Here is an 84,327-nt window from a genome sequence, read left to right on the forward strand (position 1 = left end):
ATCGGTCTGAGGTGTAAGCACAGCAATGTGTTTAGCTGACAGATACGAATCGGTCGAGGGCTTCTCCTACGCAACAACATCATTTCCTATCCGATTTTGGAAGTGCGAAAGCATTCCTTACAAAAAGTAAATACGTCTGGTAATCATAGCAGAGGGGTTCCACTCGTTCCCATCCCGAACACGACCGTTAAGCCCTCTCACGCTGATGGTACTTGGACCGCAGGGTCCTGGGAGAGTAAGTAATTGCCAGGCAGCAAACGAAAGCCTACCATTTGGTAGGCTTTTTCGTTATATCTTTTTATTTATAATAGATGTATGTAGTTTGTATGCTTTTGGTTTATTAACTCATTATCATATTTTGTTCTTATCCTAATATGGGAGGAGACTGAACGAATGTTATTTGGCTTGGATTTGTCTGATGAATATGAACTTATCTCTTTATTTTGTGCTGTCCCTAAGTACGAACCAGAATCTCTAGATATAGATAATAGCTCAAAAGAGCATTTTTATGAATTTGAAACCACAATGGAGAAAGTGAATATTTCTTTTTCCCCGATTGTAAATAATTTTTCTATCCAAACTCATGATCTTAATACAAAGGAAGAGTTGTTTTCTTTACATTTACAAGATCGCGTTCGTTCACTAAAAATACTTTGTGACACCAAAGAGAAAGCAATTTTCCAACTCAATTGCAGTTATCCTTTAGAAGATGGAATTCAAAAACATGCTGTTTCTAATGTGATCGATAAATGAATAGGAAAATTTGAAAGTTATCATAAGAAAGAAGTGAGCAACTGTATTAACTCTTGTATTTACATTAAAAACTCTCAAATGAAATAACATCACCGCAGTTCGCGAGGATGTACATTTATTTTATTCGGAATATAAAGACATCATTGTTTTTAATGGATAAACTAAAAGTAGGGAGTAGCAGAGAATGAAGAAGTTATAAATGTTACATTCATCTCTAGTTTTAGGAGGGTTGTAAGACAAAGATGGAAAACCACAACAATAAACTTACCACTTTTGCACGTCGCTTTTTGGGAGTTCAGTTTTCGTATCGATTTGCTAGTTCGTTATCAAAAGTCTTTATTTCTGTTTTCTTATGGAAGTTAGAGTCTTCTTTGCATTTTATAGCTTTATTTTTTTTATTTCAGTCATTGAGCATTTTATTTTTTTATCCTTTATGCGCTTGGCTTGTACGTTTTACAAGTCCTCTTTTCGTTTATCGCATTGGGATAGGTTTTTATGCAATTAGTTATGGTCTTATTTTGTTGATTCAAAATCAAGCGATCGAAGTATATGCTGTGATTGCGATTATGATGGGTTTAGCTGAGAGTTTATGGTCGGTAGGTACGCATATTGTAACGATGGATGCTGTAGGAAATCAGTTGCGTGATCGTTTTTCTCATATTGAAAATCTGTTAGCTTCTTTTTCTGCTGTTATGGGGCCTTTGATTGCAGGCTTTGTTATTGGTATGGTAGGAGGATTGATTGGATATCTAACAGTATTTACGCTGTCTTTTTTCTTTTTTGTCTTAGCTATTATTTCTTCGTTTTGGGTTCCTTATATTTCTTATCACGGAAGATCTAATTTATTATCTGCTTTCACTTACCCTTTAAAGTCTTGGCACCTATTTTTAAGTGCAACCTTTATTTGGGGTATGGTTAACGGTTTAATGAAAACTTTTCTTATTACACTTGTGATTTATTTTCTTGTACCTAGTGAGGGCTGGGTTGGTTTTTTCTATATGATCATGAGTCTCATGACTGTAGTAGCTTCATTTTACTATGCAAAGCAAATCAATCCAAAAAATCGAAATTTCTATTATTTATTTGCGTGTATTGGTTTATTGATAACCTCAAGTATGCTTTATTGGGAAACGACTATTTTTATATTGGTAGTGTACATTGTTGTTTTAGGTCTTCTTTCACCTGCACTCGATATTCCGATGGAAACGGTAATGTATGAAGTAATCGATCAAGCTACCTCCAAAGCAGATAGACGTTTGGATTTTATTGTGGTACGTGAGATTCCATTTGGTATAGGAAGAATGGCTGGATTGTTATTATTTTTATGGGGGGAAAACTCATTTCAAAGTAAGGAATTTCTTTTCGGATCGCTTGTGGCAGTTAGTATTTTGTATTTGATATGTGTTTTTCTAATGAATAAGGGTAGTGCATCTGAGAGCAATTAATTCCAAATATAGTTGAATACTCAAAGTTCATTTGTCGTTGTAAGTAGAACTAATAATAACCCTCCTTAGATTAAAAAGTATTTCTGAAATAAGTATCGATACCCATTATATAATGAGATATAACCTGCTTCTTCTTGTAAGATTTGTATCCAATCTTCATCAAGTACATTGGAAACGATGTAGTGGTAAGATTCTTCACTTTCATAATAAACTTGAGTTTGAAGGGAGACATAGAAAAGGAAATTATTTCCCTTGTTAATAGAAGTTCCAAAGAAATTATATATTTGAGATCAGGGTAATGTATTCGCTGTTTACTGAACATAAAGGAGATGGAATCATGACACATATCTTATTACCTTACAAGGATCACCGTGTGAGATTATCCGTTAATATCAGAGTGAAGTCGAATAAATGGATTGTTTTTCTCCATGGTTTGGGGTGTACAAAAGATTCTTTCCAATCTGCCTTTCATACACCAGACCTTCAAGATTACTCCTTATGTGCATTTGATTTCTTAGGTTTTGGTGAATCGGATAGTCCCGATTATTTTTCCTATCATTTGGAAGATCAATCGAATTTCGTTGCATCGCTTATACAATATTATTCCATGAATGATATTCATATTGTCGCTCATAGTATGGGTGGTGCCATTGGTTTATTAGCTTTAGATCAAATACCTCATGTAAGTTCATTTATAAACGTAGAAGGCAATTTGGTTTCAGAAGATTGCGGCATTGTTAGCAGAAGGGTAGCAGCACAAAATGAGCATGATTTTATACAAGCTGGTTTTATGGAGTTCATACATTCACTTGAAAAATCAGAAGAAATATCGGAGAGGCAATGGTCTAATTGGTGTCAACAAGGAAGTCCTTTGGCTTTCTATCGAAGTGCATGTTCTTTGCTAAAGTGGTCCGAGAGTGGAATACTATTATCTAAATTTCAGTCCTTTCCACGTAAAGCTTATATTCGTGGAGAGAAAAACCCACAGACGTTTCTGAACCGGTATCTTAAAAAGATAAAAACTTATGTCATTCCTGATAGTGGACATTTTATGATGATGGATAATCCAAATATGTTTTATCAAGATATTAAAAATTGGATAGAAAAAATAGATCAGGGATAAAACCAAAAAATAATTGGGAAAATGATGAATCAAAAGATGATGAAATGCAAAATTATGCAGTTGGTTCTTGCGTTTAGCGCTATATTTACGAACATTAAAGGATTTAACTCCTTCTGTTGTTCGTTTTTTTGTTTGACTTGGTTTCCAAAGGTTGATACACTAAACATGTTATAAATAAAGCTAACACTACCTAAATAGTATAGGATTCGCGAAGCGGAATGGAGTTGCTTCTGGAATACACTGTTTGGGTTTTTTTATGGAGGCAGATGATGGTACGTGTTGGAGTAATTATGGGCAGTACTTCTGATTGGCCAACAATGAAATTAGCCTGTGATGTATTAGAAGAATTACAAATTCCTTTTGAAAAAAAAGTAGTATCTGCCCATCGGACCCCAGATGAAATGTTTGATTATGCAGAAACAGCAATTGAACGCGGTCTAAAAGTCATCATCGCTGGTGCTGGTGGAGCTGCTCACTTGCCTGGCATGGTCGCAGCAAAGACAGTATTACCAGTGATTGGAGTGCCCGTTAAGTCATCCAATTTAAATGGACTGGATTCTTTATTGTCCATTGTGCAGATGCCAGGAGGTGTTCCTGTTGCTACTGTTGCAATAGGTAATGCTGGAGCGACAAATGCCGGTTTACTAGCAGCGCAGATCATAGGCACAGCTGATGCAGATGTGCAACAAAGATTGCAGGAAAAACGTCAAGCGACGAGACAAAAGGTGCTTTCAGAGGGGGAACTTTCATGAGAAGTCTTCTGCCTGGTCAAACCATAGGTGTACTTGGTGGTGGACAACTTGGGAGGATGATTATCTTAGAGGGACGAAAAATGGGTTATCGCTTTGTGACCTTAGATCCATCTGAGGATGCTCCAGGTGTACAAGTTTCTGACCACCATGTAAAAGCGAATTTTAATGATTTGGATGCAGTAGACCAATTGGCCTCTTTATCTGATCTTATCGTATACGAATTTGAAAACATCGATCCAACGTTAGTTGGACGTTTGGAACAACAAACAGCATTACCTCAAGGAAGTAAATTATTAGAAGTTACTCGCCACCGTTTGATGGAAAAAGCAGCAATCGAAGAAGCTGGAGTGCCGGTTGCTCCTTATGCGAAAGTTTCTTCAACAGATGAGCTGCATCAAGCGATCCGTACAATTGGTTTACCTGCTGTACTCAAAACAGTAACAGGTGGCTATGACGGAAAAGGCCAATGGATCTTTCGGACAGAAGAAGACGTGACAGAATGGGAAAAGCAAAATGATGCTTGGTCACAAATTTACGTTCTAGAAAAGTTTATTCCATTTTTAAAAGAGATCTCCGTAGTTGTTGCACGAAGTGTAACCGGTGAGATCCAATCCTTTCCACCGGCTGTAAATATCCATCGAAATCATATTCTACACTTATCCATCGCTCCTGCTACAGTGGAAGATGTAATTCGTAAACAGGCTGTTAAGCTTGCAGAACAAGTAGCAGATCATCTAGAAGTGGTGGGCTTGCTCGCTGTGGAAATGTTTTTGCATGCAGATGGACATCTTTATATTAATGAATTAGCACCTCGTCCTCATAATTCTGGTCATTATACGTATGATGCTTGCAATCCTTCCCAGTTTGAACAGATGTTACGTGCTGTCATTGGGTTACCACTCGTAAAACCTACGCTTTACCGTTCCGCTATCATGATGAATCTTTTAGGAGAACATAAAGAAGCATTCTATCATTCCTTTCATCAGTTACCTAGCAATATAAAAGCACATTGGTATGGAAAAAATGAAGCAAAAACAGGTCGGAAAATGGGACATATCACTGTATTAACCGATGATTTATCCCAAGGATTGGCTCAATTAGATCAACTAAACATTTGTCCGCCACTTACACCAGCAGAAGAAAAAGCTGTTTGGACTTAAGAAAAGGGGTATTGATTTGATTAATCGTTATTCTCGTGAAGAAATGTCTTCCATCTGGACAGACCAAAATCGTTTTCAAGCATGGTTAGAGGTTGAGATTTTAGCATGCGAAGCTTGGGCTGAACTAGGAGTAATCCCAAAAGAAGATGTAGCCTTGATCAGAAAGAATGCTACCTTTAACGTAGATCGAATTTTAGAGATCGAACAAGAAACTCGTCACGATGTAGTAGCCTTTACTCGTGCTGTTTCGGAAACATTAGGGTCCGAATCCAAATGGGTGCACTATGGACTCACTTCAACCGATGTTGTGGATACAGCACTTTCTTATCTTTTAAGACAAGCAAATGAAATTTTGATAAAAGATGTGGATCGTTTGATTGAAGCACTTGGAAATCAGGCGAAACAGTACAAATACACGGTAATGATGGGTCGTACTCATGGAGTACATGCGGAGCCTACAACGTTTGGTTTGAAAATGGCACTTTGGTATGAAGAGATGAAACGCAATCGAGAAAGATTAGTGCAGGCTATTGAAACCGTAAGAGTAGGTAAGATGTCTGGTGCAGTTGGAACCTATGCAAATATCGATCCGTTTGTGGAGAAATTTGTTTGCGAACGACTTGGATTAGAGAATGCATCTATTTCCACTCAAACGTTGCAACGTGATCGTCATGCTCACTATATGGCTACACTTGCATTGATTGCGACATCTCTCGATAAATTTGCGACAGAGATTCGAGGATTACAAAAGAGCGAAACACGAGAAGTAGAAGAATCGTTTGGCAAAGGACAAAAAGGATCATCTGCAATGCCGCATAAACGGAATCCAATTGGTTGTGAAAATATTTCCGGTCTTGCACGTGTGGTACGTGGTCATATGGTGTCTAGCTACGAGAATGTCCCACTCTGGCATGAAAGAGATATTTCCCACTCTTCTGTAGAGCGTGTGATTCTTCCAGATGCAACGATACTACTTAACTACATGTTAAATCGATTTACAAACATCATTAGTGGTGTTCGTGTTTTCCCAGAAAATATGAAGCGTAATATGGATCGTACCTTTGGTCTTATTTATTCCCAACGAGTTCTACTTACTCTTATTGACAAAGGATTAAAGAGAGAAAAGGCTTATGATCGAGTACAAGGACTAGCAATGCAAGCTTGGGAGGAACAAACTTCTTTTCGCGACCTCGTAGAAAAAGACGAATTTGTAACCAGCCATTTGTCTATGGAAGAGATTGCAGATTGCTTTGATTATCGACATCATCTGGCTCAAGTAGACTTCATTTTTGATCGACTTGGATTATAGGGGGAATACGTGATGGGAGATCTTGTTTACGAAGGTAAAGCAAAAAAACTTTTTACTACCAAAGATCCTAATGTTTTGCTCGTCCAATATAAAGATGATGCAACTGCCTTCAATGGGGAAAAGAAGGAAATCATCGAAGGGAAAGGTGCCCTTAACAATAAGATCACCAGTTATTTTTTTGAATTGCTAGCAGAAAAAAGTGTTCCAAGCCATTTTTTAGAGCGGTTATCTACATTGGAACAACTAGTTAAACGAGTAACGATCGTGCCTCTAGAAGTCGTTGTTCGAAACGTAACCGCTGGAAGTTTTGCCAAACGTCTTGGATTACAAGAAGGCCGGCCTCTGCCCTTCCCGATTGTGGAGTTTTATTATAAAGATGATAGCCTTGGTGACCCTCTTATTTTAGAAGATCACATTTATGCTCTTGAGATTACGAGCAAAGAAGTTGTTGTTGAGATGAAAGAGCAAGCGCTAAAAATTAATGATATTTTGTATGAACATATGGAGCAACATGGCATTCGTTTGGTGGACTTTAAGCTGGAATTTGGTTTGGATCATGCTGGGCAAGTACTATTAGCAGACGAAATTTCTCCAGATACCTGCCGTTTTTGGGACTTGCAATCAGGTGACAAATTAGATAAAGACCGATTTCGTCGTAACCTTGGCAACGTGCTAGAAGCATATCAAGAGATAGAAAAACGATTGGGAGGCCAATAAACATGTATAAAGCAACAATTTTTGTTACGTTAAAAGAAAGTGTACTCGATCCTCAAGGAGTAGCAGTTAAGGGCTCTCTTCACACCATGGGGTATAGTGAAGTATCCGATGTACGTATCGGAAAACGTTTGGAAGTATCTCTTGATGCTAGTAGTCAAGCAGCAGCAGAAGAAGCAGTAACACTAATGTGTCAGAAATTATTCTCTAACCCTGTCATTGAAGATTTCCGATTTGAACTAGAGGAGGTATAAAAATGCGATTTGCTGTCGTCGTTTTCCCCGGTTCGAACTGTGATATGGATTTGGTACATGCCATTGAAGATGTTTTGGGAGAAGAAGTAAATCCGGTGTGGCATCATGAATCTGATCTATCTTCTTACGATGCTATTTTATTGCCTGGTGGCTTTTCTTATGGGGATTACCTCCGTTGCGGTTCACTAGCTCGATTTTCTCCTGTCATGGAAGCTGTAAAAAAAGAGGCAGAAGCTGGGAAACTAGTTGTTGGTATCTGCAATGGGTTTCAAATTTTGACGGAAGCAGGGTTGTTACCAGGAGCATTAATGCGTAACGATCACCTTCAATTCCGTTGCGAAATCGAACCAATTTCAGTAGAAAAAGCTGATTCTGCATTTACGATGCATTATGAACAAGGGGAAACTGTTCAAATCCCGATTGCACATGCAGAAGGTAATTATTTCTGCGATGATGAGACGTTGCAACGATTGGAGGCAAGCGGCCAAATTTTATTCCGCTATGCAGGCAAAAATCCAAATGGAGCACTAGCAAATATTGCTGGAATAACCAATGAAAAAGGGAATGTTCTCGGTATGATGCCACACCCAGAAAGAGCAATCGTCGATTGGATGGGTTCTCCTGATGGTGCTCGCCTCTTTACTTCAATGCTAGCTTACTGGAAGGAGAATCATGCATCATGATCGAACCAACAGCGGAACAAATTAGAGATCAAGAACTTTATAAAGAAATGGGTTTAACCTCAGAGGAATATGAGCAGGTAAAAGGACACCTAGGACGTCTGCCAAACTGGACCGAAGTAGGGATCTATAGTGTGATGTGGTCTGAACATTGTAGTTATAAAAATTCAAAACCACTGCTTCGTAAATTTCCAACAACTGGCCCTCGTATTTTACTTGGTCCTGGTGAGGGTGCAGGTGTTATTGATATCGGGGATGAACAAGCAGTTGTCTTTAAAATTGAAAGTCATAACCATCCATCAGCTGTGGAGCCATTTCAAGGGGCAGCAACAGGCGTTGGCGGGATCATTCGTGATGTCTTTTCCATGGGTGCTCGTCCGGTTGCTTTACTCAACTCTCTTCGTTTTGGAGAGCTCGATTCTTCTCGTGTACGTTATTTATTTGATAATGTTGTTTCAGGAATCGCCCATTATGGCAACTGTATAGGTATTCCTACTGTTGGTGGAGAGGTTTTCTTTGATAATGCATACGATGGCAATCCACTTGTTAATGCGATGTGTGTAGGGATTATTAACCACAAAGATCTACAAAAGGGAGTAGCCGTTGGAGTTGGAAATCCAGTTATTTATGTAGGTGCAAGTACTGGTCGAGATGGTATCCATGGTGCAACCTTTGCATCCGAAGAACTGAATGAATCATCAGAGGAAAAACGTCCGGCTGTCCAAGTAGGCGATCCATTTATGGAGAAGTTGTTATTAGAAGCTTGTTTGGAAATGGTTGAACAAAATATGCTGCTCGGTATTCAAGATATGGGTGCGGCTGGCCTTACTTGTTCTAGTGCAGAAATGGCCGCAAAAGGCGGACAAGGACTGGATCTCAATCTTGATTTGGTACCACAACGCGAAACAGGGATGACATCTTATGAAATTATGTTATCCGAGTCCCAAGAACGTATGCTTTTGGTGGTAGAAAAAGGCCGAGAAGCAGAGATTATGGCTATATGTGACAAGTGGGGTTTACAATCAGCGGTTATTGGACAAGTAACCGATGGTAATCAATATCGGTTGTTCCAACACGGCGAGCTAGTTGCGGATATACCAGTGAATACATTGGTAGATGATGCTCCTGTTTATGTAAGAGAAGAAAAAGTCCCAACTTATTATGTCGAAAATGAATCAGTTGATCCAACTGATGCACTAGCAAACATCGATGCGAACGAAGCCATCGAAAAAATATTACAATCTCCAAATATGGCAAGTAAAAAATATGTCTTTCAACAATATGACTATATGGTTCGCACGAGTACCGCTGTTCGCCCAGGATCGGATGCTGCTGTTGTGGTAATACGAGGAACAGAGAAAGCTCTTGCTATGAGCACAGATGGTAATAGCAGATATGTATATTTAGATCCGGTAAATGGTGGACGTATTGCAGTAGCAGAGTCTGCACGGAATGTCGTTTGTTCAGGTGCAGAGCCTCTGGGGATCACAGATTGCCTCAATTTTGGTAGTCCAGAGAAACCAGAAGTGTATTGGCAATTATCCAAAGCGATCGATGGAATGAGTGAAATGTGTGAAGTGCTTCAAACTCCTGTTGTAGGTGGAAATGTCAGTTTGTATAACGAAACCAAAGGTCAACCCATTTACCCAACTCCTGTCGTAGGAATGGTTGGATTGATCGAAAAAAGAGAGCATATCACCACACAAGCATTTAAGCAAAACGGGGATGTTTTGATCTTGCTAGGAGACACAGCTATTGAGCTAGGCGGAAGTGAACTTCAACAAGCTTATACGGCGACAATTGCAGGGCGTGCTCCTATTTTAGATAGTGGGAAAGAAAAAGCATTGCAACAAGCTGTACTCACTGCAATTCGTCAAGGGCTTGTACAGTCTGCGCATGATGTTTCAGAAGGTGGACTAGCGTTGGCTGTCGCTGAGTCTTGTATAAGTGGGAACTTAGGAGCAAAAATACAAGTAGAGACAGATTATGATCCTACTTTATACCTCTTTAGTGAAACACAATCTAGAATACTGCTTTCTGTATCAAAAGATAAGGTAGAAGAATTAGTCCAAACGATGGAACAGTTCCACGTTCCTGCTCAAGTTATTGGACAAGTAACAGAAGGAAATTTAGAAGTTCACGTGAATGATCAACTCGTAATCGATCGCTCTGTGGCACAATTAACCAATCATTGGGAAGAGGCGATACCATGCAAGATGACAGCATCTTCGACTTCGACGAACTAAACGAAGAATGTGGTGTGTTTGGTATAGTAGGTCATCCTGATGCAGCGAGACTAACCTACTATGGACTACATGCATTGCAGCATCGCGGGCAAGAGAGTGCTGGTATTGTAACAACAAACGGTGAAAAGTTTCATGTTCATCGCGACATGGGTTTAGTGAATGAAGTATTTAGTTCAGAGCGTGTTTCTCAGTTAATCGGTTCTACTGCTATTGGACATGTCCGGTATTCTACTACGGGATCAAGTGTATTAGCTAATGTTCAGCCTTTGGTGTTCAACTATGCCAAAGGAGAAATAGCGATTGCGACAAATGGGAATTTAGTTAACGGAGATAAACTTCGAAAAGAATTAGAGGCCAATGGCTCTATCTTCCAAACTACAACAGATACAGAAGTTATCGCACACTTAATTGCACGCTCATCCGCAGATACACTGGAAGTAGCAGTAAAAGAAACGTTAAATGAATTGGTAGGTGCTTATGCATTGCTGATTCTAACCAATGATCAATTATTTGTGGCACAAGACCCACATGCCTTACGCCCCTTAGCAATTGGGAAATTGGGAGATTCCTATGTCTTTGCGTCTGAAACTTGTGCTTTTGATACAATTGGTGCAGCTTTTATCCGAGAAATTGAACCAGGTGAATTACTTGTGCTCACCCAAAATGACGGAATGCGGGTTACTCGTTTTTCCGAGCCAAAAGAGACATCCATCTGTTCTTTTGAATACATTTATTTTGCACGTCCTGATAGTGATATAAGTGGCATCAATGTGCATACCGCTCGCAAAAGACTTGGACGGCAGTTATCGAAAGAAGCATTTGTTGAAGCTGATGTAATCACAGGTGTTCCTGATTCTAGTACATCCGCTGCTATTGGGTTTGCAGAAGCAACTGGCATCCCTTACGAACTCGGGTTGATCAAAAATCGATATGTTGGTAGAACTTTTATTCAACCAAGTCAAGAGTTGCGCGAGCAAGGCGTGAAAATGAAATTAAGTGCTGTGCGTAAAGTAGTAGAAGGCAAACGTGTGGTTATGATAGATGACTCGATTGTCCGAGGAACAACTAGTCGGAGAATCGTCAATCTATTACGGGAAGCAGGGGCAAAAGAAGTACATGTTCGAATCAGTTCTCCTCCAGTTAAAAATCCATGTTTCTATGGAATTGATACTGCTGATCGTGACCAATTAATTGCTTCCAATCATTCTGTAGAGGAGATTCGACAGTTAATCAATGCGGATTCCTTAGCCTTTCTCAGCGCGGAAGGTATGGTTGAGGCAATTGGCCGTCCTTCCGAAGAAAAAAATCGTGGACATTGCTTAGCTTGTTTTACTAGTGAATACCCTACAAAGCTATATGAGGCATTAGAGGTGGAGGAATCGGTATGAGTGAAGCATACAAACAAGCCGGTGTAGATATCGATGCAGGAAACGAAACAGTGGAGAGAATTCGTGCGCATGTAAAAAGGACATACCGACCAGAAGTATTAGGCGATATCGGGGGATTTGGCGGTGCTTTTGCACTTGGGAAATATGAAAATCCTGTTTTGGTCTCTGCTACGGATGGGGTAGGGACAAAGTTAAAACTTGCATTTGTTACTGACTTGCATGATTCAATCGGGATTGATTGTGTAGCGATGTGTGTCAATGATCTAGTAGTCCAAGGCGCTGAACCACTTTTCTTTTTGGATTATTTAGCAACAGGAAAATTGCAACCAGCTCAAGCAGAGTCCGTAGTGAAAGGAATTGCAGACGGATGTGTGGATGCAGGGTGTGCCTTGATTGGTGGAGAGACTGCGGAGATGCCCGGTATGTATGCCAAAGGCGAATATGATATTGCAGGTTTTTGTGTTGGTGCCGTGGAACGTGATCGCTTGATCGATGGTTCCACTATTGAATCTGGTGATGTTCTTATTGGTCTTGCTTCCAATGGTTTGCACAGCAATGGTTTTTCTCTTGCAAGACACGTTTTATTTGCAAATGGCATGGATCTAGATTTAGCAAAAGAATTACTTACTCCAACCCGTATATATGTGAAAACACTACTCACGTTGATGAAAGAATTTAACGTAAAGGGAGCTGCACATATTACAGGTGGAGGACTTATCGAAAATGTTCCTCGCATGTTACCAGAGGGTCTGACTGCAGAAGTAGACCCAGCTACATGGGATGTACCAGAAATTTTCAATCGAATTCAACATGTTGGGGATGTTTCAGATGAAGATATGTTCCGCACCTTTAACATGGGAATTGGAATGGTCCTTTGTGTTCCTAAAGAACAAGCTGTAGAAGTAATAGCAAGAGCTTCTGAACTCGGAGAGAAAGTCGAGCGAATTGGTGAAATCGTGACTGGAGATAAGGATTTCCAGTGGGCAGGTGAAAATAGCTAATGAGCATTGCTATTTTTGCTTCTGGCAGTGGCACCAATTTTGAAAGTATCGTAAATCAATCACGCAAGGATAACTGGCCTAAGTCAGTATCCTTGCTCTTAACTGATCGTGAAGGCGCCAAAGTATTAGACAGAGCAGAACGTTTAGATGTAGCCCATTATCTCGTTTCACCAAAATCATTTTCAAACAAAGAAGCATATGAATCCGCGATTTTAGAAGTATTAGAAGAAAAAAAGATCGAATGGATCATTCTAGCTGGTTATATGCGTTTGATTGGTCCTACACTACTCACGAGATATAAAGATCGGATCGTCAATATTCATCCGTCCTTATTACCAGCATTTGTAGGCAAGGATGCCATTGAACGAGCTTTTGAATATCCAGTGAAAGTCTCTGGGGTCACCATCCATTTTGTCGATGAGGGAATGGATACAGGACCCATTATTGCACAAGTTCCAGTTACCATTGAAACAGAAGATACACTTACGACATTTACACAAAAAATACAAGCTGTAGAACATAAGCTTTATCCAGAAGTAGTAAGACAGCTTGTAACAGGAGGTTAAAGCAAATTATGTCTAGAGTGCGTCGTGCGCTTATTAGTGTTTCCGATAAAACAGGTATCGTTGAGTTGGCAAAAGAATTGGTTCAACAAGAAGTTCAAATTATTTCTACAGGTGGTACGTTTCAACTTTTGCAACAAGAAGGATTACCTGTTACACAAATCTCAGAAGTAACTGGATTTCCAGAGATATTAGATGGCCGTGTAAAAACGCTTCATCCGAAAGTACATGGAGGCCTACTTGCAGTTCGCGATAAAGCATCGCATCAACAAGCTTGTGCTGAAAATGGGATTGAATATATTGACCTTGTTGTTGTTAATCTTTATCCATTTAAAGCCACTATTACAAAAGAAGGATTTACATACGAAGAAGCAATCGAAAATATCGATATCGGTGGTCCTTCTATGTTGCGTTCAGCTGCAAAAAACCATCAAGATGTTACGGTATTGGTAGATCCAGCTGATTATCACGTTGTACTAGAAGAACTATCGGAAAATGGAAATACGACTCTTGCTACTAGGAAACGTTTAGCAGCCAAAACATTCCGTCATACTGCTGCCTACGATTCACTGATTGCTCATTATTTGACTGGAGAAATGGGCGAAACCTCTCCCGAACAACTAACTTTTACTTATGAAAAAGTGAGCTCGCTGCGTTATGGAGAAAATCCACATCAACAAGCATCCTACTATAAAGATGCTTTAGCAAAATCGGATCAACTAGTATCAGCAAAACAATTACAAGGAAAAGAACTTTCCTATAACAATATTCAAGATGCAAATGCTGCCCTTGAGATTGTCAAAGAATTTGCTGAACCTGCTGTAGTAGCAGTGAAACATATGAATCCATGTGGTGTAGCTGTTGGTGAGACGTTATTAGAAGCTTATCAAAGAACATATGAAGCAGACCCTGTTTCTATTTTTGGTGGAATTATTGCTACAAATCAAACTGTTGATGCTGTTACCGCCTCCAAGATGAGAGAAATATTTTTAGAGATTATTATTGCACCAAGTTTTAGTGAAGAAGCGCAACAAATTTTGAGTGAGAAGAAAAATTTGCGATTGTTGGAACTTCCATTCTCATCTAACGAATCCATCTCCACTTGGAAAACGACCTCGATTGATGGTGGTATACTTGTTCAAGAGCAAGATAGTGAAAAAATTACCCGGGAAATGTGTACGGTAGCTACGGATCGAAATCCAACAGATGCCGAGTGGGACGAGCTATTGTTTGCATGGAAAGTAGTCAAACATGTGAAATCTAACGCTATCGTACTCACCAAAGATAATCGAACGATTGGCGTTGGTGCTGGTCAAATGAACCGAGTAGGGGCAGCAGAAATCGCGATTCGCCAAGCGGCAGATAATGCAAATGGCGCAGTACTGGCATCAGACGCATTCTTCCCTATGTCAGATACTTTAGAAAAAGCTGCGGCTGCTGGTATTCGAGCGATTATTCAACCAGGCGGTTCCATACGCGACTCCGAGTCCATTGAAGCAGCAAATAAACATGGCATAGCAATGGTATTTACAGGCGTTCGTCACTTTAAACACTAAGGGAGGGAAAGCGATGCGGATATTGGTGATCGGCAATGGGGGACGTGAGCATGCCATCATTGCGAAACTGGCTCAAAGCAGTCGTGTAACAAAAATATACTGTGCTCCAGGTAATGCAGGAACAGCTCAATTAGCTGAAAATGTAGCAATCGGAGTATCCGATCAAGAGAAGTTAGCACAGTTTGCGATCGAGCAATCCATTGATCTTACCGTAGTGGGACCAGAAGTACCATTATTAGAGGGAATGGTAGACCGTTTTGAAGAGTTAAATCTTGCTATCTTTGGTCCAAGTAAAGCTGCTGCTACGATAGAAGGAAGCAAAACATTTGCTAAAGAAATGATGCAAAAATACAACATCCCTACTTCGAAATATCAAGTTTTTACCGATAGCAAAGAGGCACTTGCCTATGTAAGAAACGAAGGAGCACCAATCGTTATCAAAGCAGATGGGCTAGCGGCAGGCAAAGGTGTTGTAGTAGCGCAAACTTTAGCAGAAGCAGAGCTGGCTATCATTGAATCCATGGATAAAAAAGTATTTGGTGACGCTGGGAATCAAGTAGTCATTGAAGAGTGTTTATTTGGCCAAGAGGTTTCATTAATGGCCTTTGTTGAAGGGAAAAACGTTGCTCCAATGGTCATTTCCCAAGATCACAAAGCAGTATTCGATGGAGATAAAGGTCCCAATACAGGTGGAATGGGAACCTATTCACCAGTTCCTCAAATAGCAGATGAGATCATTCAACAAGCAATTGATACCATCATTTATCCAATGGTAGATGCATTTGGGCAAGAAGGAATCTACTACAAAGGTGTATTATACGCAGGTTTGATGATTACAGAAGATGGACCAAAAGTAATCGAGTTCAATGCAAGATTCGGAGATCCAGAAACACAAGTGGTCCTCCCTCGATTGAAGACCGATTTAGTAGATGTATTGTTAGCTGTGGCAGAAGGTCGGTTGAGTGAATTAGAGATTCAATGGAGCGACCAAGCAGCAGTATGCGTCGTCATGACTTCACCCGGATATCCTGGGAGTTATCCGAATGGATTGGAGATTCATTTCCCCGAACAGGTGGGACAGCATACTATTGTGATCCACGCAGGAACGAAAGAACAAGATGGAAAAATTGTTACCGCAGGTGGAAGAGTACTTGGTGTCACTTCACTAGGAACTAGTATAGAAGAGAGTCAACAAAGAGCATATGAAACCGTCAAGCAAATCAAATTTGATGGAGCTCATTATCGGAAAGACATTGCTTCCAAAGCAATACAGTAAATATTAATAAAAAGGTTGCCACTTTAGGCAACCTTTTTATATGAGCAATCCATTTTTCAATTAGAGGATTATGTCTGCTTTTTGGATTTGAAAGAAGCAGATCACTGCAAAATTGTTTTAGAGGTGATTACGAAAAATAAAAGAGAATATTTCTTATGTGAAGTGTTCTCTTTTGTTATATGATTTATAGGATTGGAAATATTCAACTTGTATTAAAATAGAACATAGCGGGTATGCAAAGACATCTAGAAGGGAGCATAAGGAGTGAACAAAAAATGGATCCTGCCCATCTGCATTGCGATTGGATGTATTCTATTTTCGTTTCTTATCTTCAAAGATAATATATTCCCTCCTAAACCGAAGAAGTATAATCTCCAAAAACTGCATCCAGAAGTCCAATCTGCTATGGAGCAATGGATGCGAAATGTCGAAAAAAAGGGAATAACGATTAAAATCGTAGAAGGATTTCGTTCTATAGAGGAGCAAAATGAACTTTATGCACAAGGTCGAACCAAACCCGGGCAAAAGGTGACAAATGCTAAAGGTGGACAATCTTATCACAATTATGGCCTAGCGATTGATTTCGCTATCCTCGATAAAGAGCAGTTATCTTGGGATATCAAAAAGGATGGAAATGAAAATGGAGTAGCAGATTGGGATGAAGTAGTTCGAGAAGCAAAGAAACTAGGATTTTCATGGGGTGGAGATTGGAAAGGGTTTAAAGATTATCCCCATTTACAAATGACGTTTGACCAATCCATTGGAGAATTACAAGAAGTATGGGAATGATGATTTCATAGTAGGGGACGTATTGAAATGATACTAGTGAAACAGGTGTCGCCACCAAACAAGACAAGTAAAATGAATGAAAAAGGACGAATAAAATTCATTCGTCCTCATTTTCCCCTATGTTAAATTAAAAATATTATTTTTTAATTACTATGATCGAACGCAAGACCCATTAAAAAACTAAGTAGGATTGCACAAATACTTAGGATAAAACTAATCCTCGCCCATCTATTTTTTCTATCTCGTAGGAAAGCGACTAAACCCACACCAATTAATACAGGACTACAGATTATTGCCGGTATTAGTATATATCCATAATCCTCTGGATCTGAATCGATGAGCATCTGGACTATGAAAGCCACATATACGAGAGTGAGAACAAACGAAATGATTGCTAATATGGTCGAAGCTTTTGACTTGTCTTTTACCCGTTTCCAAATGAGAAAAATGGCTAATATAAGTATTAATAGTATGGATGTGTAGTTCAATCGGTTTCCTTCTCTCCTTTTGGATTTGAAAATTTATTTAATTCTAGTATTAATTCAAGTGGTTTGCATTTTGTTTATGTACAAATATGCAACATGCTTACCAGATCAGCTAAACTTTCTTTTGAAGAAGTGGGGTATTTGTAACAGTAGCACGGATCTGATTGATCATTTTGTATTTTCATATAATAAGATTTAATTTCCAATAAATAACGAAATTGATGTGATAACTAGCACATGGACAAATTACATTCAAACAGAATGGTTAGAAAAAGAGTAATAAAAAGAACAGATATTTACTATCAGATAGATGGAAAAATGGAAGAATAAGTATTCGTCTGTTTTAAGTATTGAACATGATATTAACTAAAATCGAATGCAAGGCCGATTAAAATAGTAAGGAGAATAGAGCAAATACTCAGGGTAAAGCTAATCCTTCCCCATGTGTTTTTCCTATCTCGTAGAAACGCTACTAAACCGACTCCAATGATCACAGGACTACAGAGCATTGCCGCTAATGCAATTAGTCCATAATACTTTGGTTCTGTATGAATGAGAATACCGGTTACATAGGATACAAAAAGAAGAATGAGAACAAATGAAATAATGGCTAATATGGTCGAAGCTTTTGACTTGTCCTTGACCCGTTTCCAAATGAGAACAATGGTTAGTATGAGTATCAATATGATGGATAAGTAATCCAATTGATTCCCTTCTTTCCTTTTGAGGATATTCAAGAATTTAATTCATTCTAGCATTAATTATTTGTTTTATGTAGTAATTTTACAAGATCCGTTCATTTCTTTATTGGAGTTTAGTTGTGTATTTGAGGATAGAGTAAGGTAGGTATAGCAGGATTTCACAACAAGTTTTGATGAGGGAAACGAAAAGTAACAAGTAGTTAAAAGAGGGGATTTACTATCGAATGAGGTGATTTCTGGACGAAAAAAAGGTGGTTAAGCACAGCATAACCTCCTTCATAATGGGTTCTTATATTAAATTGTAAAACCAAAGCGGGACAGGAGGTTAATAACTTGATAAGAAGGATAAACCTGCTTAAATTGTAACCTCCTTGGGAAAAAAGAACGTTTTCATTTAACAAATGGTAGTCGTTTGCTTTTCTCCAGCAATACTCATTGCATGTACAGGAATTTGAAACCACCATGCGCCATCTTTTCTACGGATTGGTTGAAAGCCAGCTTTTTTTAAGGTGCGTGCAACTGTCCAACTGGCCGTATATACGGTGGCAAGGTTTGTGGATTCATCAAACTGGATTACCGTTTCTTTTTCTTGCTCGCTTAGTGACATTATCTTCACTCCTCCATCCGATCTTTCCGATCGTATGTTCTTGTTTTTCACATTCACCATGATAAGCCCATTGACTCCGAATTGCCACCTTCAGAACTAATAAATTCTTAACTGTCTTTTTCGACGAAATGTGACAATATGCCTTCTTTTTTTCGAAAAAAAATTGTCCATTTTACCAGAAAATTTTTGGAGAACCAATTAGCCTAGAAGATCCGCCAATTTTGAAACAAATCGAAAAAAATGAAAATTTTTGATTTAACCGATCGTTCGATTAATTTCCAACTAATTAGACAGATCTCCTACTATCTTGAAAACTATTATACAAAAAACTCAGAAAACAAGCAATAGATAAAGTTTTAGAATTGAATAGTTTTTATTGAGAAAAGACAATCAGGGAATGTTTGTTCCTATTTAGGTTATAGCATATCCCCAAAAAATTGGCAAGCCTAAAATATTATTAAATATTTATGAATTTCGTTTTTCGTTTCTTCCACGCAAAAAAGAAGAAACGAAAAACAACAAGATTTGCACTAAATATTTATATGCAATCGCTTACAAAAAGTTTGAGTAAGTTAGTTAGATTAAGGTTTTTCATGACTCCGTATAAATGAGACAGTAGCAAAAAGAAGAGTATCTTTTTATCGTCATAAAAAGATGTATTTATGTTAGCTTATTTTGACTCATTATACAACGCTTTTAGAGGGCAAAATTTTGTTATTCCTTCAGCAACTTTCATTGCAGACATCATTGCGATCATAAGTGAAAAGGGTGACCAGCATCTTTTGCTCAATCTCCCCGTACTCCAAGCTAAACCAGTTAAGCCACAAGTGATACGTAAAATTGCTTCGATGTTGTTTAAGTTTCGTTTCATGGATTTCATCCTCCCTGATTGGATTGCCTCCTTAGTTTGGACAAAAAGTACAATCGGATATGTAAGTTAACTCTTGGTAAAGCAAAAAAATCTTTAAAGATCCCATTTTGTTTTTCCAACTTTCCTGTGCAATCTTCGACAAACTGTCATATCTTTGATAAAATGATTCGAGCGTAAAACCAGAAACTAAGCATTATAGGGAGAGTTCCCCTTGAAACATTTACATAAACGACTTATTGAGTTGTTATATTTGTCGATCTTACTCTCGCCTTTTTTCCCACCAGTGGTTTTATTGGTAATAGCAATTGTAACCATAACCTTTTATCGAACGCACTGGAGATTGAAGGCTTGGCCAGAAAGTTTTTTTCTTTTTCTAATCGTAATTTCTTGTATTAGTTGGTTAGTGGAACCATCATGGTTTAACGGGATACCCATTGTGGTAGTCGTATCGCTATGCTTTGGGTTGTATTACCTTTTGGCTGTGTGGTTTCGAAATGCCCTTGATTTCCACTGGTTGGACGTACAAAGGCTTTATCTTTCATTTTGGATAGGTGGCATCTATTTAGCGCTTATTTGTCTTATACAGCAAGTAGATTGGCCATGGTTAATCAATTCCCCTATCGGCGCACTTATGCAATTTTATAAAGAATATCGTTTCCAAACGGAGTCTGTTCGTAGTTTTGGTACGGCAGGAAATTCAAATCTTACGGCTGCATTGTTAATTTGTTTGGCACTCATTAGTATATATGCTTCTTCTGTTCTGAAGTTCAAATGGCAAAAAATTGCGAGCTTCGCGATGTTCTTTTTGTTTTGCTATTCGATCTGGCTCACAGGTTCAAGAGGAGCTTGGGTAGGATTAGTTGTTGGTCTTGTAGTGCAAATTTGGATGACTGGTGCAAGAAGATGGACAGTAGGAATCTTTTTGAGTTTGGTTGCGATGGTGACATTTTTTCCGGAATTAATACCAAGACAAGAAACCATCATTAGTACAGTTCGGGAAAGATTGGGAGTTTGGTTAACATCCATTGAAATATTTAAAGAGCACTGGGGATTCGGTGTTTTGCCCCTTCATTTTGGACAAATTTTTGAGCTGAAGACGGGCAAGCCCATTGTTCATGCACACAATATTTTTTTAGGGATTGCTTCGGAATTTGGTGTTTTTGCATTACTTGCATTCCTAGCCCTGATCTTTGTGACGATTCAACGAGCTAGAAGATGGAGAAAAACGGCAAATTTAAAAGAGGAAAAACGATTAGCTGGTATGCTTCTTTCCCAAACAGTTGCTTTGTTAGGACATGGGATGTATGATTACCCGATCCTTTCTCCTCAAGTTGGTGTGTTGTTTTTCCTGAGCATGATTGTCATCCACACGCAATACGAGCGTCGGTGCTTGACGAGACCAGAGTGGAGTGAAGCGAAAGTAATTCCCAAAGTGGTAGATCAAGAGGATAAGCTGGCAGTAACGACAAAATAATTTCACAGGTATAAATCCCCTATTCCCAGAGAATGATGGAAAGAGATTTTTTGGGAAGGGGATTTTTATGCCTAAAAACATGTTCATAATTCTTGTCTTAGTGGTAGCATTGATGAGTACTTTTGGAAACATGAGTTCAGCAGAAAAAGAAACGACTAACTATGTAAAAATACAACCTGGCGATACACTATATCATTTGGCTAAAAAATATAACACGACAGTGGAACAATTAGCTGCAACAAATCATATCGCCAATCCATCGTTGATTCGAGTCGGACAACAAATTCAAATACCCGGTGAAAAATCTGTAGTAAAGGTGAATACAGATGTAGATAAAGAAATATTAGAAGATACTACTGTATTTTCGAGAGGGAAAGAGTTAGGGGATTTTACACTGACAGCCTATACCGCTGGATATGAATCCACAGGTAAGAAACCCAATCATCCTTATTATGGTATTACATCAAGCGGTGCACCAGTTCAGGATGGGGTGACCGTGGCTGTAGATCCAAAAGTCATTCCTATCGGTTCGCGGATTTATATTGAAGGCATTGGCTATCGGATCGCTCAAGATGTAGGAGGAGCGATTAAAGGCAAAAGAATCGATGTTTATATTTCAGACCTACAAACAGCACAAATATTTGGAGTCAAACGTGGGATAAAGGTAGAACTTGTCAACTAGCGGTAAAAAGAGCCACTTTTTAAGTGGTTTTTTTTATGAGAAAGAGATGGTAAGCTAATACTACTAGTATGAAATGTGAGGTATGCGAGAATGGCGAAAAAGAAAAAAGCAAGTGAGCCAAGAGTTGCAACAGTAGATGAAATGGGTGTACTAAAGCGTGATCTTGGTAAAATGGTAGGTTGGATTGTTGTTTCCGTAGCGATTGCGGCTGTAGTTGCTGTTGGAGTAGAGGGTTATTTGGTATAGAAAATATACGAGTATTGATAAAGAACTCCTAATTAAGGGGTTCTTTTTTTGGATAAGGTTAATTTTTGTCTATGAAATCTGATTGTAATCTTAATATATTATTTATTCTAAATGATAATGTTATAATTGCAGTATATGTTTATATTTGGAAAGATTGGGTGTAGATGAAAAAAAGTGATCACGTTTACAATGTGAATAAGGGACAAGTAAATATTAACCATGGCTCTGGAACAATAAATGCAAATTACACTATTAACAAACAAAATAAAGACAATGATAAACTGCTCGATTCTTTACAGCATTTACTTCATACTCTGGATCAAGAGAAAGAAGTAGGGTCTATTGTTAAACATAGTATCGAATCGCAAATAGAACCAGTTATGGAAGAAATTCAAAATCAGAACATATCGAAATCTAAACTGCAAAAGTCCAGAGATTTTCTGAGTAATTGTTTACCAGAATTACAAGCTTTTTCTGCTGTGTGTGCAGCAATTAGCGCTACAAAAGATGCTATTGATTTGAAATTGTTAGGGCTTTAAGGAGGATAGGATAAGTGATTTAAGGTTTCCAGAATCGTAGGGGATTCGTTTGGGTAGCAAGTATATAATCATCTTAGAAGTACGGTTTAACCAATGAAATTTAAAACTCTTCAAAAGGTTTTGGAGGTTGTCCCTGCTTCTAGTTTCACAATTACTTTTTGTAGCTGGACAGCTCTGTTTTTCGCTGTCGTTGCTTTTAGAAGAGGCAGCATTACAGCATATTGGCTGCTTTTATCAAGCTGATCGAAAGCTTGCTTGGCCTGTTCATGTTGCCCAAGCATTGCTGCGAGATCCGGTGGGACACTAGCATTTTTTTGCGATTCATAGGCTAATTTCCATCGTCCATCGTTCTGTGCAGTATGAATTTCAGCAAAGCCAGGAGCCTGCATACGTCCAGCTGCAATTAATACCTCTGCTTTCCACACGTTGATAATGGACCAAGGGCTCTTAGGCCGCCTAGGTGAATACCGCTGTAAGTAATGTGTATGGTCATAGGACTTACGAGTACTATCAATCCAGCCGTAACATAGTGCGACATCGAGCGCTTCCGTGATGGTGATAGACACTTTATCTGAATTTTTTTTAGCTATTCTCAACCACACACCATTTTTCTGGTCTAAATGATTCGTCAACCATGATTCCCACTCAACAGCATTAGGAAAATCAAGGAACGCTAGATTATTGGAATTTCCCATTAAGAATCACCATAACTTTCTAGGAAGAATTATAAGATGAGAAGTATTGTAACCGATAAGCAGGTGGATAGCTCCGATCTGAGGGATAGGAGCTTTCAACAATACTTGCAAAAACTTGTGAGAGTCTTGTTCTTTTGGTTTACGCTTTTCTAGATCCGAGAACATCCAAGTAGTGAGCGTTGTACATAATACCTAGAATGTTCCCAAAGGGATCAACGACCGAAGAGGTAATAAACCCTTCGCCACGCTTTGTGGGTACTTCGTATTCTTTTGCGCCCATCGTCAACAGCTTCTCGAAAGTTGCTGTTACGTCGTCAACATGCCAATAAATGATAGCGCCATTTGGGCCAGTAACCGAATCACTAGGTGCATAGCGACTATCAATCAGGCCCAGCTCATGTTGGTAGTCACCGAGGCGAAACTCCGCATATCCTAGGCGTTCAAAATATGGAGCAATCCCCAAAAACTCGGTATACCATTTCTTTGCTGCCTCTAGATCATCTGCCCAAAAACTGACGGTGGTAATTCCTTTCAATACTTGTGTGTTAGTGTTATCCACAATATGTTTCCTCCTTAAGTATCACTTTCATTTTATTATTCTTTGGATAATTACCATTGATCTTTTCATAACGAACCTTCTTTTAAATCATAACAAAACTCCCCTGACACCTACTGGCAGGAGAGCTTTAAACAATTTAAAAGATATACAGTTTTTGATTTGATCTGCATTTTTCTGTTTTTCTATATAAGTTTATATCTTTGCGAGTGGGAAAACCCCTAGATTCAGCTATGGGGAGGAGAGAGTGTGTCAGGCGAGGAAGGGGTGATCTTTCCCTCTCATATAAAATTATCCCATTCCGTACAGTCCTGAATGGGATTTATTTGGATTTATGCTGATTATTTTCCTAACGTTTGATTCAATATGCTTTTTACTGGAACAATCGTCTGATTTGTTTCAATATATTGGATCTTTACCTTTTGGCCAACTTCTAGAAAAACAGCATATGGATTATTATTTACCTCTACAGCAAAAATATGATCTTCGCCTTCTAATAAAAATTGGACTTGTGTACTAGTTTTGTAGACTGCTTTTATTTTACTCCTCTTCTCCGTCATCGTTGCTTTAGATCCTGGTTTGGTGGGATCACTGCCAAGATCAGAAGAGATAGCATACTTATACTGGTTAAAAGCATCTTGTTTGTTATCTCCAAAACCTACTACTTTCTCATCACGAGCATTCACGAGTGCAATCTTACGTAATACATAGTTTTTGTCCAAAAGTGGAATCACCCATGTATACTGACCAAATATATAGTACAGGGCAGGACTAGATCCGTGCCACTCTTTTTCTTTAAACGATTTTTCTGCTACATTCAGCGCTGCGGTTCCGTTTAGTAAACTATTGGCACCTTCATAATATAACAATTTACCTGTTCTTGTGTTTAACATGGAATACCCAACCATCGATCCTGCACCTGATTCTGATCTTGTATGATCGGTTGCCCAATACATGTTGGTATGTTGGTCAAAAACAGCGATCATCTCCTGGTTGGAACCCCATGAGGTAGGAGTATGGACATCCTGTTTTCCAAGGATGGAATTCCAAAATCCGTGTTTTAGGGAACCAAACCATTCATTCCGCTCCAAAGCGATATCAGAAGGAATCACTTGATCCACAAAAGCAGGGACTTGATTCAACGTATACTTTTTCATTTTCCCTGTAACAGGATCAAGCAAGATAGCTCCTTGTACCTCTGTGACATGCCGATATTTTTGGTATCGGCCATAAGTAATCACATACACTGGTTTACCTGCTTCATCTGGTTCAAAGGAAGCTTCTAAGAGCACTAAGGAAGGGTATTTATTGCGAGCTAGGCGAAATGCATTTTCTCCGAAGTAACCACTGGGAACATACTTCATAGGGGATGGAATAAATTTTGCTTCTGCTCGTTGATCTTCCGCATCCATCGTTATATATCCAGGTACTTGTTTCGCGTTACGCCATTTAAAAAATCCTTTGTATTCAATTGGTGCTACCCAAACCAACTTTCCTTTTATTTTCTGTATCGTAATCGTTCCAATGTCATAATACGAATAATCTTTTACTTTTCCTAATATTTTCTCCATTTTGTAATAGGCATACTCCCATGGAACTACTGGAATATGCTGTTCATTGGTAGGTTGGATATTTGTTTTAATCGATATTCCGGCAGCTACTCCATATTTTTCTTTCGAAAGAGTATAAGGATAAAACATTGCTAAATATAGATAAGCAACAAAACCTACACTGCTTACGATCAGAAATGTTATTTGAACTCGGCTAAGTTCACTTTCCTCCCAATAATAATAAACAGCATCAAAGATCCACAGCAAACATACAATCCAGGTAAAATAGGAAAATGACGCACTCCATGTAATATCTGCAAGGTATACATAATAAACCATCCATGCGTAAAACAGACCAAGGACATATCGGATAATTTGAAATATTATCGTCCTAATTGTACGAAAATAAGAAAAGAGCGAAAACCAATTTACAAAAAACAGTGGTAAAAAGATAATCAGCAACCAAGTCATGCTCCATCACCTTCAATGTGATAAATAATTACATACTATATATTAGCATTTTTCTATTCATTTAGAAGTGTTTTTGGATCTCTTTTCAAATACCTTCCTAGACGATACAAACAAAAAATTATCCCATTCAGTAGGTTCTAAATGGGATTTGTACCAATCTTGGAGTGATTTATAATCATTTTCTTTTATGTTCATTCCTATAGAGGTAGTTGATTTTTCTATTTTGAGATGGCTTTTTTTATGCGGAGTACTGCCTCTTCTATTTCATCATATGTGATGACTAGTGGCGGTAAGAGACGCAAAACTTTTTCCCCTGCCGGGAGGGTAACGAGACCTTGATCTAACAATTGCTTGATATGGGGTTGTACAGGCTTGGAAAGCTGGATTCCTACCATGAGACCAATTCCTCTTATTTCTTCTACCTCAGAACACTGTGCCAACTCTTCTTTTAAGCGGTTCATAAGATAATTTCCTTTTGCCTTTACATCTAGAAGCAATTGTGGATTGTTCAGTTCATATAATACTGCCTTTGCAACAGACATGGACAATAAGTTTCCGCCAAAAGTGGTACCATGTGTACCAGGACCTAATATAGATTTTAAATCTTCTTTTGCTACTATTGCTCCTACAGGAAAACCATTGCCCAATCCTTTGGCCAAAGTGATCACATCAGGTTGAATCGAATAATGTTGATGAGCAAATTTTTCCCCAGTTCTTCCGATACCTGTTTGGATTTCGTCGATCATCAGTAAAATATTTTTTTCTTGGCACCATTGAGCCAACTCTTGCACAAATGGCTTAGAAGCGGGGTAGATACCTCCTTCTCCTTGTACAAGCTCTAAAAGAACCGCAGCCGTTTGCGAATTGGTGACTTGTTTTATCGCATGAAGGTCTTGAAAAGGAACATGTACAAATCCTTTGGGAAGTGGATCAAATCCGATTTTTACTTTGTGCTGACCTGTGGCAGTGAGTGTGGCCAATGTTCTTCCGTGAAAAGACCCTTCGGAGCAGATAATCTCTGGATTGGAAACTTCTTTTACTTCTTTTGCCCATTTGCGAGCCAGTTTGATCGCAGCTTCATTTGCCTCTGCTCCACTATTGCAAAAAAATACTGCTTCCAAGCCACTTTGTTCACAGAGTAGATCAGCTACCTCTTGTTGAAGTGGATTTGTAAACAAGTTCGATGTATGCCACAATTCCTCTGCTTGTTTCGTAAGTGCATTTGTAATTTTGGGATGGTTGTGACCGAAATTGGTAACACCGATACCTGAAGAAAAATCAAGATATGTTTTACCTGCGGTATCCCATAAAGTTGCTTTCTCTCCTTTTTGAAAGGCAACTTCTTGTCTTATATAATTAGGAAAGAGTGACATGTCTGGATACCTCCCGAATCAAGCGTGTGCCGGCAAATGTTTGTACGGTATTTGAACATAGGTCGAGCGGGTTGGAGCCGTTTACAATCCATACTTCATCCACTGCATGTAATGCTTCTATGCCCGAGCGAGCTTTGGGAATCATCCCGCCTGTAATCTCTTCAGATTTGATATAATCTTCAATTAATTGGGGAGTTGCTTGTTTTAGCAGTTTTCTTTCTGAACCATCTCCAATACATATTCCATCTACATCACTTACTAAAATCAGCTGAGTTGCATGTATTGCTTGTGCAATAGCAGAGGCAATTTCATCAGCATTGATATTATAATGAGATCCATCTATTCCAACACCTAATGAGGCAATAACGGGTATCCATTCTAGCTGTAAGAAGGTATGGAGTACAGTTGTGTTTATACTTGTTACTTCTCCTGCATATCCTAACTGGGGATCACGTTGTTTTGCCTGTATGAGTTGCAGATCAATACCACTTAATCCAATCGATTGTAAATTAGCAGTGGCAAGCTTGCTTACGATTTGTTTATTTACAGTACCTGCTAGTACCATTTCTGCAATCGTGAGCGTAGTCTCATCCGTTATACGATAACCATTCACGAATGCGGTGTCTTTTCCTGTTTTTTGTGTCCACTCAGAAACCAGATGACCGCCTCCATGTACCAAAATAATAGACTTTCCTTGTTTTTTGAGTTGTGCGCATTGGGTAAAGAAACTTGAATCCAAGTGATGTAAAACACTACCTCCCAATTTGATCACGATCGTATCCATCTTTATCCTCCTCCCTTATGTTCGATAACTGGCATTGATCTTCACATAGTCATAAGTTAGATCACAGCCCCAAGCAGTTGCAAGATGTTCTCCTTGATGAAGATCAACGAAAATATCTACTTTATTCTGTTTTAATACTTCTTTTGCTTTTGTCTCATCAAAATCAACTGGAAGTCCTTTGTTTACTACTAAAATAGGACCTAATTTTATTTCTATTTGGTCTGTGTCAATAAGGGGTTCACCATAACCTGCTGCGCATAAGATACGGCCCCAATTTGCATCTGCACCAAAAACTGCTGATTTGACAAGGTTTGAGCCAACAATTGCTTTTGCTACTTTTCTTGCCATGTCGATATTAGATGCACCAGTAACTTGTACTTCGATTAAACGAGTAGCACCTTCGCCATCATTTGCAATTTTTTTGGCTAATTCCTGACATACAAAAGTAAATCCAGCTTGAAATGCTGCCCAATCGGGATGATTTGGATGGAGAGGAGAATTTTCAGCTAGGCCACTGGCCATTACTGTGACAGTGTCATTTGTACTACAATCGCCATCAACTGTGATCATATTGAATGTTTTATCTGTTGCTTGCCATAGCAAACTCTGTAGATGATAAGGGTGAATTTCTGCATCGGTAGTGATAAAACCCAGCATAGTAGCCATATTGGGATGAATCATGCCTGATCCTTTTGCAACTCCTGCTATCGTGATTTTCTTTCCATCAATGTTCATCGTTACTTGTACTTTTTTGGTTGAAGTATCTGTAGTTAAAATAGATTTGGCAAATGATTCACCGCCTGCTTTGTTTGCTGTGGACAGGACTTGTTCAAGACCAGAGAGTAGTTTCTCCATAGGTAGAAATTGTCCAATAACCCCTGTGGAAGCTAATCCAACTTGATGAACAGGTATCTGAAGCATTTCAGCAGTTTGTTTTACGGTATTTTTCGCATCCTTAATCCCTCGTTCGCCAGTACATGCATTCGCATTACCGCTATTCACAACAATTGCTCTTAGTTTTCCTTCTACACCGATATTTTCTTGAGTTATTTGAAGTGGAGCAGCTTGAAACGCATTGGTTGTGTATACTGCTGCTACTGTAGCTGGAACAGAGCAAATGATAGCCCCTAAATCCAATTTTCGTTTTTTCATACCAGCGTGAATACCTGTTGAAATAAAGCCTTTTGGAGATGTGATACTTGCTTGTTCATTCACTTGAAATAGCGAGACAGGGGTAGTTAGACTCATTTCTAGATCTCTCCTCTTTTTTTAATAAAAATTGCCTGACATTCGTAAGTAAGACATGTACATTTCCTTAAAGTAAAGATTTAGGGGAAAAGTGGTGAGAGTAAAAGTCCAGTAGTTTCTGGTAAACCAAAACGAATGTTAGCATTTTGTATTGCTTGTCCAGCAGCTCCTTTCATCAAATTGTCAATCACAGCTAGTAAAATAATTCGTCCTGTTCGCTCATCAACATGAAAACCAATATCACAATGATTACTACCTTGAACAAATTTGGTCTCAGGCCATGTCTGTCCCTTGATTCGAACAAAGGGAGATTTTCCATAAATGGATTGGTAAAGGTTATATAAATCTACCTTCGTATAATTATTCATATTTTCCGCATAGATGGTTACGAGAATTCCTCTGTTCATTGGGATTAGCTGTGGAATAAAACTCACTTTTATTTCTGTTTGTGCAAAATGACTACTCCATTGCTCGATTTCAGGAATATGTTGGTGTCCATCTACTTTGTAAGGACGAATATTTTCATTTACCTCACTAAATAACAGGCTTGGTTTTGTTCCACGTCCTGCTCCTGTTGTTCCAGACTTTGCGTCGATAATAACGGAAGTAGGGTCTATTATTTTTTCTTGAAGAAGCGGAGCAAGTGAGAGCAAAGCAGCTGTAGGATAACATCCTGGATTAGATATAAGGGATGCTTGTGCAATTTCTTTTTGAAACCATTCACTTAATCCGTAAACTGCTTGCTGGAGATAATTCGTTGGCGGAGCTTGTTTTTGATACCATTTTTCATATGTTTCAGGAACAGTTAAACGAAAATCTCCTGAAAGATCTATCACACATTTCCCTCTTTCAAGAAGAGTGGGAACCCACTTACTACTAACACCAGGAGGAGTAGCAAAAAAGATTATCTCTATTCCATTGGTCATTCGATCCACACTCATCTCTTCTAAAACAAGTGATGAATGGAGGTGTGGATAGATAGAACGGATCGATTCACCAGATTTAGTAGAAGAGAAGACAGCATCTAGCTGAAAGTGTGGGTGCTGCTCAATTAGTCGGATGAGCTCTACTCCCCCATACCCGGAAGCACCTACAACTGCTACTTTCAAAATATTCACTCCTTGTTCATTCGTTTGCATAATTATACATTTATATTAATATTTATTCAATATTTTTTGCATCACATCCTCCTGATTTATTTCAGTGGGTTTTATAAAAGTAAGGTTTATTTGAGGCCGAGAGAGCCTAGCATGTTAAATCGTAAGGATCAAATGTTTTTTATTTCGTCATAAATTTATTTGAATTATCCAAACTATTTCTTGTTGAACCATATCTAATCTAGGAAAGATCAAAAACAAAAGAAAAGAGGAAATAAAAATGAATAAAACCACAAAAACAATGATTGCTACAACCCTAGTCGTAGGTTCATTATTTACTGGTTCTATCAGTATTCCAGCTATTTATGCTGAAAAGGAACCTGAAAGGGTACATGTGGTAAACGATGTAAAGCATGAACAACTGATTAAAAAGATAATGTATTTATCTTCAAAAGGAAAAACGATCAATAGTGAAGAATTCGGCATTGGTTCTCATGAAGTTGATATTCGAAAAAAGTGGGGGGAACCAACCAGTTCGAATGAGTATTTCTTATCGTATGCCGAAAAAAAGCAAACAGAATTTGCTATCGAGAATGGATATGTGAAAAATTGGGTCAATTCATCAGATAAGAGATTAGAGGAAATAACGTATGAGGAAGTCTTAAAAACTGCCGGAAAACCATTAACAAATAAGACAAATGAAGGAAGGCGCTTTGTGACATATCAAACAGGGAAATATAATCTATTGCTGATTTTTGATGGTTATAAAAAAACAGATACCATTACTTGGTTGTTTGTTCGATCTGAAAAATAAATAATTTTATGATATGTTTTTGAAGAAAAAAATACATTTCTTTATTTTTAAGTAATAAAACGAAATGAAACTAGTAAAAAGTGAAATGGTGACAGTGGGATTAGATCCTGCTGTCTCTTTTATTTTAGATAAGTCTTAAGATATTTGATTTTTGTTCTGAATTGAACTAAAAATATAGTATGAATAAAATGAAAACTACTAACAATTTGATATAATATGCTTACTGAGATTTTTTTATTCAAAAAGTAGCATCTATCATTTTGAGAACCAAACGCAACAGAAAGGAAAGTAAAATGTTTAAAATAGTTGTTATTTATAAAAATTTAGAGGATCTAAATGATTTTCGCAAATTTTATTTAGAAGTTATTTTTCCACAAGCGAAGAAAGTGAATGGGATTATTGGCACAAATATAACTCGTGTACAGCAAATAAGCGAATGGGTACATACTGACCTTCATGATCTTCAATATATATTGGAACTCCATTTCGAATCTAGGGATTCGTTAAGTAAAGTAGGGAATACATCAGATGGTCAAGAGCTCCTAGAGTTACTAAAAGGTTTCTCAAACGGTGAATTTTTATATTTCATGGGTAATGAGCAAAGATTTGATAAAAATCATTCAGGACGATTTCTTGATAGACCTATTTGGGAACAGAAAAGCAAGGAAACATCTACTTGAATTATTTGTTGTTTTGTTGGCTAACAAAAAATATGGTTGTAATAGCTTTTCCAAACGTATTTGAAAAGTAACTGGTAATTGGAATACATAAAAATTACATAGATTATGCCAGCCTATTTTATCAAAAAGCAGATAATCAGTTAGATTTACAATGTTCAAATAGAAATGAATCCGCTCTTGAGAAATTCCTTTATAAAGAGATTTAAGAGCATAGAATTGATGGTATGGATGTTTGGTGTAAAGGTTTTGGTATTTTCAATGTAGTGGAGAGAAGGAACAATAATGAATAAAGCCATCGTATTTTTCTATAATATTAAGAATTTTGCGGACTTCGAGAAATTTTATATAGATATATTGTTTCCGAAAGTTCATAGTAGACCTGAAGTTATTTGTACTAATGTAACTACTGTAAATCAAGATGAGACAAATACAACAGATGTCCAAATCATAATTGAAACCGTATTTGAGTCGGAATCTGCTCTCTATAAGGATTTGGCGACACCAGAAAGTAAACAGCTTATGCAAATGATAGTGGAGAGTTCACTTGCCGATTTTTATTTTTATTTAGGGACAGAACAAAGGTTTGATTTTAAGGAAACTGCAATATAAAAAAAGGACAGTGGGATTATTTCCCTGCTGTCACTTTTTGTTGTGTTTGTAATTCGTTTATTTGATCGGGACTGTATAGGACGCTTCGAGGATATGCAATTTCTATATTGTGCTGACGAAGAACCAGAACACTTTCTTTTCGCATTTCTCTTTCCAGACTCCAATATTCGTCAGGATCGCTGAGAGCGGTAATCGTAAATTGGACGCCGGTTTGATCTATATTGGTTACACCGACTAGTTCCGGTTGCTCTACTAAGTGATCTTTAAATCGTACTCCAATATTTGCGATTACTTCTTCTAATGCCTTGGAAACGACATCGAGATTGGATTCATATGGAACGGTAATCGGGACAATAGAACGCATTTTTTCCCGATTGTAGTTGGTGACTTGTGTAATGGTACCATTCGCTAGATAGTGGAGTCGTTGATTATACTCTCGGACTTTGGTTATTCTTAGACCGACTTCTTCTACTGTTCCTCGAATTAAGCCATTAATTTCTACGATGTCACCTACTTCCAATTGCCGTTCGAAAATCAAAAAGAATCCAGTGATAACATCTTTCACTAAACTCTGTGCCCCAAAACCGATTGCTAATCCTAAGATTCCTGCCCCAGCCAGTACAGGACCGAGGTTGATGCCAAATTTGGAAAGCACAGTGAGCAGAGCAATAAAATAAAGTGTGTAATGGACGACTGATTTAATTAGTGTTCGGAGTGTATTTGCTTTATTTGTTTCTACTTTGCTCAACTTAAAAGTGTGGTCGACTATACGGTCGAGAATTCGAACAGCTACATAGGTGAGAACAATAACCAAGACGATTTCTAAGATAGGAAGAAATAGATTTGAAACAGGGTCTTGCACAATGGCTGTAAAAAAGTTTTTTGCATTTTGTACCATGACGTCCATTAAAGACGCTGGAGCTGCTAAAGATATTGTCATGAAATATTCACCTCGGTTAACAGTATAGCTTATTTCATCATATTTTCAGCTCTTTTTTGTGCTTGTTCATCACTTAACCAACCGATGAAAGATCCAACAATATTATAATTTTGATCGAGGTGTGCCACAGCTACAAAGGGAAACTGTTTCTTGTGATAATATCGAACGTCTAACCATTTCACTTCGAAACCATCTTTTTTTGTTAGTACTTGTGGATACCCATAAGAAGTGAAAGAAAGGAAAGAGGCAACAGCATTGCACTCTTTTGACTTCAAAGTCGCTAGATGTGTTTGGTCATTACGAGAAATACTCCCAGTCCAATCTAATTGATGATTTTGTATTTCTCCCATCTGTACCTTGTCTTCCATCTCGACAATCAAGTTCCAATTCTTAAGTCGATATGTGGGAATCACAGTATATTTTCCTGTTTTTCCAGCTTCTTGTTTTGCCCAAATTGTAATACGGTGGTGTTCTATGCTTCTCCAAATCACATATAGCACAATCAGACTATATACGACAGCAAAGATCAAACCGCCATTAGCTCGATAAAAATACCAACTTAAGAAACCAAGAAGATGAAGACCGAAAATAACAGGGTCAAAAATATTGATGATATTCAAAGATATCCAATTTCGTTTAAAAGGGCGAAGTGCTTGTGTACCATAGGTGTTAAAACAATCAATAAAAATATGAATGAAAATAGCAAGACCAGTCCATAGCCAGAGCGTATAAAAAGATTGCACAGGTACAAATAAAGAAATGAATAAGGAAATGATAGTAGGCCATATCAAGATCATGGGAGAAGAATGGGTCCAACCCCTATGATTTCGAACATATGTCGCGTTCCCTTTTATTCGATATAGTGTATCTAGATCAGGAACTTGGGAACCTATAACAGTCCCTAGCAAGGTAGCATAGAGCATATCAGGATGGCTCGTAACAGTCGGGTCTAGATGTGCTAGCCCATACAAGCCAATACCCATTACAAAGTGAGTACCAGTATCCATATTTTCCCCCTTTTCATTATCAAGAAGGGCTCCAGTGATAAAGTATGGTAAGTTTATTTTGCTTTCATGTGGAGATTATGATTGGAGCACAAATGATGTTTGCATAAAAATATAATTTTTCCAACAACTCAGGATTCTATCATAGCATTTCTTGTTATCTTTATCCTATTCGATATCGTTGTGCAAGCTTTTATGTTAAAAAAATAAAGTAAATAATTTCATTTTAAATAGTATGTGCCCAATAAACATGAATATTTCAAGAGATGCTAAGTTTATCTCTTTATTAGTTGTAAAATTTACTGAACAGGTATATACAATTTTATTGGAACAAGCGCAAATAAATCATCAGTATTAACAAGATACTCCCCTCTTGAAGGAACTTCGATATATAATAAGGTGGAGTTTTACAGAAAAGGATGTTCAAAAATATGGAAATCATACAACAAGATATACCATATATACAAGATGCGCTTCTTGAGTGGTATCAAGCCAATAAGCGAGATTTACCATGGAGAAGACAATCTAATGCTTACTATACGTTGGTGTCTGAAATAATGTTACAGCAGACAAAAGTAGCTACAGTTATTCCTTATTATGAGCGATTTATTTCCCGATTTCCTACTGCCCATGATTTAGCAACAGCAAGTGATGATGATGTTGTCAAGCTATGGGAAGGATTGGGATATTATTCAAGAGCTCGCAATTTGCATTCAGCAATTAAAGAAGTTGTCGCTACTTACAACGGTACAATCCCTATGGATAAGGGGGAAATTTCAAAACTAAAAGGCATTGGTCCGTATACGACAGGTGCAGTTTTAAGTATTGCTTATAACCAAAAAGTGCCAGCAGTAGATGGAAACGTAATGCGTGTTTTCTCTCGTATTTTTGCATTGGAGGATGATATCGCTAAAGTCTCAACCAGAAAAAAAATGGAGAGTATAGCTGAAGAAGTTATTCCAGATCATTCACCAGGTGATTTTAATCAAGCGTTGATGGAACTAGGAGCTACCATTTGTACACCCAAATCTCCTCAGTGTTTATTTTGTCCTGTGAAAGATGTTTGTTTGGCTTATGAGAAAGGTCTAGAGAAAGTTTTGCCAATAAAAAAGAAAGCAAAAGCACCTGAAAAAACTGTTATTGTAATGTATGCACTATCTTTTAATGCTCAACTACTGGTACAAAAACGTCCTTCAACAGGTCTTTTGGCCAATATGTGGTCCCTTCCAACAGAAGACAGATTGGAAGAAATGCCTTTTGATAATCAAATAGAAGAATATTGTGAAGTTAATGGATATTCTGCTAAAATTTTTTCAGATATATACCAGTATGAACATATCTTTAGTCATCGTCATTGGAAAATAATGTTAGTCTTCGTAGAACTTGCAAATAAACCTGATTTTACTCCAAAGCGTTCTATTTGGGTGGACAAACATACCATTTCCGATTTCGCCTTTCCTAAGGTATATCTAAAAGCATTAGAGCAGTTAGGATATAGAAATTAAGGGGAGAGAATGGTGGAAAAAAATAATTCAAATGAAGAGGGAGTTACAAATCAAAAAGGAAAAGACAATCAAGAACAGCAATTAGTTTTATTTCGTCCGCAAGTTGAGGAAATGGAAGACGAGAAACATCATCTTTTTTTACTGTGGTTAGGAGACAAAAAAGTTTTACTAACTACACTTATGAGTATGTTTTTTTTGGTAGGAAGTATTTTTGTTCTTTTCTCTTATAAATGGATTGTTGCAAGTAAAGGAGACAAAAGGACAATCTCTCATTTGAAAGTTGATACCTCTCCTGCCCACATCATACTCTACCTAAAGGATAAAAGTTTCTCGCTGGATCTCAAAAAGATTGGGTTTGATGGAAGGGATATATCTACTCTAGATAAATGGGAACTCCGTACATGGTTGGAACAAGTAAAAAAGCGAATAAATATACCAGCTGTAAATGCAGATCAAACTCGAATGGGTGCAAGGATAAAACCTGAAAGAATTGGATCTATCATGGATGAAAAGCAGTTATATAGATGGCTTCGTAATCCGGAAGATATTATCAATAAACCACAACAAATTTTAATGATTACGCAGTTTCCTACTGTTACAAAAGCGATATTACAACAAGTAGGAAAAAAAGAAATCAGTAGTTATACAACATTCTACGATTCGAAAAATATAACACGTACGAACAACATGCGGATTGCTTCTAAATCCATTAATAACCTTATACTGCTCCCAGGTGAATTTTTTTCATTTAACAAAATGGTTGGCGAACGCACGATGAAAAAGGGTTATCGTGTGACTCGTACGATTGTAAAGGGTGAATATAGTGAAGGGATAGGTGGAGGTATATGCCAAGTTTCATCGACTCTTTTTAACAGTGTTGATGAAGCGGGATTGTCTATTATTCGCCGATACTCTATCAATTCCCAAGTAACCTTTGTGCCGAGTGGAAGAGATGCTACAGTATCATGGGGAGGACCTGATTTTCGTTTTAAGAATAATCTGGAATCACCTATATTACTGCGCGTTAAATTACAAAAAGGGAAATTGATTATATCAACGTTTTCTGTTCCTGATGTAAAAATAATTTCTAAAAAGGTAAAAGAAGCACCTTTGAAAATTTCCCATATGGTGGTCAAAGGAAATAAACCTACAAGTAATCTTAATGGCAAAGGGTAACAAAAAAAGCCTACCAGTTATGGTGGCTTTTCTTGTTGTTTAAGGATGACTTCGGTCCTCTCTTTTCATAATCTCATCTACCACTTGATGATGTAAGCTTACACCTTGTTCATTCATTAATGGCGACATCTGAGAAAGCATATAGTGGTGGTAAGATAGTTCATCAATTTCCCAATTTTCAATGGGAATAGCGCTCAATTCTTCCAAATCTCTACCAAAATACATTTAATTCATCACCTCTTTTTACAGTATGTGAGATAATAGGGGTAGACCATACAGGGGAAAATGATAAGTCATAGGTTTAATAATCTGAAAAAACGCAAAAATGGTAATACAAGGGAAGGGAGAGATTTCAATGAGAAGAAAGTTAGAAGCAATAATTGAAAATGAAACATTCTTTTTGTGGAGTCTCCGTACCTCTGCTGCTTTTGTATTCCTGTCCATTTTTCCTATTTTGTTTGTTTTAGTAGATGTACGTCGTGGGACTTTGACAGAAAGATTTACTTATATTTCCCAAAATTATGTACTTGTTTTAATTGCATGGAGTTTGACATTTGCTGCACTCGTTGCGATTTGTTTTGTCTTCACTGTTTTGTTTTTTCATCTGAATCGAACGTACCGGCCAATTTTGCAGTGGGCTTGGTTTATAAGTGTTATGGCTCTTTGTGCCAGTACATTGTACCATTTGATCGAAATATTGATGATGCCTACTTTGATGCAGTGGTTAATGACCATTCCAACTGAATCAGCACATGTTACCTTGACTGCATGGGATAAGTCACTTTCGCATCTAAGTGGTATTTTCATTCCTACTAGCTTGTCGATAGGGGGATTACTATACACTGTAGTTATGTTTCAGACAAAAGAAATTCCTTCTGTGCTGAGTTACTGGTCATTTTTGATTTGGAGTCTAGTGCTTATTGGCAGTTTTTTTGCATCTTTATTAGACGTATTTGTTTTTTTTCTTCTTTCTGCAGCAATCTTACTTTATGTGCCGTGGATTTGGCAGTTGGGGAAAATACGGAAAAATTCTTGACGTGAAACTAAGATAAGTATCATAATATTATTAATATAAATATGCGCATACAAAGATAGAGGCTAGTATGATTTGGATGCTTTGAAAAGAGAGCGAACTCTTGGCTGAAAAGTTTGCCAAAGGACCAATCAGAACCCACCTTTGGAGTATCAGATGAAAGTCTGCGGTATAGTCTGCCGATATCAGACCATGAGATGTCTTATTTTCGGCATAAATTAAGGTGGTAACACGTGAGTAACTCTTTCGTCCTTTGGATGAAAGAGTTTTTTATTTGGAGAGGAGAGTTGAGATTGAAAATAAGTTTTATAGGTGCAGGAGCAATTGCAGAGGCTCTATTGGTAGGTTTGTTATCTAAGCAGCAAGTAAAATCATCGGATGTCTCTTTTATCAATCGAAGTAATATCAACCGATTGCAATATTTAACAGATCATTATCAGTTACCTTCCATTGCTGAGCAAAAGAAAAAAATATTAGATGCAGACATACTAGTATTGGCAGTAAAACCTCAAGTGGCAAATGAAATGTTAGAAGAATGGGGACCAAAATTCACGCCTAAAAACCAAATTATTTCGGTTATTGCGGGGGTTACGACAAGCCATATAGAATCATACCTTCATGAAGAAATTCCAGTGATTCGATCGATGCCAAATACATCGAGTACGATTGGAATGTCAGCGACAGCTATCACCGCTGGGCAATATGCTACGACAGTGAATCTTGAAATCGCAGAGAATATATTTCGCAGTGTTGGTAGTGTTGTGACATTAGAAGAACATTTAATGGATGCTGTGACTGGTTTGTCTGGAAGCGGTCCTGCTTATTTTTATTTGATGGTGGAAGGATTGGAGTTAGCTGCACAAAAAGTTGGTTTGCCTCGTGAAGTTTCACGGCAGTTAATCCTTCAAACTTTGATTGGAGCATCTCATATGCTACTGGAGACAGACAAGAAACCAGAAACACTGAGACAAGAGATCACTTCTGAAGGAGGGACAACTGCAGCAGGGATAAAGGTAATGAACGATTATAAGTTTATCGAGGGTTTAGAAAAAACCATTAAGGCTGCTACAAACCGATCGGTAGAGATGGGTGAAATTGTCTGTTCGAAGAACAAGTATAATATTCAATGAACCTCTCCCTCTTATAGAGGTGGAAGTTTCTTACCACCAGGATAGAAAATACTCCTATGTATATAAGGATTTACCTTATATACTCAACCCTAAGGACTGGAAGTTATCTTCTCCCTTTAGTAAGCAACATACACAAAAGTGTATGGGTCGGAACAGACTATCTACTACTTTTCGCAAAAGCGATCCGTAGATACGTTACATTCATCGTCGTAAATAGGACATATTTACGATCGTGCAGGATTCATTTTACATGGTGACTGCTGATCCTCACCACAATCCCATATGATTCAGTTCTCAAAGTACAGCACATATGTGTGCATGGTTTATTTCTACAAAACTGCTTTCTTTTCTTCTCACAAAAGAAAGTTTGTTCTAAGCATCCCCATTAGGAGATACCGAACAAAACGCCATTTATCTTGCCACCTTAGAGGTGGGAGACTTCTGTGCAATTACGTTAAGTTTTTTGATAAACCTTTAACTCAAAAAAAATTGAGTTGAGGTTTTTTTTGTTTGAAAAAAATAATTCTGATTTTTAGGTTTTAGAAACTTGTGTTATTGGAAATAAAGAGACTAAAGACATAACTAGGGAGAGACAAAAAAGATGATTCCATTTCAAGTGGGTGAGGTAATTGACATAAATAGCTATAAACACGGCGGTGGGTTTCATCGACAGTGGGAAGGTTCTAAGGTGTTATCATCTGATGAAATTTTAATTGTTTCCAACTATCATCCGAAAGTGACCGAGTCTGATGGTAGAATTCATACTTATCCAGGTTTATCCATTGCTCTTTTTTTTCCAGAAGAGTGGTGGAATATCGTAATGATATATCGATATAACAAGCAGCTAGTTTCTTACTATTGCAACATTGCATCGCCGTTTCGTATCGATGAAGAAAATAGTTGTATCAACTATGTTGATTACGATATTGATTTGATCGTTAGACCAAATCGAAGTTATAAAGTTGTGGATGAGCATGAATTTGTGGAAAATAGCCAAAAATATTCTTATCCGAACACCATTTTGAAAAGAGTGGAACTAGCAGTGAAGCAGTTAACAGCATGGGTGAAAAGGGGAAATATTCCTTTCACTAAAGAGTTTGCATCGCACTGGTATCATCAGTATCTTTCCCTTGAATTATCAGAGGTGAATGGAAGATGCAATATGTAATAGCAAAGCGGTCCATCCTTTGGGGATTTGTCTTCCTCTTTGCACTTGTTCTAGCAATTCTGGTTAATCAGTATGTTGTCTCGCTCTCTATTGTTAGTGGTACATCAATGAGACCTACGCTGCATAATGGAGATCGTCTACTTGTTAACAAGTGGGAGTTGTTGTTTGGAAACCCTCACAAGGGAGATGTGATTACATTTGAAGATCCAGAGGAGAAAGGAAGATATCTTGTAAAGCGAGTAGTAGGGGTTCCTGGAGATATCATTGCGGTGAAAAGTGGACAGTTGTATAGAAATGGTCATCTAGCAAAAGAACCCTACATAGATGTTTCCATTGAGGATGGGGATGTTGAACCAACAAAAGTTTTACCAGGTACCGTTTTTGTAATGGGAGACAATCGTCACCGTTATGCAAGTCGTGATAGTCGTTATCAGAGTGTCGGTTTAGTTCCATATGGTTTAATTAGTGGAAAAGTGGAAATAATCTTATGGAGACCATCTCTCTCTGCATTCCTTTAAAAAAATTGGTCAAAAATAAGAAAATCAAGTGAAATTCAAAAAATGTTCACAAAAACCAATTTGCCTATTCCACCAAATAACGGATAATGGTGTAGGTGCAGTGGATGAAAAAACTCAATAATTCAATTACCAGAACAAAATTTTTCCATAAAATATTTCGGCTCACGATATATTTTATGACAAAATAAATAGTAAGGGTAATGGTTAACAAGGAGGAAAACACATGAATTTATTAAGTAAAACACGTAGAATTTCAAAAATACTTCAAAAAAATGCAGGTCACAATCTTGTGGATTTTGATGAGGTAGCACAGGCCCTTTGCGATGTTATTAGCTCGAACATTTATGTGGTTAATCCAGAAGGTCAAATGCTAGGACTAGCCATTAATCATGAGTTTGATAATGATCGTATGAATGAGTATATAGAACAGAGGACTTTCCCCAATGAGTTTGCGAGCTTGTTGATGGAAGTGAACAAAACGATGTCTAACTTAGGCATTGATAGTCCTTACACTGCTTATCCAACTGAATTAAAAGGGCAATTTGCAACAGCCTATACAACTGTTGTGCCAATTATCAGTGGAGGAGATCATCTAGGTACATTGCTCTTATCTCGTGTAGAAGAAGAGTTTGTTGATGATGATCTAATCCTTGCTGAATATGGAGCAAATGTAGTTGGTATGGAAATCTTACGTGAGCGTGCAGGTCAAGTGGAAGAAGAAGCTCGTAGTCGTGCCGTAGTTCAATTGGCAATCAATTCGCTATCCTTTAGTGAATTAGAAGCTGCTGAACACATTTTCAATGAGCTAGAAGGATTAGAAGGATTACTTGTTGCAAGTAAAATTGCAGATCGAGTCGGTATAACCCGTTCTGTAATTGTGAATGCACTTCGTAAATTGGAAAGTGCTGGTGTCGTAGAATCTCGTTCATTAGGAATGAAAGGTACGTATATCAAGATTTTGAATCCTCGATTACTACCTGCGCTTGAAAAAGCACGTCACTAGACTTAGTTGGATGAATCATCAATCCCTGTTGACAAAGTTAACGGGGATTTTTCATTCCTTAAAATCAGCTAGTCTATTTATAATAATTTGACAATTGAATAGCGAAAATGTGTCTAATTTACGAAAACTTCATTTCCTGATGATGGAATCATAAAGTAAATTCCGGATCTATCGTCTTTTTCGTTTCGTTCTTCTCTTGCGATTATGAAATGAATCATCTAAAATGATGATGATATTAGGCGTGTGTTTTGTTTTTGTCCCATATATTCCTAGGGGAATGTAAGTCATAGACGTTCCGTCTGTGATATTACATTTTTTGTATGTTATAACCTAATTAACCAATTTCAATTTGCCTGTGTTTCTTGGGAAGGAGGTAAGAACGATGGAAAGATCCGCTGAACGTTATATAACCCCGCATACACTAGCTGATATTTGGAAAGATTTTATAGATATAACCAAACCTGGAATCAATGCTTCTAACTTACTCGCAACTTTTACAGGATATCTGTTGGCAGCAGGGTATACCCATACTTTTGGTTGGATGGTATTTATCTATACCATGGTTGGAACAGCTTTGGTTATAGCAGGAGGATGTACATTAAATAATTTCTATGATAGGGATATTGATCCCCATATGGAAAGAACCCGTATACGTGCAGTTCCTAGTGGAAGAATGAAACCACGTACCGCACTTATTTACGGAATAATACTTACCGTTGCAGGTCATCTTATACTTGCATTTGGAGTTAATTTATTAGCTGCGATACTTGGATTTATAGGATTTGGAGTATATTTGTTTATTTATACCATGTGGTTGAAAAGAACAAGTACATGGAATACGGTGGTAGGTGGCATATCAGGTGCAGTTCCTCCTGTGATTGGTTGGGTTGCGGTAACGGGAAGTTTGGACTTGGCGGCTTGGGCGCTCTTTTTCATCCTATTCCTTTGGCAGCCTCCACACTTCTTTGCATTAGCAATGCGCAAAACGAAGGAATACAGAGCTGCTGGTATACCTATGCTACCAGTAGTAAAAGGTAATGCTGAAACCAAGAAACAGATATTGATCTTCACGATCTTATTGTTTCCTGCAACGATTCTCCTCTTTGCGACAAATGCAGTGGGATGGACTTTTCTAATAACAGCTATTATCCTTGATATTATCTATGTGGTTTTAGCTATAAGAGGTTTTTCAAAACAGGATGAAGATTTGTGGGCAAAACAAATGTTTTTGTATTCTTTGTTCTATCTTACCCTGACGCTGATTTTGATGATGGTAGATGTCTTGGTGAGACAGATATTTTAGTATGTGGGTAGAAAGCGAGGTTTGGCTGTGGAAAGACTTCGAATATGGCGCATTGGACTTCTCATATCTCTCGTAACGCTATTTTTAGCAGGATGTAGCGGTGATCCATCGCTAAGCGTTCTTGATCCAAAAGGATCAGCAGGTGAAATTCAGCTGAACTTGATTTATTGGAGTCTTATTTTGATGACCGTCGTTTTTGTAATCGTTATTACGATATTCGTATATGTATTAGTTCGATATCGGAAACGAAAAGGAAAAGACATCATGCCTGAACAAGTGCATGGTAGCACAAAGTTGGAGATTATTTGGACTGTTATTCCCATTGCTGCACTTATTGCACTAGCTATCCCAACTGTTCAGTATACGTTTGAATTGGCAGAAACACCTCCAGCAGAAGATACCGTAATTATTGATGTCACTGGACACCAATACTGGTGGGAATTCAAATACCCTCAATATGGGATCACAACTGCTCAAGAAGCACATATTCCTGTTGGGAAAAAAGTATTATTCCGCATTCATGGGGAAGACGTACTGCACTCATTCTGGGTTCCATCTCTAGGTGGTAAAATGGACGTTGTTCCTGGTCGAGTGAACACGATGACACTCGATGCGAAACAACCTGGTATGTATCAAGGGAAATGTGCGGAGCTTTGTGGAAGTGGTCATGCTTTGATGGACTTTAAAGTGTTTGCAGACAAACAGGGTGACTTTGATAAGTGGACAGCTTCGATGAAACAACCAGTTGCAAGCGTATCCGCAACTTCATCTGAAGCCAATGGAGAGAAAATCTTCAAACAAAACTGTATTGGTTGTCATGCTGGTGTAAGCCAAATTAAAGCTCCAAACTTAAACAAATTTGCTACTCGTTCCACTATTGCTGGTATATTGCCTCACAATGAACAAAATTTAAAGATATGGCTAAAGAATCCTCAAGCAGTAAAACCAGGAACGTTAATGCCTAAAATTGATTACTTAAACAAAGACGAGTTAAACGATCTTATCAAGTATCTAGATAGTAGAAAATAGGATCTCTTACTTGCTCAAAAAGGAGGGACTACCTTGGCAACACTGATTGTTCTTCTCGTTCTAGTACTGTTTTTAGCAGCTATCTTTACTGGTGGTTATAATAGACAGTTTCTAGAACGCATGCGCAACAGTCGTACATGGGATTGGCTTACTACAGTGGATCACAAGAAAATAGGTATTCTTTATTTGATGGGAGGTTTGCTATTTTTCCTCATCGGTGGCTTGGAAGCAATATTTATGCGCTTACAATTGTTTGCACCAGGAAATGATCTATTTGTGGGACGTACTTTTAACGAATTATTGACCATGCATGGTACCACAATGATTTTCTTGGCAGCTATGCCATTGATTTTTGCCATCATGAATGCTGTTGTTCCACTACAAATCGGGGCGCGTGACGTTGCATTCCCTTTTCTAAATGCACTAGGTTTTTGGCTCTTCTTCTTTGGAGGAGTACTCCTTAACTTGAGTTGGATTTTTGGTGGTGCTCCTGACGCGGGCTGGACGTCCTACACAGGACTTGCATTGAACCAGTATAGTCCAGGGCCCGGTGTGGACTTTTACGTCTTAGGATTACAGATAGCAGGTATCGGTACACTCATTGGTGGATTAAATTTTATTGTAACCATCATCAACATGCGTGCACCAGGAATGACATTTTTGCGTCTTCCTTTGTTTACTTGGACTGCATTTGTGACATCAGGGCTTGTACTCTTCGCTTTTCCAGCGTTTACAGTAGCACTTCTTCTCCTAATGTTTGACCGATTGTTCGGTTCTAACTTCTTCGATCATGCGATGGGCGGAAGTACTGTAATATGGGAGCATTTATTCTGGATCTTTGGACACCCAGAAGTATATATCGTTATTCTTCCAGCTTTCGGAATTATGTCAGATGTAATCAGTACTTTTTCAAAGAAACGCTTATTCGGATATAACTCCATGGTCTTTGCAACCGTATTAATTGGTTTTCTTGGATTTATGGTGTGGGTTCACCATATGTTTACAGTAGGACTTGGTGCAATTTCCAACTCTGTTTTTGCAGTGGCAACGATGGCAATTGCGGTACCTACTGGTATTAAGGTTTTCAACTGGTTGTTCACTATGTGGGGTGGAGAAATTCAATTTAAAACACCAATGCTATGGGCTGTTGGTTTCATACCAACTTTTGTGATTGGTGGTATGACAGGTGTTATGTTGGCTCTTCCTCCTGCTGATTACCAATACCAAGATAGTTACTTTGTTGTTGCGCACTTCCACTATGTGCTTGTTGGTGGTACTGTGTTTGGATTATTTGCAGGTATTTATTACTGGTGGCCCAAAATGTTTGGCAAGATGTTAAATGAAAGCCTCGGAAAATGGCATTTTTGGACTTTCTTAATTGGATTCCATCTTACCTTCTTCCCACAACACTTCTTAGGATTGTTCGGGATGCCACGTCGGGTATTTACATACCAAACAAACGTTGGATTGGAAAGATTAAATGAAATCAGTACCATTGGTGTAGCTGGGATGCTGATTGGAACCATTTTCTTCTTAGTTAATATCATCTATACATTGCGAAAAGGACCAAAAGCAGAAGCAGATGCTTGGGGTCTGGGCCGCACATTAGAATGGTCCATTCCTTCTCCACCACCTGAATATAACTTTGCACAAACCCCGCTTGTTCGTGGATTTGATGCATTGTGGGTAGAGAAAGAAGCAGGTAATAAAACAATGACACCAGCAGAACCGCTTGGATCGATTCATATGCCATCACCTTCTTATATTCCGATCATGATGTCATTAGGTTTCTTTATAGCAGGTTTTGGTTTTATTGTGCGAGGTATCCCTGCTGCTGTTTTCGGTCTAATTATTGTTTTTGCAGCACTCTTCCTACGATCGTTTGACTATGATCGTGGCTATCATGTAGAGCCAGAAGACCCTGAAAAGGGAGGGAAAGAATAATCATGGCAAATCACACAGACTCTAGTACGGAAATGCCAAATCATCTGGAAACAGCAACTTTTGAAGGAAAAAATAAAGTCCTAGGTTTTTGGTTATTCCTAGGTGCTGAAACAGTACTTTTTGCATGTTTATTCGGTACGTATCTCGCACTTCGTAACCAATCGCTAGATGGGCCTACTACACAGGAATTATTTGATCTAAAACTGGTAGCTCTTGCAACTGCATTACTTTTAACCAGTAGTTTGACAAGTGTACTATCCATGATCAAAATGAATGAACGGAATATGAAAGGGATGATTACTTGGTTAGTCATTACCCTTGCACTTGGTCTAGGTTTTCTTGTTCTGGAAATATATGAGTTCTTACATTACGTGCATGAAGGACATACTTTTATGAGTAGCGCTTTTGGCTCATCCTTCTATGCATTAGTTGGTACTCACGGGGCTCACGTTACATTTGGGATTATTTGGATTACCACATTAATCATCCAAGTGCTCAAACGTGGTATTACCACGGAGACAGCACCAAAATTGTTTGTAAGTAGTTTATACTGGCACTTTATCGATGTTGTATGGGTGTTCATCTTCACCCTCGTTTATCTGCTAGGAAAGGTGGGCTAAGTAGTGGCAAAAGAAAGCAACCAAGCTATTAGTCGTAAGCCTGAAAGTGCTATGAAACACATACTATCTTTTGTGCTAATGATAGCCTTTACAGCAGCTTCATTTTTTCTGGTAATGTCAGATGCTGTTCCAAGCGGTTGGGTAATACCGTTGCTTCTGATATTTGCAGTCGTTCAAGTTTTTTTGCAACTATTTACCTTTATGCACTTAGACCAAAAAGGATCGGCTTACTACACTATCTTTATCATCTTTGGAATATTTGTAGCAGTTATCTCAGCAGTTGGTATACTTTTGATGTAAAGAAGAACAGCTCTCCATTTTTGGAGGGCTGTTCCTATATGAATAGATACATTTTGTACATAAGTAATCGTTCTTGAAATATAATTCAAATTAGGCTGATTCTATTTTACTAACGGAGTGATTAATGTGAGTTCGGAAGAAAACCAATCGCTGATCTCCAAGGATAAAAACCTCACCCCTTGGATTGTAACCATTACAATCGTATTGAACCTTGCGATTGTCTTGATTTTCTTTTTGCCAAAGTATCAAGGGTTTAACCACCTTGACCTTACTTTTTTGCCAATGATGAATGCGATATTTAATAGTTTTACCTTTCTCTTTTTACTAGTTGCTCTTTATTTTATTTTGAAGCGTAATGTTGTTTTGCATCGACGGTTTATTTATGCAGCATTTACATCTACCATGCTCTTTCTAGTTACCTATGTCTTTTATCATATCAATGCAGAAGGTACTTCGTATGGTGGAGAAGGGCCATTAAAGTATGTTTATTTCTTTATTCTTATTTCGCACATTGTATTAGCAGTACCAACAGTTTTGATCGCTTTGTTTACCGCTGTATTTGGATTGCAAGGTAAATTAGATAGACACAGAAAAATAGCTCGATGGACGATGCCTATTTGGCTATATGTTAGTTTAACTGGTGTACTGGTTTATATTATGATCTCTCCGTATTATTGAATTTAAATTTTTTTTGCTTAATGGAACACGTCCTAATTAGGGCGTGTTTTTTGATTTTTTTAAAGTTTGTTAAAGAATTTGACCTACTGGACACTCTTTAAATACAATTATCTTTCTTTTTCAAGAGAAGATATTTGTAAATTTATTCTATGAATTTTATGGAGCGGTTACGCTACTTTATTTAGTTTTGATTTCATATTTGTCGAATGATATATGGATGCTCTCATTGCGATCGTTAAAAAACTGAGAACAAGGAATAGTATGCCAGACCAAACTACATACTGTGTCCCTAAATTTGAGATAAACATACCACCAATAAACGTTCCTACTGTAATACCTAAATTTGCAAAAGCTACAAACAAACCATTTGCAAAGTCAGGTGCTTCAGGTGCAGCAGAAGTAATCCAGTATTGGGAGATGTTGAGCCCTAAGGTGAAAAGAACACCCCAAACTGCGATCAAAATCATCATTGGGACTGGGAAATTCCCCAAGAAGTAAACAAGCAAGTAAATAGCTCCAAAAATAAATGGATAGACAAGCGCTGTTGGAATTGCCTTGTTACTTAGTGATCTGCCAGCCAACAAATTTCCAATAATACCAGTTATACCAAACAGAACTAACATGAGGCTGATTTGTTTTCCTGTCATATGAGTGACTGCATCTAGGTATTCGGCAAAAAAACTATAGACTGCATACATCGCTGAGTTAATCAAAACTACGGTCACAATACTAAGCCATACCAATGGTTTTTTCAGGATACTTAGTTGTTCTCCGTAAGAAAGTCTTTCTTTTACTGGCATGGATGGAACATAGATAAGAATAGCTAGAAAGGCAATGGCATTAACGATGGCAAAAAACCACATCGATCCTTCAAGCGAAACCACATCAGCAATAAAAGAGGTGATAGGTGTACCGATTACCATCCCTGCAGTAACGCCCATAAATACCTTAGCATTTACTTTTGCGACTTGTTCTTTGCTGACAGTATTAGCAGCTGCTACAAAAGCCACTGCGAAAAAAACTGGATGCAGGAAGGCAGGTATGATTCTTGCGATTAAGAGTATTGTAAAATCAGTGGCAAAAACGGAAATCACATTGGTGATGACAAAAATGCCAATGACCAAAAGCATCGCTGTCTTGCGGTTTATTCCTGAGAATAATAAAGGCATAATGGGCCCTGCAACCGCCACCGCTAATGCAAAAAGACTAACAAGTAATCCAGCCTGGGATGCACTAATGTTGAATTGTTCCGCAATTTGCGGCAAAATTCCTATAACACCCATTTCCGTATTGATAATCCCAAAAACTCCAAATGCAAGAATATAAATGATTAATGTTTTGTGTTTCATCTCTTTTTTCTCCTAATATTTTTATTTTAGAATCTCTTGTTACAGATGACTTGAAGACAACCAATAAGTAATATGAACGAAAATGATAACAATGCTTTATTCGTGATTTTTAGTAGTTTGAAAGATAATAATGACTAGGGTTCTTTCCGTGCTATGGCATCAGTATGGTGTGTCATATAGAAGGCCTCTCATTCCAATTATTTAATGTACTAGTTTTTTAGTACAAAAGCATAATAACATGTGCTGAGGTTGGAAGTCAACATTTTTTAAAATACTAGATTATTAGTATTTCAGGCATTCGCTGTTATTCATTTATGTAATACGTGGATCAGTTGTATTAACAGTTGGTATATCTTCATGTAAAGACGAACAGCTCTCCAATGAGTATGGAGAGCTGTTTTGGTATAGATTGATTATGTAAATAATTACACTAATCAGTTGAATCCATCTGAGTTTATCATTCTGTGCCAAGAATGGGCGTTTGGTGGAAAGGGATACATATTTTTGACAAGTCAAACAAGTTTTTGTATGTAACCAATCTATAAAATTGATGTGAGTTTGCAATCATTACGGTTGTTTTAGTTTCTATTATGATTTCTCCATAGTCGATTAGCATAAGACAAGCATCCAGACCGAATAAAACGAATGTTTGTCTTATGCTAATTAAGCTACGATATAAAGGTTAATACTCCATACAGTACAGAGATAAAACAGAAGAGACAAAGCGTAAGAAATATTACAGATGACCAAATACTATCCTTTGTAGCGGAATAGAGGATCTCTGTGTGGTTATCATTATCAATTTTTACTTTTTGAAAAAGGATAAATGCGTCTTGCTCTTGTTGCAAACGAAGGCTAAATTGTCCGCCTTCTTCATGGAGTTTTTCTAATTCTTGTAACGTATATGCTAAATCATCTTTGCTGAGGTGTAGGGTAATGTGTTTATTCGATTGGATTATTTTTGATTTGACCATGTTTCTCCTCTTTATGCAAAAGTCATGTGACTCCAAATTTCAGTAATTACCAAGTAAACTCCTATCAAAGTACCAAATAGAAATAATAGAAAGATAAAGTTCTGTCCCCATCTTTTGAGTTTCTTGCTTTCTCCACCAATTAAATGGACGGTTAGTCGATGATGTTCAGAGGAAATGAAATCGAACGATACTGTTTCTTCTAGATTGTTGTCTAATTCCTCAAGGGTGCTCCAAAAACTAATTAATTCTTCTTCCGTTAATTGAACAACGTACTGTTTTCCCATGGATGGATCTTTGATGTTTATTTTACTATGCTCTAAAAAAATTTGGTTTGTGTCTAATTGTAAGGATTTTTCATTTGGTTTTAGAAAATCAAAGAAGGCTAGTTCCCATTTAAAAATGGAAAAAAACCATCCACTTAGACTTATTGCCAAGATGAAGGAGATAATCATTGGAACATAAGAATCAATGGTATAAATAATACCAGATGGAATAACATACTTTTGCTGGATTATGTTCCATAAAGCCTGCATGATAAACTTGTCGATACACTTATAAAGGAAAAATACAGCAAAGATAAAGAATAAATGACGAAAATACTTCATTTTCATTCCTCCATACAAAACAGTATTCTAACCTGTATGGGCTTGTTTCTTTAGGAGGATTTCCTCTGATGAATAGCCTACAGTTGTCATCATAAAAAGTGTAGCACAGACAAGTGTTGGTTTTGGATACTTGCGTAAACTTTTATCGGAAATTTGGTATGTTAATAGGTTACACCAATCTTCATGATCAATCATATATTCGGTATAAAAATCACCATCTTCTTTAGCAAAAACGTCAATAAATCCGCTCTCTTCATTGATATGAAAATATAAACGGAATGATTTTTTTATTGATTTGTGAGGTGATAGTTGAATGATTTCTTCATATGCTTTTTTTAGATTGATCAAGTCACGTTGTTTCTCTAACTGCAAACGAATGAATTCATTTTCAACTTCACTCCAATTCATTTCGGAGATGCAATCAGTTAGTAGAACAGGTATAGAAGGTGTAGGGATGTCATCATCTTTGGGTTGGTTAGTTGGCTTTTTCGATATGATCGATAAGAATAGTAAAAAGATAACAAGGCTCATTGTGCCTAAAACAACGTACACGTGAGAAAACCCCCTTATAAAATTAGTATAACCTATACATAATAGCATAACTATTATGTGTTTTTTGGTGAAAGAAAGACAGATATCCGATAATATGCTACCGCAGATACACTTTTTTTATTTTATTCGAATGAAGTTGAATGCATTATTATAATAATTTATAATATAAATAACATAATATTAATTCTGAAAAATAATTCTTTCTACGATATGATCAAAAACTCCAATCTGTCCTCTCTTTTTCTACCATATTTGCTACTTCTTCTATACAATCAAGCAGATACATACTAGAGTATAAAATCAATCTATATTTTTGAGGAGGTATGTTTTCGATACATGGGTAAGTTAAAAACGTGGATAGAATTGATACAAGAGCAGGCAGCCATTCACCCCAATCGAACGATTTTCACATTTTTAAAAGATATTGGTGGTGGTGATTCACGACTTACCTTTCGAGAATTAGAGCAGAAGATGAGTTCAATAGGAACTCATTTGGCACAGGGTGGTGCTACAGGAGAAAGAGTACTTATTCTCTTAGAACCTAGTATGAACTATATCCTGTCTTTTTTAGGTTGCCTATATGCCAAAGCAATTGCAGTCCCTGCATATCCACCTAATATGAAAAAACAATATGGGAGATTGCTAAGTGTCATTCTAGATGCAAAAGCAAAGTATGCAATAACAAGTAGAAAAATCTATGATAAACTGAAAGATTGGATAAAAGAAGATACTCCAGAATTAAATTGGATTTTAATAGAAGAGATACCTCAACAACTCACCGCAATACAGACATTGGATTGGAAAGCAGAAGATATCGCTTTTCTCCAATATACCTCAGGATCAACTGGAAATCCGAAAGGCGTGATCCTAAATCACTCCCACTTAATCGAAAATGGTTATCGAATGATAGAACGTTGGAGTATTCATGAACAAGCGAAAATGGTTAGCTGGCTTCCCCCATATCATGATATGGGACTGATTGGGACAATATTGACACCAATCTTAGCAGGAACGGAAGCTATCATGATGACTCCCTTTCATTTTGTACAACGTCCGATACGTTGGTTGCAGGCATTATCTGATAATCAAGCAGAAATATCGATATCCCCAAATTTTGGTTTTGATCTTTGCGTGGATAAGATAAAGGAAGAAAAACGAGATCAGTTAGATCTCTCCCATTGGCGTGTGGCGGTCAATGGCTCTGAGCCAATAAGACCTGCTACTTTACGAAAATTTGCTACGTATTTTGCTCCAGTAGGATTAAAAGCGGAGACACTATACCCAGGCTACGGCATTGCGGAGATGACGCTAATGGTTTCAGGGGGGGATTGGAAAAAGAAACCTGTTTTTCAGCATTTCGATGCAACATTGTTAGAAGAAGGAGAAGCGAAAGTAGTAGAACCTACCTCTCCTAATGCAAGGGAGCTGGTTGGAAATGGACAAAGTGTTTATGGGCATGATGTTATCATTGTAGATCCAGATACACATTTGCAGCTTCCAGATGGGCGTGTGGGAGAAGTGTGGATGCGTGGTCCTTGTGTTTCCCTAGGTTATTGGCAAAATGAAGAAGCTACAAAACAAGCATTTGGAGCATATAGAAAAGACACTGGAGAAGGACCATATCTACGATCGGGTGATCAAGGATTTTATTGGGATGGAGAATTATATATTAACGCTCGACTCAAGGATTTGATAATTATCAATGGACGCAATTTTGCTCCATCTGATATGGAATGGGAAATTGAGCAAGCACATGATGGTATTCGAAAAAACGCAATTGCTGCATTTTCCATTGATGATGAAAGGGGAGAACGATTAATCATTGTATCAGAACTTGAAAATCGACTGTTAAAAAAAGAAGTAGATGCTCCCCAAATGCTGAAAAATGTCATTCGAACTTCCATTTCCCAAGCCTATGATATCCCTGTTTTTGAAATTGTTTTTATAAAAAGGGGTACCATCTTAAAAACATCAAGTGGAAAGATTCAGCGACAAGCAATCAAGAAAGCCTATCTGAAAGGCCAGTTAGAGAGGCTAGAGGATGGCAAACATGACAAAAGATAAATTAATACAGTGGTTAAGAAGTCGTGTCGCGGATAGTCTATATCTTTCTCCTGATGAAATTAAGATTGATGAACCTTTGGAACATTACGGCTTGGGTTCGAAGGAAAATGTGATGATTTCTGGGGATTTGGAAGAGCTTTTAGATCGTGATTTAGCCCATACCATTCTTTGGGATTTCCCAACGATTGAGGCGCTTGCCACTTATCTTGTTGAAGAAAAAGTCGATGATCGAATGGTTTCATCAAACTTCCAGGCAAATGAGCCAATAGCTTTGATAGGGATAGGATGTCAGTTTCCAGGAGCAAACTCTCCTGAACAGTTTTGGGAATTGCTTATACAAGGAAAAGATCAAATTTCAGTTGTTCCTGAAGCTAGATGGGCATCTACTCCAAAAGAGATAGCCCATATTCGTTATGGTGGCTTTTTATCACAAGTAGATCAATTTGATCCTGCATTTTTTGGTATTTCACCAAGAGAGGCGGAGATGATGGATCCCCAACAGAGGCTGCTTTTAGAAGTAACATGGGAAGCAATGGAAGATGCAGGATTGAGGATGGAACAGTTAAAAGGAACAGATACTGCTGTATTTATGGGAGTATCGGCTTCGGAGTATGCTAGTTTATTAGAGAAAGAAAACGATTTTTACTATTTGACGGGAAATTCATTTAGTATTGTAGCCAATCGTATCTCTTACTTTATGGATTGGTATGGACCAAGCATGGCAATTGATACAGCCTGCTCCTCTTCTCTGGTTGCGCTGGATTTGGCTTGTCAAAGTATACGAAATGGTCAATCATCGTTGGCGTTTGTCGGTGGTGTCCATTTGCTTTTAAGACCAAGTAATTCCATTCGTTTTGCAGCAGGCGGAATTTTGGCTTCTGATGGTAAATGCAAGACATTTGATGCTTTAGCAGATGGATATGTGCGAGGAGAGGGTGCAGGTGTAGTCGTATTAAAACCTCTGTCTCAAGCACGGGCAGATGGGGATAAGGTTTACGCTGTCATACATGGTTCTTCGGTAAACCAAGATGGGAAGAGCAACGGGTTAACAGCTCCTAATGTCCATGCGCAAAAAGCCTTGTTGCAAGGAACAACACGCATAGCTGGTATACAACCCTCTGATATTTTCTATGTAGAAGCTCATGGAACAGGAACACCCCTTGGAGATCCAATTGAAGTCAGAGCATTAGCAGAAGTATATGCACAGGAAAGAAGCAATCCCTTATACCTTGGATCAGTAAAAACAAATATAGGTCATCTTGAGGCAGCAGCAGGAGTGGCAGGGTTAATTAAAACGGCTCTATCGCTCTACCATAAATCTATTCCACCAAACTTACATTTTCAACAATGGAATCCTCAAATACCAGCAGATAAGTACAACTTAGAAGTAGTTAAGAAAGTCATGGATATTCCCCAACATGCTTATTTAGGCGTGAGTTCATTTGGGTTTGGCGGTACAAACGCTCATGTCATATTAGGAGAAGCACCTTCACCTACAAGGCACAGAAAAGTAGGAAGAAAAGATCATGACTATGTATTACTGCCTGTATCTGCAAAAAGCAAAAAATCTTTGCTAAATCAAGTAAAACAGTACAAACATTATATCGAGCGAGATTCGTCCGTTTCCCTTGCTAGTTTTGCAACAAGTGCATGGAACAAAAGAGATCATCATGAGGAGCGATTGATGATCATTGCCAAAGGAAAAGAAGAAGCTTTGGATTTACTAGCTTCAATGGAAAAAAACGAGCGAAAAGAGCAACTGTTTTTATCAGGAGATATTCATCAAAACGAAGTGGTTTTTGTATGTTCAGGTCAAGGACCGAAATGGTCCATTAGTAAAGAATTATTTGAGAATGAATCTGCTTTTCGAAAAGCGATCCTAGCCATCGATAAGGAGTTACCTGATGATATACCGTGGTCATTAGCCGATAAAATGACAAAGCTAACAGCTGATACAACGTTATCGATTATGGAACAACAAATCCTCTACTTTTCCGTGCAAGTAGCACTTGCGAAGTTATGGATATCATGGGGAATTCAGCCATCCGCTATCATCGGACATAGTCTTGGAGAAGTGGCTGCTGCTTACTTAGCAGAAGCATTGACTTTACCAGAAGCTATTGCTGTTGTGATCTATCGCAGTCAATGTGCAGAAAAATTGATAGACAAAGGGCAACTGTTGGTTATACAAACCAATCGAGAAACAGCCGAACAACTATGTAACCAAGTGAATCAACGTGTAGCAATTGCAGTGTATAATAGCCCAACTAGCCATGTTTTATCGGGAGAGACCTCAATCCTCGAAGATATAAAAGGGAAATTGGAAGAGCAAGGGATATATGCAAAATTTGTTGCGTCCACTTCCTATCCATCTCATAGTTTTTATATGAATGAAATTAGAGAAGAGTTAGCTCAACACTTACGTTTTTTACAACCAAAAGAAACCTCTATCCCTTTTATTTCAACAGTCACGGGCGATTATCTTGATGGTAAAATGCTAGATGCAAAATATTGGTGTGATAATATTTGTCTTCCTGTTCAATTCCAGCAAGCGATATCCCAGTTGGTTTTAAATGACAAAAAGCTCTTTTTAGAAATATCACCACACCCAATATTAGAAACACCATTGATGGAATGCTCTTTTTTATTACAAACAGAAATCAAGGTTCTTTCTTCGTTAGAAAGAGATCAAAATAGCTATGTACAGCTCTTGTCTTCCCTTGCTGCATTGTATTGTAGTGGAATTTTATTTGATTGGAATGCTGTGATGGGGGAGGATAATACAGAAGTATCTTTACCTACGTACTCATGGAATCATCAAAGGTATTGGATAGACTCATCAGGGAAAGGAAAAGAAGAGGTGGTATCTGATGTGAGCATAGAATGGAATAATAAATCCAAAAATATAGATGGGTATATGATAGATCTGATCAGTTTGGCTCTAAAAATTCCACCTGAGCACATTCCTATGAATAAACCGATTATTCATTTAGGATTGGATTCCATTATGGCAATGCGATTAAAAAGTAGAGTGGAAAAAGATTTAGCAGTGCAAATTTCTATTGTTCCTATTTTGCAAGGTTGTTCCGTAGAAGAACTTATTCAGATGCTTCCAGAAAGGGAGGGATAGTTCTGTGGTATCATCGATTTCCTCCTATGCACAAACGTCAAGGAAGACTGATTTGTTTTCATCATGCAGGAGGCAATCCTCATGTATTTCAATCTTGGTCGAATTGGTTAGGTTCTACGCTTGAATTGGTATCGATAGCTTTACCTGGACATGGTACCCGATACCGAGAAGAGCTCATTCCTCATGCAGAAGCGCTTGCTACAGCGGTTATACCGCATATTTTACCCTTTTTTGATGAACCTGTATTTTTTTTAGGACATAGTATGGGTGCTTCGATTGCTTTGGAAACAGTCAGACAATTAGTACACTTGGATGCTAGGCCAAATCGTTTGTATATCGTTGGGGCATTTCCACCTCATGTAACAAGACCGAGAATATCAAACCAATCAGATAAGGATTTTCTTCAAGCGATATATAAATTAGGTGGCATGCCAAAAGAATTTTTTGATGATCCAGATCTGATGAGCTATCTTCTGCCTATTTTGCGTAACGATTTCCTATTAACAGAATCCTATCAGCAAACAATTCAATCATTAGATTGTCCTTTAACTGTGTATGGCGGGGACAAAGATATTGTTCCTCAGTCAGCTTTGATCAGATGGGAGGAAATAAACCCAAAACAATTTTGTTATCATATATTTAAAGGAAATCACTTCTTTTTACATGAAAATCATGATGCTTTCCGTGCGACATTTTACCGTTCTATTCAAGAGCAAATCGATAGTAACAATCAAACTCGTTATGCTTAAACAAACAGTAAAGTGCTTGGGTATTCCAAGCACTTTCTAGATTTATTGTTCTATTTTTTAAAAGAATGTTATTACTTAAAACAATTTTCTTATTTAAACTAAACGACCAAAAGAATTATGTACAGAATCAATTGTTTTCTGTATATCTTCGTTGCTGTGTGCAGTGGTTAAAAACCAAGCTTCGTACTTAGATGGAGCTAGATAGATCCCCTGCTCCAACATAAGCTGGAAAAATCGGCCGAAAAGTTTACTGTCTGATTTTTGTGCTCCTTCGTAATCGATAACTGGCTCATCGCAAAAATAAACCGTTAATGCTCCACCTTGCCGGTTTACTTGTATCGTAATGTTATATTTTTTGGCAGCATCCCATATGCCTGCTTCCAATTGTTTACCCATTTCGGTTAAACGATCGTACGTTCCTGCTTTGGATAATTCGGAAAGACAAGCTATGCCAGCAGAGATGGAAAGTGGATTGCCAGCCATTGTTCCAGCTTGGTACATTGGTCCCATTGGTGCGACCTTTTCCATGATTTTTCTCTTCCCGCCATAAGCTCCGATCGGCAGACCTCCTCCGATAATTTTCCCCAATGCAGTTAGATCTGGTTCTACTTTATATAAAGTTTGTACACCACCAAAATGAAAACGAAATGCTGTGATTACTTCGTCATATATGACAAGTGCCCCAGCTTCATGTGTGAGCTTGTTTACCTGTTCTAAGAAAGATGGCTCAGGAGCTACAATTCCAAAGTTACCAACTAATGGCTCTACTAATACTCCAGCAACTTGGTCACCCCAGTGTTCCAATGCTTGTGCTAGTGCATCTGGATCATTAAATGGAACCGTGATTACTTCCCCTGCTATACTAGCTGGAATTCCTGCACTATCAGGGATTCCTAGTGTAGAAGGACCTGATCCAGCGGCTACAAGTACGAGATCAGAATGTCCATGATAACAGCCAGCAAATTTGATTATTTTATCTCTTCCTGTGTACGCTCGAGCTAATCGTATCGTTGTCATGACAGCCTCTGTACCACTATTTACAAAACGAATTTGTTCCATTGAAGGAATCGCATTTCGAATCATGTGAGCAAATTGGACTTCTTTTTCGGTTGGAGTACCATAAAGAATGCCTTGTTCAGCTACTTCTTGAATCGCATTTGTCACGGTAGGATGAGCATGTCCGAGAATAACAGGGCCGAAAGCTGCTAAGTAATCGATATATTGGTTACCGTCTTCATCCCAAAAATATGCACCTTTTGCTTTCTTCATAAAAATAGGGTAATCTCCACCGACTGCACGAAAAGAGCGAGAAGGGCTGTTTACGCCTCCTACAATTACGTCTAGTGCATCTTGGTAGAGTGTCTGTGATGTTGTTGTTTTCATTCTAAATCCCCTTTCTACAACCGATATTATACCTTAGTTTTAAAAATGACCTCTACTATATGGTAATGAAGTTACATGTGTTCTTAAATCTAGGTACTTCAAGGAACTTCTGAGATAATGGTCCATACCAGCCTTAAGAAGTAACTCTATAAGATTCATATAGGAATAAATAATAAGACAGAGAGGAGTGTATGATAAAGAAGAATAAAAGAAATGCCTTTAAACGACTGACTGGATCTGTTTGAAGACAGATCCAGTCAGTCGTTGCTCTGTTAGGAGCTAGATTGGATTGCCTACACTAACTGGATTGGGTGTAAAAAATCCAGCTTCGTAGACCATCCTAGACCTCTCAAGTTCGAGGATTTCTTGTTGTGAAGGGTCTTCCAACACTTCCAAGATTTGTACAGCTGTTAGGTATTGCTACAAAATCTTGGATTTTGGACCAAATGAATTGAATGTTCTGGAAGACCAGAAAACCAGATTGGAGTACTCTAGCTTTGTCTGATACTCCTGTACACTGGTCTCTGGGTTCCACCAGGTTCCCAAATCCATACGGTTTTGAATATTTTCCCGATCGATTTGTTCCAAGAGATCTGTTAGCCTCCTGCGAAGTTGACAGATCATCTCTTTGAGGCGAGTATATCTCCCTGTACAGTTCCCTGTACTTCCTACAACTTCTAGGAGGCAAAGTGCAAGTGCAATATTTTTTGTCTCATGCACGAGAACTTCAGGGTCAGGATTAGACTCTTTTGGGTCATCAGCGAGTTGTTGCTTGAGGTGTTGAATTTCCTTCAGGTATTTCTGGTCAGAGGAACTTCCTCTCTCAAATTTTGTTACTTCAAAAGCAGCTTGATACTTCAGTCGGAACAGGTCCCTTTGCTGTTGAATGGTTGAAAGTTCTTTTTTGTGAGTTTTCGATTCAATCCAGTAGAGAAGAAATGCTGAGATCACCAGCAAGGGGATGAGGGAGACCCACATATTGGCTCTCAAGATACCCCACATCACACCAGCGTAAATGGTACCGATGACTGCACCAAGTCCCCTAAGGAAACCTGAGGTTGCATATCCAGCACCAAGCTGCCTTCGTTGTACTTGCTTGTTGATCTCTTCGGAAAGGCTGAGGCTACTTGCAGCCATAACAATCCCGATCATCATTCCAGCTACCAAAAGGAGCCAGAAAGGTCTGCCAATCCGGATCAAGATCAGGCTTCCGATCAGGATTAGGATACTCCATCCCATGACACTGCGATAGCTTCTACTGACCACTACCTTCGGAATTACGGTGATAGAGGCGATGCCATTCGCTACGGTCGAAGTGAAGAGGATCAGACCTGCTGATTCCTTTCCTACATAGAGAGAAAAGTAGGTAAGGAACGCCAAGTAGCAAGCAGAGATGCCGACTACAGGAAGGGTGATAAAAAAGGAATCTCTTTCGATTAGCCTTTTTGTACCATTAGAAAAAGTGAGAAACGCTCTTTTAATCAGCGTTACGACTCTTTCCCTCAAGGTCATCTCCATGTCGCTGACAAGAGCAATCCCCCCAAATACCAAGAGGACAGATACAGCCCCAATTCCAATTGCAGTGAACCAAAGCAGAAAAGGCTTGTCCGCGATCTGGAGTCCAAAGAACATAGCAATTCCTGATCCCACATAGGTACTTGCTGCTCTGTAACCGTGGATTTGTGCTTGAAACTTGGGATCCGAAGGAAGGCTTGTCCGCATCAAGACAGTAAAAGCATTTACTACCAGCGAAAATACGATCGCGATCAAGATTCGAACGATCATATATTCTCTAGTAGTATGAGCTAGGGGATACAGAGCAATCATTCCAGTAAGGATAGGGAGGAAAATGAGTACTAGCTTCTTCGCACCATACCGATCCGTTACCCTTCCGAAGAGGAGTCCACAGATCAAGCAAGTGAACAAGAAACTAGACATAATCAACCCCACTGACATGCCTTGCTCATCGAGCAAAATATGCAAGGCTTGACCAATAAGGTCATTGATCGTGACAATGATAATCATCTGGCCGACCATAAGGGGTACTAGTCTCAACCAATGCATGGAAGTTCCTTTGATTGGTGATGGAAAAGATCTATAAATATTTTACTAAAATTTCTGCCATAAAAAAAGAAAATTCCGTTTTGATTTGAGAGATAGTGGTTTCAGTAACACAGAAGAGTTATGAAGAGGACAGGAGGAAATAGGAGAAATAAGTTATTTCTACGTTTTCAGCAGTAGTTCTTGGTAGAAAAAATAGTAAGAGAAAAGGGTAGTATCCAAAATGGATTTTGAAGTAAATGAAGAATAAATATTATGATTCATGCTCTATTTTCACCTAAATTAATATTGAATATTTTCGAAATAAATATTCATCTCTATTTATTTATGGTAGAATAAAGTTGTTATTGAATATTTCTAGGAGGTCAATAAGATTTCGCAGAATGAATGCGAGGGTATTTGAGGAATAGTTTGGGAAACAAATGATTTTTTTGCAATAATGCGAACGATTACATTTGCCAATATGAAGATGGTATATAGAGGATAGTCCACACCAAAACTGCTGTGTATTCAGCAGTTTTTTCTTTTTGTTCATTTGTAGAGAAATGGTTATATGTAGCTGCCGAAGCGGAACAGGCAGGTCAGATGGATCAAACATTAATACTACATTAATCCAGATCGAAAACTACAAATAATGTAAATGATTACAAATTTATTAAAATTCATCATAAGAAATCGATTCCACTTTATTTTGGGGATTATGTAGTTCTTTCTGTGTATTGTGAAAGCATCCGTTCTTATGATATCCTAAAACTATTCACTCATTTTCTCTTATTATTTTACAAATTTTGCTGGTGAAGGAGGAGGTTGTAGCATGGCTTTCTTTAAAGTTGGCGATGTTTATCGACAAAGATATTTAATTGAGAGCGTTGTTCCCTTCTTTCAAGGTGAACTGGCGATTGCAGTATATGAAGAAAATCGATATTACTTACAATCCGCAAGTTTAAATAGACAAGCTCCACTACGAGCAATTACACAGTACCGAAATTTAAAATTGCCACAAGTGATCCCATATTTAGACGTTTTCGATGAACCAAATATGTTAGTATTTATTCGACCATACGTAGAAATACGACCACTACGCGAAATTATTACTTCTCAAGAATTGTCCGAAGAACAAGTTGTAAAATGGACTCGGGAACTTTTACATGTGGAGGCTGTTCTTCGTTCTAAACCGATGGCCATGTATCTGCTTTTGGACTTGAGAAACGTAGGTGTTGACAGCCAAAATAATTTGAAAGTCTTTTTCTGTGGCTTGGAACAAATTATGGTATATGAATCTAAGTTGGATTGGGGAACTTTTATTTACAGCATGTTATCGGGACAATTTTTAGACGGACCCATTTTAAAATTGCCTCGGAATTTCAAAGTATCCAGACCCATGTCTCGACTTATCCAAAAATCTTTTAAAGAGTATGGTGTTCCAGCTGTATTGGAGCAAGTAGAGATTTTTGAGAGTAAAAATACGAGTGGAGGTATCTTGAGCAAACTTTGGGGAGAAAAAAAGGAGGAGAATGCCCAACTCCTTATCCCAAATGCGAACCATAATAAACAAGATATGTACACAGTCACTGGAAGCAGACCGATCTATAGGACAGATCAAATTTCGGAATCTAGTAACAATCAAGGGAGCACATCTTATTCGACTGTTTCTGTTACGGACGAACTGGAAAATAATGATGCAGATCAACATCATGTAGCCATTCAAGAAAGGGGTAGCTTGGTGAAGGAAGATGATAGAAAAGAACAACATACAACTGAAAATACCTTTCAGAATGATCAATCGGAATCTTCTGTGACTACAGTATTTAAAGATGATGATCAAGAAATTGAATTGATCGAGATTCCTGTTGAAGAACAAACAGAATTACCTGCTAGTGATTGGGAAAGGAAGCAAGAGGAATTTTTAGAGGAAGAACCTCTTGTGGGAGCAAAGGATTCACCAGCTCTTTTTAGCAAGAAAGAAGAGCGAGTGGTGTTTCAGCCACATGAGTCATCAGAGAAAATAGTTTCGTCTAATGTAGAAACAGTTTCTGAATCCATTATTAAAACAGTAGAGCCCCTGATCGAAGAAGATATTTTAGATGAAATAATACTAGAAGAAAAACCAGCAGAAGTGAAAGCGGAACAAGAAGAAACAAGCAAAGAAAAAGTGGAACCCGAGGAAAAGGATGGTAAAGAGAAAAAAAGAAAAACACGTCCAGCTGTAAATCAAACAACGGTTAAAGTTTCTCCAGCACTTGCCCAGCTTGAGGGTCAAGATTTAACTCAATCTTTTGTTTTGAAGCTGAACAAGCAGCAAGAAGAACTAGAACAAGAACAACAAGAACGTTTAAAAAAGATGCGCGAAGAATATGAACGTCGCGAGCAAGAACTTATTGAACAGCATCGTAAAAAGTTGGAAGAAGAGCAAAAACGATTGCTGGAAGAGCAACGAAAAAAGCTAGAACTGCAACAGCAAGAACTGTTAAAGAAGAAACGGGAAGAACTTGCTAGATTGGAAAAAGAGGCTCAACTTGCCAAAGAACGGAAACAAATGGAAGAACGCAGGAAAGCAAAACTAGCCGAAGCAAGAAAACAGTTTGAAGCCAAACAAAAACTTGTTTTAGAGCAGGAAGAAAAAGCATTTCAAGAACGACAAGAAGCTTTGCTTGCACAATTACTAGCAGAATATGAACAGCGAAAAACTGTTTTGTTAAAGCAACAAGAAGAAGAATACCAAGCAAGAACAAAAGCGCAATTAGCTGCACTTACAACGGAATGGGAACAGGTAGAGGCTGAAAGCATAACTGTTGACAATGTAACAAACCAAATCGAAGCTGAAATAATGACAAACCAAGTAACAGAAGATACAGAAAAAAGCATGGAAGAAGAAGCTGTGCCACTTTGGGAAGAACCAATAGAAACGACCACCATTGTTGATTCAAATGATAAATCTTTTGAGACACCTCCCAAAATATCTGATCCAGTGGAAGAACCAGTATTTGTAGAAACCGAACCCGTTACGAAAGAAGAAAACGATGAGATTGATCATGTATTTGCAGAGGTTTTGCCGGTTAAAGAGCCAGAGGCATTAGTCGAAACAAAAGAAGAAAAAACCGTTTCCAAGAAAGATGAACCAAAATCGAAAGGACAAGAACAACCAGCAGAAGCTGTGTTCGTCAAACCAGTAGAAGTAGATATTTCATCGGAAGTAACTACGATCACACCAAAGCCTGTTGAATCAGAAGACATGGATGAATCAGATGAAGAAGTTTCGGGCGATGATACAGACGAGTCTCAAGAAGCAGCATCTGGTGAAGAAGCACCGAAGAAAAAACGTCGTCGAAGAAGACGGAGAAAAAAGAAAAAAACGGATGGAACAGAGGATTTATCTACTCAAGAAACAGGTGTTTCAACAGATGTTGCTACTACGGATGAAGTTCATACATCCACACCTGTGAATTCTATGGATGAAGAAAGACGTAAAAGAGAAATAGAGCTTCAACAGATGGAACGAGAACTATTGGAGATGGAGCAACAAGAAGTAACCATTCCAAAACCTCAAAAGAAAAAAACGATAGAAGAACCAATCAAAAATAACCAACCAACAGCTAATACAAATAAAAACAACAATACGGATGCTATTGCTAAGAATCAAGAGAAAACAGAAGAAGAACCCCAAGAGCAAAATACACAGGCACCAGCTGTAGCAAAAAAACCAAAAGTACCAGTAGTGAAGGATACAACGGAACATGCAACACTGGCTAAGCAGTTCGAGCAGTATTTACAATTATTCAAAAAGAAGAAATAGGAGGCCAACTGCCTCCTATTTTTTTGGTAAAATTACTTTTAGGCTTTATCCGATAACCTAATGAGACATGTCTTAAGGCTGTTACTCATTATGAAAGGATGCATTCTTCATGTTTAATTGGATATCTAGTGTTGGAATAGGTGCAGCAAAAGTAGATACACATTTAGAAAGAGATCAATATGCACCAGGTGATGTTGCTAGTGGAGAGGTAATGATTATTGGTGGGATTGGCTCTCAGCAATTTGATCAAATAGAATTACACCTCATGCTACAATACCGTGAGGAAGGAAGTTATAAAAACAAATCATATTTGTCAGAAGTATTTCGGATATCGGGACCAATTCAAATAGCTGAACATGAAGTGAAACGAATTCCTTTTCAACTAACTTTACCGGAAACTTTACCAATGTCGACTGGTCATTTTCCTACTTATATTCGAACGGTTTTAGATGCTAAGTTTGCCGTTGATCCAAAGGATGAAGATCGAATTACTCTTCTACCAGCAAAATTGGTTCAACATATTTTGAAAGTAATCGAAGATGCAGGTTTTATTCTTTATAAAATAGAGAATTTGGAACTAATCAAGAAACCAAAGATTGGTCTTCCATTCATGCAAGTTTTTGTATTTCGTCCTGTGGGGAGCAACCATGGTGTGATTGATGAGTATTCCATGGTATTCACACATTCGGCAACTTCCTTTAAAATGGAAATGGAAATTTTAAGAGCTGAACAAGCATTGCAAAGTACTTTCGAGTGGGATCATCGTGATCCAGAAAATACTTTTCGAATCAATGGTACTTCAGCAGAAGGAAATCCATTTGAAAGACTACGATCACTTTTAAAAAGAAAGTAGGGATCAAGAGCCATGAATTTTTTTCGTAAATCGCTAACTACATTTGGAGTTGGCTCAGCGAAGGTGGATACGAGATTAGAGAAATCTACCTATATGCAAGGAGAAATTGTAAAAGGGAAAGTATACGTTTTTGGTGGTCAAGCAGAACAATTTGTAGATGAAATATACTTATTTTTAAACGTACAGTATGAACTAGAAGGGAACTTATCGGAGTATATGGTTGAAAAAGTATTAATTACAGAACCATTTACGATAGGCCCGAATGAAGAAAGGCAATTTACATTTGATTTTCAATTGCCTTATGATTGTCCTGTTTCTACTTCTGGCGCACCTATTTATCTTCGTACTGGTCTGGATATCAAACTTGCTCGTGATCCCCAAGATGTAGATGGTATTGAAGTACTTCCTCATCCCTTTATCGATATTATTTTAGAAGCTATCGAAAGCAATAATTTTCGTTTATCCAAAGTCACTTTTGATTTTGAACATCATTTTTCCCGTCATCCTTTTGTACAGATGTATCACTGTGTACCAACAAATGGAGCTGAGTTTAACTTAGATAGTGCTGCTTTTGTCTTTTTTGCACACCAAAACGAAGTAGAAGTAATCATGCATTTGGATAAAAAAGGAGATGATCTCTTTAGTTCGATGGAGGAAGCTTTTCAATTAGATGAGAGATTAGGGCGCTTTATTGTTCAATTAGAAGATATTCATCAAGGGAAAAATTTCCTTGCAGATCGTATTAAAAAAGAGATTTTAAAAAATATATAGTTAAAAAGAAGATATACCAAACAAAGGACACCTATAGTGGGTGTCCTTTTAAAATGAAATTTTGATTAATCCCTGACTGATATTGCTTCAAAAGTTATTTTGCTAATAAACCACCATCAATGATTAGTTCTGTACCTGTGACAAATTTAGATTCGTCCGATGCTAAATAAAGTACACCATAGGCAACATCTATAGGGTTTCCTAAGTAAGGAAGAAGTGTTTTTGATTCAAATTCTTATCTTCCTTCTTCTGTATCTAAAATAGGCTGAGTTAAAGGTGTGACCATCATACCTGGATGAACTGAATTTACACGAATTTTATCAGTTGCATAGCTAACTGCTGCATTTTTTGAGAGTGCTCGAATTGCACCTTTCGATGTATTATATACTGCGAATCCATCTCCCGTTATACCAGTTACAGAAGAGATATTAACAATCGAACCTCCACCTCTTTTCTGCATTTCAGGGATTGCATATTTCATACCAAGGAATGTTCCAGTGGCATTACTATCCATCACTTTGTTCCAAATATCAAGTGATGTTTCTGTCAGGGAAAGAAACAAAGAAATACCTGCATTGTTAATGAGGACATCAAGCCGATCATATGTGTCGATTGCTATTTGAATGGCAGTTTTCCAATCCTCTTCCAAACGCACGTCTTGCTTCAGCCCAATTGCATTATGACCATTATCGTTTATACCTTTTACCATTCTATTGGATTTTCAAATACTAACTTTTACAAATTGTAAATATATTTATATTTTATTAAAATGAAAACTATTTGTACAGAAATGCTACTTCTACTTGTAAAACTTTAATTTTCTTAAATTTTAAGTTTACAAGAATGAAATGCGTATTCACTTCTTAAATTGATTTGTAATTTTTGGAAATATAATTACAAATGCAATCTATTAGACGAATCTTGTGCCTACTCCTTAACTGAAGTAGGTTTTTTTAGGTAAACATTAGAATTTTAAATTATGTTATTTCGCATTGACAATGAGAATCGATATCAATGATAATAAAAAAGACAAAATTCAAGATGTTGATAGGGAGAGAAAGACGAATGTATGTTATTGGTAAAAGATTGTTAGTATTGGGATTGGTATTTACCGTAGCAATAGGTTGTACACCAAAAGAAGATATTTCTGAGAAAAAACCAACGACTCAAACCCAAACAAAGCCAGACCCTGCTTTGCAACAAGTCGTAAATGAATATAGAAAATTTGTTATCGAACAGATGGATCAATTAGTTCAACAGACCGAATTGTTCTCTCAAGCTATAAAAACAGGCGATCTGGAGAAAGCAAAACAGTTATATGCACCAACAAGGATGTATTATGAGCGTATTGAGCCAATTGCAGAGTCACTTGGTGACCTTGATCCCAAAATTGACGCTAGAGAAAATGATGTACCAGCAGCGAATTGGTCCGGTTTTCATAAATTAGAAAAAGCTCTGTGGCAAGAAAAGAATGTGAAAGGACAAGAGCTAGTAGCAGATCAGCTGTTAAAAGACGTGCAGTTTTTACGAGCTAAAGTAGAAACGGTCGAAATAGACCCTAATCTTTTGATTACTGGTTCTGTAGAGTTATTAAATGAAGTTTCCGCTAGTAAAGTTACAGGGGAAGAAGAGAGATACTCTCATACGGATTTATATGACTTTGTTGCTAATGTAGAAGGTTCAAAGGAAATTTTCGTCCACTTAAAACCTCTTTTAGAGAAGAAAGATGCGAAATTAGCTACTGATATTGATGCGAAATTTACAGCACTCCAAAATGAATTGACGAAGTACAAAAAAGGTGACGGCTATGTATTATATGGAGAGTTGAGAAAAGATCAAGTTAAAACATTATCTCAATTACTAGATGCACTTGCTGAACCACTATCTCGAATAGGCACGGTTGTGGGGGGAGTTTAATGAAACAAGAAAAAGAGAATTTCTTCTCGGAGCCAATTAGTAGAAGAGATGTTTTAAAGCTAACAGGTGTGGGTGGGCTTGGATTGATGCTTGGGACAAGCGGCACCTGGCTAGCAAGCAAAACATTACTGGCAAAACCTCAAGATCGAGCAAATATCGTTCCATTTCACGGAGAACACCAAGCTGGAATCATCACTCCAGCTCAAGATTTTGTTTGTTTTGCTGCTTTGGATATTGTTACTAGTAAATTATCAGACATAAAGGAATTATTTCGTGTATGGACGGATGCAGCAGCAAGGATGAGCACAGGTCAAACTGCTGGAGATGAATCGGGGGAAGCTCTTCTTCCTCCAACGGATACAGGTGAAGTAGTGGGTTTGTCTGCCTCTAGACTCACCATTACGTTTGGTGCAGGTTCTACTTTATTTCAAAAAGAAGGGATAGACCGTTTTGGAATTGCTTCTAAGCGTCCATCTAAGCTGATAGATCTCCCATTATTTTCTGGAGATAATTTACAATCAGAGTGGTGTGGGGGTGACTTGTGTATTCAGGCATGTGCAGATGATCCTCAAGTTGCATTTCATGCAGTCCGTAACTTGATTCGTATTGGTAGAGGGTTTGTAACAGTAAAGTGGATGCAATCCGGTTTCCAACGTACAAGTCAATCTGATCCCAAAAAAGGTACTCCGCGTAACTTGCTGGGATTTAAAGATGGAACAGCAAATCCAAATGTTCATGATGTTCAGAAGATGAATCAAGTCGTGTGGTCACAAACATCCGATCAAACACCTTGGATGGTAAAGGGTAGTTATATGGTTGTAAGAAGAGTTCAATTTCGCGTAGAAGCTTGGGATCGAACAAATCTCCAAGAAGAAGAAAGTATATTTGGACGCCATCGACAGAGTGGAGCACCTCTAGGGATGAAGGGTGAATTTGATAAGCTTGATTTAGAGAAGAAAAATCCAGATGGAACCTATGTTATTCCAGAAGATTCCCATGTGCGTCTAGCACGTGGCAATGGAAAAGCAGAAATTTTACGGCGTTCCTATTCCTATACAAATGGTTTGTTAGATAAAACAGGGCAGATAGATGCTGGTCTTCTCTTTATCTGTTTTCAACGAGATCCGAAGCGCCAATTTGTTCCTATGCAAACCCGTTTGGCAAATTCAGATCGTCTAAATGAATATATTGTACATGTAGGGAGTGCTGTTTTTGCTTGTTTCCCAGGAGCAAAAAAAGGAGGATATATAGGAGGAACATTATTCTAATGATAGGAAATAAAATTGGAAAACTTCTGTTGGTATGGATATGCATGTTATGTGTGAGTATTTTTCTATCTCCTATGGCGATGTATGCTGCTTCTACAGATCAGTTATTGATATTAATGGGAGATGCACTAGCTAAAGCAGGAACAAAGAATTGGGCAGTGGTTCAATCGGATTTAAATAGTTATAAGCAAGAATGGGATGCACAAAAAAATCAAGCAAGTGAAGAGATTCGAGTAGAAATAGATCAAGCATGGTTGGAAGCTAACCATGCTATGGAAACCGCAAGTACCAATCCAAATAAAGCGTTTCAGTCCATTTCTCGACTAGCTAAAGCAACAGATAAGTATATTACCAGTGCACAGCAAACAATAAAAAAGTCGGGAAAAGAAGAAGCAAAAGTTTTACTTTCAAGCATGCAAAAATGTTTGGATTATGCAAGTAAAAATCAGATGGCGAGAGCGAAAATATGTAATCAGCAATTTATGAATGAGTGGGCAAAGAATGAGATGCTTATCCGTAATGATTCATCAACAATTTACGGACAAGCAGAAACAAAGATGAGTTTGGTGCGTGTTTATGTACAAGCTGAACCAGTCAATCAAGCAAAGTTGATTCAATCCATGCAAGAATTAATCCGTATACTACAAGAATATATAAACGGCTCTGTACAAACGGTGTCTACAAGCAAGGATACGTTACCTAGTGTGATTCAACATTTGAAAAAGGCAAATCAATATATTTCATCTGGACAACCTACACAAGCAGCAGATCAGTTGCAATTATTTATTCAAAAATGGCCGAATGTGGAAGGCGTAGTTCAAGTGAAATCACCTGAATTGTATACACAAATTGAGAATCAGATGGCACAAGCATCTAGTTATCTACTTTCTAATCCCCCTCAAACAGAGAAAGCAGACCAACTTATACAGATGATGATTGCATCATTGCAGAATATTCCGGGAAGCAGTAATTATACAGCTTGGGATGCTGGAATTGTGCTCCTGCGAGAAGGGTTAGAGGCAGTGTGTGTACTAGCCGCTTTGTTGGCATTCTTAAAGCATTCTAATAATCAAGAAAAGCGGAAATGGGTTTGGAGTGGAGCAATAACAGGGGTATTGCTCAGCATTGGTATTGCTTATGGACTTCATGTATTTTTGACTACTATTTCTGCTGGAAGCACCCGTGAATTAATAGAAGGGATAACAGGAATTGTTGCCGTAATTATGATGATTACGGTAGGAGCATGGCTACATGCTCAATCCAATCTAAAAAACTGGAACAAATATGTAGGACAGAAAATGGGGTCTGCATTAGCTACAGGAAGTTTATGGTCGCTATTTGCAGTGAGTTCATTGTCAGTGTTACGAGAAGGTGCGGAAACACTCATTTTTTATATGGGAATGGCTCCATCGATTGAAACCGATCAATTTATTTTAGGGATAGTGGTTTCAGCAGTTATTTTGATAATCATTGGTTTTGTTGTAGTAGTCATGGGAACCAAATTACCACTTCGACCCTTTTTTATAATAGCAGCCGCCTTTATCTATTATTTAACAATCAAGTTTATGGGACAGAGTATTCATTCGTTGCAAGTAGCTGATAAAATTTCATCCCATCTGGTAGAGTGGATACCTACTATTAATTGGCTTGGAATATATCCAACTTGGGAATCTATATTAGGACAGCTGTTTGTTGTACTTATTACCATAGTATTGGTCATAGTGAATAAAATAAAAAACAATACAAGTAATTTAATGGTTAGTAGTGAAACAAAATAAAGAAAAGACACCAAGTCATTCAGCTTGGTGTTTTTTTAAGAATTGGATATACTAATTTGTCGATTTTTTGGAAAGATAATTGCAGAATTGTGAAATGTACTTTACAATAGTAAGTGATCTAATGTTCGTCTCTTTCGTAGGCGGACGTTTTTATGTGGAGGAAATAAGGATGAATGCTATAGAAGCAGAAAAGCTAACAAAAGAATTTCAGATTTACCAAAGCAGAAAAGGTTTAACAGGTGCATTCCGCGATTTGTTCAATCGTAACTATCGGTCGATACGTGCCGTTAACGAAGTAAATATCAGCATTCCCAAAGGAGAAATGGTCGGATACATAGGTGAAAATGGTGCTGGAAAATCAACTACCATTAAAATGTTGACGGGTATTTTGCAGCCTTCTTCTGGTGAGCTAAAAGTGAATGGTTTTGACCCTCATAATCAAAGGGAAGAATTTGTTAAAACGATAGGTGTTGTATTTGGACAGAGAAGTCAGTTATGGTGGGATATCGCGGTTCAAGAGTCGTTTACTCTCTTACAAAAAGTGTATCGAGTAGATAATAAAAAATTGCTAGATCGGATGATTGATGTTCTTAATATTGGAGAACTGCTCGATCAACCAGTACGTAAACTAAGTCTTGGTCAGCGGATGCGCTGTGAACTTGTGGCGTCACTCATACATCAACCATCCTTGTTATTTTTGGATGAGCCGACAATTGGTTTAGATGTACTGGTTAAGGAAAATATCCGTCAGTTTTTGAGGGAAATGAACCAAGAATTTGGTACTACCATTTTGTTGACGACTCATGATCTGACTGATATTGAGGCTTTATGCAGTCGAGTGATCATGTTAGATAAAGGAAATATTATTTACGATGGTGGGTTGACCCAATTAAAACAAGAGTGGGGAGAAGGGAAGAAAATTCATCTGGAGCTTGATCAAGAAGTTTCCTTGGAGCATTTGGGTAAAGTGACCGAGACTCTGCCTGTTTCATGGACGAAAAATGAGGCAAACGCGAAATTATTTACAGCACAACTTCAAGGTAACTCTATTACAGCTTCAGAAGTACTGTCCCTGTTGGTCACATCAGGAGTACCGATTCACGAAATGCAGATTCAAGAAGTGTCCACAGAGGAAATCGTGCGGAAGATTTATCAGGAGGGTTAATACATTGTTAGCTATGTATAGAGAGGTAATCCGCATACGATTCCTAATGATGTTGGCTTACCGTGTTAATTATTATAGTGGAATTATTATTTACAGTATCAATATTGGTGCATATGTCTTTTTGTGGCAAGCCGTCTATAGTGGCAAGCCTAGTTTAGAAGGTTTTAGTGTTATCCAGATGTCTACTTACATTGCAATATCATGGATGGCTCGTGCTTTTTATTATAATAATTTAGATCGAGAGATAGCCGAAGAAATACGGGATGGGTCGGTTGCTATTCAAATTATACGGCCATACAATTATTTGATGGTAAAGGTTTTCCAAGGTTTTGGAGAGGGATTGTTTCGTTTATTGCTTTTTAGCATTCCAGGAATGGTCATCGTTTCCTTTATTTATCCCATTCAGCTCACAACAGATCCAAGTGTATGGATTCAGTTTTTTATTAGTTTGTTATTTGGATTTATCGTGAATGTAGAAGTGAATTTAATTGTTGGTTTGTTTGCATTTTTCCTGCTTAATAACCAAGGTATTTTATGGGCAAAAAGGTTTTTGGTTGATCTTTTGTCAGGATTAATTATTCCCATTTCCTTTTTTCCAGAGGTATTTCAAAAAATATTCGCCTTTTTACCATTTCAAGCAATCAGTTATATTCCAAGTGTAACGTTGGTGAAAGGTTTGGACATTTCTAAATGGTTACCTGCTATGGGTATTCAATTTGCTTGGTCCATTATATTGGCCCTCCTTTGTTGGGGAATCTGGGTAAAAGCTCGTAAAACGTTAATCGTGCAAGGTGGTTGAGATGGCACAACTTCAAATTTTTACTCAATACTTAAAACAATACTTAAAAGCTAGATTGGCATACCGGCTTGATCTAGTAGTCAAATTTATAACGGATTTAATCTCCCAATCGTTTAATCTGATATTTATCCTTGTTGTTTTTGGACATACACAAACATTAGGAGGATGGAATCAATCTGAGGTAGTTTTCATTTATGGGTATTTTCTTTTGCCATGGGCTATATTTGGTACATTTTTTAATTTATGGAGCTTTAATGATAAATACATCATCAAAGGTGAACTGGACAGAGTGCTGACAAGACCTGTTCATAGTTTGCTCCAAGTTATAATGGAGTCCATGACTCCAGAATCGTTACTTGGTGTAGTGACTGGTCTTATTGTAATGGGATATGGTGCATCCGGGTTAGATTTGCAATGGACATGGTATGATCCCATTCTACTCATTCTATTTACGATAGGTGGAGTATTGGTTTATGCTGGTATATTCATTGCTTTAACCAGCATTAGTCTATATACCGATTCGAAGACAGATATTCAACCCATTGTATTTAATGTAAGTAACTACGGCCGTTATCCAGTTAATATCTTCAATCGTATTGTTCAATTCGTTTTGACTTGGATGTTACCTTTTGCATTTGTAGGTTTTTATCCAGCTAGTTTTTTGCTGGATCGTGGTGATTGGCGGATCTATGCTTATCTTACCCCGGTCGTGGGAATCGTTTATTTCGCGATTGCTGTATTACTTTGGAATCGAGGAATTCGTCATTATCGTGGAGCAGGTAACTAACCTGCTCTATTTTTATTGATGAAAATTTGTTCCTGCCTACGTTAATAGAAACTAATCTTCTGTGGGCTCATTAGAATGGTTATCATGCGGAGTATTTTCTTTGCCTAAATCGATAGATATGCCTTCTTCTTGTATGATTTTCTCAGCCAACTCTGTCATGTTTTCTCCATCACCATTTAGGCTTAATCCTAGATTGAGCATTCCACTTAATGTCTGAATATTTAATTCTTGAATCTTATATTCCAATTTTTCTACTCTTATTGGCTTTAATTCTTCTATTTGCTTACGCAAAGCTGCTTGTTCGGATTGCATCTTTTTTATCTCTTGATTTAAATATTCAAAGTAGTGCCAGTAAGGGTCATGCATGAAATCATCTCCCTTCGTAATATGGTATTACTTTTAATATATGGAGTGACCATCTCATCTCATGACGCATAAAATAGGCTAACGACGGATAGAGGGGGAAGGGGAAAAATGACAAAACCTGATTTTTCTCAGGTTCACGAACTGGCTAGAGTATTTCTTGGAGAAGATTTTTTTCATGAGATGAGTCAGATTAGTAATGCTCCCTCCTCAGAACCACCTGTTGATGTGTATCACTCTCGTAATGAAGTTATTGTTGTCATGAACTTACCAGGAATGGAAAATGTCCATACATTAGATTTTCAAGTGGAGGATACAAACTTAACAGTAAAGGGAAGTTTTGAGTCCCCGTATCAAGCGTATGAATCTTCCTTAACGGAGCGAAAACGTGGTGTGTTTGAAAGAACGATTCCACTTCGAGACAAAGTGTACAAAAAATATGAATCAGCTCGTTATAAGAAAGGTGTTTTGGAAATTCGTTACCGGAAACAACCTTGATGATTGGAGGAGGAGACGGTGGGAACGATAAACAATATTTTCAATCTGCGTATTAACAGCGTGTCTAGCACCGCCTCCGTCAACTTTGGTAATACCATCAACGTTGGATCGGAGAGCAATACCAAATCAGTCGGAGGATCTTCTCCAGTTGGTGATTTTTCTCGAAATGCAGACTTTGAAAGGAATATCAATATTGATCCTGATTTAGTAGATCAAACAAGGTCTGGGCTTATTTGATGATCAACATAAAATTGGGATGTATCAAAATAAACTTGGTTGCTGGAGCTTCATCTGTAAATATTGGTACAGCGGTCAATATGCAAAATTATTCTTATCAAGAAAGACATTTTTATGAAACTACTAGACCACGGCCCTTTCTGCCTCCAGGGAGTGCACCTATTGAAAGACCAGAAACAGAAAGACCCGGAAGGCCAGGAGTACCTATTGAAAGACCAGAAACAGAAAGACCCGGAAGGCCAGGAGCACCTATTGAAAGACCAGGAAGGCGATAAAATGTCTGCTAAATCAATTGGAGCATAGCAAACTTTTTGGATGGTTTAAAAATGGGTTTTCTTCTCGTGGTTAAGACGTAATCCATGATAAGCATCTCCATTGTTATAATTATCAACACAACAAATCGTATAAATTAGAGATACCATGGCACCCCATCAAAATAGGAAGAGACCCATTTCTCTAAGGGTCTCTTCCTATTGAATTTAATAACAGTTTGGAAACATCCCAGTTGATATACCGATTCGATTCCAAGCGTTGATGGTATTGATCGCTAAGATAAGCGTGATAAATTCTTCTTCATTAAATTGTTTTCTTACTCGAATGTACACTTCTTCTGGTAGTCCACCTTGGGAGATTTTGGTTACCTCTTCAGTAAGTTCTAAGACAGCTTTTTCTTTCTCTGTAAACAAGGAAGATTCTCTCCAAATAGGGATGTGAATAAGACGAGCAACCTCTTGTCCGCTTGCGAGAAAGTCTTTGGAATGTCTATCAATGCAGAAGGAACAACCGTTTATTTGGGAGGCCCTTATTTTAATTATTTCATATATCGTCCTATCGATACCCAATTGTAGTATAGTTTTTTCCTGTTGTAACATTGCTTCATAGACTTTTGGATTTGCTTCGCGGTGATTCAATCGCACGTTCATTCTTATCCCTCCTGAGGATATATAAGATATCAGAGATATTATATATCTATAATAGAATCGTTTTAGTATTTCGTCAATGGAGGTGAGGTTATTTATTTCATGGTTTGTTGCAAAGCGGATATGCTAACCGATATAGCCACAGGTCAATCCAAAATGATAAAATAGTATGATATGTGTGTTTGGAGGTGTTTGATATGTTAAATGAGGGTGATATAGCTCCAGACTTTACGTTACTTTCTAGTAAAGAGGAGGAAGTAACACTTTCTGATTTTCGTGGAAAAAACGTAGTTCTCTATTTCTATCCAAAGGACAGCACACCTGGATGTACAACAGAGGCATGTGATTTTCGGGATGCTCATGCTAAGTTTACAGATGTTCATACTGTCATTCTTGGAATAAGTAGGGATACCGTGTCATCTCATCAAAAATTTGTAGACAAGTATGATCTCCCATTTTTGCTGTTAAGTGATACGAATGAGACTGTTTGCAATCAATATGATGTTCTAAAAGAGAAGACATTGTTTGGTAAAACCGGTATTGGAATTGAAAGAACTACTTTTATCATTGATACAAATGGCAAAATAGTGAAGATTTATCGTAAAGTGAAAGTGAAAAATCATGTCGAGGAAGCACTTTCTTATATCAAAGATAATCTTATTTAGAAAGAGAAGAGAGGACGAGAATGGATGGGGAGCCATACTGAACCCATTATGACGGAATATTATAATTTTTATGCTCGCAGTTCCAACGATATGGATCAAGATATCACTTATTTCGTAGAACTTGCAAAGCAAACTGGTGGCCCTGTGATTGAGCTTGGATGTGGGACAGGTCGGATAAGTATTGCTATTGCTCAAGAAGGTATTGAAGTTTTTGGTGTGGAGTTTAGTGCAGAAAAACTAAAAATCGCAAAACAAAAAGCGAATGATCTCAAGTTATCTCATCGAATCAAGTGGGTAGAAGCCAGTATCACCAATTTTCAAATTCCGGGGAAAACCTGCCCTCTTATTATTATGCCTGACCGTTCTTTTTTACAATTGATCAATGTTCGCGACCAATTGAGTACGTTGAAATCCATTCGCCGACATTTAGATGAAGGTGGACTGTTTTCTTTTCATGCTTTTGTACCACATATGCGAAAGCTGATGGATATGGAAGGGAAGCATACGTATCGAGGGACTTATCAAAGCGGAACAGATGAGATAGAAGTGTATGATTTTACCGAATTGGACACTTTCAATCAAATTGCTAATATTACGAGGTACATGGAAAAGTTTAATTCACGAGGTATTTCCGTTGAGCGTACAAAATCAAAAATTCGTCTTCGATACATTTTTCCAGCTGAATTGAGTCACTTGTTGGCTGTATGTGGTTTTAAGGTTCAAAATCGATATGGTTCTTTTTATCGAGCCCCATTCGATTCCAATAGTGAAGAGTTGATTGTGGAAGCTGTCAAGATTGCAAGGAGGTAACGTGATGCGAGTTTCAGCAAAAAAAATTTTAGAAACCTTAGCAGATATGTATCCAGACGCGCATTGCGAGTTAGAATTCGATACCCCTTTTCAATTATTGATTGCAACCATACTTTCTGCTCAGTCTACGGATGTGCAGGTAAATAAAGTAACCAAAGGATTGTTTGAACAACATCCTACAGCAGAAGCGATGTTACGTATGTCAGAGGACCAGTTAGCAAATGAGATTAGAGGACTTGGGTTATTTCGTAATAAGAGTAAAAATATTTATCAGACCTGTCGGATATTGGTTGAAGCATATAACGGACAAGTCCCTATGGAACGTGATGCACTTGAAGCATTACCCGGTGTAGGAAGAAAAACAGCAAGTGTCGTTTTGAGCAATGCGTTTGGTGTACCTGCTCTTGCTGTAGATACACATGTCCAGAGAGTTTCTAACAGGTTGGCCTTAGTAAAAAGTGATACACCAATAGAAACGGAAAAGCAATTGATTAAAAAAGTACCAAAGAAAAAATGGTTGGATACCCATCATCAGCTTATTTGGCATGGTCGAAGATTATGTATGGCTCGAAAGCCAAAGTGTTCGTTGTGTGATCTATTACCTTATTGCAAATATGGGCAAGCTAACATTGACAAGATTATAAGTAAGTAGTTATTCTTAAGTTAGAATCATTTTTATAAATCGAGGTGAGACCAAATGGCGAATGGCCGCTTGATGGAGGCAGTGGAAACTTTAAAAATTCAGGGAGTTCGCATGACCCCTCAAAGGCATGCCATTTTGAATTATTTATTGTCCAGTATTCAACATCCTACAGCAGATGAAATATATAAATCTTTGTCTGATAACTTTCCAAATATGAGTGTTGCAACTGTGTACAATAATTTAAGGTTGTTTCGAGAAGCCGGGTTGATTCGAGAGTTGACCTATGGTGATGCTTCAAGTCGATTTGATGCAAACATGAATGATCACTATCATGTCATCTGTCATCATTGCGGACACATCACAGATTTTGATTATCCAGTTTTATCCCAAGTAGAAAAATCTGCAAGTGAAATGACTGGATATCAAGTGAACACGCATCGGCTTGAGATCTATGGAACTTGCCCCATGTGTCAAAAAGAACTGCACCAACAAAAAAAAGAGCACTTGTCTTAAGACAGTGGCTCTTCTTTTTTTGTTTCGGGCGCATCTTTAGGATCAACAGAGAGAATAGCCTTGCAGTGCATGCATTGATCTCTACGACCTAGAACTTTTGTATGCTTTCCACACTCTGGACAGGTGACGCGAAGAGATTGGGTGGATAAAATACCAACCCAAAAATAAATTCCCACACTGCCTAGTACAAAAACCATCCCAAACGCAATGAACAACGCCATCCAACTAGGGATTAAAAATCCAATATACATCACGCCTACCCCTAAAAAGATCAAAAGCAGGGCAAAGGTTCGTATTTTATTTAATTTGCCTGAAAGTAACATAAAGAGCCCTCCCAAGCAATCATTGTATCACAGGTCAAAATATATCAGTAAGATAAGGTGTATTTTTCTATTCTGTTGTATACTGAGAATAGTTCTCAGCGAAGGGTCCTATGGTGAAAAAGGGAAAACACAGGAAAAAGCCCCCATATGATGGAGTGCTGAATAAGACGAAGTGGTCATTCTTGACCAGTCTGTCAGCCGTTTTGGGCGACTTCATCAATTTGATGTTTCTCGCACATTTGGGAACGGCAGCCATCACAGGTGTAGCAGCAACTGCCATTATTAACTTTTTCTTTGTCAGTGTTGACAAGAATGGTTTGAAGGCAGTGACTGGTCGATTGGTAGGTCAATCCACTAGTGAGGAACTGGCCAATCTTCCATCTTACCTCCAACAAGTGAAAGAGGAAGCGAAAGAGAATCGAGGGATGGTACTAGTACAACATATTACCTATAATTCCCTCTTCTCAAGCTTGTTGTTGGGTTTGCTGGTTGGAGTTTTGGCAATTGCATTTCCTAGAGAAATTTTGGAACTTGGTGGAGCCGAACGCGCTGTTGCAGTGTATGCGGCACCCTATTTTCAAATTATCATGGGATGCGTTGTCTTTACTGCCATTGCCAACAGCTTGACGAGTACACTCAATGGCCTCAAAGAGACAAAGAGTGTAACAATTGCAGCAACTAGCGTGTTCTTTGTACAGATCACACTTGGATACCTAGCCGTAAACGTACTGGACTTCGGGCTTAAGGGTGTGGCATGTGCGAATGTAGCCGCTATTGTTATGCAAGTCGTTATCCTAGCTCGTATGCTTCACAAAAAGGGATTTTCCAATCGTCTAGTTAAACTACGTCCAGATTGTCATTTCCAATGGGGAACATGCAAAGAAGCTTGGCCTTTGATTTTTGAAAGGCTGAGTTTCCAAGCGTGCGTTGCTGTCTTTTGGCATGTTCTTCAAAGCCATGGAACAGAAGTGATGGCTTCGTATCGAATTGCGAACCAGATTACTTTGATTCCATTGGCTTTCTTTATCGGGTTGTACCCTGTGATCACTCCCTACGTATCCCAGTACTATGGGAACAAAGAATATCGGTCCATCCGATCTTTCACCACAACGATCCTTCTTGTGGGTACCCTTTGTTGTGGTATCGTACTAATGGGAACCTACTTCATCGGTCCATGGGTGACAACACAGCTCTTTACAGATGACAAGAGCCTACTAGAAATGACAAAGATGTGGCTCTTGTTTCTCGTGTTTACGCATGTGTCCAATACAGCACTTCAAATCGTTACATACTCCCTGAAGGCTGTAGGATCAAAAAACATCATTTTGATCAGCAGTTTGGCGAGTAATGGAGCTTGGGGTGTTTCGCTCTATTTGTGGGGATCAACTGGAAATTTGATGTTGATTTCCTCGCTTCAAGTAGTGGCTACCATCGTGAAGATGGCCATCCTCTGTTGGTATTTCTACAGTAGGAGATGGGAGCCAAGAGATGTCTTTTAATCACATTCGCTAACTAAATAAAAAAAGAAAATTAGTGCCCCATCTTCTGCTGGTAGATGGGGCACAGGCTTTATTTAAGAGTAATGCCAACTTAGTATTGGTAGACTTCGTAAAGATGGAGAAGCTTTTTTTGCAAAAAGTTTCTTTTTTTTTATAGACAAAATGAACGAATAGGTGTAATATCGTACATATAATAAATGAACGAAAAGCTTTGAAATCGTTCAATCAAATGAAGTGATAGGAAGTAGTATGAACCAAATTTACGGAGGTGTCTAGGATGTCTGTGATTGAAATGAAAAAATTGAGTAAGTTCTATGGTAAACATCAGGCTCTTAAAGAAGTAAGTATGCAGGTGGAAAAAGGGGAAGTCTATGGATTTATCGGACCAAATGGAGCAGGGAAATCTACAACGATACGAATTTTACTCGGATTGCTTCGGAAAAGCTCTGGTGAAGTAAAGTTGTTTGAGGCAGACCCTTGGGTTGATGCAGTGAATTTACATCAACGATTGGCATATGTACCAGGAGATGTGAATTTATGGCCAAACTTAACCGGTGGGGAAGTAATTGATCTACTAGGTAAGTTGAGAGGAAATTATGATCTCGATCGTCGGAAAGCACTGATCGATCGTTTTCAACTCGATCCAACAAAAAAATGTCGTTCTTATTCCAAAGGGAATAGACAAAAAGTCGCTCTCATTTCAGCTTTTGCTTCAGATGCCGATTTGTTTATTTTAGATGAACCCACATCTGGTCTTGATCCACTAATGGAATCTATTTTTCAGGAGTGTGTAGCGGAAGTAAAGAAAAATGGGAAAACAGTATTACTTTCCAGCCATATTCTTGAAGAAGTAGAGAAGCTTTGCGATCGAGTTAGTATTATCAAGGATGGGAAAATTATCGAATCTGGCTCCTTTGCTGAAATGCGCCATCTTACCCGGACACATATTTCCATTGAAACATTTCAACCAATATCAGGTCTTGATCAACTTGATGGGGTATATGAAATCAAACAAGAAGGTAGTCAAACCAAATTTATCGCAGATACAGATAAATTAGATGCAATTTTACGCCATGTCACTTCATTTGGAGTACGTAATTTGCAAAGTGCACCTCCTACATTAGAAGAACTCTTTATGCGTCATTATGAAAGAGGGGTAAAATAATGAAACGGGAATATTTAGCTGGGACAGGTTTGCTATTAAAACTGATAATGCGCCGGGAGAGATTTGCTGCACCTGCATGGATGATTATCATTTTTGTCATTGTAGTTGGGATGGCGAATACGTATAAAAAGTTATTTTCTACACCTGCCTTGCAACAATCTTTTGCTAAAGAAATTAGTAGTAACAATACATTTTTGGCTTTTGCTGGACAGGTTTACGATCCAAGTTTGGGTGGTTTGGTATTTTGGAGGGTGGGTGAATTTGCTCTTACTCTACTAGCATTGATGGCAGTATTTATGGTGATTCGTCATACTCGAACAGACGAGGAAACAGGAAGAAGTGAATGGTTAGGATCAGGTTCGATTGGTAGGTATGCTCCAGTTACTGCAACGCTTGTCTTCGTATGTGGTGTAAGTGTTCTTACAGGTTTGTTAAACATCGGCGGTCTTATCATGATGGGTCTAGAACCTATTGGTTCCATTGCTTTTGGTCTATCCATGGCGGCGATTGGTTGTTTTTACGCTTCAGTAGGTGCATTAAGTGCACAGTTATTTACAAACGCTCGCTCTGCAATTTCGATAGCCAGTGTAGTTTTGGGAATTTCATATTTTTTGAGATTCGTTGGTGATGGCAGTCGTCAAGATTGGATTTTGTGGCTTACTCCCCAAGGATGGGGACATCAAATTCGCCCTTATGGCGATGAACAATGGAGTGTTCTTCTTCTCTTCGCAGCAGCAACGATAGTTGTTGCGGGATCAGCCTACTATCTTCTTTTACGTCGAGACATAGGATCTGGTATACTAGCTACCCGATCAGGTCCAGCTCATGGACATCAATTAACAAGTCCTTTTGCACTCGCTTGGCGCCTTCAACGAGGAATGTTTTATATTTGGTTAGCCTGTTTTGGAGTTATGGGAATAGCATTGGGTAGTCTTGCTCTTGGGCTTTCCAATTCTGGTGTAAGCCCACAGATTATGGAGTTTTTCAAACGATTTAGTTTAGGTCAATCCAATATTATTAATGCTTATTTTTGGGCAATATTGATAACATTAGGGCTTGTCGCAGCTCTCTACACGGTTTTGGCTACACTGCGGGTACATGCAGAGGAAGCAGCTGGTCGTGCTGAAACAGTGCTATCGACAAGAGTAAGTCGGACGCAATTGATTATGAGTCATTTTTTGATAGCCCAATTAGGAGCAGCTATATTATTAACAATAGGCGGTATATCCATCGGACTTACTTATGGAATACAAACAGGCAATATCAATCACGAGTTTACTCGCATCTTGATTGGGGCATTAATTCAAATACCTGCTGCTTGGGTGTTAGGGGCAATAACTTTACTATTCTTCGGGTTTCTCCCAAAAATAACAGTTGCTATTTCTTGGGGCATTTGGTTACTAGTCAATGTTTTTGGAGAAGTTTTGGGTCCAATCATGGGTTTAAATTACTGGTTAGCGAATATGATTTCCCCTTTTCACTATCTTCCTAATACGATAGCAGGTGCAGAGCTTTCTATACTGCCTTTGCTAGGATTACTTGGTGTGACGGTAATAATGACTTTAATCGGATTATTAGCTTTTCGTCGTAGAGCAATTGGTGCGTAATCGTCACTTTTATGGTTATTTCAGTATACGACACATGTATAAAATACAGGAGATTAGAATGAAAACGAGAAAACTGTAATTATTTAAGAATTAGGAGGATTGTTTACTTTGGGGGAGGGTGTTCAGAGAAAAACGAAAAAACGCGAAAACATCTTACAAGCAGCTGAGCGATTGTTTTTACAAAAAGGAATACGCTCTGTATCGATTGAAGAGATTGCCAAGGGAGCAAAAGCTAGCAAAACTACTTTATACAAATACTTTGCTGACAAACAAGAAATATTAGAAGCTTTTTTACAAGATATCTCACAATCTGTCTTGGAGAGGTTGGAGGGAATTTATGAAAAAGGTACAAAAAATGGACTAACAAGAGAAGACTTTTTAGATATATTTGATGTAGAACAGTATAGCTACTTCTTTCAGTCCAGTTTTACTACTGAATTAGTTAGTGAATTTCCCAGCAGTGTGGAGAAGTTATATGGGTGGATGCAGGGGCGCTTAATTCCACTTTTTCATGAATTAGTAGATATGGCAAAAGAACAAGGAATCGTTCGAAAAGAAGTGGATACAGAAATATTAATAACGTACTCGCTACTAATGAGAAGAAATTTTACGGAAACCCCTCAGATTCCATCTCATATGAGCATGAAAGAATTTACACAAAAGTTTTATGATCTTTATCTTCATGGTGTAGTAGAAAGAGATTAGGTAAAGTCTAGTTTGTAGAGAGAAAAGCGATTGTCTGAAGACAGGGCTTTTCTTTTCGTTTTTCAACCAGTAACAGAGATCTTTTAAAATCAAAGATTTTTCTCTTTTATAGGCAGATATATCACGAGAGAACAAATAAAAAAAGCAATGGCAAGTAAAAATATAAAGGTAAAGAATAAGTAATGATAGTTATGGATAAACTATTTTTAAAAAAAGTGTTGACTTTAGATAATCACCCATGCTATATTATTACTTGTCGCCGCGACAATGCGGATGACGCAAGAAAAACAGAAGTTGTTCCTTGAAAACTGAAGAGTGAGATCACAAACCTGTTAATTTTTTTAACAAGCTAGCAATAGCAAATGAGCAAGACAAGCTTTCTAACATGGAGAGTTTGATCCTGGCTCAGGACGAACGCTGGCGGCGTGCCTAATACATGCAAGTCGAGCGAGGAACTTCGGTTCCTAGCGGCGAACGGGTGAGTAACACGTGGGCAACCTGCCCTCAAGCCTGGGATAACTCCGGGAAACCGGGGCTAA

General features: G+C 38.0%; 81 protein-coding genes, 2 rRNA genes and 1 pseudogene. 61 read left to right on the forward strand and 23 right to left on the reverse strand.

Features of this window, described 5'->3' with window-relative positions; translation table 11 throughout:
• The first annotated feature begins 135 nt into the window (after positions 1–135).
• The 17 genes from rrf (at position 136) to A3GQ_RS24950 (ending at position 17,009) form a co-directional block, all read left to right on the forward strand.
• Positions 136–252: ribosomal RNA gene (gene rrf / locus A3GQ_RS0118640) — 5S ribosomal RNA — on the forward strand.
• A gap of 141 nt (positions 253–393) precedes the next feature.
• A complete protein-coding gene (locus A3GQ_RS0118645) occupies positions 394–753 on the forward strand; it encodes a hypothetical protein (protein ID WP_028778357.1) in 360 nt (119 codons plus the stop codon).
• Between the two features lie 242 nt (positions 754–995).
• A complete protein-coding gene (locus A3GQ_RS0118650) occupies positions 996–2,198 on the forward strand; it encodes an MFS transporter (protein WP_028778358.1) in 1,203 nt (400 codons plus the stop codon).
• Between the two features lie 337 nt (positions 2,199–2,535).
• Positions 2,536–3,321: an alpha/beta fold hydrolase gene (locus A3GQ_RS0118655; protein WP_028778359.1), complete on the forward strand. Its 786-nt coding sequence runs from the start codon at positions 2,536–2,538 to the stop codon at positions 3,319–3,321.
• Between the two features lie 266 nt (positions 3,322–3,587).
• Positions 3,588–4,073 (forward strand): 5-(carboxyamino)imidazole ribonucleotide mutase, encoded by a 486-nt coding sequence (purE, locus tag A3GQ_RS0118660; protein WP_028778360.1) that lies wholly within the window; start codon positions 3,588–3,590, stop codon positions 4,071–4,073.
• Positions 4,070–5,233, forward strand: coding sequence for a 5-(carboxyamino)imidazole ribonucleotide synthase (gene purK / locus A3GQ_RS24945; RefSeq protein WP_037465511.1), 1,164 nt, complete (start codon positions 4,070–4,072; stop codon positions 5,231–5,233). The genes purE and purK overlap by 4 nt, the downstream gene beginning before the upstream one ends.
• 16 nt (positions 5,234–5,249) lie before the next feature.
• Positions 5,250–6,542 carry an adenylosuccinate lyase gene (gene purB / locus A3GQ_RS0118670; RefSeq protein ID WP_028778361.1) on the forward strand — a complete coding sequence of 431 codons (1,293 nt, stop codon included), beginning with the start codon at positions 5,250–5,252 and terminating at the stop codon, positions 6,540–6,542.
• A 12-nt stretch (positions 6,543–6,554) separates the two neighbouring features.
• On the forward strand, positions 6,555–7,259 hold the full coding sequence (gene purC / locus A3GQ_RS0118675) for a phosphoribosylaminoimidazolesuccinocarboxamide synthase (RefSeq protein WP_028778362.1): 705 nt from the start codon (positions 6,555–6,557) through the stop codon (positions 7,257–7,259).
• Between the two features lie 2 nt (positions 7,260–7,261).
• Positions 7,262–7,510 carry a phosphoribosylformylglycinamidine synthase subunit PurS gene (gene purS / locus A3GQ_RS0118680; RefSeq protein ID WP_028778363.1) on the forward strand — a complete coding sequence of 83 codons (249 nt, stop codon included), beginning with the start codon at positions 7,262–7,264 and terminating at the stop codon, positions 7,508–7,510.
• A 2-nt stretch (positions 7,511–7,512) separates the two neighbouring features.
• On the forward strand, positions 7,513–8,193 hold the full coding sequence (purQ, locus tag A3GQ_RS0118685) for a phosphoribosylformylglycinamidine synthase subunit PurQ (RefSeq protein ID WP_028778364.1): 681 nt from the start codon (positions 7,513–7,515) through the stop codon (positions 8,191–8,193).
• Positions 8,190–10,436, forward strand: coding sequence for a phosphoribosylformylglycinamidine synthase subunit PurL (gene purL, locus A3GQ_RS0118690; RefSeq protein ID WP_037465513.1), 2,247 nt, complete (start codon positions 8,190–8,192; stop codon positions 10,434–10,436). Before purQ ends, purL begins: the two co-directional genes overlap by 4 nt.
• The gene (purF, locus tag A3GQ_RS0118695) at positions 10,400–11,824 is read left to right on the forward strand and encodes an amidophosphoribosyltransferase (protein ID WP_211227747.1); all 1,425 of its coding nucleotides are present in this window, start codon (positions 10,400–10,402) and stop codon (positions 11,822–11,824) included. Before purL ends, purF begins: the two co-directional genes overlap by 37 nt.
• The gene (purM, locus tag A3GQ_RS0118700; protein ID WP_028778367.1) at positions 11,821–12,825 is read left to right on the forward strand and encodes a phosphoribosylformylglycinamidine cyclo-ligase; all 1,005 of its coding nucleotides are present in this window, start codon (positions 11,821–11,823) and stop codon (positions 12,823–12,825) included. Before purF ends, purM begins: the two co-directional genes overlap by 4 nt.
• Positions 12,825–13,391 (forward strand): phosphoribosylglycinamide formyltransferase, encoded by a 567-nt coding sequence (purN, locus tag A3GQ_RS0118705; RefSeq protein WP_028778368.1) that lies wholly within the window; start codon positions 12,825–12,827, stop codon positions 13,389–13,391. The genes purM and purN overlap by 1 nt, the downstream gene beginning before the upstream one ends.
• 8 nt (positions 13,392–13,399) lie before the next feature.
• A complete protein-coding gene (gene purH / locus A3GQ_RS0118710; RefSeq protein WP_028778369.1) occupies positions 13,400–14,944 on the forward strand; it encodes a bifunctional phosphoribosylaminoimidazolecarboxamide formyltransferase/IMP cyclohydrolase in 1,545 nt (514 codons plus the stop codon).
• Between the two features lie 13 nt (positions 14,945–14,957).
• Complete coding sequence (gene purD / locus A3GQ_RS0118715; RefSeq protein ID WP_028778370.1) at positions 14,958–16,220, forward strand: phosphoribosylamine--glycine ligase; 1,263 nt, start codon at positions 14,958–14,960, stop codon at positions 16,218–16,220.
• 327 nt (positions 16,221–16,547) lie between these two features.
• Complete coding sequence (locus tag A3GQ_RS24950) at positions 16,548–17,009, forward strand: M15 family metallopeptidase (protein ID WP_425423390.1); 462 nt, start codon at positions 16,548–16,550, stop codon at positions 17,007–17,009.
• 847 nt (positions 17,010–17,856) lie between these two features.
• Here the strand turns inward: A3GQ_RS24950 and A3GQ_RS0118730 are convergent.
• The 3 genes from A3GQ_RS0118730 to A3GQ_RS26385 form a co-directional block, all read right to left on the reverse strand.
• Positions 17,857–18,198, reverse strand: coding sequence for a hypothetical protein (locus A3GQ_RS0118730; protein ID WP_028778372.1), 342 nt, complete (start codon positions 18,196–18,198; stop codon positions 17,857–17,859).
• A 391-nt stretch (positions 18,199–18,589) separates the two neighbouring features.
• Positions 18,590–18,802 carry a hypothetical protein gene (locus A3GQ_RS0118735; protein WP_028778373.1) on the reverse strand — a complete coding sequence of 71 codons (213 nt, stop codon included), beginning with the start codon at positions 18,800–18,802 and terminating at the stop codon, positions 18,590–18,592.
• A 670-nt stretch (positions 18,803–19,472) separates the two neighbouring features.
• On the reverse strand, positions 19,473–19,673 hold the full coding sequence (locus A3GQ_RS26385) for a YgaP family membrane protein (protein WP_169818311.1): 201 nt from the start codon (positions 19,671–19,673) through the stop codon (positions 19,473–19,475).
• Positions 19,674–19,884: 211 nt separating this feature from the next.
• On the opposite strand from A3GQ_RS26385, the gene A3GQ_RS0118745 reads away from it, so the two are divergent.
• The 4 genes from A3GQ_RS0118745 to A3GQ_RS0118760 all read left to right on the forward strand — a co-directional run bounded on the left by A3GQ_RS0118745 (position 19,885) and on the right by A3GQ_RS0118760 (position 22,614).
• On the forward strand, positions 19,885–21,147 hold the full coding sequence (locus A3GQ_RS0118745; RefSeq protein ID WP_028778375.1) for an O-antigen ligase family protein: 1,263 nt from the start codon (positions 19,885–19,887) through the stop codon (positions 21,145–21,147).
• A gap of 67 nt (positions 21,148–21,214) precedes the next feature.
• On the forward strand, positions 21,215–21,829 hold the full coding sequence (locus A3GQ_RS24955; protein ID WP_051272069.1) for a 3D domain-containing protein: 615 nt from the start codon (positions 21,215–21,217) through the stop codon (positions 21,827–21,829).
• A 90-nt stretch (positions 21,830–21,919) separates the two neighbouring features.
• A complete protein-coding gene (locus A3GQ_RS27340; RefSeq protein ID WP_156877814.1) occupies positions 21,920–22,075 on the forward strand; it encodes a hypothetical protein in 156 nt (51 codons plus the stop codon).
• A 164-nt stretch (positions 22,076–22,239) separates the two neighbouring features.
• Positions 22,240–22,614: a hypothetical protein gene (locus tag A3GQ_RS0118760; RefSeq protein WP_028778376.1), complete on the forward strand. Its 375-nt coding sequence runs from the start codon at positions 22,240–22,242 to the stop codon at positions 22,612–22,614.
• 110 nt (positions 22,615–22,724) lie between these two features.
• On the opposite strand, the gene A3GQ_RS0118765 is transcribed toward A3GQ_RS0118760, so the two are convergent.
• From A3GQ_RS0118765 to argC, 7 genes are all read right to left on the reverse strand, one after another.
• The gene (locus tag A3GQ_RS0118765; protein WP_028778377.1) at positions 22,725–23,309 is read right to left on the reverse strand and encodes a YdeI/OmpD-associated family protein; all 585 of its coding nucleotides are present in this window, start codon (positions 23,307–23,309) and stop codon (positions 22,725–22,727) included.
• 139 nt (positions 23,310–23,448) lie between these two features.
• Positions 23,449–23,868, reverse strand: a complete 420-nt coding sequence (locus A3GQ_RS0118770; RefSeq protein WP_037465515.1) for a VOC family protein — start codon at positions 23,866–23,868, stop codon at positions 23,449–23,451.
• Positions 23,869–24,206: 338 nt separating this feature from the next.
• Positions 24,207–25,886, reverse strand: coding sequence for a hypothetical protein (locus A3GQ_RS24960; protein WP_051272070.1), 1,680 nt, complete (start codon positions 25,884–25,886; stop codon positions 24,207–24,209).
• A gap of 218 nt (positions 25,887–26,104) precedes the next feature.
• Positions 26,105–27,259, reverse strand: a complete 1,155-nt coding sequence (locus tag A3GQ_RS0118780; protein ID WP_028778379.1) for an acetylornithine transaminase — start codon at positions 27,257–27,259, stop codon at positions 26,105–26,107.
• Positions 27,243–28,043 (reverse strand): acetylglutamate kinase, encoded by an 801-nt coding sequence (argB, locus tag A3GQ_RS0118785; RefSeq protein ID WP_037465516.1) that lies wholly within the window; start codon positions 28,041–28,043, stop codon positions 27,243–27,245. The genes A3GQ_RS0118780 and argB overlap by 17 nt, the downstream gene beginning before the upstream one ends.
• 15 nt (positions 28,044–28,058) lie before the next feature.
• Positions 28,059–29,291, reverse strand: coding sequence for a bifunctional glutamate N-acetyltransferase/amino-acid acetyltransferase ArgJ (gene argJ / locus A3GQ_RS0118790; RefSeq protein WP_028778381.1), 1,233 nt, complete (start codon positions 29,289–29,291; stop codon positions 28,059–28,061).
• A gap of 80 nt (positions 29,292–29,371) precedes the next feature.
• Positions 29,372–30,400, reverse strand: coding sequence for an N-acetyl-gamma-glutamyl-phosphate reductase (argC, locus tag A3GQ_RS0118795; RefSeq protein ID WP_028778382.1), 1,029 nt, complete (start codon positions 30,398–30,400; stop codon positions 29,372–29,374).
• A gap of 268 nt (positions 30,401–30,668) precedes the next feature.
• Here argC and A3GQ_RS0118800 point away from each other — a divergent pair, with 268 nt between their 5' ends.
• The 3 genes from A3GQ_RS0118800 (at position 30,669) to A3GQ_RS0118810 (ending at position 32,491) form a co-directional block, all read left to right on the forward strand.
• Entirely contained in the window at positions 30,669–31,202 is a 534-nt protein-coding gene (locus A3GQ_RS0118800; RefSeq protein ID WP_028778383.1) for a DUF4309 domain-containing protein, read from the forward strand.
• A gap of 293 nt (positions 31,203–31,495) precedes the next feature.
• Entirely contained in the window at positions 31,496–31,882 is a 387-nt protein-coding gene (locus A3GQ_RS0118805) for a hypothetical protein (protein ID WP_028778384.1), read from the forward strand.
• Positions 31,883–32,164: 282 nt separating this feature from the next.
• Positions 32,165–32,491: a hypothetical protein gene (locus A3GQ_RS0118810; RefSeq protein WP_028778385.1), complete on the forward strand. Its 327-nt coding sequence runs from the start codon at positions 32,165–32,167 to the stop codon at positions 32,489–32,491.
• Between the two features lie 16 nt (positions 32,492–32,507).
• Here the strand turns inward: A3GQ_RS0118810 and A3GQ_RS0118815 are convergent, their stop codons facing one another.
• On the reverse strand, positions 32,508–33,431 hold the full coding sequence (locus A3GQ_RS0118815) for a mechanosensitive ion channel family protein (protein WP_051272073.1): 924 nt from the start codon (positions 33,429–33,431) through the stop codon (positions 32,508–32,510).
• A 29-nt stretch (positions 33,432–33,460) separates the two neighbouring features.
• Complete coding sequence (locus A3GQ_RS0118820) at positions 33,461–34,438, reverse strand: metal-dependent hydrolase (RefSeq protein WP_028778387.1); 978 nt, start codon at positions 34,436–34,438, stop codon at positions 33,461–33,463.
• A 428-nt stretch (positions 34,439–34,866) separates the two neighbouring features.
• Between A3GQ_RS0118820 and mutY the strand changes: the two genes are divergently transcribed.
• Together mutY and A3GQ_RS24965 are read left to right on the forward strand one after the other, a co-directional pair.
• Positions 34,867–35,940, forward strand: coding sequence for an A/G-specific adenine glycosylase (gene mutY / locus A3GQ_RS0118825; protein WP_028778388.1), 1,074 nt, complete (start codon positions 34,867–34,869; stop codon positions 35,938–35,940).
• 12 nt (positions 35,941–35,952) lie between these two features.
• Entirely contained in the window at positions 35,953–37,116 is a 1,164-nt protein-coding gene (locus A3GQ_RS24965; protein WP_169818312.1) for a VanW family protein, read from the forward strand.
• Between the two features lie 39 nt (positions 37,117–37,155).
• On the opposite strand, the gene A3GQ_RS0118835 is transcribed toward A3GQ_RS24965, so the two are convergent.
• Positions 37,156–37,341, reverse strand: coding sequence for a hypothetical protein (locus tag A3GQ_RS0118835; protein ID WP_028778389.1), 186 nt, complete (start codon positions 37,339–37,341; stop codon positions 37,156–37,158).
• Positions 37,342–37,471: 130 nt separating this feature from the next.
• Between A3GQ_RS0118835 and A3GQ_RS0118840 the strand changes: the two genes are divergently transcribed.
• The 11 genes from A3GQ_RS0118840 (at position 37,472) to A3GQ_RS0118890 (ending at position 47,842) form a co-directional block, all read left to right on the forward strand.
• A complete protein-coding gene (locus tag A3GQ_RS0118840) occupies positions 37,472–38,152 on the forward strand; it encodes a hypothetical protein (protein ID WP_028778390.1) in 681 nt (226 codons plus the stop codon).
• A 290-nt stretch (positions 38,153–38,442) separates the two neighbouring features.
• Positions 38,443–39,279 (forward strand): pyrroline-5-carboxylate reductase, encoded by an 837-nt coding sequence (gene proC, locus A3GQ_RS0118845; protein WP_028778391.1) that lies wholly within the window; start codon positions 38,443–38,445, stop codon positions 39,277–39,279.
• A gap of 601 nt (positions 39,280–39,880) precedes the next feature.
• The gene (locus A3GQ_RS24970) at positions 39,881–40,447 is read left to right on the forward strand and encodes a DUF402 domain-containing protein (RefSeq protein WP_051272082.1); all 567 of its coding nucleotides are present in this window, start codon (positions 39,881–39,883) and stop codon (positions 40,445–40,447) included.
• Positions 40,435–40,965, forward strand: a complete 531-nt coding sequence (gene lepB / locus A3GQ_RS24975) for a signal peptidase I (RefSeq protein WP_051272085.1) — start codon at positions 40,435–40,437, stop codon at positions 40,963–40,965. The genes A3GQ_RS24970 and lepB overlap by 13 nt, the downstream gene beginning before the upstream one ends.
• Positions 40,966–41,188: 223 nt before the next feature.
• Positions 41,189–41,968, forward strand: a complete 780-nt coding sequence (codY, locus tag A3GQ_RS0118860; RefSeq protein WP_028778392.1) for a GTP-sensing pleiotropic transcriptional regulator CodY — start codon at positions 41,189–41,191, stop codon at positions 41,966–41,968.
• A gap of 382 nt (positions 41,969–42,350) precedes the next feature.
• Entirely contained in the window at positions 42,351–43,271 is a 921-nt protein-coding gene (cyoE, locus tag A3GQ_RS24980) for a heme o synthase (RefSeq protein ID WP_051272088.1), read from the forward strand.
• Positions 43,272–43,298: 27 nt separating this feature from the next.
• Positions 43,299–44,300, forward strand: coding sequence for a cytochrome c oxidase subunit II (gene coxB / locus A3GQ_RS0118870; protein ID WP_028778393.1), 1,002 nt, complete (start codon positions 43,299–43,301; stop codon positions 44,298–44,300).
• A 120-nt stretch (positions 44,301–44,420) separates the two neighbouring features.
• Positions 44,421–46,244: a cytochrome c oxidase subunit I gene (gene ctaD / locus A3GQ_RS0118875; protein WP_028778394.1), complete on the forward strand. Its 1,824-nt coding sequence runs from the start codon at positions 44,421–44,423 to the stop codon at positions 46,242–46,244.
• Between the two features lie 2 nt (positions 46,245–46,246).
• Positions 46,247–46,864 carry a cytochrome c oxidase subunit 3 gene (locus A3GQ_RS0118880; RefSeq protein WP_028778395.1) on the forward strand — a complete coding sequence of 206 codons (618 nt, stop codon included), beginning with the start codon at positions 46,247–46,249 and terminating at the stop codon, positions 46,862–46,864.
• Between the two features lie 3 nt (positions 46,865–46,867).
• On the forward strand, positions 46,868–47,164 hold the full coding sequence (locus A3GQ_RS0118885; RefSeq protein WP_028778396.1) for a cytochrome C oxidase subunit IV family protein: 297 nt from the start codon (positions 46,868–46,870) through the stop codon (positions 47,162–47,164).
• A 183-nt stretch (positions 47,165–47,347) separates the two neighbouring features.
• Positions 47,348–47,842, forward strand: a complete 495-nt coding sequence (locus A3GQ_RS0118890; protein ID WP_425423391.1) for a DUF420 domain-containing protein — start codon at positions 47,348–47,350, stop codon at positions 47,840–47,842.
• Positions 47,843–48,009: 167 nt separating this feature from the next.
• Here A3GQ_RS0118890 and A3GQ_RS0118895 read toward each other — a convergent pair whose 3' ends face one another.
• The 4 genes from A3GQ_RS0118895 to A3GQ_RS0118910 form a co-directional block, all read right to left on the reverse strand.
• Positions 48,010–49,191 carry an MFS transporter gene (locus A3GQ_RS0118895; RefSeq protein ID WP_028778398.1) on the reverse strand — a complete coding sequence of 394 codons (1,182 nt, stop codon included), beginning with the start codon at positions 49,189–49,191 and terminating at the stop codon, positions 48,010–48,012.
• 668 nt (positions 49,192–49,859) lie between these two features.
• A complete protein-coding gene (locus A3GQ_RS0118900) occupies positions 49,860–50,165 on the reverse strand; it encodes a hypothetical protein (RefSeq protein WP_028778399.1) in 306 nt (101 codons plus the stop codon).
• An 11-nt stretch (positions 50,166–50,176) separates the two neighbouring features.
• A complete protein-coding gene (locus tag A3GQ_RS0118905; protein WP_028778400.1) occupies positions 50,177–50,770 on the reverse strand; it encodes a hypothetical protein in 594 nt (197 codons plus the stop codon).
• A 27-nt stretch (positions 50,771–50,797) separates the two neighbouring features.
• Positions 50,798–51,322 carry a DUF6557 family protein gene (locus A3GQ_RS0118910; RefSeq protein WP_028778401.1) on the reverse strand — a complete coding sequence of 175 codons (525 nt, stop codon included), beginning with the start codon at positions 51,320–51,322 and terminating at the stop codon, positions 50,798–50,800.
• A gap of 336 nt (positions 51,323–51,658) precedes the next feature.
• Between A3GQ_RS0118910 and A3GQ_RS0118915 the strand changes: the two genes are divergently transcribed.
• Genes A3GQ_RS0118915 through A3GQ_RS25850 form a run of 3 tightly spaced genes read left to right on the forward strand, consistent with a single transcriptional unit; the run spans position 51,659 to position 57,265 of the window.
• Positions 51,659–53,386 (forward strand): fatty acyl-AMP ligase, encoded by a 1,728-nt coding sequence (locus A3GQ_RS0118915; protein WP_028778402.1) that lies wholly within the window; start codon positions 51,659–51,661, stop codon positions 53,384–53,386.
• Positions 53,364–56,516 (forward strand): type I polyketide synthase, encoded by a 3,153-nt coding sequence (locus tag A3GQ_RS24985; RefSeq protein WP_083964322.1) that lies wholly within the window; start codon positions 53,364–53,366, stop codon positions 56,514–56,516. The genes A3GQ_RS0118915 and A3GQ_RS24985 overlap by 23 nt, the downstream gene beginning before the upstream one ends.
• Before the next feature lie 26 nt (positions 56,517–56,542).
• On the forward strand, positions 56,543–57,265 hold the full coding sequence (locus A3GQ_RS25850) for a thioesterase II family protein (RefSeq protein ID WP_051272095.1): 723 nt from the start codon (positions 56,543–56,545) through the stop codon (positions 57,263–57,265).
• A gap of 93 nt (positions 57,266–57,358) precedes the next feature.
• Here the strand turns inward: A3GQ_RS25850 and A3GQ_RS0118930 are convergent, their stop codons facing one another.
• Together A3GQ_RS0118930 and A3GQ_RS0118935 are read right to left on the reverse strand one after the other, a co-directional pair.
• Positions 57,359–58,648 carry a glutamate-1-semialdehyde 2,1-aminomutase gene (locus A3GQ_RS0118930; protein ID WP_028778403.1) on the reverse strand — a complete coding sequence of 430 codons (1,290 nt, stop codon included), beginning with the start codon at positions 58,646–58,648 and terminating at the stop codon, positions 57,359–57,361.
• Between the two features lie 420 nt (positions 58,649–59,068).
• Positions 59,069–60,712, reverse strand: coding sequence for an MFS transporter (locus tag A3GQ_RS0118935; RefSeq protein ID WP_028778404.1), 1,644 nt, complete (start codon positions 60,710–60,712; stop codon positions 59,069–59,071).
• 811 nt (positions 60,713–61,523) lie between these two features.
• On the opposite strand from A3GQ_RS0118935, the gene A3GQ_RS0118940 reads away from it, so the two are divergent.
• The 3 genes from A3GQ_RS0118940 to A3GQ_RS0118950 all read left to right on the forward strand — a co-directional run bounded on the left by A3GQ_RS0118940 (position 61,524) and on the right by A3GQ_RS0118950 (position 66,126).
• Positions 61,524–64,502 carry a protein kinase family protein gene (locus A3GQ_RS0118940; protein ID WP_028778405.1) on the forward strand — a complete coding sequence of 993 codons (2,979 nt, stop codon included), beginning with the start codon at positions 61,524–61,526 and terminating at the stop codon, positions 64,500–64,502.
• Positions 64,503–64,611: 109 nt separating this feature from the next.
• On the forward strand, positions 64,612–65,355 hold the full coding sequence (locus A3GQ_RS0118945; protein WP_028778406.1) for a sporulation protein: 744 nt from the start codon (positions 64,612–64,614) through the stop codon (positions 65,353–65,355).
• Positions 65,356–65,367: 12 nt separating this feature from the next.
• Positions 65,368–66,126 (forward strand): sporulation protein, encoded by a 759-nt coding sequence (locus tag A3GQ_RS0118950; protein ID WP_028778407.1) that lies wholly within the window; start codon positions 65,368–65,370, stop codon positions 66,124–66,126.
• Positions 66,127–66,220: 94 nt separating this feature from the next.
• Here A3GQ_RS0118950 and A3GQ_RS24990 read toward each other — a convergent pair.
• A pseudogene (locus A3GQ_RS24990) lies at positions 66,221–66,835 on the reverse strand (SDR family NAD(P)-dependent oxidoreductase).
• Positions 66,836–67,191: 356 nt separating this feature from the next.
• Between A3GQ_RS24990 and efeO the strand changes: the two are divergent.
• The 6 genes from efeO (at position 67,192) to A3GQ_RS0118985 (ending at position 73,840) form a co-directional block, all read left to right on the forward strand.
• Positions 67,192–68,043 (forward strand): iron uptake system protein EfeO, encoded by an 852-nt coding sequence (gene efeO, locus A3GQ_RS0118960; RefSeq protein WP_211227748.1) that lies wholly within the window; start codon positions 67,192–67,194, stop codon positions 68,041–68,043.
• Positions 68,043–69,311 (forward strand): iron uptake transporter deferrochelatase/peroxidase subunit, encoded by a 1,269-nt coding sequence (efeB, locus tag A3GQ_RS0118965; protein WP_028778409.1) that lies wholly within the window; start codon positions 68,043–68,045, stop codon positions 69,309–69,311. The genes efeO and efeB overlap by 1 nt, the downstream gene beginning before the upstream one ends.
• Positions 69,311–71,089 (forward strand): FTR1 family iron permease, encoded by a 1,779-nt coding sequence (locus A3GQ_RS24995; RefSeq protein ID WP_051272101.1) that lies wholly within the window; start codon positions 69,311–69,313, stop codon positions 71,087–71,089. The genes efeB and A3GQ_RS24995 overlap by 1 nt, the downstream gene beginning before the upstream one ends.
• Positions 71,090–71,258: 169 nt before the next feature.
• Positions 71,259–72,254 carry an ABC transporter ATP-binding protein gene (locus tag A3GQ_RS0118975; protein ID WP_028778410.1) on the forward strand — a complete coding sequence of 332 codons (996 nt, stop codon included), beginning with the start codon at positions 71,259–71,261 and terminating at the stop codon, positions 72,252–72,254.
• A gap of 13 nt (positions 72,255–72,267) precedes the next feature.
• Positions 72,268–73,053, forward strand: a complete 786-nt coding sequence (locus tag A3GQ_RS0118980; RefSeq protein ID WP_037465549.1) for an ABC transporter permease — start codon at positions 72,268–72,270, stop codon at positions 73,051–73,053.
• Position 73,054: 1 nt separating this feature from the next.
• Positions 73,055–73,840: an ABC transporter permease gene (locus tag A3GQ_RS0118985; protein WP_028778412.1), complete on the forward strand. Its 786-nt coding sequence runs from the start codon at positions 73,055–73,057 to the stop codon at positions 73,838–73,840.
• A gap of 51 nt (positions 73,841–73,891) precedes the next feature.
• Here the strand turns inward: A3GQ_RS0118985 and gerPC are convergent, their stop codons facing one another.
• Complete coding sequence (gerPC, locus tag A3GQ_RS0118990; RefSeq protein WP_028778413.1) at positions 73,892–74,206, reverse strand: spore germination protein GerPC; 315 nt, start codon at positions 74,204–74,206, stop codon at positions 73,892–73,894.
• Between the two features lie 108 nt (positions 74,207–74,314).
• Here gerPC and A3GQ_RS0118995 point away from each other — a divergent pair, with 108 nt between their 5' ends.
• From A3GQ_RS0118995 to A3GQ_RS27345, 3 genes are read left to right on the forward strand one after another with little or no spacing between them, the layout of a single operon-like run.
• The gene (locus A3GQ_RS0118995; RefSeq protein ID WP_028778414.1) at positions 74,315–74,701 is read left to right on the forward strand and encodes an Hsp20/alpha crystallin family protein; all 387 of its coding nucleotides are present in this window, start codon (positions 74,315–74,317) and stop codon (positions 74,699–74,701) included.
• An 18-nt stretch (positions 74,702–74,719) separates the two neighbouring features.
• Positions 74,720–74,938, forward strand: coding sequence for a spore germination protein (locus tag A3GQ_RS0119000; RefSeq protein ID WP_028778415.1), 219 nt, complete (start codon positions 74,720–74,722; stop codon positions 74,936–74,938).
• Positions 74,938–75,213: a hypothetical protein gene (locus A3GQ_RS27345; RefSeq protein WP_156877815.1), complete on the forward strand. Its 276-nt coding sequence runs from the start codon at positions 74,938–74,940 to the stop codon at positions 75,211–75,213. The genes A3GQ_RS0119000 and A3GQ_RS27345 overlap by 1 nt, the downstream gene beginning before the upstream one ends.
• Before the next feature lie 204 nt (positions 75,214–75,417).
• Here the strand turns inward: A3GQ_RS27345 and A3GQ_RS0119010 are convergent, their stop codons facing one another.
• Positions 75,418–75,861 (reverse strand): carboxymuconolactone decarboxylase family protein, encoded by a 444-nt coding sequence (locus tag A3GQ_RS0119010; protein WP_028778417.1) that lies wholly within the window; start codon positions 75,859–75,861, stop codon positions 75,418–75,420.
• A 194-nt stretch (positions 75,862–76,055) separates the two neighbouring features.
• On the opposite strand from A3GQ_RS0119010, the gene bcp reads away from it, so the two are divergent.
• The 4 genes from bcp to perR are packed head-to-tail and all read left to right on the forward strand — an operon-like array spanning position 76,056 to position 78,489.
• Positions 76,056–76,523 carry a thioredoxin-dependent thiol peroxidase gene (bcp, locus tag A3GQ_RS0119015; protein WP_028778418.1) on the forward strand — a complete coding sequence of 156 codons (468 nt, stop codon included), beginning with the start codon at positions 76,056–76,058 and terminating at the stop codon, positions 76,521–76,523.
• Positions 76,524–76,547: 24 nt separating this feature from the next.
• On the forward strand, positions 76,548–77,333 hold the full coding sequence (locus A3GQ_RS0119020; RefSeq protein ID WP_051272104.1) for a class I SAM-dependent methyltransferase: 786 nt from the start codon (positions 76,548–76,550) through the stop codon (positions 77,331–77,333).
• 4 nt (positions 77,334–77,337) lie between these two features.
• Entirely contained in the window at positions 77,338–77,985 is a 648-nt protein-coding gene (nth, locus tag A3GQ_RS0119025) for an endonuclease III (protein WP_028778420.1), read from the forward strand.
• 45 nt (positions 77,986–78,030) lie between these two features.
• Positions 78,031–78,489, forward strand: coding sequence for a peroxide-responsive transcriptional repressor PerR (gene perR, locus A3GQ_RS0119030; RefSeq protein WP_028778421.1), 459 nt, complete (start codon positions 78,031–78,033; stop codon positions 78,487–78,489).
• On the opposite strand, the gene A3GQ_RS25000 is transcribed toward perR, so the two are convergent.
• Complete coding sequence (locus A3GQ_RS25000; RefSeq protein ID WP_051272107.1) at positions 78,486–78,812, reverse strand: DUF2614 family zinc ribbon-containing protein; 327 nt, start codon at positions 78,810–78,812, stop codon at positions 78,486–78,488. The genes perR and A3GQ_RS25000 overlap by 4 nt on opposite strands.
• A gap of 182 nt (positions 78,813–78,994) precedes the next feature.
• Between A3GQ_RS25000 and A3GQ_RS0119040 the strand changes: the two genes are divergently transcribed.
• The 5 genes from A3GQ_RS0119040 to A3GQ_RS0119060 form a co-directional block, all read left to right on the forward strand.
• A complete protein-coding gene (locus A3GQ_RS0119040; RefSeq protein ID WP_028778422.1) occupies positions 78,995–80,311 on the forward strand; it encodes an MATE family efflux transporter in 1,317 nt (438 codons plus the stop codon).
• Between the two features lie 277 nt (positions 80,312–80,588).
• Positions 80,589–81,476: an ABC transporter ATP-binding protein gene (locus A3GQ_RS0119045; RefSeq protein ID WP_028778423.1), complete on the forward strand. Its 888-nt coding sequence runs from the start codon at positions 80,589–80,591 to the stop codon at positions 81,474–81,476.
• The gene (locus A3GQ_RS0119050; protein ID WP_037465526.1) at positions 81,476–83,083 is read left to right on the forward strand and encodes an ABC transporter permease; all 1,608 of its coding nucleotides are present in this window, start codon (positions 81,476–81,478) and stop codon (positions 83,081–83,083) included. Before A3GQ_RS0119045 ends, A3GQ_RS0119050 begins: the two co-directional genes overlap by 1 nt.
• Before the next feature lie 108 nt (positions 83,084–83,191).
• The gene (locus A3GQ_RS0119055) at positions 83,192–83,788 is read left to right on the forward strand and encodes a TetR/AcrR family transcriptional regulator (RefSeq protein WP_028778425.1); all 597 of its coding nucleotides are present in this window, start codon (positions 83,192–83,194) and stop codon (positions 83,786–83,788) included.
• A 382-nt stretch (positions 83,789–84,170) separates the two neighbouring features.
• A 16S ribosomal RNA gene (locus A3GQ_RS0119060) occupies positions 84,171–84,327 on the forward strand; the annotation flags it as partial.

The organism is Shimazuella kribbensis DSM 45090 (assembly GCF_000428065.1).
Taxonomy (GTDB): Bacteria; Bacillota; Bacilli; order Thermoactinomycetales; family Thermoactinomycetaceae; genus Shimazuella; species Shimazuella kribbensis.

Excerpts from the sequence above, each read along its gene's own strand:
- A3GQ_RS0118645 (WP_028778357.1), top strand. The coding sequence starts at position 394 with ATGTTATTTGGCTTGGATTTGTCTGATGAATATGAACTTATCTCTTTA.
- A3GQ_RS0118650 (WP_028778358.1), top strand. The coding sequence starts at position 996 with ATGGAAAACCACAACAATAAACTTACCACTTTTGCACGTCGCTTTTTG.
- A3GQ_RS0118655 (WP_028778359.1), top strand. The coding sequence starts at position 2,536 with ATGACACATATCTTATTACCTTACAAGGATCACCGTGTGAGATTATCC.
- purE (WP_028778360.1), top strand. The coding sequence starts at position 3,588 with ATGATGGTACGTGTTGGAGTAATTATGGGCAGTACTTCTGATTGGCCA.
- purK (WP_037465511.1), top strand. The coding sequence starts at position 4,070 with ATGAGAAGTCTTCTGCCTGGTCAAACCATAGGTGTACTTGGTGGTGGA.
- purC (WP_028778362.1), top strand. The coding sequence starts at position 6,555 with ATGGGAGATCTTGTTTACGAAGGTAAAGCAAAAAAACTTTTTACTACC.
- purS (WP_028778363.1), top strand. The coding sequence starts at position 7,262 with ATGTATAAAGCAACAATTTTTGTTACGTTAAAAGAAAGTGTACTCGAT.
- purQ (WP_028778364.1), top strand. The coding sequence starts at position 7,513 with ATGCGATTTGCTGTCGTCGTTTTCCCCGGTTCGAACTGTGATATGGAT.
- purL (WP_037465513.1), top strand. The coding sequence starts at position 8,190 with ATGATCGAACCAACAGCGGAACAAATTAGAGATCAAGAACTTTATAAA.
- purF (WP_211227747.1), top strand. The coding sequence starts at position 10,400 with ATGCAAGATGACAGCATCTTCGACTTCGACGAACTAAACGAAGAATGT.
- purM (WP_028778367.1), top strand. The coding sequence starts at position 11,821 with ATGAGTGAAGCATACAAACAAGCCGGTGTAGATATCGATGCAGGAAAC.
- purN (WP_028778368.1), top strand. The coding sequence starts at position 12,825 with ATGAGCATTGCTATTTTTGCTTCTGGCAGTGGCACCAATTTTGAAAGT.
- purH (WP_028778369.1), top strand. The coding sequence starts at position 13,400 with ATGTCTAGAGTGCGTCGTGCGCTTATTAGTGTTTCCGATAAAACAGGT.
- purD (WP_028778370.1), top strand. The coding sequence starts at position 14,958 with ATGCGGATATTGGTGATCGGCAATGGGGGACGTGAGCATGCCATCATT.
- A3GQ_RS0118735 (WP_028778373.1), bottom strand. The coding sequence starts at position 18,802 with ATGTCACTAAGCGAGCAAGAAAAAGAAACGGTAATCCAGTTTGATGAA.
- A3GQ_RS26385 (WP_169818311.1), bottom strand. The coding sequence starts at position 19,673 with ATGAAACGAAACTTAAACAACATCGAAGCAATTTTACGTATCACTTGT.
- A3GQ_RS24955 (WP_051272069.1), top strand. The coding sequence starts at position 21,215 with ATGCCTAAAAACATGTTCATAATTCTTGTCTTAGTGGTAGCATTGATG.
- A3GQ_RS27340 (WP_156877814.1), top strand. The coding sequence starts at position 21,920 with ATGGCGAAAAAGAAAAAAGCAAGTGAGCCAAGAGTTGCAACAGTAGAT.
- A3GQ_RS0118760 (WP_028778376.1), top strand. The coding sequence starts at position 22,240 with ATGAAAAAAAGTGATCACGTTTACAATGTGAATAAGGGACAAGTAAAT.
- A3GQ_RS0118765 (WP_028778377.1), bottom strand. The coding sequence starts at position 23,309 with ATGGGAAATTCCAATAATCTAGCGTTCCTTGATTTTCCTAATGCTGTT.
- A3GQ_RS24960 (WP_051272070.1), bottom strand. The coding sequence starts at position 25,886 with ATGACTTGGTTGCTGATTATCTTTTTACCACTGTTTTTTGTAAATTGG.
- A3GQ_RS0118780 (WP_028778379.1), bottom strand. The coding sequence starts at position 27,259 with ATGTCACTCTTTCCTAATTATATAAGACAAGAAGTTGCCTTTCAAAAA.
- argB (WP_037465516.1), bottom strand. The coding sequence starts at position 28,043 with ATGGATACGATCGTGATCAAATTGGGAGGTAGTGTTTTACATCACTTG.
- argJ (WP_028778381.1), bottom strand. The coding sequence starts at position 29,291 with ATGAGTCTAACTACCCCTGTCTCGCTATTTCAAGTGAATGAACAAGCA.
- A3GQ_RS0118800 (WP_028778383.1), top strand. The coding sequence starts at position 30,669 with ATGAATAAAACCACAAAAACAATGATTGCTACAACCCTAGTCGTAGGT.
- A3GQ_RS0118805 (WP_028778384.1), top strand. The coding sequence starts at position 31,496 with ATGTTTAAAATAGTTGTTATTTATAAAAATTTAGAGGATCTAAATGAT.
- A3GQ_RS0118810 (WP_028778385.1), top strand. The coding sequence starts at position 32,165 with ATGAATAAAGCCATCGTATTTTTCTATAATATTAAGAATTTTGCGGAC.
- A3GQ_RS0118815 (WP_051272073.1), bottom strand. The coding sequence starts at position 33,431 with ATGACAATATCTTTAGCAGCTCCAGCGTCTTTAATGGACGTCATGGTA.
- A3GQ_RS0118820 (WP_028778387.1), bottom strand. The coding sequence starts at position 34,438 with ATGGATACTGGTACTCACTTTGTAATGGGTATTGGCTTGTATGGGCTA.
- mutY (WP_028778388.1), top strand. The coding sequence starts at position 34,867 with ATGGAAATCATACAACAAGATATACCATATATACAAGATGCGCTTCTT.
- A3GQ_RS0118835 (WP_028778389.1), bottom strand. The coding sequence starts at position 37,341 with ATGTATTTTGGTAGAGATTTGGAAGAATTGAGCGCTATTCCCATTGAA.
- A3GQ_RS0118840 (WP_028778390.1), top strand. The coding sequence starts at position 37,472 with ATGAGAAGAAAGTTAGAAGCAATAATTGAAAATGAAACATTCTTTTTG.
- A3GQ_RS24970 (WP_051272082.1), top strand. The coding sequence starts at position 39,881 with ATGATTCCATTTCAAGTGGGTGAGGTAATTGACATAAATAGCTATAAA.
- lepB (WP_051272085.1), top strand. The coding sequence starts at position 40,435 with ATGCAATATGTAATAGCAAAGCGGTCCATCCTTTGGGGATTTGTCTTC.
- codY (WP_028778392.1), top strand. The coding sequence starts at position 41,189 with ATGAATTTATTAAGTAAAACACGTAGAATTTCAAAAATACTTCAAAAA.
- cyoE (WP_051272088.1), top strand. The coding sequence starts at position 42,351 with ATGGAAAGATCCGCTGAACGTTATATAACCCCGCATACACTAGCTGAT.
- ctaD (WP_028778394.1), top strand. The coding sequence starts at position 44,421 with ATGCGCAACAGTCGTACATGGGATTGGCTTACTACAGTGGATCACAAG.
- A3GQ_RS0118880 (WP_028778395.1), top strand. The coding sequence starts at position 46,247 with ATGGCAAATCACACAGACTCTAGTACGGAAATGCCAAATCATCTGGAA.
- A3GQ_RS0118895 (WP_028778398.1), bottom strand. The coding sequence starts at position 49,191 with ATGAAACACAAAACATTAATCATTTATATTCTTGCATTTGGAGTTTTT.
- A3GQ_RS0118900 (WP_028778399.1), bottom strand. The coding sequence starts at position 50,165 with ATGGTCAAATCAAAAATAATCCAATCGAATAAACACATTACCCTACAC.
- A3GQ_RS0118905 (WP_028778400.1), bottom strand. The coding sequence starts at position 50,770 with ATGAAGTATTTTCGTCATTTATTCTTTATCTTTGCTGTATTTTTCCTT.
- A3GQ_RS0118915 (WP_028778402.1), top strand. The coding sequence starts at position 51,659 with ATGGGTAAGTTAAAAACGTGGATAGAATTGATACAAGAGCAGGCAGCC.
- A3GQ_RS24985 (WP_083964322.1), top strand. The coding sequence starts at position 53,364 with ATGGCAAACATGACAAAAGATAAATTAATACAGTGGTTAAGAAGTCGT.
- A3GQ_RS25850 (WP_051272095.1), top strand. The coding sequence starts at position 56,543 with ATGCACAAACGTCAAGGAAGACTGATTTGTTTTCATCATGCAGGAGGC.
- A3GQ_RS0118930 (WP_028778403.1), bottom strand. The coding sequence starts at position 58,648 with ATGAAAACAACAACATCACAGACACTCTACCAAGATGCACTAGACGTA.
- A3GQ_RS0118935 (WP_028778404.1), bottom strand. The coding sequence starts at position 60,712 with ATGCATTGGTTGAGACTAGTACCCCTTATGGTCGGCCAGATGATTATC.
- A3GQ_RS0118940 (WP_028778405.1), top strand. The coding sequence starts at position 61,524 with ATGGCTTTCTTTAAAGTTGGCGATGTTTATCGACAAAGATATTTAATT.
- A3GQ_RS0118945 (WP_028778406.1), top strand. The coding sequence starts at position 64,612 with ATGTTTAATTGGATATCTAGTGTTGGAATAGGTGCAGCAAAAGTAGAT.
- A3GQ_RS0118950 (WP_028778407.1), top strand. The coding sequence starts at position 65,368 with ATGAATTTTTTTCGTAAATCGCTAACTACATTTGGAGTTGGCTCAGCG.
- efeO (WP_211227748.1), top strand. The coding sequence starts at position 67,192 with ATGTATGTTATTGGTAAAAGATTGTTAGTATTGGGATTGGTATTTACC.
- efeB (WP_028778409.1), top strand. The coding sequence starts at position 68,043 with ATGAAACAAGAAAAAGAGAATTTCTTCTCGGAGCCAATTAGTAGAAGA.
- A3GQ_RS24995 (WP_051272101.1), top strand. The coding sequence starts at position 69,311 with ATGATAGGAAATAAAATTGGAAAACTTCTGTTGGTATGGATATGCATG.
- A3GQ_RS0118975 (WP_028778410.1), top strand. The coding sequence starts at position 71,259 with ATGAATGCTATAGAAGCAGAAAAGCTAACAAAAGAATTTCAGATTTAC.
- A3GQ_RS0118980 (WP_037465549.1), top strand. The coding sequence starts at position 72,268 with ATGTATAGAGAGGTAATCCGCATACGATTCCTAATGATGTTGGCTTAC.
- A3GQ_RS0118985 (WP_028778412.1), top strand. The coding sequence starts at position 73,055 with ATGGCACAACTTCAAATTTTTACTCAATACTTAAAACAATACTTAAAA.
- gerPC (WP_028778413.1), bottom strand. The coding sequence starts at position 74,206 with ATGCATGACCCTTACTGGCACTACTTTGAATATTTAAATCAAGAGATA.
- A3GQ_RS0118995 (WP_028778414.1), top strand. The coding sequence starts at position 74,315 with ATGACAAAACCTGATTTTTCTCAGGTTCACGAACTGGCTAGAGTATTT.
- A3GQ_RS27345 (WP_156877815.1), top strand. The coding sequence starts at position 74,938 with ATGATCAACATAAAATTGGGATGTATCAAAATAAACTTGGTTGCTGGA.
- A3GQ_RS0119010 (WP_028778417.1), bottom strand. The coding sequence starts at position 75,861 with ATGAACGTGCGATTGAATCACCGCGAAGCAAATCCAAAAGTCTATGAA.
- bcp (WP_028778418.1), top strand. The coding sequence starts at position 76,056 with ATGTTAAATGAGGGTGATATAGCTCCAGACTTTACGTTACTTTCTAGT.
- A3GQ_RS0119020 (WP_051272104.1), top strand. The coding sequence starts at position 76,548 with ATGGGGAGCCATACTGAACCCATTATGACGGAATATTATAATTTTTAT.
- nth (WP_028778420.1), top strand. The coding sequence starts at position 77,338 with ATGCGAGTTTCAGCAAAAAAAATTTTAGAAACCTTAGCAGATATGTAT.
- perR (WP_028778421.1), top strand. The coding sequence starts at position 78,031 with ATGGCGAATGGCCGCTTGATGGAGGCAGTGGAAACTTTAAAAATTCAG.
- A3GQ_RS25000 (WP_051272107.1), bottom strand. The coding sequence starts at position 78,812 with ATGTTACTTTCAGGCAAATTAAATAAAATACGAACCTTTGCCCTGCTT.
- A3GQ_RS0119045 (WP_028778423.1), top strand. The coding sequence starts at position 80,589 with ATGTCTGTGATTGAAATGAAAAAATTGAGTAAGTTCTATGGTAAACAT.
- A3GQ_RS0119050 (WP_037465526.1), top strand. The coding sequence starts at position 81,476 with ATGAAACGGGAATATTTAGCTGGGACAGGTTTGCTATTAAAACTGATA.